Annotated in this window: 96 protein-coding genes and 2 pseudogenes (2 of these 98 only partly in view); 47 read left to right on the top strand and 51 right to left on the bottom strand. The window is 71.1% G+C overall.

Annotated elements, in window-relative coordinates; genetic code table 11:
* The 3 genes in view from ACZ7L4_RS25555 to ACZ7L4_RS25545 are tightly spaced (at most 60 nt apart) and all read left to right on the top strand, a layout consistent with a single transcriptional unit that may run on beyond the window.
* Positions 1-884 carry the 3' portion of an ABC transporter ATP-binding protein gene (locus tag ACZ7L4_RS25555; RefSeq protein ID WP_472105953.1) on the top strand. 136 nt of this gene lie to the left of the window's left edge, so 884 of the gene's 1020 nt are visible here — the last part of the coding sequence; the start codon falls outside the window, past its left edge; the stop codon is at positions 882-884.
* Positions 881-1888: an ABC transporter ATP-binding protein gene (locus tag ACZ7L4_RS25550; protein ID WP_472105951.1), complete on the top strand. Its 1008-nt coding sequence runs from the start codon at positions 881-883 to the stop codon at positions 1886-1888. The genes ACZ7L4_RS25555 and ACZ7L4_RS25550 overlap by 4 nt, the downstream gene beginning before the upstream one ends.
* Before the next feature lie 60 nt (positions 1889-1948).
* Entirely contained in the window at positions 1949-3163 is a 1215-nt protein-coding gene (locus tag ACZ7L4_RS25545) for an amidohydrolase (protein ID WP_472105949.1), read from the top strand.
* 64 nt (positions 3164-3227) lie between these two features.
* On the opposite strand, the gene ACZ7L4_RS25540 is transcribed toward ACZ7L4_RS25545, so the two are convergent.
* Positions 3228-3701 (bottom strand): nuclear transport factor 2 family protein, encoded by a 474-nt coding sequence (locus tag ACZ7L4_RS25540; protein ID WP_472105947.1) that lies wholly within the window; start codon positions 3699-3701, stop codon positions 3228-3230.
* A gap of 134 nt (positions 3702-3835) precedes the next feature.
* Here ACZ7L4_RS25540 and ACZ7L4_RS25535 point away from each other — a divergent pair, with 134 nt between their 5' ends.
* Positions 3836-4012 carry a hypothetical protein gene (locus ACZ7L4_RS25535; RefSeq protein WP_385757268.1) on the top strand — a complete coding sequence of 59 codons (177 nt, stop codon included), beginning with the start codon at positions 3836-3838 and terminating at the stop codon, positions 4010-4012.
* A 17-nt stretch (positions 4013-4029) separates the two neighbouring features.
* On the opposite strand, the gene ACZ7L4_RS25530 is transcribed toward ACZ7L4_RS25535, so the two are convergent.
* Genes ACZ7L4_RS25530 through ACZ7L4_RS25515 form a run of 4 tightly spaced genes read right to left on the bottom strand, consistent with a single transcriptional unit; the run spans position 4030 to position 6285 of the window.
* Positions 4030-4350: a DUF6191 domain-containing protein gene (locus tag ACZ7L4_RS25530; protein WP_472105945.1), complete on the bottom strand. Its 321-nt coding sequence runs from the start codon at positions 4348-4350 to the stop codon at positions 4030-4032.
* Positions 4351-4375: 25 nt separating this feature from the next.
* Positions 4376-5173 (bottom strand): thioesterase family protein, encoded by a 798-nt coding sequence (locus tag ACZ7L4_RS25525; RefSeq protein WP_472105943.1) that lies wholly within the window; start codon positions 5171-5173, stop codon positions 4376-4378.
* Positions 5174-5213: 40 nt separating this feature from the next.
* Positions 5214-5543 (bottom strand): branched-chain amino acid transporter permease, encoded by a 330-nt coding sequence (locus ACZ7L4_RS25520; RefSeq protein ID WP_472105941.1) that lies wholly within the window; start codon positions 5541-5543, stop codon positions 5214-5216.
* Positions 5536-6285, bottom strand: a complete 750-nt coding sequence (locus tag ACZ7L4_RS25515) for an AzlC family ABC transporter permease (RefSeq protein ID WP_472105939.1) — start codon at positions 6283-6285, stop codon at positions 5536-5538. Before ACZ7L4_RS25515 ends, ACZ7L4_RS25520 begins: the two co-directional genes overlap by 8 nt.
* Positions 6286-6347: 62 nt before the next feature.
* Between ACZ7L4_RS25515 and ACZ7L4_RS25510 the strand changes: the two genes are divergently transcribed.
* The gene (locus tag ACZ7L4_RS25510; protein WP_450809658.1) at positions 6348-6806 is read left to right on the top strand and encodes an Lrp/AsnC family transcriptional regulator; all 459 of its coding nucleotides are present in this window, start codon (positions 6348-6350) and stop codon (positions 6804-6806) included.
* Positions 6807-6860: 54 nt separating this feature from the next.
* Positions 6861-7118 carry a GNAT family N-acetyltransferase gene (locus ACZ7L4_RS25505; RefSeq protein WP_472105936.1) on the top strand — a complete coding sequence of 86 codons (258 nt, stop codon included), beginning with the start codon at positions 6861-6863 and terminating at the stop codon, positions 7116-7118.
* A 35-nt stretch (positions 7119-7153) separates the two neighbouring features.
* Here ACZ7L4_RS25505 and ACZ7L4_RS25500 read toward each other — a convergent pair whose 3' ends face one another.
* Positions 7154-7903, bottom strand: coding sequence for a class I SAM-dependent methyltransferase (locus tag ACZ7L4_RS25500; RefSeq protein ID WP_472105934.1), 750 nt, complete (start codon positions 7901-7903; stop codon positions 7154-7156).
* A 178-nt stretch (positions 7904-8081) separates the two neighbouring features.
* On the opposite strand from ACZ7L4_RS25500, the gene ACZ7L4_RS25495 reads away from it, so the two are divergent.
* From ACZ7L4_RS25495 to ACZ7L4_RS25475, 5 genes are all read left to right on the top strand, one after another.
* Complete coding sequence (locus ACZ7L4_RS25495; protein ID WP_472105932.1) at positions 8082-8906, top strand: ArsR/SmtB family transcription factor; 825 nt, start codon at positions 8082-8084, stop codon at positions 8904-8906.
* A 117-nt stretch (positions 8907-9023) separates the two neighbouring features.
* Positions 9024-11636: a PEP/pyruvate-binding domain-containing protein gene (locus tag ACZ7L4_RS25490; protein ID WP_472105929.1), complete on the top strand. Its 2613-nt coding sequence runs from the start codon at positions 9024-9026 to the stop codon at positions 11634-11636.
* Between the two features lie 61 nt (positions 11637-11697).
* Positions 11698-12063: a hypothetical protein gene (locus ACZ7L4_RS25485; protein WP_472105928.1), complete on the top strand. Its 366-nt coding sequence runs from the start codon at positions 11698-11700 to the stop codon at positions 12061-12063.
* A gap of 212 nt (positions 12064-12275) precedes the next feature.
* Positions 12276-13511 (top strand): MalY/PatB family protein, encoded by a 1236-nt coding sequence (locus ACZ7L4_RS25480; RefSeq protein ID WP_472105927.1) that lies wholly within the window; start codon positions 12276-12278, stop codon positions 13509-13511.
* Between the two features lie 134 nt (positions 13512-13645).
* The gene (locus tag ACZ7L4_RS25475) at positions 13646-13951 is read left to right on the top strand and encodes a WhiB family transcriptional regulator (protein WP_399237099.1); all 306 of its coding nucleotides are present in this window, start codon (positions 13646-13648) and stop codon (positions 13949-13951) included.
* Between the two features lie 21 nt (positions 13952-13972).
* Here ACZ7L4_RS25475 and ACZ7L4_RS25470 read toward each other — a convergent pair whose 3' ends face one another.
* The 4 genes from ACZ7L4_RS25470 to ACZ7L4_RS25455 all read right to left on the bottom strand — a co-directional run bounded on the left by ACZ7L4_RS25470 (position 13973) and on the right by ACZ7L4_RS25455 (position 17582).
* Complete coding sequence (locus tag ACZ7L4_RS25470) at positions 13973-14413, bottom strand: VOC family protein (protein WP_472105926.1); 441 nt, start codon at positions 14411-14413, stop codon at positions 13973-13975.
* 70 nt (positions 14414-14483) lie between these two features.
* Positions 14484-14906 (bottom strand): helix-turn-helix transcriptional regulator, encoded by a 423-nt coding sequence (locus ACZ7L4_RS25465; RefSeq protein ID WP_472105925.1) that lies wholly within the window; start codon positions 14904-14906, stop codon positions 14484-14486.
* 83 nt (positions 14907-14989) lie between these two features.
* Positions 14990-16990 (bottom strand): TerD family protein, encoded by a 2001-nt coding sequence (locus ACZ7L4_RS25460; RefSeq protein WP_472105924.1) that lies wholly within the window; start codon positions 16988-16990, stop codon positions 14990-14992.
* Between the two features lie 169 nt (positions 16991-17159).
* Entirely contained in the window at positions 17160-17582 is a 423-nt protein-coding gene (locus ACZ7L4_RS25455; protein WP_472105922.1) for a glutaredoxin domain-containing protein, read from the bottom strand.
* Positions 17583-17725: 143 nt separating this feature from the next.
* On the opposite strand from ACZ7L4_RS25455, the pseudogene ACZ7L4_RS25450 reads away from it, so the two are divergent.
* The 3 genes and pseudogenes from ACZ7L4_RS25450 to ACZ7L4_RS25440 all read left to right on the top strand — a co-directional run.
* Positions 17726-18844: pseudogene (locus tag ACZ7L4_RS25450) on the top strand (MFS transporter); the annotation flags it as partial.
* Between the two features lie 505 nt (positions 18845-19349).
* A complete protein-coding gene (locus ACZ7L4_RS25445; RefSeq protein ID WP_472105921.1) occupies positions 19350-23204 on the top strand; it encodes a glycoside hydrolase family 2 TIM barrel-domain containing protein in 3855 nt (1284 codons plus the stop codon).
* Between the two features lie 108 nt (positions 23205-23312).
* Entirely contained in the window at positions 23313-24947 is a 1635-nt protein-coding gene (locus ACZ7L4_RS25440; RefSeq protein WP_472105920.1) for an amidohydrolase, read from the top strand.
* On the opposite strand, the gene ACZ7L4_RS25435 is transcribed toward ACZ7L4_RS25440, so the two are convergent.
* The 8 genes and pseudogenes from ACZ7L4_RS25435 to ACZ7L4_RS25400 all read right to left on the bottom strand — a co-directional run bounded on the left by ACZ7L4_RS25435 (position 24940) and on the right by ACZ7L4_RS25400 (position 35526).
* Positions 24940-25809, bottom strand: coding sequence for a bifunctional methylenetetrahydrofolate dehydrogenase/methenyltetrahydrofolate cyclohydrolase (locus ACZ7L4_RS25435; RefSeq protein WP_472105918.1), 870 nt, complete (start codon positions 25807-25809; stop codon positions 24940-24942). The genes ACZ7L4_RS25440 and ACZ7L4_RS25435 overlap by 8 nt on opposite strands.
* 80 nt (positions 25810-25889) lie before the next feature.
* Positions 25890-26768, bottom strand: a complete 879-nt coding sequence (purU, locus tag ACZ7L4_RS25430; protein ID WP_472105916.1) for a formyltetrahydrofolate deformylase — start codon at positions 26766-26768, stop codon at positions 25890-25892.
* Between the two features lie 13 nt (positions 26769-26781).
* Positions 26782-28161 carry an L-serine ammonia-lyase gene (locus ACZ7L4_RS25425; protein WP_472105914.1) on the bottom strand — a complete coding sequence of 460 codons (1380 nt, stop codon included), beginning with the start codon at positions 28159-28161 and terminating at the stop codon, positions 26782-26784.
* Positions 28161-28760, bottom strand: a complete 600-nt coding sequence (locus tag ACZ7L4_RS25420) for a sarcosine oxidase subunit gamma (RefSeq protein ID WP_472105912.1) — start codon at positions 28758-28760, stop codon at positions 28161-28163. The genes ACZ7L4_RS25425 and ACZ7L4_RS25420 overlap by 1 nt, the downstream gene beginning before the upstream one ends.
* A pseudogene (locus ACZ7L4_RS25415) lies at positions 28750-31916 on the bottom strand (sarcosine oxidase subunit delta family protein). The gene ACZ7L4_RS25420 and the pseudogene ACZ7L4_RS25415 overlap by 11 nt, the downstream one beginning before the upstream one ends.
* A 20-nt stretch (positions 31917-31936) precedes the next feature.
* Positions 31937-33166 carry a sarcosine oxidase subunit beta family protein gene (locus tag ACZ7L4_RS25410; RefSeq protein ID WP_422434112.1) on the bottom strand — a complete coding sequence of 410 codons (1230 nt, stop codon included), beginning with the start codon at positions 33164-33166 and terminating at the stop codon, positions 31937-31939.
* Entirely contained in the window at positions 33163-34464 is a 1302-nt protein-coding gene (glyA, locus tag ACZ7L4_RS25405; protein ID WP_472105909.1) for a serine hydroxymethyltransferase, read from the bottom strand. The genes ACZ7L4_RS25410 and glyA overlap by 4 nt, the downstream gene beginning before the upstream one ends.
* A 156-nt stretch (positions 34465-34620) precedes the next feature.
* Entirely contained in the window at positions 34621-35526 is a 906-nt protein-coding gene (locus tag ACZ7L4_RS25400) for a LysR family transcriptional regulator (protein ID WP_472105907.1), read from the bottom strand.
* A gap of 167 nt (positions 35527-35693) precedes the next feature.
* Here ACZ7L4_RS25400 and ACZ7L4_RS25395 point away from each other — a divergent pair, with 167 nt between their 5' ends.
* A complete protein-coding gene (locus ACZ7L4_RS25395) occupies positions 35694-38000 on the top strand; it encodes an FdhF/YdeP family oxidoreductase (RefSeq protein WP_472105905.1) in 2307 nt (768 codons plus the stop codon).
* On the opposite strand, the gene ACZ7L4_RS25390 is transcribed toward ACZ7L4_RS25395, so the two are convergent.
* Positions 37988-38785: an IclR family transcriptional regulator gene (locus ACZ7L4_RS25390; RefSeq protein WP_450812415.1), complete on the bottom strand. Its 798-nt coding sequence runs from the start codon at positions 38783-38785 to the stop codon at positions 37988-37990. The genes ACZ7L4_RS25395 and ACZ7L4_RS25390 overlap by 13 nt on opposite strands.
* A gap of 303 nt (positions 38786-39088) precedes the next feature.
* On the opposite strand from ACZ7L4_RS25390, the gene ACZ7L4_RS25385 reads away from it, so the two are divergent.
* The 10 genes from ACZ7L4_RS25385 to ACZ7L4_RS25340 all read left to right on the top strand — a co-directional run bounded on the left by ACZ7L4_RS25385 (position 39089) and on the right by ACZ7L4_RS25340 (position 50791).
* Positions 39089-40486, top strand: coding sequence for an MFS transporter (locus ACZ7L4_RS25385; protein ID WP_472105903.1), 1398 nt, complete (start codon positions 39089-39091; stop codon positions 40484-40486).
* A 307-nt stretch (positions 40487-40793) separates the two neighbouring features.
* Positions 40794-41879, top strand: a complete 1086-nt coding sequence (locus ACZ7L4_RS25380) for an S-(hydroxymethyl)mycothiol dehydrogenase (RefSeq protein ID WP_385757304.1) — start codon at positions 40794-40796, stop codon at positions 41877-41879.
* A gap of 94 nt (positions 41880-41973) precedes the next feature.
* Positions 41974-43116, top strand: a complete 1143-nt coding sequence (locus ACZ7L4_RS25375) for an aromatic ring-hydroxylating oxygenase subunit alpha (RefSeq protein WP_472105901.1) — start codon at positions 41974-41976, stop codon at positions 43114-43116.
* 28 nt (positions 43117-43144) lie between these two features.
* The gene (locus ACZ7L4_RS25370; protein WP_385757308.1) at positions 43145-43465 is read left to right on the top strand and encodes a bifunctional 3-phenylpropionate/cinnamic acid dioxygenase ferredoxin subunit; all 321 of its coding nucleotides are present in this window, start codon (positions 43145-43147) and stop codon (positions 43463-43465) included.
* Entirely contained in the window at positions 43462-44655 is a 1194-nt protein-coding gene (locus ACZ7L4_RS25365) for an NAD(P)/FAD-dependent oxidoreductase (RefSeq protein ID WP_472105899.1), read from the top strand. Before ACZ7L4_RS25370 ends, ACZ7L4_RS25365 begins: the two co-directional genes overlap by 4 nt.
* A gap of 111 nt (positions 44656-44766) precedes the next feature.
* Positions 44767-45441, top strand: coding sequence for a GntR family transcriptional regulator (locus tag ACZ7L4_RS25360; RefSeq protein ID WP_472105897.1), 675 nt, complete (start codon positions 44767-44769; stop codon positions 45439-45441).
* Positions 45442-45667: 226 nt separating this feature from the next.
* Positions 45668-46753 (top strand): S-(hydroxymethyl)mycothiol dehydrogenase, encoded by a 1086-nt coding sequence (locus tag ACZ7L4_RS25355; RefSeq protein ID WP_472105895.1) that lies wholly within the window; start codon positions 45668-45670, stop codon positions 46751-46753.
* Between the two features lie 69 nt (positions 46754-46822).
* Positions 46823-49282 (top strand): GcvT family protein, encoded by a 2460-nt coding sequence (locus tag ACZ7L4_RS25350; protein WP_472105893.1) that lies wholly within the window; start codon positions 46823-46825, stop codon positions 49280-49282.
* A gap of 172 nt (positions 49283-49454) precedes the next feature.
* Positions 49455-50039, top strand: a complete 585-nt coding sequence (locus ACZ7L4_RS25345) for a sigma-70 family RNA polymerase sigma factor (RefSeq protein WP_472105891.1) — start codon at positions 49455-49457, stop codon at positions 50037-50039.
* A complete protein-coding gene (locus ACZ7L4_RS25340; RefSeq protein WP_472105889.1) occupies positions 50036-50791 on the top strand; it encodes an anti-sigma factor in 756 nt (251 codons plus the stop codon). Before ACZ7L4_RS25345 ends, ACZ7L4_RS25340 begins: the two co-directional genes overlap by 4 nt.
* A gap of 24 nt (positions 50792-50815) precedes the next feature.
* Here the strand turns inward: ACZ7L4_RS25340 and ACZ7L4_RS25335 are convergent, their stop codons facing one another.
* The 6 genes from ACZ7L4_RS25335 to ACZ7L4_RS25310 all read right to left on the bottom strand — a co-directional run bounded on the left by ACZ7L4_RS25335 (position 50816) and on the right by ACZ7L4_RS25310 (position 56987).
* Complete coding sequence (locus ACZ7L4_RS25335) at positions 50816-51616, bottom strand: DUF1295 domain-containing protein (RefSeq protein WP_472105887.1); 801 nt, start codon at positions 51614-51616, stop codon at positions 50816-50818.
* Complete coding sequence (locus tag ACZ7L4_RS25330; protein WP_472105885.1) at positions 51613-52902, bottom strand: class I SAM-dependent methyltransferase; 1290 nt, start codon at positions 52900-52902, stop codon at positions 51613-51615. Before ACZ7L4_RS25330 ends, ACZ7L4_RS25335 begins: the two co-directional genes overlap by 4 nt.
* Positions 52899-54182, bottom strand: a complete 1284-nt coding sequence (locus ACZ7L4_RS25325) for a class I SAM-dependent methyltransferase (RefSeq protein WP_472105883.1) — start codon at positions 54180-54182, stop codon at positions 52899-52901. Before ACZ7L4_RS25325 ends, ACZ7L4_RS25330 begins: the two co-directional genes overlap by 4 nt.
* Positions 54179-54925, bottom strand: coding sequence for a DUF1365 domain-containing protein (locus ACZ7L4_RS25320; RefSeq protein WP_472105881.1), 747 nt, complete (start codon positions 54923-54925; stop codon positions 54179-54181). The genes ACZ7L4_RS25325 and ACZ7L4_RS25320 overlap by 4 nt, the downstream gene beginning before the upstream one ends.
* Entirely contained in the window at positions 54919-56229 is a 1311-nt protein-coding gene (locus tag ACZ7L4_RS25315) for an NAD(P)/FAD-dependent oxidoreductase (RefSeq protein ID WP_472105879.1), read from the bottom strand. The genes ACZ7L4_RS25320 and ACZ7L4_RS25315 overlap by 7 nt, the downstream gene beginning before the upstream one ends.
* 104 nt (positions 56230-56333) lie before the next feature.
* Positions 56334-56987, bottom strand: a complete 654-nt coding sequence (locus tag ACZ7L4_RS25310; protein WP_472105877.1) for a fasciclin domain-containing protein — start codon at positions 56985-56987, stop codon at positions 56334-56336.
* A 163-nt stretch (positions 56988-57150) separates the two neighbouring features.
* On the opposite strand from ACZ7L4_RS25310, the gene ACZ7L4_RS25305 reads away from it, so the two are divergent.
* A complete protein-coding gene (locus tag ACZ7L4_RS25305) occupies positions 57151-58746 on the top strand; it encodes a molybdopterin-dependent oxidoreductase (RefSeq protein WP_472105875.1) in 1596 nt (531 codons plus the stop codon).
* Here the strand turns inward: ACZ7L4_RS25305 and ACZ7L4_RS25300 are convergent.
* Positions 58733-59605: a cupin domain-containing protein gene (locus ACZ7L4_RS25300; protein ID WP_472105873.1), complete on the bottom strand. Its 873-nt coding sequence runs from the start codon at positions 59603-59605 to the stop codon at positions 58733-58735. The two genes, ACZ7L4_RS25305 and ACZ7L4_RS25300, sit on opposite strands and share 14 nt — an antisense overlap.
* A gap of 117 nt (positions 59606-59722) precedes the next feature.
* Between ACZ7L4_RS25300 and ACZ7L4_RS25295 the strand changes: the two genes are divergently transcribed.
* Complete coding sequence (locus ACZ7L4_RS25295; protein ID WP_472105871.1) at positions 59723-60568, top strand: phytanoyl-CoA dioxygenase family protein; 846 nt, start codon at positions 59723-59725, stop codon at positions 60566-60568.
* 14 nt (positions 60569-60582) lie between these two features.
* Here ACZ7L4_RS25295 and ACZ7L4_RS25290 read toward each other — a convergent pair whose 3' ends face one another.
* Together ACZ7L4_RS25290 and ACZ7L4_RS25285 are read right to left on the bottom strand one after the other, a co-directional pair.
* Positions 60583-62292, bottom strand: coding sequence for a glycoside hydrolase family 13 protein (locus ACZ7L4_RS25290; protein WP_472105869.1), 1710 nt, complete (start codon positions 62290-62292; stop codon positions 60583-60585).
* A 103-nt stretch (positions 62293-62395) separates the two neighbouring features.
* The gene (locus ACZ7L4_RS25285; RefSeq protein WP_472105867.1) at positions 62396-64498 is read right to left on the bottom strand and encodes a glycogen debranching N-terminal domain-containing protein; all 2103 of its coding nucleotides are present in this window, start codon (positions 64496-64498) and stop codon (positions 62396-62398) included.
* 147 nt (positions 64499-64645) lie between these two features.
* On the opposite strand from ACZ7L4_RS25285, the gene ACZ7L4_RS25280 reads away from it, so the two are divergent.
* The 4 genes from ACZ7L4_RS25280 to ACZ7L4_RS25265 all read left to right on the top strand — a co-directional run bounded on the left by ACZ7L4_RS25280 (position 64646) and on the right by ACZ7L4_RS25265 (position 69033).
* Positions 64646-65662 (top strand): LacI family DNA-binding transcriptional regulator, encoded by a 1017-nt coding sequence (locus ACZ7L4_RS25280; protein ID WP_472105865.1) that lies wholly within the window; start codon positions 64646-64648, stop codon positions 65660-65662.
* A gap of 74 nt (positions 65663-65736) precedes the next feature.
* Complete coding sequence (locus tag ACZ7L4_RS25275; protein ID WP_472105863.1) at positions 65737-67008, top strand: sugar ABC transporter substrate-binding protein; 1272 nt, start codon at positions 65737-65739, stop codon at positions 67006-67008.
* Positions 67009-67021: 13 nt separating this feature from the next.
* The gene (locus ACZ7L4_RS25270) at positions 67022-68071 is read left to right on the top strand and encodes a carbohydrate ABC transporter permease (protein WP_472105862.1); all 1050 of its coding nucleotides are present in this window, start codon (positions 67022-67024) and stop codon (positions 68069-68071) included.
* Positions 68068-69033: a carbohydrate ABC transporter permease gene (locus tag ACZ7L4_RS25265; RefSeq protein WP_472105860.1), complete on the top strand. Its 966-nt coding sequence runs from the start codon at positions 68068-68070 to the stop codon at positions 69031-69033. The genes ACZ7L4_RS25270 and ACZ7L4_RS25265 overlap by 4 nt, the downstream gene beginning before the upstream one ends.
* A 21-nt stretch (positions 69034-69054) precedes the next feature.
* Here ACZ7L4_RS25265 and ACZ7L4_RS25260 read toward each other — a convergent pair whose 3' ends face one another.
* The gene (locus tag ACZ7L4_RS25260) at positions 69055-70209 is read right to left on the bottom strand and encodes a serine hydrolase domain-containing protein (protein ID WP_472105858.1); all 1155 of its coding nucleotides are present in this window, start codon (positions 70207-70209) and stop codon (positions 69055-69057) included.
* Positions 70210-70370: 161 nt separating this feature from the next.
* Here ACZ7L4_RS25260 and ACZ7L4_RS25255 point away from each other — a divergent pair, with 161 nt between their 5' ends.
* Positions 70371-71087, top strand: a complete 717-nt coding sequence (locus ACZ7L4_RS25255) for a hypothetical protein (RefSeq protein WP_472105856.1) — start codon at positions 70371-70373, stop codon at positions 71085-71087.
* A 106-nt stretch (positions 71088-71193) separates the two neighbouring features.
* On the opposite strand, the gene ACZ7L4_RS25250 is transcribed toward ACZ7L4_RS25255, so the two are convergent.
* The 3 genes from ACZ7L4_RS25250 to ACZ7L4_RS25240 form a co-directional block, all read right to left on the bottom strand.
* Positions 71194-71658: a hypothetical protein gene (locus ACZ7L4_RS25250; RefSeq protein WP_472105854.1), complete on the bottom strand. Its 465-nt coding sequence runs from the start codon at positions 71656-71658 to the stop codon at positions 71194-71196.
* 81 nt (positions 71659-71739) lie between these two features.
* Positions 71740-72645: a hypothetical protein gene (locus tag ACZ7L4_RS25245; protein ID WP_472105852.1), complete on the bottom strand. Its 906-nt coding sequence runs from the start codon at positions 72643-72645 to the stop codon at positions 71740-71742.
* A 144-nt stretch (positions 72646-72789) separates the two neighbouring features.
* The gene (locus tag ACZ7L4_RS25240) at positions 72790-73758 is read right to left on the bottom strand and encodes an ArsR/SmtB family transcription factor (protein WP_472105850.1); all 969 of its coding nucleotides are present in this window, start codon (positions 73756-73758) and stop codon (positions 72790-72792) included.
* A 228-nt stretch (positions 73759-73986) separates the two neighbouring features.
* Between ACZ7L4_RS25240 and ACZ7L4_RS25235 the strand changes: the two genes are divergently transcribed.
* Complete coding sequence (locus ACZ7L4_RS25235; protein WP_472105848.1) at positions 73987-74544, top strand: TetR/AcrR family transcriptional regulator; 558 nt, start codon at positions 73987-73989, stop codon at positions 74542-74544.
* Positions 74545-74611: 67 nt separating this feature from the next.
* Here ACZ7L4_RS25235 and ACZ7L4_RS25230 read toward each other — a convergent pair whose 3' ends face one another.
* The 4 genes from ACZ7L4_RS25230 to ACZ7L4_RS25215 all read right to left on the bottom strand — a co-directional run bounded on the left by ACZ7L4_RS25230 (position 74612) and on the right by ACZ7L4_RS25215 (position 78481).
* On the bottom strand, positions 74612-75475 hold the full coding sequence (locus ACZ7L4_RS25230; protein WP_472105846.1) for a dioxygenase family protein: 864 nt from the start codon (positions 75473-75475) through the stop codon (positions 74612-74614).
* A gap of 3 nt (positions 75476-75478) precedes the next feature.
* The gene (locus tag ACZ7L4_RS25225) at positions 75479-76312 is read right to left on the bottom strand and encodes a citryl-CoA lyase (protein WP_472105845.1); all 834 of its coding nucleotides are present in this window, start codon (positions 76310-76312) and stop codon (positions 75479-75481) included.
* The gene (locus tag ACZ7L4_RS25220) at positions 76305-77501 is read right to left on the bottom strand and encodes a CaiB/BaiF CoA transferase family protein (protein ID WP_472105843.1); all 1197 of its coding nucleotides are present in this window, start codon (positions 77499-77501) and stop codon (positions 76305-76307) included. Before ACZ7L4_RS25220 ends, ACZ7L4_RS25225 begins: the two co-directional genes overlap by 8 nt.
* Positions 77502-77662: 161 nt before the next feature.
* On the bottom strand, positions 77663-78481 hold the full coding sequence (locus ACZ7L4_RS25215) for an IclR family transcriptional regulator domain-containing protein (RefSeq protein WP_472105841.1): 819 nt from the start codon (positions 78479-78481) through the stop codon (positions 77663-77665).
* 176 nt (positions 78482-78657) lie between these two features.
* On the opposite strand from ACZ7L4_RS25215, the gene ACZ7L4_RS25210 reads away from it, so the two are divergent.
* The 3 genes from ACZ7L4_RS25210 to ACZ7L4_RS25200 all read left to right on the top strand — a co-directional run bounded on the left by ACZ7L4_RS25210 (position 78658) and on the right by ACZ7L4_RS25200 (position 82426).
* Positions 78658-80154, top strand: a complete 1497-nt coding sequence (locus ACZ7L4_RS25210) for an amidohydrolase family protein (RefSeq protein ID WP_472105839.1) — start codon at positions 78658-78660, stop codon at positions 80152-80154.
* A 258-nt stretch (positions 80155-80412) separates the two neighbouring features.
* Positions 80413-81693 carry an MFS transporter gene (locus ACZ7L4_RS25205; protein WP_472105838.1) on the top strand — a complete coding sequence of 427 codons (1281 nt, stop codon included), beginning with the start codon at positions 80413-80415 and terminating at the stop codon, positions 81691-81693.
* An 82-nt stretch (positions 81694-81775) separates the two neighbouring features.
* Positions 81776-82426: a class I SAM-dependent methyltransferase gene (locus tag ACZ7L4_RS25200; RefSeq protein WP_472105836.1), complete on the top strand. Its 651-nt coding sequence runs from the start codon at positions 81776-81778 to the stop codon at positions 82424-82426.
* Here the strand turns inward: ACZ7L4_RS25200 and ACZ7L4_RS25195 are convergent.
* Positions 82401-83156 carry a MerR family transcriptional regulator gene (locus tag ACZ7L4_RS25195; RefSeq protein WP_472105834.1) on the bottom strand — a complete coding sequence of 252 codons (756 nt, stop codon included), beginning with the start codon at positions 83154-83156 and terminating at the stop codon, positions 82401-82403. The genes ACZ7L4_RS25200 and ACZ7L4_RS25195 overlap by 26 nt on opposite strands.
* A gap of 66 nt (positions 83157-83222) precedes the next feature.
* Between ACZ7L4_RS25195 and ACZ7L4_RS25190 the strand changes: the two genes are divergently transcribed.
* A complete protein-coding gene (locus ACZ7L4_RS25190) occupies positions 83223-83663 on the top strand; it encodes a DUF6194 family protein (protein WP_472107337.1) in 441 nt (146 codons plus the stop codon).
* On the opposite strand, the gene ACZ7L4_RS25185 is transcribed toward ACZ7L4_RS25190, so the two are convergent.
* On the bottom strand, positions 83664-84029 hold the full coding sequence (locus ACZ7L4_RS25185; RefSeq protein ID WP_472105832.1) for an iron chaperone: 366 nt from the start codon (positions 84027-84029) through the stop codon (positions 83664-83666).
* Between the two features lie 44 nt (positions 84030-84073).
* Positions 84074-85000, bottom strand: a complete 927-nt coding sequence (locus ACZ7L4_RS25180; protein ID WP_472105830.1) for an EamA family transporter — start codon at positions 84998-85000, stop codon at positions 84074-84076.
* An 84-nt stretch (positions 85001-85084) separates the two neighbouring features.
* Here ACZ7L4_RS25180 and ACZ7L4_RS25175 point away from each other — a divergent pair, with 84 nt between their 5' ends.
* On the top strand, positions 85085-85993 hold the full coding sequence (locus tag ACZ7L4_RS25175; protein WP_472105828.1) for a LysR family transcriptional regulator: 909 nt from the start codon (positions 85085-85087) through the stop codon (positions 85991-85993).
* On the opposite strand, the gene ACZ7L4_RS25170 is transcribed toward ACZ7L4_RS25175, so the two are convergent.
* From ACZ7L4_RS25170 to ACZ7L4_RS25150, 5 genes are all read right to left on the bottom strand, one after another.
* On the bottom strand, positions 85987-86592 hold the full coding sequence (locus ACZ7L4_RS25170; protein ID WP_472105826.1) for a dihydrofolate reductase family protein: 606 nt from the start codon (positions 86590-86592) through the stop codon (positions 85987-85989). The two genes, ACZ7L4_RS25175 and ACZ7L4_RS25170, sit on opposite strands and share 7 nt — an antisense overlap.
* Positions 86593-86694: 102 nt before the next feature.
* On the bottom strand, positions 86695-87837 hold the full coding sequence (locus ACZ7L4_RS25165) for an acyl-CoA dehydrogenase family protein (protein ID WP_472105824.1): 1143 nt from the start codon (positions 87835-87837) through the stop codon (positions 86695-86697).
* A gap of 43 nt (positions 87838-87880) precedes the next feature.
* Positions 87881-88507: a TetR/AcrR family transcriptional regulator gene (locus ACZ7L4_RS25160; RefSeq protein WP_472105822.1), complete on the bottom strand. Its 627-nt coding sequence runs from the start codon at positions 88505-88507 to the stop codon at positions 87881-87883.
* 7 nt (positions 88508-88514) lie between these two features.
* Entirely contained in the window at positions 88515-90365 is a 1851-nt protein-coding gene (locus tag ACZ7L4_RS25155; RefSeq protein ID WP_472105820.1) for an AMP-dependent synthetase/ligase, read from the bottom strand.
* A gap of 139 nt (positions 90366-90504) precedes the next feature.
* A complete protein-coding gene (locus ACZ7L4_RS25150; RefSeq protein WP_472105818.1) occupies positions 90505-91149 on the bottom strand; it encodes a TetR/AcrR family transcriptional regulator in 645 nt (214 codons plus the stop codon).
* Between the two features lie 171 nt (positions 91150-91320).
* Between ACZ7L4_RS25150 and ACZ7L4_RS25145 the strand changes: the two genes are divergently transcribed.
* The 7 genes from ACZ7L4_RS25145 to ACZ7L4_RS25115 all read left to right on the top strand — a co-directional run bounded on the left by ACZ7L4_RS25145 (position 91321) and on the right by ACZ7L4_RS25115 (position 100554).
* Positions 91321-92556 carry an oxygenase MpaB family protein gene (locus ACZ7L4_RS25145; protein ID WP_472105817.1) on the top strand — a complete coding sequence of 412 codons (1236 nt, stop codon included), beginning with the start codon at positions 91321-91323 and terminating at the stop codon, positions 92554-92556.
* A 16-nt stretch (positions 92557-92572) separates the two neighbouring features.
* On the top strand, positions 92573-93823 hold the full coding sequence (locus tag ACZ7L4_RS25140) for an oxygenase MpaB family protein (RefSeq protein ID WP_472105815.1): 1251 nt from the start codon (positions 92573-92575) through the stop codon (positions 93821-93823).
* 8 nt (positions 93824-93831) lie between these two features.
* Positions 93832-96126, top strand: coding sequence for a molybdopterin cofactor-binding domain-containing protein (locus tag ACZ7L4_RS25135; RefSeq protein ID WP_472105813.1), 2295 nt, complete (start codon positions 93832-93834; stop codon positions 96124-96126).
* Between the two features lie 45 nt (positions 96127-96171).
* A complete protein-coding gene (locus tag ACZ7L4_RS25130; protein ID WP_472105811.1) occupies positions 96172-96648 on the top strand; it encodes a (2Fe-2S)-binding protein in 477 nt (158 codons plus the stop codon).
* A 146-nt stretch (positions 96649-96794) separates the two neighbouring features.
* The gene (locus ACZ7L4_RS25125) at positions 96795-98594 is read left to right on the top strand and encodes an FAD-dependent oxidoreductase (protein WP_472105809.1); all 1800 of its coding nucleotides are present in this window, start codon (positions 96795-96797) and stop codon (positions 98592-98594) included.
* Positions 98594-99649, top strand: a complete 1056-nt coding sequence (locus tag ACZ7L4_RS25120; RefSeq protein WP_472105807.1) for a maleylacetate reductase — start codon at positions 98594-98596, stop codon at positions 99647-99649. The genes ACZ7L4_RS25125 and ACZ7L4_RS25120 overlap by 1 nt, the downstream gene beginning before the upstream one ends.
* Entirely contained in the window at positions 99646-100554 is a 909-nt protein-coding gene (locus ACZ7L4_RS25115) for a dioxygenase family protein (RefSeq protein WP_472105805.1), read from the top strand. The genes ACZ7L4_RS25120 and ACZ7L4_RS25115 overlap by 4 nt, the downstream gene beginning before the upstream one ends.
* Here ACZ7L4_RS25115 and ACZ7L4_RS25110 read toward each other — a convergent pair.
* From ACZ7L4_RS25110 to ACZ7L4_RS25090, 5 genes are all read right to left on the bottom strand, one after another.
* Entirely contained in the window at positions 100551-101477 is a 927-nt protein-coding gene (locus ACZ7L4_RS25110) for a helix-turn-helix domain-containing protein (protein ID WP_472105803.1), read from the bottom strand. The genes ACZ7L4_RS25115 and ACZ7L4_RS25110 overlap by 4 nt on opposite strands.
* Before the next feature lie 76 nt (positions 101478-101553).
* The gene (locus tag ACZ7L4_RS25105) at positions 101554-103236 is read right to left on the bottom strand and encodes a glycoside hydrolase family 13 protein (protein WP_472105801.1); all 1683 of its coding nucleotides are present in this window, start codon (positions 103234-103236) and stop codon (positions 101554-101556) included.
* A 50-nt stretch (positions 103237-103286) separates the two neighbouring features.
* On the bottom strand, positions 103287-104138 hold the full coding sequence (locus ACZ7L4_RS25100; RefSeq protein WP_472105799.1) for a carbohydrate ABC transporter permease: 852 nt from the start codon (positions 104136-104138) through the stop codon (positions 103287-103289).
* Entirely contained in the window at positions 104135-105100 is a 966-nt protein-coding gene (locus tag ACZ7L4_RS25095; protein ID WP_472105797.1) for a carbohydrate ABC transporter permease, read from the bottom strand. Before ACZ7L4_RS25095 ends, ACZ7L4_RS25100 begins: the two co-directional genes overlap by 4 nt.
* Positions 105097-106302 (bottom strand): extracellular solute-binding protein, encoded by a 1206-nt coding sequence (locus ACZ7L4_RS25090; protein WP_472105795.1) that lies wholly within the window; start codon positions 106300-106302, stop codon positions 105097-105099. The genes ACZ7L4_RS25095 and ACZ7L4_RS25090 overlap by 4 nt, the downstream gene beginning before the upstream one ends.
* Positions 106303-106605: 303 nt before the next feature.
* Between ACZ7L4_RS25090 and ACZ7L4_RS25085 the strand changes: the two genes are divergently transcribed.
* Both ACZ7L4_RS25085 and ACZ7L4_RS25080 read left to right on the top strand, forming a co-directional pair.
* Positions 106606-107625: a LacI family DNA-binding transcriptional regulator gene (locus tag ACZ7L4_RS25085; RefSeq protein ID WP_472105793.1), complete on the top strand. Its 1020-nt coding sequence runs from the start codon at positions 106606-106608 to the stop codon at positions 107623-107625.
* Between the two features lie 193 nt (positions 107626-107818).
* Complete coding sequence (locus tag ACZ7L4_RS25080; protein WP_472105791.1) at positions 107819-109321, top strand: extracellular catalytic domain type 1 short-chain-length polyhydroxyalkanoate depolymerase; 1503 nt, start codon at positions 107819-107821, stop codon at positions 109319-109321.
* Positions 109322-109346: 25 nt separating this feature from the next.
* Here ACZ7L4_RS25080 and ACZ7L4_RS25075 read toward each other — a convergent pair whose 3' ends face one another.
* A complete protein-coding gene (locus tag ACZ7L4_RS25075; RefSeq protein WP_472105789.1) occupies positions 109347-111710 on the bottom strand; it encodes a hypothetical protein in 2364 nt (787 codons plus the stop codon).
* A 109-nt stretch (positions 111711-111819) separates the two neighbouring features.
* A protein-coding gene (locus ACZ7L4_RS25070; protein WP_472105787.1) for a glycoside hydrolase family 31 protein crosses the window boundary here: on the bottom strand, positions 111820-113639 show its 3' portion. It continues 544 nt past the right edge of the window; 1820 of the gene's 2364 nt are visible here — the last part of the coding sequence; the start codon falls outside the window, past its right edge — the gene reads right to left on this strand; it ends in the stop codon at positions 111820-111822.

Raw genomic sequence — 113639 nt, 5'->3', positions numbered from 1 at the left:
GCGAGTCCGGCTCCGGCAAGACGGTCACCAGCCAGGCCCTGATGGGTCTGCTCAAGGAGACCCGAGCCCAGGTCACCGGCGAGATCCTGCTCGACGGCACCGACCTCAACACCCTCACCGAGGACCGGATGCGGGCCTGGCGCGGCAAGAAGATCGCCATGATCTTCCAGGACCCGCTCTCCGCGATGCACCCCTTCCACGCCGTCGGCGACCAGATCGCCGAGGCGTACCGGGTCCACAACAAGGTGTCCAAGCGGGCCGCGCTCGCCGTCGCCGTCGACATGCTGGGGCGTGTCGGCATCCCCGACCCGAAGCGGCGCTCCCGCGCGTACCCGCACGAGTTCTCCGGCGGCATGCGCCAGCGCGCGATGATCGCCATGGCCCTCGTCTGCGAGCCCGAACTCCTCATCGCCGACGAGCCGACCACCGCCCTCGACGTCACCGTCCAGGCGCAGATCCTCGACCTGCTCGGCGAACTCCAGCAGGAGACCGGCACCGCCATCGTCATGGTCACCCACGACCTCGGTGTCGTCGCCGAGGTCTGCCACCATGTCGCCGTGATGTACGGCGGTCAGTGCATGGAGCGGGGGAGCGTGCGCGAACTGTTCCGCGACCCGCGCCACCCGTACACACAGGGCCTGCTCGCCTCCATGCCGACACTCGGCGACGACGGCGAACGGCTGCGCCCCATCCCCGGGTTCCCGCCCTCGCTCACCGCGCTGCCCGCCGGATGCCTGTTCGCGGACCGGTGCCCGCAGACCCACCTCGTCCCCGACGACCTGTGCCGCAGCGAACGGCCCGCGTTCCTCGCGAACACCGGAGCCGACCACCCCTCCCGGTGCCACCAGGAGAACCTCGCCACCGCCGAGGAGGCCGCGCGATGACATCAACTCCCTTGCTGGAGGCCGAAGGGCTGACCAAGCACTTCCCGGGACGCGGAGGACTGCTCGGCCGGGGCGGCGCGCCCGTCAAGGCCGTCGACGGTGTGAGCTTCTCCGTCGGGGCCGGGCAGACGCTCGGCCTGGTGGGAGAGTCGGGCTGCGGAAAGTCGACCACCGGACGCCTCCTGATGCGCCTGCTCGACCCGACGGCCGGAACCATCCGGCTCGACGGACGGGACCTCGGCTCGATGAACCGGGCCGAGGCACAGGAGTACCGCCGCCAGGTCCAGATGGTGTTCCAGAACCCGTCCTCCTCCCTCAACCCCCGCCAGTCGGTCGGCTCCGCCATCGCCGCGCCGCTGCACGCCCAGGGCATCGAACCGCCCGGCGGCGTCAAGGCGCGGGTGCGCGAGCTGATGGACCGCGTCGGCCTGCGCCCCGACCACTACAACCGGTTCCCGCACGAGTTCTCCGGCGGGCAGAAGCAGCGCGTCGGCATCGCCCGCGCCCTCGCCCTCGAACCCCGCCTCATCATCTGCGACGAACCGGTCTCGGCCCTCGACGTCTCGGTCCAGGCCCAGGTGGTCAACCTCCTCCAGGACATCCAGGCCGACACCGGTGTGTCGTACGTCTTCATCGCCCACGACCTGTCCGTCGTACGGCACTTCGCGGAGCGGGTCGCCGTGATGTACTTGGGGAAGATCATGGAGAGCGGGCCGACGCGGGAGGTCTTCGACGACCCGCGCCACCCCTACACCCGCGCCCTGCTCTCCGCCGTCCCGCAGCCGGACCCGGACGCCGACCGCAGCCGCAGGATCCGCCTCAGCGGCGACCTGCCCACCCCCGCCAGTCCGCCCTCAGGGTGTGTGTTCCGCACACGCTGCCCGCTGCGTCCGACGCTCGGCGAGGCCGAACAGGCGCGGTGCGCGGGGGAGGTGCCACCCATGGCCGGAGCCGAGGGACCCGCGTGCCACTTCGCGGACAAGGCCCTCGCGGCGGCCCGCTAGTCGAGCCACTCACACACTCACCCATCATTGACACCACCGAACAGAAAGAAGCCGCACCACATGCTCATCCGTGACGTCCGCCCCTGGGGCGGCGAGCGCAGTGACGTACAGCTCGACGGCGCCCGCATCGCCGCGATCCGCCCGCACGACCCGCAGGCCGAGCCCGTCGGGGACGGCGTCGAGGGCCGCGGCCGGCTCCTCTTCCCCTCCTTCAGCGATGTGCACGTCCACCTGGACTCCACCCGCATCGGCCTGCCGTTCCGCCCGCACACCGGAGGCCCCGGCGTGTGGACGATGATGATGAACGACCGCGAGAACTGGCGCGACGCCGAGGTCCCGCTGAACGAGCGGGTGGCCGGCACCCTGGAGCGCATGATCGCGCGCGGCACGACCCGGGTGCGTACGTACGCGCAGGTCGACGTCGACTGCAAGCTGGAGAAGTTCGAGGCGGTCGTCGCGGCCAAGGAGAAGCACGGGCACCTCGCCGACGTCCAGATCATGACGTTCCCGCAGGCCGGCATTCTGCGCGAGCCCGGCACCGAGGAGTACCTGGAGGCCTCGCTCAAGGCGGGCGCGGACGTCATGGGCGGCATCGACCCCTGCACCCTGGACCGCGACCCCAAGGGCCACCTCGACGTCGTCTTCGGGCTCGCCGAGAAGTACCAGGTCGAGGTCGACGTCCACCTCCACGAGCCGGGCGAGCTGGGGGTGTTCTCGACCGACCTGATCCTGGAGCGGGTCCGCGCGCTCGGCATGCAGGGCAAGGTGACGATGTCGCACGCCTACGAACTCGGCTCCGTGAACGAGTCCACCAGCCGCCGCCTCATCGAGGAGTTCGCCGAGCTGGACATCGCCATGGCGACCGTCGCCCCCGCCGCCAAGAACCAGCTCTCCCTCGTCCAGCTCACCGAGGCGGGCGTCCGCGTCGGCCTCGGCGAGGACGGGCAGCGCGACTACTGGAGCCCGTACGGCAACTGCGACCTCCTCGACCGCACCTGGCAGCTGGCCTTCACCAACAACTTCCGCCGCGACGACCACATCGAGATGTCCCTCGCCGTGGCGACCATGGGCGGCGCCTCCATCATGAGCCACGAGGTGCCGCGCCTCGCCGGTGTCACCGACCGCCCGGGCCTCGCCGTGGGCGACCGCGCGGACCTGGTCCTGGTCGACGGCGAGACGCCGAGCAGCGCCGTGATGGACCGCGGCCGCGACCGTACGGTCCTGCACGACGGCCGTGTCGTGGCCGAGGGCCTCGAGCTGGTCGCCGGAGCCTGACCGGTGAAGCGCGGGGGGCCCGGTCGCTGTGTGCGGCCGGGCCCCGCGCGTGGTCCGGGAGGCATCAGGGCCGCGACGGTCCCTCCTCAAGGGCCGCGGCCACGGCGGTGAGCCGGCCCATGGCGTGGGCGATGCGCAGACCGTCCATGTAGTCCCGGACATGCACGATCAGGCCGCCGCGGACCCGGAGCACCAGGAGCCCGGGGAAGCGGAACGTCCGGCCGGTCGTGGTCACGGTCCCGGTGACCACCTGCTCGACCGTGATGAGTTCGGGATCGGTGCTCTCGTGGACACGGACGTCGTCGATCTGCTGCGGCAACGCCGGACTCGCGCCCCAGGCCGCCCGATACCCCGCGCGCACCTCCTCCCGCCCCAGATAGCGCTCCGGCATGCCGGGGAAGCCGAGGAACGGGAACTCGTGCACGGCGTCGGCCGCGTACAACTCGGCCAGGTCGTCCGCGGACTTGTCGAGCATGGCGCGGTGGTAGCGGGCCAGGACCTCGCGGGGTCCGAGGGCGGCCGGGGCACTGTCTGTCATGACGGCGGAACTCCGTTCGAGAGGCCCAAGTTCCGGCGGCGGAACCCGGTCTGGAGGTCGAGTGTGTGGCACAGCACGTCCGGGCGGGCGCAATTCGCGTGCTCGTTGTCAGTGGCTGCCACTATTCTCTTCACATGATCCCCACACCCGAGCATGGTCCCGCACGGTCCGCCGAAGAACTCAACGAGCGGATCCGCGACCTGATGCTGCGCTCCGGTGGGCGGTTGAGCGCGGAGCAGCGTCGGGAGTACGAGGTGCTGGTCGCGGAGTGGGCGGCCGCCGAGCGTGGCGGGATTGTGAAGGCCGCGTAGGCGGCGGTCCGGTGCCGCTAGCCGTGGGCGCGGGGGAGGCGGACGACCGCCGTCCCGCCCTCCAGGTTCACCGTCGTCCTGTGGGGTGGCGCCCCGTCGTCCTCGTTGTCCGGCATGACCAGCGCGGACTGGCGCTCCTTGAGTTCGTGCTGCTTGCCGGGCGACAGCGCGCCGTGCAGCTGCTCGAACCCGGTCGCCGACACCTGGCCCTGCCGGGTGCCGGGGCGCCAGGGCAGCACCCCGGCCCGGTCGGCGCGCAACAGCACCTGGTCGACGAAGGCCAGCAGCGTCAGGACGATGACCAGGCCCGGCAGTGTCATGAAGAAGACGAACTCCATGACACTCCCAACTGCCGGTGTGTGTTCAGAGTTCCCGGGAGGGCTGGGGGCGGACGGTGAGCATCTGCTGCGCGTGGCCCACGGGTCCGTTGGTGTCGTGGAGGACCGTGGAGGTGACTCCCTGGCCGCTGGGGCCGAAGACGACCGTGGTGTCGAGGCCGGTCCAGCCGCCTTCGGGGAGGCGGTGGAGGTGGATCGTCAGGTCGACGTTGGGGAACATCCAGTCGGCGGGCGATTCGCGTACGGCGATGCCGTTGGCGGTGTCGACCAGGGCGACGTACGAGGCGAGCGGCCCGGCCTGCTCCCCGGCGACCAGGTCGAGTCCGGTCGAGATCCACGCGGTCGTACGGCCCGGCTGCGGGGGCGCGACCGGACGGACGTCGAGCGAGGCGATGTAGCCGCCCGGCCACACGGACGCCATCGGCCACGGGGCGAGTCCCTCGGGCGCCGGGAGCCGCTCGTCGGCGCCACCGGCCACGGCCGCCGTGTCTCCGGCGGCGAGCAGCCAGGCCCGGGCACGGACGACGGGTCGGCCGGAGATGAGCACGACGGCTTCGAGGAGTTCGATGGTGCGGCCGGGCCGCACGGTCTCGACGCGGATCTCGCACTCGTCGAGGGCGAGTCGGCCGAGGATGTCGAAGCTGAGCCGGGACACGACGAACCCACGGTCCGTGTGGTCGGCGAGGTGGCGGTCGAGCGCGTGCACGACCAGGCCGCCGAGGGGGCTGAAGTGGATCTCGTCGGGGTTCCAGGCCCCGCTCGCGTGGGCGGTGGGCTTGTAGCGGTGCTCGTCGATGCGCTCGAAATAGCCGGCCGTGCTCAACGGGTGCGTTCCTTCCGGGGGTTCATGGCGGGGGGCGGGTTCAGGCTGCGAAAACAGTACTGGCCAGCAGGACATGGACGGCGGTGCCCCCGAGGATGCTGAGCAGGGCGTTGCGGCGCCACAGATGCAGGCCGACCGTGACGGACAGGGCAGCGAGCGGCGCCACGGCCCCGGCCTGCGTGACATGGAGGTCGCGGAGGCAGTAGACGACGAGGATGACCATCACGCCCGCGGGCATCCGCCGGCTCAGGTACTGCACCGTCGCGCTGGCGCGCAGCGGCGCCAGGGCGGCGAACGGCAGGGCGCGCAGCGCCCAGGTGACGGCGGCGGTGACGAGGACCGCGGCGACGGCGTACGTGGTGTCAGGCATGGCTCGGCCTCTTGGCGGTCATCAGGTGCCGGGCAAGCAGCCCCGCGGTGAACAGGGCGAACGCGACCAGCAGCATCTCGCCGGGGGCGAGGATCCGGGCCAGCAGAGCGCTCGACAGGGCGAGCAGCGGAGTGGGCAGGTCGCCGCGCAGATCACGCAGCGCGTCGAGGGCGAGCACGGTGAACAGGGCGGTCAGGGCGAAGTCCAGGCCCGTGACGCCCTCGGGTATGAGGGAGCCGAGCAGGGCTCCGGCGGTCGCGCTCGTCACCCAGTACATGTGCAGGAAGAACTGCATCCACAACAGGCGCGGGCCGGGCCACGTGCGGGCCTGCTCGGTGGAGGCCAGTGCGTACGCCTCGTCGCACAGGGCGAAGGTGCCGTACGCCTTGCCGAGCCGGCCGGTGACGCGGTGCAGGGGGAACGACAAGGCGTAGAAGACATGACGTACATTCACCATGAACGCCGCGACCGCGATCGACGCCAGCGGGGTCACCGCGACGACGAGGCCGATCAGCAGGAACTCGAACGAGCCGCCGAAGGCCACCGCGGCCGACAGCGATGCCCACCACCAGTCCAGACCCGACTGGACGACGAGCGCGCCGAAGGCGAGGCCCAGGGGGACGAAGACGAGCCCCACGGAGAGGGACTCCCGGAACGCGGCCGGGGCCTCGGACGGTATTCGGCCTGGTGGGCGAGGTGCGGGCCGCGCGGGAGCCGCGGCCACGGTGGAACGTGTGTGCATGGAGACATTTTAGAAAAGAACGCGCCTTATATGGTTGCGCATGATGCCTCTACACTTTCGGTATGGGCAATGAAGTGACGCTCGACGCCACAGATCGCGAAATTTTGTTCCACCTGCGCGAGGACGGTCGTCTGACCAACGTCGAGCTGGCCAAGCGGGTCGGCCTGACGCCGCCTCCGTGCCTGCGCCGGGTGCGGCGCCTCGAGGAGGCCGGTGTCGTGTCCGGGTACCGGGCCGTGATCGACCCGGCGGCGCTCGGGCGCGGCCTCGAGGTCCTCATCGACGTCGAGATCTACGCCAACGACCGCAAGAGCTTCGAGCAGTTCGAGGAAATCGTCGCCTCCTACGAGGAGGTCACCGAGTTCCGCCGCATGTACGGCCGCCCCGACTACTTCATCCGCGCCGCCGTGGCCGACCACGCCGCCTGCGAGTCCTTCCTCACCGAAAAACTGAGCGGCCTGCCAGGGGTTCAGCGCTTCACCTCCCACCTGACGATGAAGACGATCAAATCCGTCGGCTGAGGACTTCGTGGGTGGGGTGGACTGGGCGACGGGTGGATGTGTGACGCGTGTTCGATGACGACCGGACGGCCCCGCGGATCGAAGTGCCGCGACGGCGAGGGCGCGGACCAGTGGCGCGAGTTCATCGAGAAGTCCGTACGCCGCTGGTCCGACGACGCCCCGGTGTACCTGTGGGTGACGGAGTACAACGAGCGTGCGGTGCGCTTCTACGAACGCCACGGCTTCCGGCGCACGGGGGAGCGGCAGTTGTGGCGGGGCAGGCTGCCCAATGTGCGCATGGTGCGGCTTCCGCAGGCATTGCCGCGGCGATGAGGGGGCGCAAGGCGTGGCATCCGGGCCCCGCACCGTCACCGGCGCAGACACATCACGTAGCTGGAGCCGTCCGGGTCCCGACGCAGGGTCTCCAGGGTCCACGGGGACGCGTCGATCACGGCGGTGAGTTCGTCCGGTGCCGCCAGCCAGTAGTCGAACCAGGGTGACGCCGTCGCCTCGTCCCTGACGCGGAGGCGGAGTTGGCCTCGCGCCCGTCCGTGCCGGAGGTTGCGGGCGTGGTAGGCCGCGTGGGCGTTCCCGCCGTCGCCGGGGTCCGAACCGGAGCCGATGAGGAGGGCGCCGGGGGAGGCCAGGGCGGCGAGGGCGGACAGGACCCCGGGTGCGCGGTCCGGGCCGCCCAGCAGGCCGAAGTTGTTGCCCATCATGGCGATGGTGTCGAACCGGCCGAGGTCGTCGGGGAGTTCGGGCACCTCACCCACGACCGCCTCGATGCCGCGCTCCCGGGCGACCTGGACGGCCCCGGGGGACGGGTCGAGACCCACGACGCGATGTCCACGGTCCACCCACGCGACCGCGTGGCGCCCGCCGCCGCACCCCACGTCCAGAATCCGCCCGGTGGCCTGGTCCCACGCCCACCGCTCCAGCGCCGACCACTGCTCCAGTGCGCTGAAGTACCGCGCCGCGTCGTTGGCCCGGATCAGCCCGTCGTCGCGCTCGACCATCTCCACGGCCGACCACGGAGCGGCGCCGGCCTGCCAGCAGCGGGCGAGCACGCTGCCGAAGGCGTCGCCAGGGCGGGGAGCTTCCGGAGGTGGTGGCTGCATGGGCCAACGATGGCATCAACGGCCGCAGGGCGCACGCGAATTGGAGCCGATGGTCGCCAAGCGGGAGTGCGCTCTCGGTCTGCTTCGGCCGATTGGCATGCAGCCGATTGGCTGCCTATCGTCGAATACGCAGCCGATCGGCTGCATGTCGAGTCGACCGAAAGAGGGCACGACCCCCGTGGACGCGATATTCAAGGCGCTCGCCGACCCCGGCCGCCGCCGGCTGCTCGACAGCCTCAACGACCGGGGCGGCCAGACGCTGGGCGAGCTGTGCGGTGAGCTGGACATGGCCCGGCAGTCGGTCAGCAAGCACCTCGCCGTCCTGGAGGCCGCGGGTCTGGTCACGACCGTGCGCCGGGGCCGCGAGAAGCTGCACTACCTCGACGCCGCGCCCCTCAACGCGGTCGCCGACCGCTGGCTGAGCCGCTACGACCGGCATCGCGCCGCCGCCCTCGACGACCTCCGTACCGCACTGGAAGAGGAAACTCCCATGAGCAGCACCACGCCCGGCGGCGCCGCCGCCACGGCCCCCTTCGTTCACACCAGCTACATCCGCACCACCCCCGAGCGGCTGTGGGAGGCGCTCACCTCGCCCGCGTTCACCCGCCGCTACTGGGGCGTCGCGTTCGAGACCGACTGGAAGCCCGGCTCGCCCATGGTGTGGGTGGAGGGCGACAACCGCACCGAGGACCCCGAGCAGGTCGTCCTGGAGGCCGATCCGCCGCGCCGGCTCGCGTACACCTGGCACACCTTCACCCCCGCGTGGGCGCAGGCCGCCGGTGTCGACGAGGAGCTGCGGCAGCGCATCGCGCGTGAGGGTCGCTCGAAGGTGGCCTTCGACCTGGAAGCCATGGGCGAGACCGTGAAGCTCACCGTCGTCCACGACGGCTTCGACCCCGACAGCATCGTCCGCGGCATGATCGGCGACGGCTGGCCGGCCCTGCTGTCCAGCCTCAAGACACTTCTGGAGACCGGGGAGCCGCTGCCGGAGCCGCAGGGCTGAGGCCGGTGGCCGGGGTCCCGGCGTTGACGACCGTGCTTTATTCATCGCATGATGAATAAAGCACGGTCCGGCGTCACCAGGCGCGCCGGGCGGTCACCGCAGGCAGGAAGGAACGCCATGCCGCTCGTCCTCGACCTCCGTTCCATCGACGCGACGATGCTCGCCGCCGTCGGCGGCAAGGCGGCCAACCTCGGCGAACTGACCAGAGCCGGACTGCCCGTGCCGCACGGCTTCTGTGTCACCACGGACGCCTACCGGAGGATTCCCGCCACGGACGGCCTCGCGGGGCTGCGGCCCGACAAGGCGCGACGGCTGATCGTCGAGTCGGAGATGCCCGGGGACCTTCGTGAGGCGATCCTCGCGGCGTACGCGGAGCTGGGCGCGGAGGCCGGTGGCGACGCGGCCGTCGCGGTGCGCTCCAGTGCCACCGCAGAGGACCTGCCGTTCGCCAGCTTCGCGGGGCAGCAGGACACGTACCTGAACGTCGTCGGCGCCGACGCCGTCCTCGACGCGGTACGCCGCTGCTGGGCCTCGCTGTGGACCGACCGCGCGGTGAGCTACCGCGAGAGCAACGGCATCGACCACAGCCGCGTCCAACTCGCCGTCGTCGTCCAGCGGATGGTGGACTCGGCGGTGTCCGGCGTGATGTTCACCGCCAACCCCGTCACGGGCAGGCGCGACCAGGCGGTCATCGACGCGAGCCCCGGCCTCGGCGAGGCCGTCGTCTCCGGGGCGGTCAACCCGGACCACTTCGTGGTCGACGGCCGCGAGATCGTGGAACGGCGGCTCGGCGACAAGCGGTTCCTCGTCTGTCCGCTGGCTGGTGGCGGCACGGAGAAGGTCGACATCGGAGAGAACCCGGCGCCGTGTCTCACCGACCGCCAGGTCCGTCAACTGGCCGAGCTGGGCGCCAGGGTGCAGGCCCACTACGGCAGTCCGCAGGACACGGAGTGGGCCATCGACGCGCAGGGCGAGGTCCACCTGACCCAGTCCCGTCCCATCACGACGCTGTTCCCACTGCCGGAGCGCGCCGCCGAACTTGGGGTCGCACGTGACGTCGACCGCGCCACCGGACGGGACATCGCACGCGACGACTTCCGCGTCTACTTCTGCTTCAGCCTCGCCCAGGGCCTGGAACGGCCGATCACCCCGGCCGGGCGCGCCGCGATCCGGGAGATCGCCCGGTCCGCCGGCGAGATCGTCATCGGCGACCCGCGCTCCCAGGGCTGCGCCGAGGCCGCCGGACGCGTCTTCATCGACCTCACCAACGTCCTGCGCAGCAGGACGGGAAGAGCCGTCTTCCCGCGCGTGCTCGACGTCATGGAGGCCCGCTCGGCGCGGATCCTGCGCGGCCTGTACGACGACCCGCGCCTCGCCATGACGCAGACGTCGCCGTGGCCCGCCGTCCGGCGCGTGGCGCGCCTCGCCCGCAGGTTCCACGCCCCGTCGACCGTGCTGCGCGCCCTCGTCGACCCGGAGGCGGCGGTACGGCGTGCACGTCGTACCGAGACGAGAGTCCTGGAGGCGGCGAAGGCAAAGAGCGTCGAGGAAGCGCTGCGCGACTGCGTGGTCCCCGTGCTGCCGACCGTCGCCCCGACCGCCCTGGTCGGCTTCGCGATGCTGGCCCTCACGAGCCGGCTCGTCCGCACCGAACCCGGCGAACTCCAGACCGTCCTGCGCAGCCTGCCGAACAACGTCACCACGGAGATGGACCTCGACCTGTGGGCGCTCGCGCGGACGATCCGCGCCGACCCGGACGCCGTGACCCTGTTCCAGGACGCGGACGTGCACGAACTGGTCGCCGGATACCGCGCCGGTGACCTGCCGCCGGTCGCCCAGGACGGGCTCCGCGCCTTCCTGCGCCAGTGGGGCCATCGGGCCGTCGCCGAGATCGACCTCGGGCTGCCGCGCTGGTCCGACGACCCCGCGCACATCATCGGCATCGTCCGCAACTACCTGCGCCTGAACGACGAACAGGCCGAGCCGGACGCCGTGTTCGCGCGCGGGGCCGCCGAGGCCGAGGCGATGATCGAGCGGCTGGCCCGGCGGGCCAAGGGGCGCGGCGGGCTCGTCCGCTTCGCCCTGCGCCGCACCCGGCTGCTCGCGGGGTTGCGCGAATACCCGAAGTACCTCGCCATCACGCTCTTCGGCGCGCTGCGCGAGCGCATCGCCGAGCGCGGCGCCGAACTGCACGCGCAGGGCCGCCTCGACGCCGCGCAGGACGTCTTCTTCCTCGACTTCGACGAGATGCGCTCGCGGGAAGGCGACCTGCGGGCGACGGTCACCGAGCGCAGGGAGGAGTACGAACGGGAGTTGCGACGCAGGCACATCCCACGCGTCCTCCTGTCCGACGGCACGGAACCCGAGGCGACCCAGGGCTTGCGGGCCGCACCCCACTCGCCCGGCGACCTGATCGGCACCGCGGCCTCCGCGGGCGAAGTCACCGGGCACGCGCGCGTGGTGACCGATCCCGTCGGCGCGCACCTGGAGCCGGGAGAGATCCTCGTCGCCCCGTCCACCGACCCCGGCTGGACGCCGCTCTTCCTCACGGCCGGCGGCCTCGTGATGGAGATGGGCGGCGCCAACTCCCACGGCGCCGTCGTGGCCCGCGAGTACGGCATCCCGGCCGTGGTCGGCGTACCGGACGCGGTGACGCGGATCGGGACCGGCGACGTCGTCACGGTGGACGGCAGTGCGGGGGTGGTGCGGGCGCGCCGGGAGGGCGCGTAGCGGCGGCGCGGCGCCTATCCTGGAGGGCACCGCACGCGCATCCGGGGGGAAGGGGCGGTAGATGAACTGGATTTGGGCGGTTCTCATCTTGTTCTGGACGGGCGCGTTCGCCTGGGCCGCGGACACCGCGCGCGGCGCGCTGCGCAACCGGCACGAGCGAAGGATGGAGCGGCTCGAGGCCGCCAAGCAGGCGCGGCTCGCGGTCGAGGCCGCGCACAAACCCCCGGAGCCGGTCTGCGGCTGCGCCCACCACCTCGCCAAGCACGACAAGACCGGCCGCTGCCACGAGCGCGTCGAGGTCCCGACGGCATGGGACGAGAACAAGAAGCCGACCCACTACGAGGCGGGTCAGTGCAACTGCCAGCAGTACGTGGGCCCGCAGCCGCTGTCCCAGGTGTACGCGGAGGAGCTGACGGACCGGATCTAGAGCGGCCGCCGCAGCCCGACCGGATCTAGGGCCTGTCTTCAAACTCCCGCCTGCGCCGCGGCGTCTGGCACGCACGCTCGCGGCGTTGCCGAAAACTCCGAGTAGCTCCGCTACTAGGAGCTTCCGGCGCCTTGCGATCGCACGCACCAGACGCCGCGGCGCCGCCCTTCGGGCGACGACGGGAGTTTGAAGACAGGCCCTAGCATCCAGCCATGGCATCCGAGACGACTTCAGGTTCAGGCCCGGCAACCGAAAGCGCTTCGCTCTTCGACACCGTCGTCGACCGCACGCGCTCGAACTCCATGAAGTGGACCTTCGCCGACTCCCTCCTCGCCCCCGACGAGGCTGCGGCGGAGCCCCTGCCGATGTGGGTCGCCGACACCGACTTCAAGGCCCCGCAGCCGGTCCTCGACGCGCTGCACGACGCCGTCGACCACGGCGTGCTCGGCTACCCCGGCGGCGCGACCGAGAGCTACCTCGACGCCGTCATCAACTGGCAGGCCAAACGCTTCGGTTGGGACGTCTCGCCCGACTGGGTGGTGCCGACGGCAGGCGTCATCACCTCCCTGAAGACCGTCGTCCAAGCCTTCTCCTCGCCGGGCGACTCCGTCCTGATCCAGCCGCCCGTCTATGTGCACTTCCACGAGGACGTACGCCTCAACGGCCGTCACCTCGCGCACGCGCCGCTGCAACGCACCGACGACGGCTACCGGTTCGACGCCCGCACCTTCGAGGACGCCATCCGCCCCGACACCAAGCTGTTCATCCTCAGCCACCCCCACAACCCCACCGGCAACGTCTGGACCGAGGACGAACTGCGCACCATGGGCGAGATCTGCGCCCGGAACGGTGTCCTGGTCGTGTCCGACGAGATCCACCAGGACCTGGTCCTCAACCCCGCCCGGACGCACGTCCCGTTCGCCTCCCTCGGCCCGGAGTTCGCCCGCACGAGCATCACCTGCACGGCCCCGAGCAAGACGTTCAACCTCCCCGGGATGCAGTGCGCGAACATCCTCGTTCCCGACCGTCGGCTGCGCGAGGACTTCGCCCGCCAGTACGAGCGCAATGTGTTCCCGCTGGTCAACGTGCTGGGCATGGTCGCTGCCGAGGCGGCGTACACACACGGCGAGCCCTGGCTGGAGCAGCTGCTCGGCTATCTGCGCGGCAACCACGAGCACTTCGCGAAGGCGGTCCACGGCGCCACCTCGAAGCTGCGCGTGCTGCCCGCGGACGCGCTCTACCTGGCGTGGATGGACTGCCGGGGCCTCGGGATGGACGCCGAGGCCCTGGACAGGTTCATGCTCACCGAGGCGCGCCTGTGGCTGGACCGGGGACAGAAGTTCGGGGCCGAGGGCCACGGCTACATGAGAGTGAACCTGGGATGTCCGCGCTCCACGGTGGACGAGGCGGTCCGCAGGCTCGGCGAAGCGGTGACAGGACTCGGCTGACGGCCCGAAACCGCCGGTAACACACCGTTCAACTCCTGGTCATGGGCTGCCTGTTGAGGATCTATGGCGTACGGTCGCGAATCGCACCTGAGAAGACCGAATTTGCCAGGAGCAAGGAGCAGACAGTGACGGACATCTTCAACTCGTGGTGGGACAAGGCGGAGTGCAGGACCACGGACCCCGAGGAACTGTTCGTGGAGGGCGCGGCCCAGTCCCACGCCAAGCGGTTCTGCGACACGTGCGTGGTCAGGACCGAATGCCTGGCGCACGCCCTGGACGAACGCATCGAATACGGCGTGTGGGGCGGCGCCACGGAACGCGAACGGCGGGCCCTGCTGCGCCGCCGCCCCACCGTGACGTCCTGGCGCAACCTGCTGGAGGCGGCCCGCGCGGAACACGCGCAGGACGGCGGGCGGACCGGCGCGGTCAGGGCCTCGTGACGGCCGGTGCGCCGGGCGCGGTCAGCCCCGCCCGGGGTCGAACTCGAGCACCTGCGTCAAGCGGATGTTGTTGCCCGAGGGGTCCCGGAACGAGGTGTCGATGCCGTACGGCTGCGAGGTCGGCGGGTCGTTGAACGCGACGCCCCGCGCGGACAGCTCGTCGTAGGCAGCCTTGCAGTCGTCGGTCTCCAGGAACAGCGTCCCTCCGGCCCCCTTGGCCACCAGCTCCGACAGCTGGACGCTGTCCTTCTCGTCGAGCATCGGCGGCCCCGGCACCGGCATCAGTACGAGCGCGGGCCCCTCGCCACCGGGCGGCCCGACACACAGCCACCTGAAGGCCCAGGCCTCCATGGTCACGTCGGCCCGGACCTCCCAGCCCAGCTTCCGCGTGTAGAAATCGAGCGCCTCGTCCTGGTCGTGCACCCAGAACTGCGCATTGGCGATCTTGATGGTGGTCGGCATGTCGTCCTCGCGCCTCGGTCGTCCTGTTCGGGCCACGGGTGTGGCCCCGACACCGACGCTAGGCACCCGCTCAGACGCTGTCTTCTCGAAACGTGCGGTTCCGCGGCCGCCCGTATGCCATCGCGACGCACCGGGGGATGTGCACATGCCGCGCCGCGGGCGGATGCGTATCCCGGTAGGCCTGTGGAGTCACCCCGTACATCCGCCGAAAACTCGTCGTGAACGACCCGATCCCGCGCCACCCCACGGCGACCCCTACATCGGCCACGGTCCAGTCGGTGGCCAGCAACAGATCGGCGGCCCGCTCCAGACGCCGGGTGAGCAGATACTGATGCGGCGACTCCCCGAACGCGGCCTTGAACCGGCGGCTGAAGTGCGCCGGCGACAACGCCGCGGCCGCCGCGAGATCCGCCACCGTGAGCGCCTCGGCGTACCGCGCATCCGCAAGATCACGGGCGCGCAGCAGATGGCGGGAGGGCGGGACGTGGTGCACGGGTCCATTGTGCGGGGGCCGGACGCCCGGCAGCCCGGTGCAGCGGCCCCACCGGGCGAAGACGCCGCACGGTTCAGGTGCTCCTACGCTTCGTCGGCGCCCGGTTTCGGTGTCGCGCGCCGCTTGCTCTGCATCCGGTCGAGGTGGGTCACCACGGACGCGTGGAATTTGTGGACCGCCTCGTCGACGCTGCGGATGAACCCGGCTTCCGTGTTCCCCCGCTGTGTTCCCATGCCCTTGAACAGCGAGAGCCGGAAGCCGGTGATCTTCACGCCGCCGCCGGGCAGCAGGTCGCCCGGTTCGGGCCGCAGGCGTTCGAGGGTTCCGCGCGGTCCTCCGCCGTCCCCCTCGACCAGGGTCTCGATGTGCAGGTCCGCCGGTGCTTCGCCGAGTTCCCTGACGATCCGCTTGGCCCAGGAGAGCGGATAGCCCTGGGCCGGGGGAGCGATGTCGATGGACGTGCGGATCTTGTGCGTGCGCAGGTCGGCGGTGACGGCGAGGACTCCGGGTGTCTGGTCGATGCGCAACTCGGCTCGGAGCCTGCCGTCGCGGCACAGTTCGTCGGCCATGCGGGTGCGACGGGCCACTGGATCGGTGCCGCGCCGCGCCCGCTGCACCGGAAGCACCTTCCGCCCCAGCTCGCCGCCCAGGCCCAACGACACCTGGCGTACCAGCCGCTCCCAGCTCTCGACGGCTTCGAGGGCCCTCCGGTCGCCCTGGCACAGGGTCTCGTCCTGGATCCCGTTGCGCACCGGCACCCAGGCGGGGCCCATGTTGTGGAAGCCGTGGCAACCCGAGTTCTCATGGCGCAGGTAGTGCAGAAGCTCCTCCAGGAGCCAGGCGTGCGCCGGGTTGCCGAGCCCCTCGTGCCGGATCAGCATCTGGGCCTGGTGGGCGACTTCGGCCCACGACAGATGCCACAGGCCCACCTTGTTCTTGCGCCGCCGGTCGATCTTCACCTCGACCAGCGGGCTGCCTTCGAGGGCCACGTCGTTGGAGAGGGTGATGACGGCTTCGTAGCCTCTGCGGGCCGCGATGTCGGCGTAGGCCTGTACCTGCTCGGCCTTGAGCGGGTTGCCGTTGGTCTTGGTCTCGACGAGCGCCGTCCAGAGCTTCCCGGCCCGTTCCACGCGGATGACTCCGTCGGGCCGACGGGGCGACTCGCCGTGGGGGAGGGACACCTCGGTGAAGGTCTCCATGCGTCCGGCGTGGGCGCCGAAACCAGCGGTGAGCCGACGTCCGAACTCCGGCACCTGCGCCATGACGGCGAGCAGTACCGACGTGGCGCGGGCCTCCCGGTCCCGGTCGCTCTTCAGCGCGGACACCGGGAAGAGGCGGGCTCCCGCCCACGACTCGTTCTCCGCGAGCGACTTCTTGGGCGTCCTGGGAAGCGTGACCTTCTTCTTCGAGGTGCGTGGGCGGGGGGCTCGCTTGACCGGGGCCGTCTCGGCAGCGGCATCGGTGGGCGTCGTGCCGCCCACTTCAACCGTGGGTGGTGAGTCCGGTTCTGCTTGCTGCGGGGGCTGCTCGTCGGTGTCGTCGTCGATGTCCACGCCGTGGTCCGACGCGAGGGCCGCGAAGCCCGCTTCGTACCCTTGCCCCACGGCGCGGAACTTCCACTCGCCCGCGCGCCGGTACAGCTCTCCGAAGATGAGCGCGCTCACCGAGCCCACGTCGTCGATCGCGAAGCGCAGCAACGGCTCCCCGGCTCCGTCGCTCAACGTCAGCTGCAGGGCCTCGAGTTCGTCGAAGCGGGCCGACTCGTATCGGCTCGCCGCGATGAGGACCGTCGAGACATCGCCCGGAAGCGCGCTCAGGTCGAAACTGATCCTGTCCTCGCTGCCTTCTCCCATCGGCGTCTTGCCGAGCAACTGCACGCTGCCGTCCGGCGCACAGGCGTTGTTGTAGAAGTAGAAGTCCGCGTCGCTGCGGACCTTGCCGTTGTCGTCCAGCAGCAGCACGGAGACATCGGCGTCGCCTTCGCCGGTCGGGCTGACCCACCCCAGGCCGACGATCACCGAATCGGCCCCTCCGTCGACCAGGCTCCCGAGCCCGACGTTCGCGCCCTTGACCATCTCGTGCATACGGCCTCCCCACCGATCACCCAGGTAGGAGGACCCCCCCTCGCGCGCCGTTGACTCGTGTGGACAAACGGTGAACCTGGCGTGGAGATAATGGCCTTAATTGGACGTCAGGAGCAAGTCGCACGCGTGGAGTCGATGGCTGTCGCCGCGAGAGATGTGCAGAGGGCGGCTACTGGGCGCGCAGCCACGCCGGGTCGGGGTTGGTGTGGGCGCGGCCCGCCGCCAGGACGGTCGGCACCGTCTCGTTCCCGTCGTTGGCCGCTCGCACCGCCGCCGCGGCGTCCGGGTCCCGCCAGATGTTCACCCAGTGGAACCGTCCCGCGTCGCGGCCCAGTCGGAGGCGCAACCGCATGCAGTAGGTGCAGCCCGGACGCCAGTAGATGACCGGGCGGCCGTCCAGTTCGCTGCGTCGCAGGGCCTCCGACGCGCTGCGGGACCTCGGGAAGATCAGTGGTGAGGTCATGGTGGCGAGCAGCAGGAAGAGAAGTAGGAGGCCGACGGCCGCGGCCGGGTTCTCCTGGCGGAACTGGCCGGTCGCCGACGCCGCGCCGATGGCCAGCAGGAGTGTCGGGAGGGTCCACACGCGCACCATGACGGCGCAGGCTATCAACGGCGCGCCTGCCGGCCGCCAGGGGTGTGGACCCGATAGTTGAACATCGCGCGATTCCTTGACATGGACGCGACCGGAGAGCACTCTCGCGGAGGTTTTCGTTCCCGTGTGCCGTGGCTCGACCGATGGCAGGGCAGGGAGGCGTCGTGGTGACGCAGGATGCAGGGTCAGGGGCGGGGCGGTCCACCGTGCGCGGGCATCGTAATCGCGCGGTCGTCGCCAGTACGGTCGGGACCGCGATCGAGTGGTACGACTTCTTTCTCTACGGGACGGCCGCGGCGCTCGTCTTCCCGCATCTGTTCTTTCCCGGCCAGTCCGAGTACACGGGGGTGCTCGCCTCCTTCGCCACCCAGTTCGTCGGGTTCGCCGCCCGGCCCCTCGGCGCCGCGATCTTCGGGCACTTCGGTGACCGCGTCGGCCGGAAGTCCACGCTCGTCATCACCCTGCTGCTGATGGGGGTGAGCACCGTCCTGATCGGGTGTCTGCCCACCTATTCGTCGATCGGGCTCGCCGCGCCGATCCTCCTCGTGGTGCTCCGTGTCTTCCAGGGGATCGGGGTGGGCGGCGAGTGGGGCGGGTCCGTGCTGCTGTCCATGGAGTGGGGGTCGAGGAAGCGCCGCGGGCTGATGGCCAGTTGGCCGCAGATGGGGGTGCCGCTCGGGCTGCTGATCTCCACCGGCATGGTCAAGTGGCTGAGCTCCGCCTCCGGTGACGGCTTCGAGAGCTGGGGCTGGCGCGTTCCGTTCCTGGCCAGCGGCGTGCTCGTCGTCATCGGTCTCTACGTGCGCCTCAAGGTTCTGGAGAGCCCCGATTTCACCGCGGTGAAGCGGGAAGAGGCCGTCGTGCGCATGCCGTTGTGGGACGTGCTGCGGCACCAGTGGCGCGAGGTGCTCGCCGCCGCGTTCGTCCGGCTCTCCGAGCAGGCGCCGTTCTACCTCTTCATCACCTTCGTCCTCACGTACGGGACCTCCCATCTCGGTCTCGACCGTGGCGATCTGCTCGATGACACGCTCGTCGCCGCTGCCATCGGACTGCTCACCATCCCCGTCTTCGGGCACCTCTCCGACCGCTACGGGCGGCGCCTGGTGTACGGCGTCGGCATCGTGTGCGTGGGTGCGTTCGCGTTTCCGTACTTCGCTCTGCTCAATACCAAGACACCAGGGCTCGTGCTGCTCGCCATCGTGCTGTCCCTTGTCTTCCATGACATGCAGTACGGGCCCCAGGCCGCGCTCATCGCCGAGGGCTTCGGCGCCAACGTCCGCTACAGCGGCGCGGGCCTCGGCTACCAGCTCGCCTCGGTCATCGCCGGCGGCCCCGCCGCTGATCGCCGCCGCCATCCTGGAGGACACCGGGTCCAGCACCGGCATCAGCCTCTACATCGTGGGCTGCTGCGTGCTGTCCATGGGGGCGCTGTTCCTCATTCCCAAGGGGGCGGCGAGCGGACCGGAGGCCGGAGACGGGCGCGCCGACGTCCCCCGACAGGGCTCCGCGAGCTCCACCAAGGCCCCGTAGACGGCAGAACCCGAACGGCACCAGGGAGGCCGCGCCGCCGCACCACCGGCGGTGCGGCCTTCTGCTGTCCTCCCCCAATATGCTCACGAACCAACAAAGTCCTACGGCGTCATTGTGTCGGTTGTGTTGTCTTCTTAGGGTGGTGCCGGCTCAACAGGCGTTCCGCACCACTCCAGTTGCACGTGTCCACCCCCGCAGAAGGGCACAGCCATGCCGCGACCCCCGCACCCCCAGCCCATGCCGCTCAGCCGTCGCCGCCTGCTCCAGGCGGGCGCCGCCGTCGCCGGGGCGCTCGCCCTGCCCCTGACCCTGCCCGCCGCCCGGGCCGGCGCGGCCGACGGCGACGAGTGGAACGGCCGCATCGACCTGTTCCGGCTCGGCACCGAGCCCCCGCACACCACCCTCATGCCGTACGCGGACGTGGCGCAGGCCCTCGCCGCCGACCGCACCCGCTCCCCGTACCGCCAAAGCCTCGACGGGGAGTGGAAGTTCGCCTACGTCGACCGGCCCTCCGAGCGCGACGAGGACTTCTACCGTACCGACCTCGACGACGGCGCCTGGGACACCATCCCCGTGCCCGCGGTCTGGCAGCTGCACGGGCACGACTTCCCGATCTACACCAACATCACCTACCCGTGGTGGGGTGCCAACGGCCTCGGCGAGGAGGCCAGGCCGCCCGCGTCGCCGACCCGCTACAACCCCGTCGGCCAGTACAGACGCACCTTCACCGTGCCGAAGGGGTGGCAGGGCAGACGCGTCTTCCTGCACTTCGAGGGCGTCAAGTCGGCCCACTACGTGTGGGTGAACGGCAAGCTCGTCGGCTACCACGAGGACTCCTTCACCCCGGCCGAGTACGACATCACCCCGCACCTCACCGAAGGCACCAACCAGCTCGCCGTCGAGGTCTACCGCTTCTCCGACGGCGACTGGCTCGAGGACCAGGACATGATCCGGCTGAGCGGCATCTTCCGCTCGGTGTACCTGTACTCGACGCCCACCGTGCACCTGCGCGACTTCAAGCTCGACACCCCGCTCGGCGACGGGTACACCACCGCCGAGCTGTCCGTCTCCGCCAGCGTGCGCGCGTACGCCGGTGACTCGGGCGCGTACACCGTCGAGACCCAGCTCTACGACGCCGCCGGCCACCCGGTGTGGTCCCGTCCGCTCACCCAGAAGGCCGCCCTCACCGACTCCGAAGTGACGGTGAAGGCCGCCAAGTCCGTGCCCTCGCCGCGCCTTTGGTCCGCCGAGCACCCGTACCTCTACACCGCCGTGCTCCGCCTGCGCGACCCGGCGGGCAAGGTCGTCGAGACGCTCTCGCACCGCGTCGGCCTGCGCGAGTTCGCGCTCAAGGACGGGCTGATGCGGATCAACGGCAAACCGGTGTCGTTCCGCGGCACCAACCGCCACGAGATGCACCCCGACCGCGGCACCGCGCTCACCCGCGCCGACATGGTCGAGGACATCGGAATCATCAAGCGGATGAACATCAACACGGTCCGCACCTCGCACTACCCCAACAACCCGATCTGGTACGAACTCGCCGACGAGTACGGCCTGTACCTCGTCGACGAGACCAACCTCGAGACCCACGGCGTCCGCGACGACTACCCCGCCGGCCACCCCGACTGGACCAAGGCCTGCGTCGCCCGCGCCCAGAACATGGTCCACCGCGACAAGAACCACGCCTCCGTCGTCATCTGGTCCCTCGGCAACGAGGCCGGCGCCGGCTCCACCTTCTCCGCCATGCACGACTGGATCCGCTCCTACGACACCACCCGCGTCATCCAGTACGAGGGCGACGACAGCCCCGGCGTCAGCGACATCCGCTCCGAGATGTACCCGTCGACGAGCCACGTCGAGTCGAAGGCCAAGGACACCGCCGACACCCGCCCGTACGTGATGATCGAGTACTGCCACGCGATGGGGAACTCGAACGGAAACTTCAAGGAGTACTGGGACCTCGTCCGCCGCTACGACGTGCTGCAGGGCGGCTGGATCTGGGACTTCGTGGACCAGTCGCTGAGCTGGCCGACACCGCCGCGGACACTGCTGACCGAGACGGGGCCCGTCGGCCTGAAGGGTGAACTCCTCAACCCCGCAGGCAAGTTCAGCCGGGACAAGGGGCTGAGCGGAGCCACCGTCTTCGACCGCGACGACCGCCTCGACCTGACCGGGTCCCTCACCCTCGAAGCCTGGGTGACCCCGCACGTCACCGGCTACCACCAGCCGATCGTGGCCAAGGGCGACACGCACTACGCGCTCAAGCAGAACGGCAGGACGCTGGAGTTCTTCATCCACTCCGGCGGTCAGTGGATCACCGCGACCTGGGCGACCCCGGCCGAGGGCTGGACGGGCAGCGAGCACCACATCGCCGGGGTCTTCGACGCGGAGGCGGGGACCCTCACGCTGTACGTCGACGGCTCGGCGAAGGCCACCAAGGCGACTACGAGCAAGCCCACCAGCAACACCGCGCCGCTCGCCCTCGGCGTGGACGTCGACAACATGACCCGCGAGTTCAGCGGCACCATCCGCCGCGCCCGCGTCTACGCCCGCGCGCTGAGCGCCACCGAACTCGCCGACGACAAACGCGGCGCGGACGGCGAAGGCGTGCGCTTCTGGTTCGACGCCAAGACGGTCGGCGTCCAGGAGAAGAAGCCGCGCGACAAGACCTTCTACGCCTACGGCGGCGACTGGGGCGACAACCCCAACGACGGCAACTTCGTCGCCGACGGCATCATCACCGCGGACCGCGGCCACACCGGCAAGGCCGCCGAGATCAAGCGGATCTACCAGGCCGTCCAGGTGTCACCGAAGGAGGGCGGGGGAGCCGGAGACATCACTCTCGCCAACGAGTTCCTCTTCACCAACCTCCGCGAGTACGACGGACGTTGGGAGCTGGCCCGCGACGGTGAGGTGATCCAGCGCGGCAGCCTCAGCCGCGCCCAGCTCGACGTCGCACCGCTCGGCCGCAAGGACATCAGCGTCCCCGTGAAGCTGCCGTCCACGCCCGCGCCCGGCGCCGAGTTCTTCCTGCACCTGTCCTTCCGGCTGAAGGACGACACGGTCTGGGCCGACGCGGGCTTCGAGGTGGCGCGGGCCCAACTCCCCGTCGACGCGGGCAGCCCGAAGGTGACACCCGTACCCCTGAAGAACGTCCCGACCCTGCGCCACGAGGACGGCGACAAGGCGGTCTCCGTCACCGGGAACGGCTTCAGCCTCACCCTCGACAAGTCGACCGGCGTCATCACCTCCTACGAGGCCGACGGCGTCCGGCTCCTCGACTCCGGGCCCGCACCCCACTTCTGGCGCGCCCCGACCGACAACGACCACGGCAACGGCCAGCACACCCGCAACCAGACCTGGCGGGACGCGGGCGCCCGCCGCAAGGTGACCGGGGTGAGCGTCCGAGGCCTCGACGGCCGCGCCGTGCGCATCGAGGTCCAGGGCACCCTGCCGACCACCACCGAGTCCACTTACGCCACGACGTACACCGTCTTCGGCGACGGCGCCGTCAAGGTCGACAACGCCCTGCACCCCGGCGCCTCCGGCCTCCCGTACCTCCCCGCGGTCGGCACGATCCTGCGGCTGCCCGCCGCACTCGAGCGGCTGCACTACTACGGCCGCGGCCCGGAGGAGAACCACTGGGACCGCAACGACGGTACGGACGTGGGGCGTTGGTCCTCGACCGTGACCGAGCAGTGGACCTCGTACATCCGCCCCCAGGAGAACGGCAACAAGACGGACGTGCGCTGGGCGGCCCTCACGGACGGCCGCGGGCGCGGCCTGCTGGTGGCGGCCGACCCCAACGCCGACCGCCCCCTGTTCGAACTCACGGCCTCCCACCTGACCCCGGAGGACCTGTCCGTCGGCGCGCGCCACGACTACCAGCTCGACCCGCGCGACGAGGTGATCCTGCGCGTCGACCACCGACAGATGGGTGTCGGCGGCGACGACAGCTGGGGCGCCCAGACCCACGCCCCGTACAAACTCCTCGCCGACCGGGACTACGCGTACACGTACTGGCTGCGGCCGATCACGGACGTGGGGGAGGCGACGAAGCTGGCGCGGCGGCCCGTGGCGGTGGAGTAGCCGGGCAGGGGCCTTTCGTCCCGTGCGCGGGCGGGGCGGCGTGACGCAGACTGGGATCAAGGTCCGCGGCGTCGCGGGCCCCGCCCGCTCGCCCGGAGGAGACACCCCATGGCCCCCCGACCGCACGCCGACCTGCTCCTGCGCGCCGCCCGCGTCCGCACCCGCGTCGAGGGCCAGGAGCCGCAGCGGGCGCTGGCCGTGCGCGGGGACCGGATCGCGGCCGTCGCCCCCGATCCGCACGGCCTGGACGAGCTGATCGGGCCCGGCACCCGCGTCCTGGACCTGCCCGGCGACGACACCACCGTGCTGCCCGCCTTCGACGACACCCACACCCACCTGATCTCGGCCGGGGACAGCGCCCACGACGTCGCGGTCGACGGCGCCCGCAGCATCGCCGAGTTCCTCGACCTCATCAGGGCGCGTGCCGCCGACACCCCGCCCGGCCAGTGGATCCGCACGGCGGGCCACTGGCAGGAGCTGAACCTCGCCGAGCGCCGCTTCCCCACCGCCGCCGAGCTGGACTCCGCCACCGACCGGCACCCGGTCCTCGTCCTGCGCGGGGTCCACAACCAGGTCCTCAACGGGTACGCGCTCAAGGTCTGCGGCATCGACGCCACCACCCCCGACCCGGACGGCGGTGCCATCGAACGCGACGCCGACGGCCACCCGAACGGACACCTCGTCGACGGCCTCGCCCTCGTCCAACCACAGCTCCCCGCCCCCGACCCGGCCCTCAAACTCGACGGACTGCGGCTCGCGTCCCACGACTACGCCGCCACCGGCATCGGCACGGTCCGTGACACCAACGCCTCCCTCGCGGATCTCGCGGCGCTGCGGCAGTTGCGCGCATCCGGTGACCTGGGGTGCCGGGTGCGGGTGCTGCTGACCACGATGGGGTTCACCACCGTCGAGCAGGTCGAGGACGTGCTCGACGGGATGGAGGAGTGGAAGTACGCCGCGGACCCGTGGCTCAAGGTGTGGGGCGTGAAGTTCTGGATGGACGGCGGGATCGAGTCCGGCGCCCTCGACGAGCCCTACTGTCCTGCGCACCGCCCCACGCCCGGTTTCACCGGTCAACTCGCTTGGAACCAGGACGTGTTGGAGGAGGCCGTGGAGCGCGTCGTACGGCGCGGCTGGCGCGTCGGCGTCCACGCCTACGGGGACCGCGGCGTGCGCACACTGCTCGACCTGTTCGAGCGCGTGCGGGCCCGCATCCCCGGACTGCCCTACGGCGCCCTCGTCATGGAGCACGGCGGCATCGCCGACGAGGAGCAGCGCCGCCGCGCGGTCGACCTCGGCGTCCCGGTGACCGTGCAGCAGGCGCTGCTGTACGACGCGGCCGCCGTGCAGAGCGAGTACTGGGGCGAGGAACGCGTCGCCCACCTCTTCCCGGCGAGGCAGTGGCTGGACGCGGGCGCCGACATCTCCGGCGGCTCCGACTACCCCGTCGGCTCGTACGGCGCCGCCCACTCCCTGTACGGGCTCACCACCCGGCAGACCGTCTCCGGCGTGCTCGGCGCCGACCACGCCATCGGGCGCGACGAGGCCGTGGCCCTGCACACCACGGCCGGCGCGCGACTCACCGGCGAGAGCGGGCTGCGCGGGCAGCTCACCCCGGGACGGCTCGCCGACCTCACGGTGTGGGACCGGGACCCGTTGACCGTGCCGGAGGGCGAGCTGCCGGGGCTGCGGCCCACGCACACCTTCCTCGGCGGCGTCGCGGTGCACGCTCCCGCTAGCTGACGTCCAGGCGCGCCGCCTCCCGTTCCGCCGCCTCCACCACGTTCGTCAGGAGCATCGCCCGTGTCATCGGGCCGACCCCGCCGATCTTGGGTGCCATCCGGCCCGCCACCCCGGCGACGTCCGGGTGGACGTCGCCGAGGATGCCCTCGATGGTGCGGGTGATGCCGACGGAGAGGACCGTGGCTCCCGGCTTGACCCAGTCGGGGCGGACCAGGTGGGCCGAGCCGGCGGCCGCGACCACCACGTCCGCCGCGCGGGCGTGGGCGGCGATGTCCTCCGTGCGCTCGTGGCACATGGTCACGGTGGCGTGCTCGCTGCTGCGGGTCAGCATCAGGCCGAGCGGGCGCCCGACCGTGATGCCGCACCCGATGACGCAGAACGTGGCACCGGTGATGCGTACCTCGCTCAGGCGCAGCAGCTCGATGATGCCGCGCGGGGTGCAGGGCAGCGGGCCCGGTGTGCCGAGGACGAGACGGCCCAGGTTGGTGGGGTGCAGGCCGTCGGCGTCCTTGGCCGGGTCGATGAGTTCCAGGACGGCGTGCGTGTCGAGGTGCTGGGGCAGCGGGAGCTGGACGATGAAGCCCGTGCACGCCGGGTCGGCGTTGAGGGTGAGGACCGCCGCCTCGACGTCGGCCTGGGTGGCGTCGGCGGGCAGCTCGATGCGCTGGGACTCGATGCCGACCTCGGCACAGTCGCGGTGCTTGCCCGCTACGTAGACGTGGCTGCCGGGGTGGTCCCCGACGAGGATGGTGCCGAGGCCCGGTGTCACGCCACGGGACCTGAATGAGGCCACGCGGGCGGCCAGTTCGGTCTTGATGTCGGCGGCGGCTCTCGCGCCGTCGAGCTTGACGAGGGTGGTCACGGGGGAACTGCCCTTCTGCCGGGCTTGGTTGAACGAGCTCGGTCGAGCGGGTTCAGTTGAACAGGCTCAGTGGAGCGGGCTCAGTTGAAGATGACCGTGCGGTTTCCGTGCAGCAGGACGCGGCTCTGGCAGTGCCAGTTGACCGCGCGGGCCAGCGCCAGGCGCTCGGCGTCGCGGCCGACGAGGACGAGTTCCTGGGCGCTCTGGCGGTGATCGACGCGGATCACCTCCTGCTCGATGATCGGCCCCTCGTCCAGGTCCGCGGTGACGTAGTGGGCGGTCGCGCCGACGAGCTTGACGCCGCGCGCGTGGGCCTGGTGGTACGGCTTGGCGCCGGCGAAGCTCGGCAGGAACGAGTGGTGGATGTTGATGGCCCGCCCCTCCAGCGCCTTGCACAGGTCGTCCGAGAGGATCTGCATGTACCGGGCGAGCACCACCAGATCGATGGCGTGCTCGTCGACCAGACGCAGCAGCCGGTCCTCGGCCGCCGCCTTGGTGTCACGGGTGACCGGCACATGTACGAACTCGACGCCCGCCTGCTCCACCTGCTCGCGCAGGTCGGCGTGGTTGGAGACGACGAGCGCGATGTCACCGTCGAGGGTGCCGCTGCGCCCCCTGTAGAGCAGGTCGGCGAGGCAGTGGTCGAACTTCGACACCATGACGAGGACCCGGGGCTTGGCCGCCGCGTCGCGCAGCCGCCAGTCCATCGCGTACGCCTCGGCGGTGGCGGCGAAGCGCTCCTCCAGCTGGGCGGTGTCGGTCCCGGCGGGCGCGGTGAAACTCGTCCGCAAAAAGACGGTGCCGTTGTCGGGGTCGTCGAACTGCTGGTGCTCGGTGATGTCGCAGCCCTCGCCGACCAGGAAGGAGGTGACGGCGTGCACGATGCCGGGCCGCTCCGGGCAACTGAGGGTGAGGATGTGCTGGTTGACTGCGGTGCGTGCGCTGCGTGTGGTGGTCACGACAGGTGTCTCCTCAGCATTCGACGACGTTGAGGGCGAGGCCTCCGCGTGCGGTCTCCTTGTACTTGTCCTTCATGTCGGCACCGGTCTCGCGCATCGTCTTGATGGCCTTGTCGAGACTGACGTGGTGCCGGCCGTCGCCGTGCACGGCCATCCGGGCGGCCGTGATCGCCTTGAGCGCGGCGACGGCATTGCGTTCGATGCACGGGATCTGCACCAGGCCGCCCACCGGATCGCAGGTCAGGCCGAGATTGTGCTCGATGCCGATCTCGGCGGCGTTCTCCACCTGCTCCGGGGTGCCGCCGAGCACCTCCGCGAGCCCGGCCGCCGCCATCGAGCAGGCCGAACCGACCTCGCCCTGGCAGCCGACCTCGGCCCCGGAGATCGACGCGTTCTCCTTGAACAGGACGCCGACCGCGCCCGCGGTGAGCAGGAAGCGCACGATGGCGTCCGGGGTGGTGTCGCGCCCGAAGCGTTCGATGTAGTGCAGGACCGCCGGGATGATGCCGGCCGCGCCGTTGGTCGGCGCGGTGACGACCCGGCCGCCCGCCGCGTTCTCCTCGTTGACGGCGAGGGCGTACAGCGTCACCCACTCCATCGCGTACAGGGAGTCCGTCTCCGCGGTGTCCTGCGCCGCGTCGAGCTTCTCCTTGAGCGCGGCCGCCCGACGGCGCACCTTCAGGCCGCCGGGCAGCGTGCCCTGGGCCGCGCACCCGGTCCGCACGCACTCCTGCATGACGGACCAGATGTGCAGCAGCCCGGCCCGCACCCCCTCCTCGCTGCGCCAGGACAGCTCGTTGGCCAGCATGATCGAGCTGATCGGCAGGCCGGTGGCCCGGGTGTGGGCGAGCAGTTCCTCGGCGGTGGTGAACGGATAGCGCACCGGGGTGCGGTCGGGCACGATCCGCGGGCCGTGTGCCTCGTCCTCGTCGAGGACGAAGCCGCCGCCGACCGAGTAGTACGTACGACGGGACAGGCTCGCCCCGTCCGCGCCCCACGCCTCGAACGTCATCGCGTTGGAGTGGAAGTCCAGGCGCTTGTTCCGGTGGAGCACGATGTCGGTGTCGAGGGCGAAGGGAACGGGCTGCTTGTCGAGGAGGCGCAGCAGGCCCGTCTCCCGCACCCGGTCCACGGCCGGGTCCGCGAGACCCGGATCCACGGTCTCGGGGGCATGGCCCTCCAGGCCGAGCAGGACGGCCTTGACGCTGCCGTGCCCGTGCCCGGTGGCGCCGAGCGAGCCGAACAGCTCGGCGCGGACCTGCCGGGTGCGGGACAGCAGCCCGTCCCGCTCCAGCGCGTGGGCGAAGGTGTGCGCCGCGCGCATCGGGCCCACGGTGTGCGAACTCGAAGGGCCGATGCCGACCTTGAACAGGTCGAAGACGCTGATGCTCATCAAGTGACCCCGGCGTGCTCGGTGAGGTACTCGGTGCACGCGTCGGCCAGCCACGCCGCGAGGTATCCGGCGAACGACGACCTGACCAGCAGCCAGACGGCCGCAGGACCCGCCTCGCGCACGACCAGCGTGACACCGGCCTGGGCGAGCAGTGTGGTGTGGCAGGCGCCGGACTCGGCCTTGTCGGGGGCGAGGTCGAGGGCACACCCCTGCGCCAGGATGTCCGCCAGCAGAGGCCCGGACAGGGCGAGCACCGTGCGCTGCGCCGAGGTGTCGGTGACGGTGGCGAACTCCTCGCCGATCGCCGACCGCAGCCCGGCCGTCAGCTCCTCTGCCTGCCCGGCGGGCGCCACCAGGAGCCATTCGTCGGGGCCCAGCCAGAGCGCCTTGACCTCCGCGTCCAGGTGGGCGCGGCAGGCGTCGGGCAGCGCGTACCCGAGGTACTTCTCGACGGCGGTGGCCGCCGCGGTGCCGGGTGTCACGCGGAGGGTGAGCTGGGTCAGGAACGGGAGTTCGCGGGCACTCAGGCCGTCCGGGAGCTGCGGGTCCCAGTCGGCGAGCGGACTGTTGCGTACGGGGGAGTGGGGGTCAGCCGTCACGGCGGGCTCCCTCCTTGTCGAAGAGGACGGGTTCGGCGACGGTCACCGGCACGGTGGCGCCGTCGAGCGGGACGTAGAGGGTCTCGCCGACACGCGCCGTGCCGGAGCGCACGAGCGCCAGGGCGAAGGTGCGCTGCAGCGCGTCGCTGCGGTAGCTGGAGGTGACATGGCCGAGCATCGGGACGGGCGGCGCGGGCACCGCCTCGGTGGCGATGATCTGCGCGCCCTCCGGGAGCAGTGTGCGCTCGTCGGTGGGCAGCAGCGCGACGAGCTGCTTGCGGTCGGTGCGCTGGTTCTCCGGACGGGCGAAGGAGCGCTTGCCGACGAAGTCCGGCTTCTTCTTGGAGATCACCCAGTTCATGCCGAGGTCCTGCGGGGTGACTGTGCCGTCGGTGTCCTGCCCGATGATCGGGTACGCCTTCTCGGCGCGCAGCACGTGCATGGTCTCGGTGCCGTACGGGGTGAGGCCGAGCGGCTGCCCGGCGGCGTACAGCGCCTCCCAGACGTGCGTCCCGTACCAGGCCGGCACGTTGACCTCGTAGGCGAGCTCGCCGGAGAAGCTGATCCGGCACACCCTTGCCTCCACACCGGCGATCACCGTGTCGCGCCAACTCATGAACGGGAACGCCTCGTTGGAGACGTCCAGGTCGTCACCGACGACCGCCGCGAGCACCTCGCGCGAGCGCGGGCCCACGAGCGGGATCGTCGCCCAGTGCTCGGTCACCGAGGTGAGGTGGACGCGCAGCTCGGGCCACTCGGTCTGGAGCCATTCCTCCATCCACTCAAGTACCTTGGCCGCGTTGCCTGTTGTGGTCGTGACGAGGAACTCGTTCTCCGATACGCGGATGACCGTGCCGTCGTCGATGGCCATGCCGTCGACTCCGCACATCACGCCGTAGCGGATCCGGCCGGGCTTCAGCGAGGCCATCATGTTCGTGTAGAGCCGGTTGAGCAGCTCGCCCGCGTCGGGGCCCTGCACGCTGATCTTGCCGAGCGTCGAGCCGTCCATCATCGCCACGCCGTTGCGCGCCGCGCGGCACTCGCGCTGCACCGCGTCGTCCATGGTCTCGCCGGGCAGCGGGTAGTACCAGGGCCGCTTCCACTGGCCGACGTCCTCGAACAGCGCGCCGTGCCGCTCGTGCCAGGCGTGCAGCGCGGTCACCCGCACCGGGTCGAACAGCTCGCCCCGGTTGCGGCCCGCGAACGCGGCGAACGCGATGGGCTGCACGGGCGGCCGGAAGCTGGTGGTGCCCAGATCGGCGATGTCCGTGCCGAGCCCCTCGGCGACGATGCCCGAGGTGAGGATCCCGGACGTACGGCCCTGGTCGTGCGCGGTGCCGATGGTCGTGTACCGCTTGACGTGCTCGACGGAGCGGAGCCCGGCGCGGGTGGCCCGGAACACGTCGCTGACGAACGCGTCGCGCTGCAGGTCGACGAACTGCGCGGTGCCGTCCGTGCCGTCCTGCGGGCTGGGCACGCGCCACAACACTGCGACGGGGGAGGGGAGTTCCGTGGCGGCCGCGGGGACGCCCACCGGCGCGGCCGTGACGCCGAGCGCGTCGAGCGCCGTGGCCGTCGCGGCGATGCCGCTGCCGAGGCACTCCCCGAGCGTGCGCAGACCGTCCGCCGCGCCCGCCGTCCGTACGGTCGAGAGGGCCTTGGTGGGCACGAACGTGGCGAGTTCCGCGTCGTAGCGCAGCTTTCCGCGCGCCTGGCTGAACAGGGCCACCGCCGGGTTCCAGCCGCCGGAGACGAGCAGCACGTCGCAGTCGACGCCGTGCCGCCGGGCGTCGGCCGCCGAGCGCTCGGCGATGTGCACGCGGGAGAGGCGCTCGACCCCGCTGGTGCCGGTGACGACATGGTCGCGGTGGAGCGGGATGCCGCGCTCGGCCAGCGCCCCGGCGAGCCGCTCGGGAACAGTCGGCCTGGCATCGACCACGGCGGCGAACTCCACGCCCGCATCCGCGAGTTCGAGCACCGCGTCGTACGCGGAGTCGTTCGTCGTGAAGACGGCGGCGCGGCGGCCGGCGAGGACCCCGTAGCGGTGGAGGTACGTACGGGCGGCGGAGGCCAGCATGATGCCGGGGCGGTCGTTGTCGTCGAAGGCGATCGGCCGCTCGGTGGTGCCGGTCGCGTGCACGACCTGCTCGGCCCGGATGCGCCACACCCGCTGGCGTGACACGTGGCTCGGGGCCGCCGCGCCGAGGTGGTCGGTGCGCTTCTCCAGGGCCAGGACGAGGTTGTCGTCGTAGTGGCCGAAGGCGGTGGTGCGGGTCAGGACGGTCACGTTCCCGGACTCCGCGAGCCGGCTCGTCACCGAGTCCACCCACTCCTGCGCGGGCCGGCCGTCGATGGTCTCGCGCGTGCCGAGCAGGCTGCCGCCCAGCTCCGGCGCGCTGTCGACGAGGACGACCCGGACCCCCGCGTCGGACGCGGCGAGCGCGGCGGCGAGACCGGCCGGCCCCGCGCCCACGATCAGCAGCTCCGCGTGCAGGTGCTTCGCGTCGTAGCGGGCGGGATCGGCCTCGGCGGCGAGCCGCCCCTGGCCTCCGAGACCGCGGGCCACCAGACCGTCGTACAGCTCGACCGTCGTGGCGGTGAGCATCGGCTCGGGGAACGGCGCCTCGATCTGGACCAGTGCGTTGGGCTCCTCGACACCGGCGGCCAGGATGCCGCGCGGGCGGCCATACTTGATGCTCGTGGCCACCCGGTGCACACCGTTCGCGAGCAGCGCGGAGGCGAGGGTGTCGCCGGGGTGCCCGGTGTAGGACTCCCCGTCGAAGACGAAGTCCAGCGTGGTGGAGCGGTCGATGCGGCCGTGTGCGTCGGGGGCGCGGAAGGGAGTTGTCATGCGGTCGCCTCCTGGCGCTCTCGCGTGCCGGTGCCGAGCGGGTTCGGGGAACCCACCGGGTACACGGTCAGGAACTCGTAACTCACGGTGTCGCGAACGGCGTTGAACCAGCGGCGGCAGCCCGCCGTGTGCGCCCACCGCTCGGCGAACGGACCCTTGGGGTTGTCGCGGAAGAACACGTACTGGGCCCACTGCTCGTCGTCGAGGGCGTGCGGGTCCGCGGGGTGCTCGACGTGTGCCTGACCGCCGTAGTGGAACTCGGTCTCCTCGCGCGGCCCGCACCAGGGGCAGGGGATGAGCTGCATGGATGTCTCCTAGGAAGGGCTCAGTGCGCGACGGCGGCGGCGCCGTGCTCGTCGACGAGGGCGCCGGTCGTGAACCGGTCGAGGGTGAACGGCGCGTTGGTGTCATGGGGTTCACCGGTCGCGATGGTGTGCGCGTACGCCCAGCCGACACCCGGAGTCGCCTTGAAACCGCCGGTGCCCCAGCCGCAGTTGAGGTACAGGTCCTCGACGGGGGTGAGACCGACGATGGGGGAGGCGTCCGGGGTGGTGTCGACGATGCCGCCCCAGGTGCGCAGCATGTGGGCGCGCGCGAACACGGGGAACAGCTCCAGGGCCGCCGCCATCTGCCGCTCGATGATGTGGAAGGCGCCGCGCTGCCCGTACCCGTTGTAGCTGTCGATGCCGGCGCCCATGACGAGTTCGCCCTTGTGCGCCTGGGACACGTACACGTGCACGGCGTTGGACATCACGACGGTGGGGTGCACGGGTTCGAGCAGCTCGGAGACGAGCGCCTGCAGCGGGTGGCTCTGGAGCGGCAGCCGCAGGCCGACCATCTGCGCGAGCACGGAGGTGTGCCCGGCCGCCGCGAGCGCGACCTTCCCGGCGGCGATGCGGCCCCGGGTGGTCTGCACCCCGGTGACCCGGCCGCCGCTGACGTCGATGCCGGTTACCTCGCAGTTCTGGATGAGGTCGATGCCGTACGCGTCGCAGCGGCGGGCGAAGCCCCACGCCACGTAGTCGTGCTTGGCGATGCCCGCGCGCGGCTGGTAGGTGGCGCCGTGCACGGGGTAGCGCACGTCCGGGCTGGTGTTGACGATCGGACACACCTTGGCGACCTCGTCGGGCTCCAGCCACTCGGCGTCGATGCCGTTGAGCTGGTTCGCGTAGACGCGGCGCTTGCTGTCGCGGACGTCCTGGAGGTTGTGCGCGAGGTTGAGGACACCGCGCTGGCTGAACAGGATCGGGTAGTCGAGGTCCTGCTCGAGCGTCTCCCAGAGCTTGAGGGAGCTCTCGTAGATGCCGGAGCTCTCGTCCCACAGGTAGTTGGAGCGGATGATGGTGGTGTTGCGGGCCATGTTCCCGCCGGCCAGCCACCCCTTCTCCAGGACGGCGATGTTCGTGATGCCGTGGTTCTTGGCGAGGTAGTACGCCGTCGCCAGGCCGTGTCCCCCGCCGCCCACGATGACGACGTCGTAGGACTTCTTCGGGTCGGCGTTGCGCCACAGGAAGTCGGGGTGGTCGGGCAGGGCGTCGCCGGGGGTGGTGGTCATCGCCGGCCTCCTTCTTCCAGAGCGGTGGCAGCCAGGGTGGGGTAGAGGGGGAAGCGCTCGGTGAGCGCGGTGACCCGCTTGCGCAGGGCGCCGGCCGTCTCGTCGTCGAACCCGGGCAGGAACGCGGTGGCGACGATGTCGGCGACCTCGGTGAACTCCTCGGCCGCGAAGCCGCGCGCGGCGAGCGCCGGGGTGCCGATGCGGACGCCGGAGGAGACCATCGGCGGCCGGGGATCATTGGGGACCGCGTTGCGGTTCACGGTGATGCCGATGCGGTGCAGCCGGTCCTCGGCCTGCTGCCCGTCCAGATCGGACGCGCGCAGATCGACGAGGACCAGATGGACGTCGGTGCCCCTGGTGAGGACGTCGATCCCGGCCGCCCGGGCGTCGTCGCGCAGCAGCCGCTCGGCCAGGATGCGGGAGCCCTCCAGGGTGCGGCGCTGCCGGTCGGCGAACTCGGGCTCGGCCGCCAGCTTGAACGCCACCGCCTTCGCCGCGATCACATGCTCCAGCGGGCCGCCCTGCTGACCGGGGAAGACCGCCGAGTTGATCTTCTTGGCGAGCTCGGCCGTCGACAGGATGACACCGCCGCGCGGACCGCCCAGCGTCTTGTGCGTGGTCGTCGTGACGATGTGGGCGTGCGGCACGGGTGAGGGGTGCAGCCCTGCGGCGACCAGGCCCGCGAAGTGCGCCATGTCGACCATCAGATACGCGCCGACCTCGTCGGCGATCCGCCGGAACTCCGCGAAGTCCAGGTGCCGGGGATACGCCGACCAGCCCGCGATGATCAGCTTCGGCCGGTGCTCGCGGGCGAGGCGGGCGACCTCCGCCATGTCGACACGGTGGTCGTCCGCGTCCACGTGGTACGCGACCACGTTGTAGAGGCGGCCCGAGAAGTTGATGCGCATGCCGTGCGTGAGGTGTCCGCCGTGCGCGAGGTCGAGGCCGAGGATGGTGTCGCCCGGCTTGAGGAGCGCGGCCATCGCGGCGGCGTTGGCCTGTGCCCCGGAGTGCGGCTGCACGTTGGCGGCCTCGGCGCCGAACAGCTCCTTGATCCGGTCGATGGCCAACTGCTCGATGACGTCGGCGTGTTCACAGCCGCCGTAGTAGCGGCGGCCCGGGTACCCCTCGGCGTACTTGTTGGTCAGGACCGAGCCCTGCGCCTGCATGACGGCGAGCGGGGCGAAGTTCTCGCTGGCGATCATCTCCAGGGTGTCGCGCTGCCGGGACAGCTCCGCGTCGAGGGCGGCGGCCACGTCCGGGTCGGCGGCGGCCAGGTCGCGTGCGTCGGGGGTCATGAGGACTCCTTGAAAACCGACTGGTGACGCTCTGATATATCAGCGGCGGGTCGTCGTCACGGTAGCCAGCGCCGAAGGGGCGCGTCAATGGGGTCAGGAGAAGGAAAACAAGCCGCCAACCACCGGTGCGAAACGGCCGGTTGCGGCGCCGGGAGCTCAGCCCGGAAGGACGTCCAGGACGGTGTGCATCCGCGAGGCGCGGGCCAGGTCCGCGAGCGCCTGCTCCATCACCGACAGCGGATCGCGCGGCGGCAGCAGCAGGCCGATCCGGGCGCTGCGCCGGGGGCCCATCAGCGGCACGGCCTCCATCCCGGTCGGGATCCCGAAGACGTGCAGCCAGGTGTGCGGGATGATGCTCGACCACTGGCCGGTACGCACATGTGCGATCAGCGAGGCGATCGAGTCCGTCTCCACACGCGGCGCGACCGACAGGGACAGCTCCGCGAACACGTCGTCCAGGACCCTGCGGCCCAGCATCCGCGGATGCAGCAGACACAGCGGCAGCGCGGCGGCCTCGGCCCAGCTGATCTCCTGCGCCGACCGGCCCGGGTCCTCCTGGGTGAGCACCACATAGCGCTCCCGGTACAGCGGCACGAACGGCAGATCCAGGCTCCGGCTGTGGTACGAGACCGCGCCGTGCAGCTCGAAGGCGCGCAGCCGCCGCACGATGTCGTCGCCCTGGAGATCGGCCTGCACGTTCACCGTGGTGTGCGGGTTCGCCGCGCAGAACGGCTGCGTGAGCAGGGCGACCGCGCCGACCGCCGTGGGCACCGCGCCGAGCCGCAGCTCCCCGCTCAGCCCCTCGCGCAGCGCCGCGAGCCCCGACTCCATGGCGTCCCGGTCCGCGAGTATCCGCCGCGCCCACAGGACGACCTGCTCGCCCTCCGCCGTAAGACCCTCGAAGCGCCGGCCGCGCCGCACCAGCGGCACGCCCAGCTCCGTCTCCAGCTTGCGGATGCCCTCGGACAGCGTCGGCTGCGACACGTAGCACTGCTCGGCGGCCTTCGCGAAGTGACCGGCGTTGGTGAGCGCGACCAGGTATTCGAGCTGGCGCAGCAGCACGGTCCCACCCCTTCTCCGGCCGACTTCGGTGGACGACGCCCGCCCATGATCGTAGCTGCCTATCAACGATCGGACTTTCCGCTTTGACCGTGGGCCGAGGGCGGACGAATGCTGGGCGCCGGGGGCGTGCCGGCTCCCGTCGAGTCGGAAACACAGAGGTGATGGGCGTGCGCGCCGTCGAAGAGCCCGAAGAGGATCTTTCCCTGAGCAAGCCCAAGACCTGGGCCACCGGGGCACCCGCCGTGGCCCACGCCCTGCAGTACGCCCTCAGCCAGACCTCGCCCAAGCGCACCGCCCTCACCCTGCTCAACATCAACCAGGACGGCGGCATCGACTGCCCGGGCTGCGCCTGGCCCGAGGGCGCCCCGGACAAGCGGCACCGCAACGAGTACTGCGAGAACGGCGCCAAGCACATCGCCGACGAGGCCACCACGCGCCGCGTCACCCGCGCGTTCTTCGCCGAGCACCCGGTCAGCGAGCTGGCGCAGGCCTCCGACTACTGGCTCAACCAGCAGGGCCGGCTGACCGAACCCATGGTCAAGCGCCCCGACAGCGACCACTACGAGCCGATCGGCTGGGACGAGGCCCTCGGGCTGCTCGCGGACGAGCTGAACGGGCTCGACGACCCCGACGAGGCGCTCTTCTACACCTCCGGTCGGCTCGCCAACGAGCCCGCGTTCCTGCTCCAGCTCTTCGCGCGGGCCTTCGGCACCAACAACCTGCCCGACTGCTCCAACCTGTGCCACGAGTCCAGCGGCTCCGCCCTCAACGAGACGCTGGGCATCGGCAAGGGCAGCGTCAGCCTCGACGACCTGCACAACAGCGACCTGGTGTTCGTCGTCGGCCAGAACCCCGGCACCAACCACCCCCGGATGCTCACCGCCCTGGAGGAGACCAAGCGGCGCGGCGGAAAGATCGTCGCCGTCAATCCGCTGCCCGAGGCGGGGCTGCTGCGCTTCAAGCACCCGCAGAAGGCGCGGGGCGTCATCGGCCGCGGCACCGAGATCGCCGACCAGTTCCTGCAGATCCGGCCGGGCGGCGACCTCGCCCTGTTCCAGGCGCTGAACCTGCTGCTCCTGGAGGCCGAGGACAGGGCGCCCGGCACCGTCCTCGACCGCGAGTTCATCGACACCCACACCTCCGGCTACGAGGTCTTCACGGACAACATCCGCGGACTCGACTGGGCGGAGGTCCTGGAGGCCACGGGACTCACCCGCGAGGAGATCGAGGAGGTCCACCAGCGGGTGCTCGGCGCCAAGAACGTCATCGTGTGCTGGGCCATGGGCCTCACCCAGCACAAGCACGGCGTCCCCACCATCCGCGAAGTCGTCAACTTCCTCATGCTGCGCGGAAACATCGGCAGGCCCGGCGCCGGCGTCTGCCCGGTGCGCGGCCACAGCAATGTGCAGGGCGACCGCACCATGGGCGTGTGGGAGCGGATGCCGCAGTCGTTCCTCGACGCCCTGGAGAAGGAATTCGGCTTCGCCCCGCCCACCCGGCACGGCGTCGACGCCGTCGACGCGATCCGGGCCATGCGCGACGGCCGGGCCCATGTGTTCGTCGGCGTCGCGGGCAATTTCGTCCGCGCCACACCGGACAGCGATGTCACCGAACGCGCCCTGCGCAATTGCCGGTTGACCGTCCAGATCTCCACGAAACTGAATCGCTCGCACGCCGTCTGCGGACGCACCGCGCTGATTCTGCCCACGCTGGGCCGCAGCGACCGCGACCTCCAGGCGGGCGGTGAGCAGTTCATGACCGTCGAGGACTCGATGAGCGATGTGCACGCCACTCGCGGCCGGCTCGCGCCCGCCTCACCCGCGCTGCTGAGCGAGGTCTCCATCATCAGCCGCCTCGCCCGCAGGACCCTGGGGGAGCGGCACGACATCGCCTGGCAGGAATTCGAGAACGACTACGACACCATTCGCGAGCACATCGCGAACGTCGTGCCGGGATTCGACGACTTCAACCGGCGCGTGCGCGAACCGGGCGGCTTCAACCTGCCCAATCCCGTCAACAAGCACGTCTTCCAGACGGCGAGCGGCACCGCCGTCTTCACCGCGAACGCCTTCACCGGGCTCACCGCGCCGCCCGGCCACCTGATCCTGCAGACGCTGCGCTCGCACGACCAGTGGAACACCATTCCGTACGCGATGGACGACCGCTACCGCGGCATCAAGGGCGCGCGGCGCGTCGTCCTGGCCAACGCCGAGGACCTCGCCGAACTCGGCATCGCGGAGGGCGCCCTGGTCGACCTGATCAGCGTGTGGACCGACGGCAGCGAACGCAGGGCCCCCGCGTTCCGCGTCGTCGGCTATCCCACTCCCCGGGGCTCCGCGGCCGCCTACTACCCGGAGACGAACGTCCTCGTGCCGCTGGACAGCGTCGCCGAGAACAGCAACACCCCCACGTCCAAGGCCGTCATCGTCCGGATGGAGCCGGCGAAGGAGGAAGCCCTCGCTCAGTCCAGGTAGCCCATCTTGCGGCTGATGTCCTGCGCGCTCCGCAGCAGCGTGGGGGAGAGCTCGTGCATCCGCTCCTCGGTGAACCGGTAGGCGGGACCCGAGGCGCTGATCGCGGCGATGACCTCCCCCTGGGCATTCCTGATGGGTGCGGCCATTCCGTGCAGCCCGAGCTCCAATTCCTCGAGCGTCACCGCATATCCGCGCTCAAGGGTCTGCGCGAGATCCTTCTCCAGCTTTCCCTTGGCGGTCAGGGTGTGCGGTGTCATCTTTTTCATGTGGGAGGCCGCGAGCATTTCCGTGCGCTCCTGCTCGGGCACATGAGCGAGGAGTATTTTTCCGCTGGATGTGGCATGCATCGGGGTGAGCTGGCCGACCCAATTGTGCGTGCTGACCGCCATGGGGCCGCGCACCTGCAGGACGTTCACCGCGTAATGTTCCTGCAGTATCGCGATGTTGACGGCCTCACCGAATTCCTCCGCGAGCTGCTCGCAGAACGGCCGGGCCTGCTGCGTCACATCGAAATTGTCGGTGACCGAGCTGGCCAGGCGTACGATGCCGAAGCCGATCCGGTACTTTCCCCGGTCGCCCGACTGCTCGACCAGGTCGCGCGCCTCAAGCGCGCCCAGCAGACGGAAGGCCGTCGACTTGTGCACGTCGATTTCCGCGGCGATCTCACTGACGCCCGCTTCCCCGCGCCGCGCGAGAATCTCCAGAACGCTCACGGCACGGTCGACGGACTGCACTCCGGCGCCCGACGAGCCCGTTGTCTCACTGTCTGCGTCATGCTTTCTCATGGCGCGACTATAGGCGCTGCCCGCGGACGGGCGGCAGGGCGATGCGGAAGCGGATCTTCGACTCCCTCTTCGCGCTCGTCTCCGATAACTGGTGTCTCCTGAATTAGGGCATACAGAGCCCGCATTGCCGGTCCTGCTACCCGGGCGGACGGGAGTCATGCGCCCTTGCGCGATGTCTTGACGCGGACACATGAGGGCATGTTCTGTTGCGCGTTGAGCGATGCGTTCTGCAGAGCGCAACCGAGTGTCTCCTGCGCGTGACGATGCCGCGCGGCCCTCAGTCCCCCACCCCCGGGAGGTCCGATGTCCATCCGTGCTGTCGACGAGGCGCCACTGAACCGGTTCCACCGAAAACTCACCTGGGCCTGCGCGGGCGGCCCGTTCCTGGACGGCTATCTGCTCAGCATCATCGGCGTCGCGCTGGTGGGTATGAAGAGCGAACTCGACCTGAGCACCGGCGAGATGAGCCTCATCGGCACCTCCGCCCTCGTCGGCATCTTCGTCGGCGGGCTGTTCTTCGGCGCCGTCACCGACAAACTCGGCCGGGAGGTGATGTACACGATCGACCTCGGGGTCCTGGTGGCCGGCTCCGTGATCTCCCTGTTCGCCACCGAGGCCTGGCAGTTCGTCATCCTGAGGTTCATCATCGGCGTCGCCGTCGGCGCGGACTACCCGATCGCCACCTCGCTGCTGGCGGAGTGGGCACCCAGCAAGCACCGCGGGCGTCTCCTCGGGATCCTCATCCTCGCCTGGTACGTCGGCGCCGCCGCGGCCTACGTCGTCGGGTACGCGCTCGCCGAGCTCGGCGGCGCCGAGGCCTGGCGCTGGATGCTCGGCTCCAGCGCCGTGGTGAGCGTCGCGGTGCTGCTGTTGCGGGTGGGAACCCCCGAGTCGCCGCTCTGGCTGGTGAACAAGGGGCGTACGGAACAGGCCCAGGAGACCGTCGAGAAGGTGCTCGGCACCCGGGTCGCCCTGGAGGAACTCATGGCCGCCTCGGCGGCCGAACAACGCGTGGACAGCCGCTTCCGCACCCTGTTCCGCGGTGTCTATCTGCGCCGGACCCTCTTCTGCGGGATCTTCTACCTCTGCCAGATCACGCCAATGTTCGCCCTCTACACCTTCGGGCCCACGATCCTGGGCGCGTTCGGGCTCGCCGAGGGCAACACCGGCAACCTCGGTTCCGCGCTGATCAGCATCGTGTTCGTACTCGGCTGTCTGCCCGCCCTGCGGCTCGTGGACCGGGTGGGACGCCGGCCCATCATGATCTGGTCCTTCGTCCTGATGGCGATCCCGCTGGCGGTGCTCGGCGGCGGCTCCGCGCTGCCCGTCGCGGTCGTCATCCTGTGCTTCTGCGCCTACGCGCTGGCCTCGGGCGGCCCCACGGTCCTGGAGTGGACCTATCCCAACGAGCTGTTCCCCACCTCGATCCGCGCCACCGCGGGCGGCGTCGCCACGTCGATCAGCCGGATCGGGGCCGCCGTGGGCACGTATCTGCTGCCCATTTCCCTGAGTTCGCTGGGCACGGGCCCCACCATGCTGATCGGCGCCGGCATCACCCTGGTCGGCTGGCTGGTTTCGTTCGTCTGGGCGGAGGAGACGCTCGGCCGAGGGCTCGCCGAGACGAGCGCCGACCCGTCCGCCGGGGCGAGGGGCGACGGAGCCCGCGGACCGCTGCGCGAAGGGGATTTCGAACGCTCCTGAACCCCCGCTGAACCCCCGCTCCAACTCCCGTGCGCTGCACCGTAGTTGGCGCCGCTCCCGCGGCGTCTTCGAACAGTGCGGGGCACGGGATTTTTGTGTGACGGGACAGTTCTCAGATTCCTCTTGACATGCGCCGTCGACGGAGACGACAGTTTGGGCGTTGCGTAGAACGCGTCAAGGTTCTTCATGCGCAACAGAGTTCGGTGCTTCAACAGATCTTCAAAAGCTCCCCTTCGGCTCTTCTGCCTCCCTCAACAGACCCGCCGGGTTCCCGTGCCCGGCCGTCCCCGCAGCAAGGAGCTCAACCGTGACTCACGAGGTTCGCGCAGTGGTCGCCCGCAAGCAGGGCGCCCCCGTCTCCGTGGAGACGATCCTGGTCCCGGAGCCCGGACCGGGGGAGGCGCTGGTGCAGGTGCGGGCCTGCGGCGTCTGCCACACCGATCTGCACTACCGGGAGGGCGGGATCGGCGACGAGTTCCCGTTCCTGCTCGGCCACGAGGCCGCCGGCGTCGTCGAGTCCGTCGGCGACGGGGTCACCGACGTGGCACCCGGCGACTTCGTCATCCTCAACTGGCGTGCGGTGTGCGGCAGTTGCCGGGCCTGTCGGCGCGGCCGTCCCTGGTACTGCTTCGCCACGCTCAACGCCACGCAGCCCATGACCCTCCTCGACGGCACGCCGCTCTCGCCGGCCCTCGGTATCGGCGCGTTCGCCGAGAAGACCCTCGTCGCCGCCGGTCAGTGCACCAAGGTCGACCGGGCCGCCCCGGCCGCCGCCGCGGGCCTCCTCGGCTGCGGTGTCATGGCGGGCTTCGGCGCGGCGGTCAACACCGGCGGCGTCGGCCGCGGCGACTCGGTGGCCGTCATCGGCTGCGGAGGCGTCGGCATCGCGGCGATCGCCGGGGCCAAGGTGGCCGGCGCCGCCCGCATCATCGCCGTGGACATCGACGAGCGGAAGCTGGCGAAGGCCGAGCGGTTCGGCGCCACCGACACCGTCGACTCCTCCAGGACCGACCCCGTCGAGGCCGTGCGCTCCCTCACCGGCGGCTTCGGCGCCGACGTCGTCGTCGAGGCGGTCGGCCGCCCCGAGACCTACCAGCAGGCCTTCTACGCCCGCGACCTGGCGGGCACCGTCGTCCTCGTCGGGGTGCCCACCCCCGAGATGAAGCTGGAACTGCCGCTCGCCGACGTCTTCGGCCGCGGCGGCGCCCTCAAGTCCTCCTGGTACGGGGACTGCCTGCCCTCCCGCGACTTCCCCGCCCTCATCGACCTCTACCTCCAGGGCCGCTTCGACCTCGGCGCGTTCGTCAGCGAGGAGATCGGCCTCGACGAGGTGGAGTCCGCCTTCGACGCCATGCGCCGCGGAGACGTCCTGCGCTCAGTGGTGACGCTGTGAGCGCGGGGGCGGTCTGAGCCCCCTCACCACACACAATTCGCATCGCTTCGGCACCTGCCGCATGTCCGCACGACATCTACCGAGGTGACATCCCATGAGCACCACCAGCCTGCCCCCGAGCCTGATCTCCACGCTGCCCGGCGACTACTACACCGACCCGCAGATCTTCGCGCGGGAGCAGGAGCACATCTTCGAGTCCATGTGGTTCTGCGTGAGCCGCGCGGCCGACCTCACCAAGCCGGGCAGCTTCCGCACCTACCAGGTGGGCAGGGAGAGCGTCCTCGTCTCGCGCTCCCGCGACGGCTCGATCCGCGCCTTCCTCAACATCTGCAGGCACCGCGGCGCCAAGCTGTGCACCGAGGAGTCCGGCGAGGTCAAGCGCAACTTCCAGTGCCCGTACCACGCCTGGACCTACGGCCTCGACGGCAAGCTCGTCGCCGCGCCGAACCTGACGTCGATGCCCGACATCGACCGCACCGAGTACGGCCTGGTCAACGTCCACGTGCGGGAATGGCTCGGCTACGTGTGGGTGTCGCTGGCCGAGCAGCCGCCCTCCTTCGAGGACGAGGTGATCGGCGCGGTCAGCGAGCGCCTCGGCGGCGCCGACGCCATCGAGAACTACGCGATCGAGGACCTCGACCTCGGCCGGCGCATCACGTACGACGTCCAGGCCAACTGGAAGCTCATCATCGAGAACTTCATGGAGTGCTATCACTGCGCCACCATCCACCCCGAACTCACCGAGGTGCTCCCGGAGTTCAAGGACGGCCTCGCCGCCCAGTACTTCGTCGGGCACGGCGCCGAGTTCGCCGAGGAGGCGCAGGGCTTCACCGTCGACGGCTCGGAGGGACTCGATCGCATCCCCTCGGTCGCCGAGGACCAGGACCGGCGCTACTACGCGATCACCGTGCGGCCCCAGGTGTTCATCAACCTGGTCCCGGACCACGTGATCATCCACCGGATGTACCCGATCGCCCACGACCGCACGATCGTCGAGTGCGACTGGCTGTACCTGCCGCACGTCGTCGAAAGCGGCAGGGACGGCAAGGACATGGAGCGCTCCGTCGAACTGTTCCACCGCGTCAACCAGCAGGACTTCGACGCCTGCGAGCGCACCCAGCCGACGATGAGCTCGCGCGCCTACGTCAAGGGCGGCGTTCTCGTCCCCAGCGAACATCACATCGGAGAGTTCCACGCCTGGCTCCAGGCCAGGCTCGGCACACAGCACGCCAATTGACCGTCCATTTGTTTCCTGGAGGTTCCCCATGATCCCGGTGTGCCGCATCGAAGATCTGCCCCCTGGTGAGTCCATCCGCGTGACCGAGGGCGTGCCGGCCCCGGTCGCCGTCTTCAACGCGGACGGCACGGTGTACGCCATCGACGACACCTGCACCCACCAGGACGCCTCGCTGGCCGACGGCTTCCTCGAGGGCTGCTTCGTCGAATGCCCGCTGCACGAGGCGTCGTTCGACCTGCGCAACGGCCGCCCGACCTGCCCGCCCGCCAAGACGCCCGTCCGCACCCACCACGTCACCGTCAAGGACGGCCAGGTCCTGCTTCACGTCACCGTTGGGGAGCCCGCATGAAGCACATCACTGTCGTCGGAGCCTCGCTCGCCGGCCTCGGCGCCGTCCGGTCGCTGCGCGCCGAGGGGTACGAGGGAGAGATCACCGTCGTGGGGGAGGAGCTGCACCGGCCCTACGACCGTCCGCCCCTGTCCAAGGCCTACCTCAAGGGCGACATCACGGCCGACGCCCTCGAACTCGGGGACGCCGAGGAGTACGAAGCGCTCGACATCCACTGGGAACTGGGTGACCGGGCCGTGCACCTGGACTGCTTCAACACCTCGGTCATCCTCGGCAACGGGCGCAGGATCGAGACGGACGGCGTCGTCGTCGCCACCGGCTCGACCGCCCGCCGGCTGCCCGGCACGGACGGCCTCGCGGGGGTGCACACCCTGCGCACCCTGGACGACGCCCGCGGCCTGCGCACCGAACTGGTCAGCGGAGTGCCCCGGATGGTCGTCATCGGCGCCGGATTCATCGGCGCCGAGGTCGCGGCCACCGCTCACCACCTGGGCCTCGACGTCACCGTGGTCGAGGCGCTCGACACCCCGCTGGAACGCCAGCTGGGCGCCGAGATGGGCCGCCTCTGCGCCTCTCTGCACACCGACCACGGGGTCCGCCTGCTGTGCGGGACCGGAGTGGCGGAGCTGGAGAGCGGCGGCGGCCGGGTCACCGGCGTGCGGCTCACGGACGGGCGGCTGCTGCCCGCGGACATCGTGCTCGTCGGGGTGGGGGCCCGGCCGGTCGACGACTGGCTCGCCGACTCCGGTGTGTGGGTGGACAACGGCGTGGTCTGCGACGCGGGCGGCGCCTCCAGCGTCCCCAACGTCGTCGCGGTCGGCGACGTGGCTCGCCGCCCGCACCCCTTCACCGGCCGGCACGCCCGCATCGAGCACTGGTCGAACGCCGCCGAGTCGGCCGCCACCGCGGCCCGCACCCTGCTCACCGGCGAGACGGCCGTGCCCCGGGCCACCCCGCCGTCCTTCTGGTCCGACCAGTACGACGTCCGGATCCAGCTCGCCGGCGTCGTGAACCCCGGAGCCGAGCTCGAACTCGTCGAGGGCAGTTACGAGGACCGGTCCTTCGCGGCCCTCTACAAGGAGGGCGGGGTGCCCACCGCGGTCCTCGCCATGAACCGCTCCAAGATCTTCAACCGGCTCCGCCGCACCCTGGTTCCCGCCACCGAAAGGATCGCGCCCGCCGCCGTCTGACGGGCCCGCCACCATGTCTTCGCCTCTCCCGCCGTGCCGCACCCCTGATATATCAATGCATGGATGCGGTACGGTGAGGTCCCATCGGGGACACGTCGAGGGAGGGGCGAGATGGCATCTGTGCCTGCCGCCGGGGGCCAGTCGCACGGCGCGACACTGGCCGACCAGGCGTATCAGGAGATCACGGACCGGCTCGTCACCCTGCAGATCCGCCCCGGCGAACCCGTCCACGACGGGCGGCTCGCCGCCGACCTCGGCCTCGGCCGCACCCCGGTCCGCGAGGCCCTCAAGCGCCTGGAGACGGAGCGACTCGTCGTCGCTTTCCCCCGGCGCGGCACCTTCGCCACCGAAGTGCAGATCGCGGACCTGGGCCACATCTCCGAGGTCCGTCAGGAGCTCGAACCCCTCGCCGCCGCGCGCGCCGGCAAGCGGGCCACCGCGGCGGACCGCGAGCGGCTGCGCGAGCTGCTCACCCGTGTCGAGGAGGAGTCGCAGACCGCGCCGGAACCCGGCGATGTCGGCCTGCTCCGCCTCGACATGGCGGTGCACCGCGCCGTCTACGCGCTCACGTACAACCCGTACCTCGAAGCCACGCTGGTCAACTACGACAACCTCGCCACCCGCATCTGGTGTCTGTTCATCGACCGCCTCGCCGGACTCGAGCAACACGTCCACGAGCACGGGCAGTTGCTGCGCGCCGTCATCGAGGGGGACGAGGCCAAGGCCTCGGCCGTGGCCGCCGAGCACGTGGAGAACTTCGAGCGCGCGATCCGCTCGATCATCTGAGACTGTCGCGTCCGAGGCTGTCGGCCGCCCCTCGACCATGGGGAACGCGGGGCCCATTGACGCCCGCCACGCACCGGTTCTAGTGTGCCGATCGCTGGTATATCAATCACGTTCAACTGTCGTGTCAATTCAACGTGAACACGCGGCCGCCGCCCCGAGGGGGACGGTCCGCACTTCTCCCGAACTCCACAAGCCCCAACGGCGGGCCGCTGCTCGGAGGATCCCCATGCCCCATCAGGTCAAGGCCGTCGTCGCCCGCGCGGCAGGCGCACCGGCGACCCTGGAGACCGTGACCGTGCCCGATCCGGGCCCCGGTGAGGCCCTCGTCGACATCCAGGCCTGCGGCGTCTGCCACACGGACCTGCACTACCTCCAAGGCGGCATCGGCACGGAATTTCCTTTCCTTCTCGGACACGAGGCCGCGGGCGTCGTCTCGGCCGTCGGCCCCGACGTGACCGACGTCGCCGAAGGAGACTTCGTCATCCTCAACTGGCGTGCGGTGTGCGGCAGTTGCCGGTCCTGTCGGCGCGGACGCCCCTGGTACTGCTTCGACAGCCTGGGCGCCACCCGGCCCACCACCCTGGACGACGGCACACCCCTGGTCGCCGCCCTCGGTATCGGCGCCTTCGCCGAGAAGGCTCTGGTCGCTGCAGGACAGTGCACCAAGGTCAACGCCGCGGCGCCGGCCGCGGCCGCCGGACTGCTCGGCTGCGGCGTCATGGCCGGCTTCGGCGCCGCCGTACACACCGGAGGTGTCACCCGCGGCGACTCCGTCGCGGTCATCGGCTGCGGAGGCGTCGGCATGGCGGCCCTGGCCGGGGCCGAACTGGCCGGCGCCACCCGGGTGATCGCGGTCGACGTCGACGCCCGCAAGCTCGACCTCGCCGGACGGTTCGGCGCGACCCACACCGTCGACCCCACCGCGACCGACCCGGTACAGGCCATTCGCGAACTCACCGGCGGCCACGGCGCCGACGTCGTCATCGACGCGGTCGGCAGCCCGGAGACCTACCGGCAGGCCTTCTACGCCCGCGACCTCGCCGGAACCCTCGTGCTCGTCGGCGTGCCGACCGCCGACCGCACCGTGCAACTGCCCCTCCTCGACGTCTTCGGGCGCGGCGGGGCACTCAAGTCCTCCTGGTACGGCGACTGCCTGCCCTCCCGGGACTTCCCGGAGCTCGTCGACCTCCATCTGCAGGGCCGGTTCGACCTGGACCGGTTCGTGAGCGAGACGATCGACCTCACCGATGTGCAGGGCGCCTTCGACCGGATGAGCCGCGGCGAGGTGCTGCGCTCGGTCGTCCGCCTCTGACGACACCACCCACAACCCCTCCCACGTCACGCCACCCTCGTGCACCCATGAACTCCCGGAGGACCCACCATGACCTCGCAGTCTTCGCAGCCCAAGGTGGTCATCATCGGAGCCGGCATCGTCGGCTGTTCCCTCAGCGACGAGCTCACCGCCCTCGGCTGGACGGACGTCACCGTCCTCGAACAGGGCCCCCTCTTCGCGACCGGCGGATCCAGCTCGCACGCCCCCGGCCTCGTCTTCCAGACCAGCCCCTCCAAGACCATGACCGAGTTCGCGCGCTACACCGTCGAGAAGACCAGCGCCCTCGACCTCGACGGCGACTGGTGCTACCGGCAGGTCGGCGGCCTGGAGATAGCCACCACACCGGAGCGCCTGGCGGAACTGGAGCGCCGGCACGGCTGGCTCACCTCCTGGGGCGTCGAGAGCCACCTCCTCGACCCCGCCGAGTCCGCCAAGCTGCACCCGCTGATCGACCCCGACGCCATCCTCGGCGGCTACCACATCCCCAGCGACGGCCTCGCCAAGGCCCTGCGCATCGGCGAGGCACAGGCCCGCCGCGCCATCGCCCGCGGTGCCACGTTCCTCGGCCACCACACCGTCACCGACGTCGAGACATCAGGCGGAGCGGTCAGCGCCGTCGTCACCGACCGCGGCACCTTCCCCGCGGACATCGTGGTGTCCTGCGCCGGATTCTGGGGCCCGCGCATCGGCCGCATGGTCGGCCAGCACGTGCCGCTGGTCCCGATGGGCCACCAGTACGCCACCACCACTCCGCTCACGGAACTCAAGGGCCGCAACAGCGCCTCGGACGAAGCGAACCTGCCGATCCTGCGCCACCAGGACGCGGGCCTCTACTGCCGCGAGCTCGTCGACCGCATCGGCATCGGCTCGTACGCCCACCGCCCCATGCCGATGTCCGCCGACGACGTCGCCCACCCCTCCGACAGCCCGGACCAGCCCTCGAAGCTCGACTTCACGAAGGCCGACTTCGAAGGCGCCTGGGCCGACACCCGCAGGCTGCTGCCCGCGCTGAACGACGCCGAGATCGCCGACGGCTTCAACGGCCTGTTCTCCTTCACGATCGACGGCATGCCGCTGATCGGCGAGTCCCCGGAGGTGTCCGGCTTCTGGCTGGCCGAAGCGGTGTGGGTGACCCACTCCGCGGGCGTCGCCCGGGCCATCGCGAAGTGGATGGTCGAGGGCCGGCCCGGCATCGACCTCCACGGCTGCGACATCAACCGCTTCGAGGACGTGCAGCTCGCCCCCGACTACGTGCACGAGCGCAGCTGCCAGAGCTTCTCCGAGGTCTACGACATCATCCACCCGCTCCAGCCGCCGAACCGGCCGAGGCCGCTGCGCGTGAGCCCCTTCCACACCCGCCAGCAGGAACTCGGTGCCGTGTTCCTGGAGGGCGGCGGCTGGGAGCGCCCGCACTGGTACGAGGCGAACGCCGGGCTGCCCGAGGTGTCCCGCATCAGCGAGCGGGGCGAGTGGGCCTCCGAGTTCTGGTCGCCCATCGCGGGAGCCGAGGCCCTGGTCACCCGCGAGCGCGTGGCGATGTACGACATGACCCCGCTCAAGCGCCTGGAGGTCACGGGCCCGGGTGCCCTGGCGTTCCTTCAAGGACTCTCAACGAACCAGCTGGACAAGGCAGTCGGCGCGGTCACCTACACCCTGATGCTCGACGAGGCGGGCGGCGTGCTGAGCGACCTCACCGTCGCCCGGCTCGCCGAGGACCGCTTCCAGGTCGGCGCCAACAGCAACCTCGACCTCGCCTGGCTCCGCCGCCACCTGCCCGCCGACGGCACCGTGCAGGTCCGGGACATCACGGCCGGCACCTGCTGCATCGGTGTGTGGGGCCCGCGCGCCCGCGACCTCGTGCAGCCCCTCACCGACGCCGACTTCTCGCACGAGAACTTCGGCTACTTCAAGGCGAAGCAGGCCTTCATCGGCGACGTCCCGGTCACCGCGATGCGCCTGTCCTACGTCGGCGAACTCGGCTGGGAGATCTACACCACCGCCGACCTGGGCCAGCGCCTGTGGGACACCCTCTGGCGCGCCGGACAGGACCACGGTGTCATCGCAGCGGGCCGCAGCGCCTTCAACTCCCTGCGCCTGGAGAAGGGTTACCGGGCCTGGGGCCACGACATGACCAGCGAGCACAACCCCTACGAGGCCGGCGTCGGCTTCGCCGTCCGCAAGAAGAAGGGCGACTACCTGGGCCTCGACGCGATCCGCGACATCACCAAGGACACCGTGGACCGCCGCCTCACGGCCCTCCTCATCGACGACGACCACTCGGTGGTGATGGGCCACGAACCGGTCTTCGTGAACGGCCACCCCAGCGGCTACGTCACCAGCGCCGCCTACGGCTACACCCTCGGCCGCCCCATCGCCTACGCCTGGCTCCCCGCCGAACACGCGGAACCCGGCACGCAGGTGGAGATCGGCTACTTCGGCGACCGGGTGCCCGCGACGACGGCGGCGGAGCCGCTGTTCGACCCGGAGATGACACGGATCCGGCGGTGACACGGGGGTGACACCGGCGTGGCCGTTGCCGGGCCGCCGCCGATTTCCCCCGCCGATGTGCATCCATCGCATCGGCAGAGGGGGAACAGGAGGCGGCGGTCCCGGCCGGACCAATCCGCGGCCGCGCCGGGTCCGGATTACATCCGGACAATTCCCGAGCACGGAGGGCCCCGTGAAAGAAGCCGTACACATCGGCAGAAACCCGTCCGCCGAACCGGATCTGCAGGAGCTGGTGGGACGCGTGGCCCTCGGCGACGAGAACGCGTTCGCCTCGGTGTACGACATGGTGATGGGCCCTGTCCTCGGCACCGTACGCGCGGTGCTGCGGGACCTGGCGCAGTCGGAGGAGGTCGCGCAGGAGATCATGGTGGAGGTCTGGCGCACCGCTCCCCGCTACCGCGCCGACCGCGGAACGGCGATCAACTGGATCCTCACCCTGGCCCACCGGCGCGCCATCGACCGGGTCCGCTCCGTAGAGGCCGCAGCGGCGCGGGACCAGAAGGCCGCGCTGCTCGACCACATGCCCGACTTCGACCAGGTAACCGAGCAGGTCGAGGCACGCCTCGAGCGCGAGCAGGTACGCCGCTGCCTGCGCACCCTGACCGAGATCCAGCGCCAGGCCGTCACCCTCGCCTACTACCGTGGCCTGACCTACCGGGAGGTCGCCGAATCCCTGACCCTGCCCCTGGGCACGGTCAAGACCCGGCTGCGCGACGGTCTCATCCGGCTCCGCGACTGCCTGGGGGTGACCGCGTGACCACCGCAGACCTGCACACGCTGACCGGCGCGTACGCGCTGCACGCACTGTCCGACGAGGAGCGCGCCGACTTCGAGCGGCACCTCGCGCAGTGCGAGGCCTGCGCCCAGGAGAGCGCCGAACTCACCGCGACCGCGGCCCGTCTCGGCCTGGCCGCCACCATCACACCCCGCCCCGATCTGCGCGGGCAGGTACTGCGCCGGATCACCACGGTCCGCCAGGACTCGCCCCGCGAGCCGGCCCTGTCCCGGACAGGACGCACGGCGGGCGCCAGGCGGCGGCTGCTGTCCCGCTGGGCGCTCGCCGCCTGCTTCGCGGCCGCCGCCGCGCTCGGCGGCACCGCCGTCTGGCAGCACCAGCGCGCCGAGGACGCGCAGGAACAGGCCCGGCAGGCGGAAGAGGGCAACGACCGGATCGCCACCGTGCTCGCGGCGCCGGACGCCAAGACCGGCTCGGCGAAGCTGGGAGACGGAGCCAGCGGCACCGTCATCGTCTCCAAGAGCCAGGACCGGGCCGTGTTCGTCGCCTCCGGGATGGCACACCCACCGCAGGGCAAGGTCTACCAACTCTGGTACGACGACGGCGGAACCATGCGCTCGGCAGGGCTCATGGACGCCGCCCGCAGCGACCAGGCCGTGCTGCTGAGCGGCGCCGTGGACGGGGCGTCGGGCATGGGCATCACCGTCGAACCCGCCGGAGGCTCGGACCGGCCGACCACCGACCCGGTGGCGCTGATGCCGCTGCCCGCCTGAGCTGTCGGCCCCTGCCGCCCCGCCTCAACGTCGGGGCGGCAGGGGAAAGAAGCCGCTGGTGCGGGCCGCGTACTCGGCATAGCCCGGACGCTCGGCCATGTGCCGTTCCAGCAGCCGCTTTCCGCTGCCCTTGGTCAGCAGCAAGCTCATCACCAGCGGGGACACGACACAGACGGCCGCCGCTCCGAACGAGTCGCACACGATCAGGAACAATCCCCACCAGACGCAGAAGTCCCCGAAGTAGTTCGGGTGACGGGTGTACCGCCACAGCCCCCGGTCCATGATCCGGCCCTTGGCCGCGGGATCCGCCTTGAACCGGGCCAGCTGTGCGTCCCCCACCGCCTCGAAGACCATGCCCACCGCCCACAACAGCGTCCCGGCCCAGGCAAAGCCGCTCATCGCCCCCGTCACGTACTGCGCGGCCTGCACGGGCAGTGACACGAGCCAGACGAGTGCGCCCTGGAGGAGGTAGACCATGCGCAGGGCGTACAGATTCCGGTTTCTGGGAGCCTTGGACAGCATCCGCTCGTAACGGGGGTCCTCCCCATGCCCGCGCCCGCGCCGGGCGATGTGCACGGCCAGCCGCAGACCCCACACCACCGTCAGTACGGTCACCAGGACCCGCCGCCCCGGATCCCCGGCGCCCGCCGACACCAGGAAGCCCACCGCGGCGACCGCGGCGAACCCCAGCCCCCACGCCACGTCGACGATCCGGTGCACACCCTTGCGCACGGCCACGACGAAGGTGACCAGCATGACGCCGAGCGCCGCCGCGGCCGCCCACGCGAGACCCGCCCCGAACGCGCCCCAATCGAAGCCGTTCACAGCCGGTCCAGACCGGGATACCAGTCCCGCGGCGTCGCCGGCGCACCACTGCGCCCCGCGGTCGTCGGGCGGACCGAGAGGATCTGGTCGACGCCCATGCGCCGCTCCTCGAAGGCCAGGGCGCCGCCCACCAGGTACAGACGCCATACGCGGGCCGTCTCCTCACCGACGAGCGCCACGAACTCGGACCAGCGCTCCTCCAGCGTGCGATGCCACGCGGCGACCGTGCGCACGTAGTGCTCGCGCAGCGACTCCACCGACCGCACCTCAAGACCGGCCGTCTCCAGCAGGTCGACGGTCGCGCCCAGCGGACGCATGTGCATGTCGGGCGCGATGTACGCCTCGATGAACGCACCGCCACCCGGAGCCGTCGCCCCGCGCGACATCTGCTGGACCAGGACCCGCCCCGCGGGCCGCACCAGACGGTGCAGCGCGGCGGCGAACGCCGGGTACTCGGCGTCCCCGACGTGCTCGCCCATCTCGACCGTGGCGAGCGCGTCGTAGTCGCCGCCGGTGATGTCCCGGTAGTCCTGGCACACCACGTGCACCCGGTTCGTGAGTGCCCGCTCGCGCACCTGCTCGTCCACGTACGCCGCCTGCTCGCGCGACAGCGTCACCGCGGTCACCCGTGCCCGGTACCGCTCGGCCGCGTACAGCGTCAGGGAGCCCCAGCCGCAGCCGATGTCGAGCAGCCGGGCTCCGGGCACCAGCCCGAGCTTGCGACAGATCAGCTCCAGCTTCGCGCGCTGCGCGTCCGCAGCGGTGAACTGCGGTCCTTCGCCCGCCCAGTAGCCGCACGAGTACGCCATCGTCTCGTCGAGGAGCAGCCGGTAGAAGGCGTTCGACAGATCGTAGTGGTGGCTGATCGCGGCCCGGTCACGGGACTTGGTGTGCAGGGCGCCGCGCAGCCGTGCCTGCGACGTGGGCGGGGCCGGGGGAGGGCCCAGTGCTCCGAGCCGGGCGGCCGCGCCTGCCGCACGCGCGCGGCCGGAGAGGGGGAGCCGGGGCGCGTGCAGACTCCGGTCGCGGGCCGCTGACCACATGGCGCGCAGCCCGGCCGCAAGATCCCCTTCCACGTCGATCTCACCGGTCACGTAGGCCTGAGCGAGCCCCAACTCGCCGGGCTGCCACAGGAGTCGGCGCAGGGCGCGGCGCGAGCGGACCACGACCAGGGGAGTGTCGGCCGGGCCCGTCTCGGCGCCGTCCCAGGTGCGCAGGCGGACCGGCAGCGGCCCGCCGAGAGCGGTCTCGGCCAATGCGGCGAGGCGGTGGGCGGCGCCGGTCATCGGGCGATCTCCTCCTTGGTGAGCAGGTACTGCTGTACGTCGAGGTATCCGGAGCGGAACCCGGCCTCGGAGTAGGCGAGATAGAACGTCCACATGCGCTGGAACGTCTCGTCGAATTCGAGCGCGGCGACCGCGTCGGCCCGCTCGGCGAACCGTTCCCGCCAGAGCCGCAGCGTCTCCGCGTAGTGCGCGCCGTAGCCGTCGCGGCGGACGATCGAGAGGCGGGTGTGGTCGCGTACCGTCTCGGCGATCGCCTCGGTGGACGGCAGCAGCCCGCCGGGGAAGATGTACTTCTGGATCCAGGTGTACGTGGACCGGCTCGCCAGCATCCGGTCGTGCGGCATGGTGATGGCCTGGAGCGCGACCCGGCCACCCGGCGCCAGGCGGGCGTCGAGGGTGCGGAAGTAGGTGGGCCAGAACTCGGCGCCCACCGCCTCCATCATCTCGACGCTGACGACGGCGTCGTAACTGCCGCGTGCCTCGCGGTAGTCGCACAGCTCGACGGTGACACGGTCCGTGAGCCCGGCCGCCGCGACGCGTTCCAGCGCGAGTTCGCGCTGTTCGCCGGAGAGGGTGAGCGACGTGACCCGGGCCCCGCGCGCGGCGGCGCGGATCGCGAGCTCGCCCCAGCCGGTGCCGATCTCCAGCACCCGGCTGCCGTCCCGCACCTCGGCGAGGTCGAGCAGCCGGTCGATCTTGCGGCGCTGGGCGTCGGCGAGCAGGCCCCGGTTGGCCGGCAGCCCGCGGAACACGGCCGAGGAGTAGCTGAGTGTCTCGTCGAGGAAGAGCGCGAACAGGTCGTTGGACAGGTCGTAGTGGTGGCTGATGTTGCTCCGCGATCCGGCCGGGGTGTTGCGCCGTGCCGAAGGCTGACGCGGTGCCCACAGCCCGCGCAGCCGCTGGAGGGGCGCGGGCACAAGGTCGGGGGCGTGCGCGGCGAGGACGGTGAGGGCCGCCACGAGATCGGGCGCGTCCCACTCACCGGCCATGTACGACTCACCGAACCCGATCAGTCCCTGCTTGCCGATGCGGCGGTGGAACGCGTCCGGGCGGTGGATGTGCAGGACGGGACCGCCCTTGCCGAGCTCGGAGCCGTCGGGGAACCGCACGCGCAGCGGCAGTTGACGCAGGGCGCGGCGGACGACGGCCGCGGCGACGGCGGTCCGGGACGGGGAGGCGGCCGGTGGCACGGCGACGTCGGGCCACCTGACCGGCTCCACGGGGAAGTGCGCGGGCCCGGCCTGGGGAGCCGTGCGGGAGTGGGTGTCGCCGGTTCTCATGAGGTGTTCTCCGAAGTGCCGTGTTCGTGCTGGTCAGGACGGGGTTGGACGGGCAGACCCCGCAGGTACAGCCGGATGCCGTGCAGGCGGATGGCCGCGGACACGGTGAGCGTGGACCATGGGCTGCGCACCGCGAGTCCCAGCAGGGTCCGTGCACGTACTTCCTTCCGGACCCCGCGAACGGTTGCGGTGAAGGACCTGCCGCCGTCGCGCTCCAGCTGCACGGTGAGGTCGACCCGCTCCCCGGGGGCGGGCAGCCGCATGCGGTAGCGGCCGTCGACGGGGAAGAACGGCGAGACGTAGAACTCCTTGTCCACCGACGCCCGACCCGAGGCGTCGGGCCACAGCAGATAGCAGTGGCGTCCGCCGTACGTGTTGTGGACCTCGGCGACGACACAGCGCAGGGCCCCGCCGGGGGTGTGGCACCAGTACAGGGTCAGCGGGTTGAACACGTACCCGAAGACGCGCGCGTGGGTCAGCATCACGACCGGGCCACCGTCGAGATCCACTCCCTGCTCGGCGAGGAAGGCATCGAGCCCGGCGCGGATGGACGACCGGCGCGCGCCGTCGAAGTGGTCACGGGCATCGAAGCGCGCCAACGGCCTTAGCAGGGGTGGTAGTTCGGGTGGATGGTCCGGATCGATGAGCCACATGTACGTGCGGTGGCGCAGCGCGTACCGACGCGGCGTGGTGCGCACGTGGGCGATCGCGACGCTGTACAGGGCCGGGGCCGCGCTCACCATGACACTCCAAGTGCCGCGGCGGCCGCGACGCCGGAGGCACAGCCGTCCTCGTGGAAGCCCCAGCCGTGGTAGGCGCCGGCGAACGCGGCGACGGAGGTGCTCAGTTCGGGAAGCCGCCGCTGGGCGGCCACCGACTCCGGCGTGTACACCGGGTGTTCGTACACCATCCGGGCCCGGACCAGAGCCGGGTCGACGCGGTCCTCGCCGCCCAGCGTGACCACGTACGTCTCGGATGCGTCAAGCCGCTGGAGCCGGTTCATGTCGTAGCTGACCCGCACCCGGTCGGCGCCCGCCGTGCACGACGGCAGCAGATGGTTCCAGGAGGCCCGGGCACCCCGGGCGCGCGGCAGCAGCGCCGTGTCGGTGTGCAGCAGTGTGGTGTTCCGGGAGTACCGGAACGCGCCGAGCACCTCCTTCTCCCGCGGCGTGGCATCCGCGAGGAGCCGCAGTGCCTGGTCCGGGTGGGTGGCGACGACCACCGAGTCGTAAGCGCGTGTGATGCCGTCGGCGGTGGTGAGTTCGACGCCGTCCGCGTGCCGTTGCATGGCACGGACCGGCGCCGACGTACGCACCTCGTCCAGGCCCCACGCCACCCGGTCGACGTAGCTGTGTGAACCTGCGGTCACCGTGCGCCAGGTCGGCGATCCGCCCACCGAGAGCATCCCGTGGTGCTTCAGGAACCGGAACAGATACGCGGCCGGGTAGCGCATCGCCGTGGCGGCGTCGCACGACCACACGGCCGACACGAGGGGCGTCATGAAGTGCGTACGGAAGTACGGCGAGAAGCCCTCGCGATCGAGGAACCCACCCAGCGTGAGCTCCGATTCCGCCTCCCGTTCCAGCAGCCGCCCGGCCGCCCGGTGGAAGGCGGGCACCTGCCCGAGCAGCCGCAGATAGCGGGCGCGCAGCACGTTGCCGGGCTGCGCGAACAGTCCGGCAAGGCCCCGCGCACCGGCGTACTCCAGGCCGCACCCCTCGCACCGCACCGACATGCTCATCTCCGACTCCTGCGTGGCGACGCCGAGCTCGGCGAACAGCCGCAGCAGGTTCGGATAGGTGGCGCCGTTGTGCACGATGAACCCGGAGTCGACCCGATGGCTCGCCCCGTCCGGCGAGGTCAGGTCGTGGGTGTGCGCGTGCCCGCCGAGCCGGTCGTCGGCCTCGTACAGGGCGACGTGGTGTGTCCGGGCGAGTACGTGCGCGGCGGTGAGTCCGGCGACGCCGCTGCCGATCACGGCGGTGCGCCGCCGCCCCACCTTCCTTGGGGCGGCATCCCCCGAGCCGCCTCCTTGGACCGTCGACATCGACTCTCCTCTCACCCGCCCGCGAATGCTGTCTCACGGGTAATCCGGAGCCGATCACGCGGTGGATTGGTGGAGCGGCGGTGTGAGGGCGCCTGCTCCCGGGCTCAGCTCTTGGGCATCAGCACGCTGTCGATGATGTAGACGGTGGCGTTGGCGGTCCTGACGTTGCCGCAGACCACGTTCGCCGAGCCGTTGACCTTGTAGGACTCCCCGGAGCCCGCGGTGGTCAGCTTCGACTTCTCCAGCGTCTCGAACGAGCCCTTCTCCAGGTCCTTCGGCGTGAGCTTCTTGCCGACCACGTGGTAGGTAAGGATCTGGGTGAGCTGCGCCTTGTCGTTGAGGACCTTGTCCAGGTCCGCCTTCGGGATCTTGGCGAAGGCGTCGTTGGTGGGCGCGAAGACGGTCACGTTCTCGGCGTTGTTGAGGGTGTCGACCAGTCCTGCCTTCTTCACCGCGGTCACCAGGGTGGACAGGTCCGGGTTGTTCGAGGCGGCGGTGGCGACCGGGTCCTTCGCCATGCCGTCGAAGGACCCCGCACCGTCCTTGGGCACCGACGAACAGCCGGGGCCGAACGGCTTGCTCATGGTCGAGGTGTCGTCCGAGGGGCTGGTCCTGTCGGTCCCCTTGGACGCTGAAGAGGAGGTGCTGTCGGAGCCGCTGTCCTTGGAACCGCTGTCGGAGCAGGCGGTCAGAGCCAGCGGCAGCATGGCTGCGGCAGCAGCGACGGCGACGGCGGCACGACGGGTTCGAGTGCGCATGGCAATCCCTCACGATCGGATCAGTGGGAGCCTCTTCGCTCCCGACACACGTAATCCGGTGTGGACGGGAATGCGGATTGGTCGATTCCCCGAACGGGTGAAGACCGGCGGTCCAGGGTGACACCGACCAATCCGAGCCCCGCGCGAGAACGTATTCCGGGGCATGGACGGCAACGTGACACACCACCGGCCGCGCGTCACAAAGCGCCTGGCTCTCGGAGCGCTGAGCGGGCTGCTCGCCGGATACACGGCCATCGCAGTCGCGGAACTGGTCTCCGCGGCCGTGCGGTCCGAGTCGGGACCGGTCGTCGCGGTCGGCGGGGCGGCCATCGACCGCACCCCGCCCGCCGTGAAGGACTGGGCGATTCGGCAGTTCGGCACGAACGACAAGCTGGTGCTGCAACTCGGCATCCTCGCCGTGCTCGCGGCCCTGGCCCTGACCCTGGGCATGGTGGCCACCCGATGGCGACTCGTCGGCTCGCTCGGCGTGCTGGTCTTCGGTGGCATCGGCGCGCTGGCCGCGATCAGCAGGCCCGACTCGACGAGCGTGACCGACGCCCTGCCGTCCCTGGCGGGCGCGGCCGTCGGCGCCGCCCTGCTGTACTGGCTGACCGGACGCCTCGCCCCTCCCGCCCGGGACGCGGCGACGGGCGACCCCGGTGAACCAGGGTGGGGCCGGCGCGGATTCATCATCGCCGCTACCGCCGCGGCGGCCGCCTCGACCGGCGCCGGCGTGCTCGGCCGTGCACTGAACGGCTCCCAGGGGCAGAACGCCGTCGCCTCACGCAAGGACGTGGTGCTGCCCGCGCCCTCGTCGCAGGCCGCCCCCACACCACGCGGCGCCGCCCTGCGCATCAACGGCATCAGCCCGTACGTGACACCCAACACGGACTTCTACCGCGTCGACACCGCCCTGGTCGTCCCCAAGGTCGACGCCACCACCTGGAAGCTGCGCATCCACGGCAAGGGCGTCGCCCGCGAACTCACCCTCTCCTTCGCCGACCTGCTGAAGCTGCCGCTCATCGAACGCACCATCACCCTGACCTGCGTGTCCAACGAGGTCGGCGGCCCCTACGCCGGCAACGCCCGCTGGATCGGGGTCCGTCTGGCCGACCTCCTGAAGCGGTGCGGGGTCGAACCTCCGTCGAACGGCGGTCCCGCGGACCAGTTGGTGGCACGTTCCGTGGACGGCATGACCATCGGCAGCCCGGTCGAGGACGTGATGGACGGACGGGACGCGATGCTCGCCGTCGGCATGAACGGCCGGCCGCTGCCCTTCGAGCACGGCTTCCCCGTCCGCATGCTCGTCCCCGGCCTGTACGGCTATGTGTCCGCCTGCAAATGGATCCGGGACATCGAGCTGACGACGTTCGACGCCTACGACCCGTACTGGGTCAAGCGGAAGTGGGCCCGGCGCGCCCCCATCAAGACCCAGTCCCGCATCGACACACCCAAACCCTTCGCCCGCCCCAAGGCGGGCACCGTCATGGTCGCCGGCGTCGCCTGGGCGCAGCACCGCGGCATCGACAAGGTCGAGGTCCGCGTCGACGACGGCCCGTGGCAGGAGGCCCGCCTCGCCGCCGAGGACACCCGCGACACCTGGCGGCAGTGGTCCCACGAATGGAAGGCCACCAAGGGCAGCCACACCCTCACCGTCCGGGCCACCGACCGCACCGGCGCCACCCAGACCGCGAAGCGCACACCGACCATCCCCGACGGGGCGTCAGGGTGGCACTCGGTGGTGGTCACCGTCGGCTGAGCGACAGGCTCGGCGGCCGGTGATGGGCGTCCCGGTACTCCCGTGGCCGGATCCGGCGGGACTCCAGGAAGCGGCGGTTGAAGTTGGAGAGGTTCTGGTAGCCGCTGCGGGTGGCGATCTCGGTGATCGGGAGGTCGGTGTCGGTGAGGAGGTGGCAGGCCGTCTCGATGCGGAGCTGGTTGACGTAGTCGGTGAAGGTGCGGCCCATCGTGCGGTGGAAGAAGCGGCTGAACGAGGTCGGCGCCATGTGGACGAGCGCCGCCACTTCGGGGAGCGCGACCGGGCCGGTGTGGGCGTGCTCCAGGTGGCGGCAGACCTTGTCGATGCGGCGGCTGATGTCCCCGGCGGGAGCGGCAGTGTAGCCGGGGCCCGTGAGGGAGCGGGGCTCCTCCTCCGTCAACTCGTCGAGGATGGAGAGGAGTTGGATCGTCGCGGGAGCGGGGGCCTCGGCGGGGAGCGCCGTCAGGTTGCGCTGCACGGTCGCGGGCGCAGGGGTGAACAGGAGGCCGCTCCCGGCCCGGGCCAGCAGGGCCGCGACGGCGCGGAACTGGGGCAGCGCCAGGAAGTCCCGGCCCAGGAAGTCGCCCCGGAACTGCGCCACCGCCGCCTCGGCCATGCCGCCCTCGTACGGCGCCGCGCTGAAGGCGTGCGGCAGGTCGGGGCCGATCAGCACCAGGTCGCCCGGGCGGTAGGGCTCGACGGTGGTACCGATGTAGCGCGTTCCCGTGCCCTCGGTGATCAAGGTCAGTTCGTACTCGGTGTGGTGGTGCCAGGTGAACCCGAACGACTCCTCCCGGCGGATGAAGCACTTCCAGGTGGTGTCGGCGGGGGTGCCGGGGGATTCGAAGCGGGGTTTCACGCACGACAGCGTACGGCGGGGGCGGCCGCCAAGCGGTCTCGGAGGAGGGGCAACTGAGTATCGGAAATGGGCACATGAGGCGTGGAGGCGGACGCGCGCGCCTGCCACCGTGGATCCATGACACACACCGCGCTCACCACCGCCCCCGCCGCCGAGCTGGACCGCCCCTACGAGGGCCTCCCGCCCACCGCCACCGCCGACTTCAACCGCGACGGGTTCGTGCACCTGTCGGGCGTGCTCTCCCCGGAGACCATCGCGGCGTACGAGCCGACCGTCACCTCCGAGGTGATCCGGCTCAACACCCAGGACACGCCCCTCGCCGAGCGTGACACCTACGGCAAGGCGTTCCTTCAGGTGTGCAATCTGTGGCAGCAGAACGAGAAGGTGAGAGAGCTGGTGTTCTCGCGGCGTCTCGCGAGGATCGCCGCCGAACTGCTCGGGGTGCACGCCGTTCGCCTCTACCACGACCAGGCGCTGTACAAGGAGCCGTTGGGCGGCATCACACCGTGGCACGCCGATCAGTACTACTGGCCACTGTCCTCGGACCGCTGCGTCACGGTTTGGATTCCCTTGCAGGAGACGCCGCTCGACATGGGGCCTCTCGCCTTCGCCCGCGGCAGCCACCAGTTCTCGTACGGACGCGATCTGCCGATCTCCGACGAGTCCGAGGCCCGCCTCAAGGAGACCGTCGCCGCACAGCACTTCGAGGATGTCGTCGAACCCTTCGCGCTCGGCGACGCCAGCTTCCACCGCGGCTGGACCTTCCACCACGCGGGTCCCAACCGGGGCACCGAGCCGCGCCGTGTGATGACCGTGATCTACATGGACGCCGACATCCGCGTCGCCGAGCCCACCAACGACAACCAGGTCGCCGACCGCGGCTGGCTGCCCGGGACCGACATCGGCCAGGTCCCGGACACCCCGTTCAACCCGGTGCTCTACGACAGCGGGTGGACCGCGTAGTCAGCCACCGCCGGTCACCCGGAAGCCGCCCACCACGCCGCCGTGTTCGGCGGGAGGAGACCCTCGGGGCACGGTCCGCTCGACAGGAGCGGGGTGCCGGGGGCAGGCGCGGGGGCCGGTGTGTCGCCGAAGTTCACGGCACACACCAGGCCGTCGCCGCGCGCGAAGGCGAGCACCTGCGGGCCCGAGGGCAGCCAGCGCAACGGGCCCTCGCCCAGCTGCGGCAGCGTACGGCGCAGGTGCAGGGCGTCCCGGTACAGGTGCCAGAAGGAGTCCGTGTCCCGCTGGGCGCGCTCGGCGGTGTGGGCGGCGAACCACTCCGGCTGCGGCAGCCAGGTGTCGGCCGGCTCCCCACTGAAGCCGAAGGGTGCCGTCTCGCCGGCCCACGGCAGCGGGATGCGGCAACCGTCCCGGATGCGGTAGCGGCTGCCCGTGCGGTGGAACACCGGATCCGTGATCAAGTCGTCGGGCAGGTCCGTGACCTCGGGCAGGCCCAGCTCCTCGCCCTGGTAGAGGTACGAGGCCCCGGGCAGGGCCAGCATCAGCAGCGCGCCCGCGCGGGCCCGGTCGGCGCCCAGGCGGCGCAGTTCCGGTGTGAGGTGCGGGGCCGGTTCTTCGGGGGTGGCCGGCGCCGCGTAGCGCGTCACCGTTCGCACGATGTCGTGGTTGTTGAGGACCCAGGTCACCGTGGAGCCGGAGACCGCGATGTCGTCGAGCGCGCCCGTGATGACCTCGCGGAAGGTGCCGGCGTCCCACGGAGCGTTCAACAGGTGGAAGAAGAACGCCTGGTGGAACTCGTCCGGCCCTACGTAGGCCGCCTGCTCTGCGGGGGTCGGCACGGAGACCTCGCCGACCAGCAGGCGCTCGCGGCCGTCGCGGGCCGTGTACTGCTCGCCGATCTCCCGCCAGCGGCGCCAGACATCGTGCACCTCGGGCTGGTTCCAGGCGAGCGGATTGCGCGCGTCGTGCGTGCGCTCGTCGACCGCCGGGTCCTCCGCGTCGGGCAGGTCGGGGTGCTTGAACAGGCCGACCGCGACATCGACGCGGAAGCCGTCGACGCCCCGGTCGAGCCAGAAGCGCAGCACGTCCTCGAAGTGCTCGGCGACGTCCGGGTGGCGCCAGTTGAGGTCGGGCTGGTCGGGCGTGAACAGGTGGAGGTACCACTGGCCCGGTGTGCCGTCGGGTTCGGTGACACGGGTCCAGGCCGGGCCGCCGAACATGGCGTGCCAGTTGTTGGGCGGCAGCTCGCCGCGCTCGCCACGACCCTCGGCGAAGTGGAACAGCTTCCGGGCACCACCCCCGGGGCCCTCGCGCAGCGCCCGCTGGAACCACGGATGGTCACTGGAGCAGTGGTTCGGCACGACGTCGACGAGGCAGCGCAGGCCGAGCCGGTGCGCGTCGGCGATCAGCCGGTCGAAGGCGGCGAGATCGCCGTAGGCCGGATCGACGTCACGGTGGTCGGCGACGTCATAGCCGTGGTCGCGCTGCGGCGACGGGTAGAACGGCGTGAGCCACAGACCGTCCACGCCGAGGCGCTTGAGGTAGGGGAGTCCGGCGCGGACCCCTTCGAGGTCGCCGACGCCGTCGCCCGTGCTGTCACGGAAGCTGCGCACGTACACCTGGTAGATGACGGCGTCGCGCCACCAGGGCGGGCGGGGTGCGGTCTCGGTCGGAAGGGTCGTCGCCGGTACGGGCGCGGACGGGTGTGCGGGGGCGGTGGTCATCCGGGTGGGCTCTCCGGTGCTTGCTGGTGAAGGTGGTGCCGGGACAAGGGGGCGCGGGCCGACACCCCTGGTGGGTGCCGGCCCGGCGGTGTGACGGGTGGCGTCAGGCCGTGCGGACCGTGATCCCGGAGGGCGCCGTGACCGTCGGTGTGCCGTCCGCGGCCACCTCGATCTCCATCGGGGCGCCGACGACCCGCAGGCCGGACAGGCGCAACGGCCGGAAGTCCGGGTGCACTTCGGCGGCGACGGTGACGGTGCCGTCGGGCACGTTCGCGGTCAGGCCGAGCAGCGCGCCCGTGACGTGGATGGCCGAGGCGGCGGCCCAGGCCTGCGGGCGGCAGGACGCCGGGTACGGCACCGGGTGGCGGCTCTCGTCCGCGCCGTATCCGGCGAACAGCTCCGGCAGGCGGGAGTCGAAGCCGTCCGCCGCGCGGATGAGACCGGTGGCGAGCTGACCCGCGGCCTCGCCGAGGCCCGCGCGGGCCAGGCCCTGCACGGCGATGGCCGTGTCGTGCGGCCACACCGAACCCAGGTGGTAGCCCGTGGGGTTGTAGCGCGGGAAGTCGGACGTGATGGTGCGCAGGCCGAATCCGGAGTCGAAGTCCGACCCCGTGAGGCGCTTCGCGACCAGCTCGCTCTCCGCGCGGTCGAGCAGGCCGGTGCCGAGCAGATGGCCGATGTTGGAGGTCGCCGAGTCGACGGGGCGCTTCGTCCCGTCCAGGGCGATCGCCGGATACGCGCCGTGGGCGTCCTCGACCCAAAAGGCGCTGCGGAAGCGGTTCTTGAGGCGCTCGGCCCACTCCTCCCACTCGTCGGCCCCGCCCCGGCCGAACGCCCGCAGGAGCGCGGCGCCGCCGCGAGCGGCCTCGTACGCGTACGCCTGCACCTCGCACAGCGCCACCGGTGCCTCGGCGAAGCCGCCGTCGCGGAAGCGCACGGAGTCGCCGGAGTCCTTCCAGCCCTGGTTGGCGAGGCCCTTGCCGGTGGTGTCGACGTACTCCAGGAAACCGTCGCCGTCCGCGTCGCCGAAGTCACGCATCCAGGCGAGCGCGGCCTCGGCGTGCGGCAGCAGCGCCTCGACGTCCTCGGCGGGCAGACCCCAGCGCCAGGCGTCGTGCAGCAGGGTGAGCCACAGCGGGGTGGCGTCGATCGTGCCGTAGTAGACCGGCGGCAGGTCGATGTCCCCGCCGTCCAGGCGCAGGCCGCCGCGCCGCACCTCGTGCAGGATCTTGCCGGGCTGCTCCTGGGTGCGCGGGTCGTCGATCCGACCCTGGCGGCGCGCCAGCACCCGCAGCGTCGAGGCGGCGAGGTCGGTGCCGAGGGGCAGCAGCATGCGGGCCGCCCACAGCGAGTCGCGGCCGAAGAGCGTGGCGAACCACGGGGCGCCCGCCGCGAGGAAGAGGTCGGCCGGGTGCTCCGGATCGGCGAGCAGCAGACCGTCGAGGTCCGCGTCGGCCTGGGTGATCCAGCGGTCCAACGAGCGGTCGGCGCTGCGCAGTTCGGGCCTGGCCCAGGCGGCGGGCGCGGCGGCCTCCGGGGCGGGGAAGGGGACACCCTGGGCGTCCTTCGCGGTACAGACGAGTTCGGTCTCCCACCGCTCGCCGGGCGCGAGGACGAGGTCGTAGTGCAGCGTCCCCGGCGTCGTACCGGGGACGGCGGGGCGGGTGCTCGCGAGGCACACCGTGTACGTGTCGTCGGACCAGGCCAGGGCGCCGGACGCACCCGTGGTGACCTCGGCGTCGGCCACGTGTGTCCCCGACTTGACCTGTTCCGTGGTGGCCAGATCGGTGCCGGCGGTCACCGTGAGCCGGAACTCGACGGGTATCCGGCCGGAGTTGACCACCTCGACGCGGTCGGTGAAGCAGCCCGCCTCGGTGTGCCGGTGGCGGGTGAGGACCACGGCCGGGTCGGGCGTGGTCTCGGCGGCGCCCCGCAGGATCGTGCGGAAGGTGGCACGGTCCGCGCCCTCGAGGCCGCCGACCACCCAGGCAAGGGGAATGCCCTCCGCGGCGATGTCGAGACGGGACAGGGCTCGACGCTCCCCGTGGAAGAAGCCGTCCGCGCCGCCGGCGAAGCGGCCGTCGGGGCGGGAGACGACGAAGCTCGGTGCGCGCATCGTGACGATCGCGTCGTGCAGGAAGGGCTGCAGGCCGGCCTCGGCGGCCGTGTTCATGTCCTCGGTCGCCTCAGGGGTCTTGACAGTCATGGAGCGCAGGTACCAATCTCTCAGCCATTGGAGCGTTCCAAAGAACGTAGTCACAGTCCACTGCTGCTCACAAGGTTTTGGAGCGTTCCAATTTTTCAGTGATCGGTGCTGTGGAACAGCGTTGAGGGAATCGGGTGGAGAGACATGGTGTCGACCGGACGTGTCACGCTGACGATGGTGGCGAAGCGGGCCGGAGTCTCACCCCAGACCGTCTCCAACGCGCTGAACTCCCCGGACCTGCTGCGCCCCGACACCCTTGAGCGCGTGCAGCAGGCCATCGAGGCCACGGGCTACCGCCCGCACCGCGCCGCCCAGACGCTGCGCACCCGCTCCAGCAAACTGATCGGCTACGGCTTCGAACCCGTCCCGGCCGGCGGCACCGCCCCCGTGATGGACCGCTTCCTGCACGCCCTCGCCGAGAGTGCCGACGCGGCGGGCCACCGCGTTCTCCTGTTCGCGGCCCCCGCCGCCAGTTCGGCCCTGGAGGCGTACCAGGAACTCGTCGACGACTACAGCGTGGACGGCTTCGTGCTCACCGGAACCGGACGGGGCGACCAGCGGCAGGCGTGGCTCGAACGGCACGACATCCCGTTCGTCGCCTTCGGCCGCAAATGGTCGGGACGGCAGATCGGGGACTGGGTCGACGTCGACGGCGGCGCGGGCACCGACGCCGCCGTCGAGCACCTCGTCGAACTCGGTCACCGGCGCATCGCGTTCCTCGGCTGGCCGCGCGGCTCCGGCGTCGGCGACGACCGCGCCGCGGGCTGGCGCGAGGCCATGCGCCGGCACGGACTGTCCTCGCGCGGCCTGCGGGCGGAATCCGCCGACGATGCGGCGGCCGCACGCGTCGCGGCCGCCGCACTGCTCGACACCGGAGCCACCGCCGTCGTCGCCGCGAGCGACACCCTCGCCATCGGCGCCTACCGGGCCCTCGCGGAACGGGACCTGACGCCGGGCCGTGATGTGGCCGTGGTCGGCTTCGACGACTCGCCCGCCGCCGAACTGCTCACGCCGAGCCTGACCAGCGTGGCCCAGCCACTGGAGGACGTCGGCCGCGAGTGCGTACGCCTGCTGCTCGGCCGCCTCGCCGAACCGCAGCGCGCACCCGAACACGTCCTGCTCGCCCCGCAGTTGAAGCAGCGCGCCAGCACCGTCACCCGCTGACACCTCACGCCCCCGCACCCGCACGACGCTTCGCACCGAGCCGCAGCGCCGCACCCACCCGTGAAGGAAACCGCATGGCACCCCCGCGACCGCACACGCATGCCCGCGCCCGCACCCGTACGACCGCCCGTACGACGACAGCCGTGCTGAGCGGCCTCGCGGTCCTCGCCACCGCGGGGTGCGGCTCGGGCTTCGGCAGCTCCGGCGGGCAGCAGCAGACCCGGGCGGGCAAGCAGCACCTGACCGTGCTCATCGCCCCCTCCAGCACCGCGGAGACCACCGCCGTCAGGCAGGCCGTGGCGGGCTACGAGAAGACGTCCGGCAACCAGGTCACGGTGCAGACCGCCGCGGACATCAACCAGCAGCTCGGCCAGGCGTTCTCGGGCGGCAACCCGCCGGACGTCTTCTACGTCAACTCCGACCAGTTCGCCAACTACGCCCAGGGCGGGTCCCTCTACCCGTACGGCGACAAGATCTGGAACCTCGACGCGTACCCCAAGTCGCTCCTCGCGTCGTTCTCGAACGACGGCAAGCAGACCTGTGTCCCCAAGGACGGCAGCTCGCTGGCGCTCGCGGTCAATCCGAAGCTGTGGAAGGCCGCGGGCCTGACCGACAAGGACCGCCCCAGGACCTGGGACGACCTGGAACGCGTCGCGAAGAAGCTCACCAAGGGGAAGGTCACCGGGCTCGTCACCTCCGAGGAGTACCAGCGCCTCGGCGCCTTCATGAAGCAGGCCGGGGGCTGGGTCACCAACGCGTCGCAGACGCGGATGACGGCCGACTCGAAGGCGAACGAGAAGGGCCTCGACTTCGTCAAGAAGGGCCTGAACGCCGGCTGGTGGAAGTTTTCCAAGCAGGTCGACGCCCTCAACGCCGGTGAGGCCTTCGGGCAGGGCAAGGCCGCCATGACCATCGAGGGCAGCTGGCTCGACGGACAGCTCGCCCACGACTACCCGGACACCGACTACCGGCTGTTCGACCTGCCCGAGGGCCCTGGCGGCAAGGGCAATCTCGCGTTCACCACCTGCTGGGGCGTCGCCCAGAAGTCCCGGCACCGGGACGCCGCCGTCGACCTCGTCCAGTACCTGTCGACGTCCGAGCAGCAGCAGGCTATGGCCGAGAAGTTCGGCGCGATCCCGGTCCGCGAGTCCTCCGCCGAGGCCTACTTCGCGCGCCACCCCGACTTCGAGCCGTGGTCGCCGATGGCCGAGGGCGTTCAGGGCCCGACCACCGTCAAGGGCATGGACAAGCCGCTCGCCCAGTTCAACAGCGAACTCCTGAACCTCAGGTCGGCGTCGCCGAAGTCCGTCCTCGGGAACTGCAGCGCAACGGCGAACCGGTCATGAAGGAGGCCCAGCGGTGACACGCCCCACCTCCCTGGCCCGCCGCCGCGAGGGCGCCTGGGGGTGGCTGTTCGTCAGCCCCATGGTCCTCGTGCTCGGCCTGTTCCTCGCCCTGCCGATCCTCATGGCGCTGTGGGTGTCACTGCTGCACTGGGACGGCCAGTCGAACCCGTTCACCGGCGGCAAGGCCACCTTCGTCGGCCTCGACAACTACCGGGACCTCCTCACACGGGACGGCCTGGACCGCACCCTGCTCGCGACCTCGCTGCGCAACAACGCGTACTACGTGCTGCTCGCCGTGCCCCTGTCCACCGGGCTCGCGCTCGCCCTCGCCCTCGTCGTCAACCAGCGGATGCTGAAGGGGCGCGGCATGCTGCGCACCGCCTTCTACTTCCCCTCGGTGACCTCCACCATCGCCGTCTCCACGGTCTTCCTGTTCCTCTTCCAGGGCAGCGGAGCCATCAACAACCTGCTGTCCTGGGTGGGCATCAAGGGCCCGAACTGGCTCACCGATTCGCGCGGTCTGGTGTGGACGGCGCTCGGCGGCCTCGGCCTCGTCGACCCGGCCCACCCACCCGGCGCGAGCCACGTTCTCATGGGCCTGCCGCTCAGCGAATGGCTCGCGGGCCCGTCCATCGCCATGTGCACCATGATCCTCATGGCGACCTGGACCTCGTCCGGCACCTTCATGCTGATCTTCCTGGCGGCGCTCCAGAACGTGCCGCGCGAGCTGGAGGAGGCCGCGGCGCTCGACGGCGTCACCCGGCGCCGCATGCTCTGGCACGTCACGCTCCCCGCGATCCGCCCGGTGCTCTTCCTCGTCCTGACCCTCGCTCTGATCGGCAGCTGGCAGGTCTTCGACATGGTGTACGTGATGGGCCAGGGCGCCCCCGCGAACACCACGCTCACCCCCGCCTACCTCTCCTACCAGGCCGCCTTCGACAACGCCGACTACGGCCAGGGCGCGGCCATCGCCTTCATCCTGTTCGCGCTGATCCTGGTGCTCGTCGGCGCGCAGCGGTGGCTGCTGCGCGAGCGGCAGGGCAAGGAAGGACGCCCGGCATGACGCTCACCGAGAACGCCGCCGCCACCGACGACACCGCCCGGATGCCCCGCCCCGCCCCGGATCCGGCGAAGGCTCCCCGTCCGAAGCAGGTCCCCGAACGCCCGGTCCTGGGGCGCTTCCCCCGGTCCTTCCGCATCCTCGGCTACGCCTTCGCCCTGGCCGTCGGCCTGCTCTACGTACTGCCCTTCGCGCTCCAGATAGCCAACAGCCTCAAAACCGACGCGGACGCCTCCGCCAACCCGCTCGCGCTGTGGCCGACGACCCCGTCCACGGCCGCGTACCAGCGGCTCTTCGGCATCGCCGACGCGGGCGAGAGCGTGCCGTTCCTGCGCTGGCTGACCAACTCCTTCGTGGTCACCACGCTGGTCACGGCGGGCCGCGTCCTGTTCGACTCGATGGCCGGGTACGCCCTCGCGAGGCTCCGCTTCCGCGGCCGCGCGGTGCTGAACGTCTTCGTCCTCGCGGTGATGGCGGTCCCCGGAATCGTGCTCCTGATCCCCAAGTTCCTGGTCCTGAACACCTTCTACATGTTCGACAGCTACTCGGGCATGGTCGTCCCGCTGCTCGTGGACGCGGCCGGGATCTTCATCATGAAGCAGTTCTTCGAGCAACTGCCGCGCGAGGTGGAGGAGGCGGCCCGGATCGACGGGGCCGGCACCTTCCGCACATTCTGGTCGGTGGTCCTGCCCATGGCCCGCCCCGCCCTGATCACGCTCACGATCCTCTCCTTCCAGGGCTCGTGGAACGAGTTCACCCACTTCCTGGTCGCCACGCAGTCCGAGCAGTACGAGACCCTGACCACCGGCCTCGCCCGCTTCGTGGCCGGCGGCCTCGGAGGCGGCAACCAGTACCCGCTGAAGCTGGCCGCGGCGGCCCTGGCGACGATCCCCGTGGCGATCCTGTTCTTCGCGTTCCAGCGGCACTTCGTGCGCGGGGCGAACGCGGGGTCCGTCAAGGAGTGAGCCGGGCGGGGCGGCGCCGGGTCACCCCACCAGGTCCCCGATCGTGCGCGCCACTTCGACCGCCCGCGGATCCGCGCCGCCCGGCCACGGCCCCCGCGCCACCGTGTAGGCGAAGGCCACGCCCGTGTCCGGGTCGACGCAGCCCAGTGCGCCGCACGCGCCGTCGTGGCCGAAGCTGCGCGGGCCGCCCCACGCCAGTTGTTTGCTCGGCTTCTGGAAGACGATGGCGTGGGCGCGGTCCTGCTGGTCGAGCACCTCGTCGTAGCCGCGCACCTGTTGCTGGCCGACCGTGGCGACGGTGTCGGGGCTCAGCAGCGGCGCGGTGCCTTCGACACCCGTCACCGCGGCCGCCAGCAGCGTGGCGATGCCGAGGGCGTCGGCCGTCGCCGAGCCCGCCGGGTGTCCGAAGCGCCAGGACCGCTCGTCGTTGGCGAGGTGGATGGGTGGCCCTGGCCGGGGCCCGAAGGTCAGCCGCTGCATCGCGTGCGGCGGGCCGTCCGGCTTCGGGGGCTCGCCGAGCGGCGGGATCATCGGGAGGACGTCCACGCGCCGCTCCTCCAGGCCCTGCCCCTCGGGCAGGCCGAGGTAGAACTCGGCGCCGAGAGGCCGGCGGATCTCCTCCTCGTAGAAGTCGTGGAGCGTGCGGCCGGTGATCCGGAAGATCAGCTCGGCGGCGAGGTTCCCGATCGTCAGGCCGTGGTAGCCGAAGGCCGACCCGGGATGCCAGAGCGGCCGTGTCGCGGCGAGACGTTCGGCGCCCTTGTGGTGGTCCAGCAACTCGTCCCAGGCCAGGCGTGGTTGCGCCTCCGGAAGTCCCGCCTGGTGCGACAGCAGCTGCCGTACGGTGACCCGCTCCTTTCCTGCCTGCCCGAACTCGGGCCAGTACGAGGCCACCGTCGCGTCGAGGTCCAGGAGTCCGCGCTCGACGAGGAGGCCGACCGAGACACCGATGATGTTCTTCGACGTCGAGAACGGCACGATCAGCGAGTCACGCCCCAGGTGCGGCCCGCCGTGGGCGTCGAGGGCGATGCGCCCGTCGACGTACGCGGCGACCTGGAACGACAGGTCGGGATCGGCCGACAGAAGACGGTCGAGCCGGTCGACGACCCCCTCGAGACGGGCGTCGGCACGCCCCGACAGCGGACCGTGCAACTCCGAAAGACCCGATGCCCTCATCGCTCTCCCTCGATCGATCGACGCGTGCGCCCAACCGATCACCGGCACTTGCACGTGTCAAGAGGGTGTGCGGCGCCCCGGCCGAGCCCGGCATGAGGCCCATGGACCCGCCTGTGATCCCATGTCGGGGCCGAGTCGGCGGAGCGAGGGCGGGTGGCGGGGTGGCAGGCACGAGTGGCAGAGGCTCACGGATCCTCATGTGGGTGCTGGGCGGGGTGGTGATGCTCGCCGTGGGGGCGGTGATGGTCCCCGAGTTCCGGGCGGCGCAGGAACGGGAGCGGGACTTCCGGGCGGCACCGGTGTGTGCCGCTGTCCCGGTGCGGGCGTCGGACTGCCGGTGGCAGCAGAAGTTCACCGTGCGCGGCGTGGACCTGCACCGTTCGTCGAGGTCCGAGTCGCCGGAGGCAGAGCTGCTGCTGCCGTCGGGCAAGCCGTGGCACGTGACGTTCCGGGACGCCAACCCCGTGGCCTCGGGGCTCGAACCGAAGGACAAGGTCGTCGGGCTGATCTGGCGCGGCGACGTCGTCGAACTGCGCGACGCGGACGGGGAGCATCAGGAGACCACCGACGGCGCCCTCGACTGGCCGACGGACCGCCTCGCGGGGGCGCTCGCAGGCCTGTCCTTCGGAACGGCCGCGCTGGTCGGCGGGGTGTGGTCGGCGTTCGCGCGCGGGAACCGGCGGCACGACGCGGCAGGCAGGATGGTGTGCCTGCACGGCATCCCGCTCGGCGCCACCGCCATCCTGACGCTCTGGCTCCAGACGACCAACGACTGGCCGGCCCGGTCGCTCCCCATCATCTGGGGAATCGTCGCGGCGCTCACCCTGGCCAACATGGTGGGCTTCGTCGTGGCGGCGCTGCGCGGGTCCGTGAAGTAGCCGACGCCACCTGAACGCGGGACGAGCCGCCGCGTACCCCTGCCCGTGAGAGGAGTGCGCGACGGCCCTCGCCGTGCCCCGGCGGTGTCCCGCGCGGGGCCGTGGATCAGGTCAGGTGGACGCTGCAGTCGGTGGTGTTGCGGATCCACTTGTGGGAGCTGATCGAGTTGTTGGCCGACTTCCCGTTGCTGAACTTGTTGTCCGACAGGTCAGCGGCGTAGTACTCGCCCTGCTTGAGGCAGGCGGAGCCACCCTTGTAGTCGGGGAGGCGGTAGAACCTCACCTTGCTGACCGGGCCGACGCCCTTGTTCAGCACGGAGGTGGCCTTGTTGTCGGACCTCTTCGACCAGTTGCGGTCGTTGTCCTTGTCCTTGCCGAGGTAGCCGTAGCAGTTCTTCTTGTTGTACGAGTACACGTAACCGGCCTTCGCCGCGTTGTACCGCTTGTCGCAGTTGTGGGACCCCGCCCGCGAGCCGGAGTCGGCGCCGGCGGTCTGGGCCACGGCCGCAGGGGCGAAGATCCCCAGTCCCAGGACGCCCACGGTGGCGATGGTCGTGATGGTGGTGCGCATGTGCGTGTTCCCCTCGTTGAGGTGGTCCGTTCGATGTCTGGTGGATGTCTGATCGGTGTCTGACGGTGGTGCCGTACGGGCTCAGTCGTGATCGCGGACGATCGAGCGGGCCCGGTCGAGCGCCTCGTCACTCAGGCGCAGATAGGTGTCGACCTCCTCTCGGTACGCCGTGCCGATGACCTCGTCGCGGTAGGAGCGCTCCAACGACCGGACACGGTCGGCGAGTTCGGTGGAGCGGGCGCACCTGGCCTCGGCGACGGCGAGCCGCACCTGGGTGCGGTGTGCGCGGTCCGGACTCGATGACGCGTCCAGGCCGGGCAGTTGGTCGCGGATCTGTTGCGGAGTGCGGTACGAGAACCCCTTCTCGCGCATGCACCGCGACCACCAGCCGACCGCGGTGGTGTACCGCGGGTCACGGGTGACCTTGTCGGCGTACAGCGGGGTCAGCCCCTGTGCGGTCCTGCTCGCGCGGAACCACTCGCCGAGATCCCCGTACAGCTCCTCGCGGGCCGACGCGAGGCAGCCCTCGAGGCCGGTGCCGGTCCGGCCGCCCGTGGGCAGCCGGACACTGGTCGTCGGGCCGTCCTCCGGACCGAAGAGCGTGCGCTCCCAGCGGGCCCGTTCGGCGGCCGAAAGACCCTTCAAATAAGCGGTGTTGCGGTCCGCCCGGCGCTGCTGCTCCGCCATCCGGTCGAGCCGGTCGCCGTAGCCGTTCCTGCGCGCCCAGCCGACGTCGTCGAGGACGAGCCCGACCGACTTCATCTCGTCGAGGCGCGGCGCCCGGCCCGGCCAATAGGGCTGCTCGTGCCGGGCCATGCAGCGCTCGGTGAGCAGCTGCTCGGCCCGGTCCAAGGTGCCGCGCTCGACATCCGTGGGCCACGCGGCCCGCCGGGCGTCACCCGTGGTGCCGGCCTGCGCGCCCCCGCAGCCGGTGACGGCGGCGAGCACGAGGGCCGCCGCCCCCAGTACCGCGTATGTGCGACTCATGATGCCTCCGTACGAGTCCCCCGTGGAGCCCTGCCTTCCGCGAACGTCGCGGTGATCTGAAGGTAGGAGGCGGGCCGGAGGCGCTCCCAGGTCTTTCGGGCGAGCCCGAAAGAGCTGAGGAGGGCGGGGTGTACGGGCGCGGAATCAGCCGGCCGTGGCTCCGCTCAGCAGGTGGCTGCCGAGCTGGGTGAGGCTGTGATGCATCCGGTGGCGTTCCCGAGTGCTCGCGACGAGTCCCGCACGCCGCAGCACCGCCGCGTGCTCGCTCGCCGAGGACAGCGAAACACCCGCGAGCCGCGCCAACTCCGTCGTCGTACACGGCTCTTGGAGTGCTTGCAGCACCGCCGCACGCGTGTGCCCGAGCAGTGGGGCGAGCCTCGGGCCTGGGCCGTCCTCCACCTCAGGGCACAGTGGCAGCGCCGGATACACCAGGACCGGCCACAGCGCCTCGTCGAGGAGCGCGACCGGTGTGCGCCGGCAGAAGTACGAGGGCACGAGGAGCAGCCCGCGCCCCTGGAGGTGGATGTCCCGCTCCACGGGGTAGTCCGCGACCAGGACGGGAGCCTCCCAGCGCAGTACGGGCGCGAAGGTGCGCAGCATTCCCTCCGTGCCGAGCCTGCCCTGCGCACCGGTCCGATGCCGCCGGTCGCCCTCGACGCGCGCCGCGATCCGCGGCCAGGCCGGAGCGAGCACGGAGGCGTGATAGATGCGCAGCGCCCGCCCCAGCCGGTGCACCACGTCGAGGTCCCCGGCGGCCAGCGGCCGGGCCCACGCGGGCAAGGTGGCGTTCTGCGCCGCCAGCAGCGTCATCTCCGCGCGCAGCTGACGCCGGGGAGTGGTCAGGACGGCGTCGATTCCGCACTCGAGCCCGGCGAGGCCCGCGGCGGGCGTCAGGAAGTCCGGGAAGTAGCCGCGCGGCGGCATCAGCGGCGACAGCATCCGCAACGCGCTGATGTCGCGCGGACACTGCCGCCTCCGCCACGCGTTGAGCACCGGCTCGCGCCGCATCTCCCGGAGCTGATGCAGGCTCAGCACGATCTCCCAGAGCGGATCAGGTTCCTCGGCGATCCTGGTGCGGGCCAGATCCCCGGCACTGAAGTGAATACGCAGCACGGCTTCCCCCGAATCCGCCACGGCGTTGGGTGGTCCGGACACACGCTCCGGGGTGGTCAGGTGAACCGGAACGTGCGCCGTCCTGAAGTGTCCTATGCTGGGACCATAGTGGCGAGAACGGCGGTTCTCAAGGCGGCGCGCGAGGCGCGCCGGGCGCTCAAGGGGCGTGCGGGAGCAGTGAGTTGATGGCTGGTCGGCGGCGAGTCGTTTGGAGGGGGCGTCCCGTTGATGGCGGACGACCTGCGGGTTCACGTGGTCGAGGTGGCGGACGAGCTGTTCTACACCCATGGTGTGCACACGGTGACGATGCACCGGATCCGCGACGAGGCGGGCGTACCGCTGAAGCGGCTCTACCAGATGTTCCCCTCCAAGGATCTGCTCCTCGCGGCCTGTCTCGACCGGCGTGACCAGATCGCACGCTCGGCGATCGGGCAGCGCGTCGGCTCGATCGAGGATCCCGTCGCGAAGATCCTCGGCCCCTTCGACTTCCTGAACGACTGGTTCCGTCAACCGGGCTTCCACGGCTGCGTGTTCGCGGGGGCCTTCGGCGAGGTCGGTGCCGCCGCTCCGATCGTCGTGAAGGCCGTCCAGACCCACAAGCTGGCCCTGCGCACGCTCCTCACCGAGCTGGCCGAGGGCGCCGGCGTCCGCAACTCGGCTGCGGTGGGCGCCCAGTTGGCCGTGCTGTTCGACGGGGCGATGGCCCTCGCGACGTTCTCCGGCGACGCGGACGCCGCGCTGCACGCGCGCAAGGCGGCGGAGGCGGTGCTGGCCGCGGCACTGTGACGGCTGATGACGACCTTCTCGTCATCAGCCGTCACAGTCCCGCGGCCGCGCGCGTGCTCAGTGGGCGCTACTCCGGTTCCAGGACGAAGGTGTACTCGGCCTGGAGGTACGGCTCCGTGAGCTTGCTGCCGTCCGGCGGCGGGGCGGAGGCCGGGTCGCGTTCCGTGAAGGGGACGATCAGCGGGCCCTTCGTGCCGAACACCACGTCGCTGTCCAGGTACTCGCCGCCCGCGCGGAACAGGTGGGTGATCAGCCTGCGGTGCCCGGGGTGGTCGATCAGGAAGTGCACGTGCGCCGGGCGGAAGTGGCTGATCCGGGTTTTGTGGATGAGCTCGCCCACCGGGCCGTCCATCGGGATGGCGTAGCCGCGGGGCGCGACGGTGCGGATGCAGTACGTGCCGTCCTCACGGGTGGTGTACTTCGCGCGCAGCCGGGCCTCGTCGATCCCGGGGACCTGGGACTCGTACGCGCCGTCGGTGTCGGCCTGCCATACGTCGAGGACGACGTGGGGGAGCGGTGTGCCGGTGGTGTCGGTGACCGTGCCGGTGAGGAAGAGCGGGGTGCCGGGGAGGCCGTCCGACATGTCGTGGGCGTAGGGCACCTCGGGGGAGCCGTCGATGTGGAACGGGCCGAGGACGGTGGCGGGCGTGGCACGCTCGGAGAAGCGGTGGCCGAGTTCCACGGTGAGCATGCTCAGGCCCAGGACGTCGGAGGCGAGGACGAGTTCCTGGCGTTTGTCGTCGCTCAGTTGGCCTGCCGCTGTGAGCCAGGTGATCGCGGCCGCCCATTCGTCCTCCGTCAGATTGACCTCGCGGGCGTACGCGTGGAGGTGGCGGACGAGGGAGGTCATCAGCTCGGCGAGGCGCGGGGATTCGGCGGTGGACCAGCGCTCGGCGGCCAGTGCGGTGAGGTCGTGCTCGTCGGTGGACACGGGCTACTCCTGCGGGGAGGCGGGGGTCGGTGGGATCGGAGTGCTGTGCTGTTCCACTGAGGCGAAGATGTCCCGGGCGACGGGTGAGCGGATCTCCTCCGCCAGTTGCCCGATCAGGCCCGCGGTGCGGGCGAGCAGGGCGAAGCCGCGCAGGAGGGGGAGCGGGAGGCCCAGGTCGGCCAGGGCGGCGCCGCACACTCCGGCGCCGTTGAGGGGGAGTGTGCGGCCGAGGACGGCCGGGTGGGTGCGGCCGATGGCCTCGAAGAGGGTGAGGTGTGGTCCGAATGCGTCTTCCTCGCGCGCGATGTCCATCAGGCGCCGGGTGCGTGGGTCGCCCTCCTTGTGGAGGTGGTGGCCGAGGCCCGGGATCAACTCGTGAGCGTCACGGGCGTGTTGGAGCGTGCGGAGCGCGATCGCGTCCCAGGCGGAGCCGTCGTCGGGGGATGGCGGGGTGTCGCCGAGGGAGGTCACCACCGCGTTGAGGAAGTGGCCGGTGTCCTCCGTGACGCCCAGGAAGCGGGAGCCGCCGCCCAGGAGGCCGGCGGCGAGCGCGCCCTGGACCGAGTCCGGGGCGGACAGGTACGTGAGGCGGGAGACGATCGCGGTGGGGGTGAAGCCGTGGTCGGCGAGCGCGGCCAGGACGGCTTCGAAGACGCGGGTCTCGCCGGGGCTCGGACGGCGCTGCGTGGCCAGCCAGAACGCCAGCTCGCCGAAGCCGACGGAGCCCATGATGTCCTCGGCCAGGTCCTGGCCGAGGAGTGTGATCCGCTTCGGGTCCGATGCGCCCAGGGCCGTGGGGTAGGAGGGGGGTGAGGGCTGTTGTCGATCGTCAGTCACGTGGGGGCTCCGTGGTCGTGGGTCGTGCCAGCCATGTGCGCAACTCCGCGCCGTGCTCGTCCAGTTCGGGCGGCGGTAGACGGTACGAGGCCGGGGTCGCGGAGAAGCGGATCGGGTGGCGGGTCGTGGGCAGGGCGCGGTCGCCCTCGCCGACGGTGACGACGGGGTCCAGGCCGAACTCCTCGGCCATCGCGAAGCCGCCGTCGATGGTGTTGATCGGGCCGCTGGGCACTCCGGCCTTCACGAGGAGCGTGAACCACTCGTGTGCGCCGCGTGCGGCCAGACGCTCGACCAGGATCGGGCGGAGTGCGTCGCGGTGGGCCGTGCGGTCGGCGTTGCGGGCGAAGCGCGGGTCGTCGGCCGTGCCGGGGATGCCCAACACCTCGCAGAGCGCCCGGAATTGGCTGTCGTTGGCGGCGGCGACGATCAGGTCGTGGTCGGCGGTCGGCAGTGGCTCGTACGGGAAGACGCTGGGGTGGGCGTTGCCCATGCGGTACGGGACCGTGCCCCCGGCGACGTACGCGGAACTGTGGTTGACGAGGCCGGTGAGCGCCGAGGAGAGGAGGTTCACCTCGACGTGCTGGCCCTCGCCGGTGGCGTCGCGGTGGCGCAGCGCGGCGAGGATGCCGATGGCGGCGTGGTTGCCCGCCATCACGTCGAAGACGGAGATGCCGGCCCGGAACGGCGGGCCCTCAGGGTCTCCGGTCAGGCTCATCAGGCCTGACATGGCCTGCACCATCAGGTCGTAGCCGGGGACGTCGCGGCCCGCGCCGGTGCCGAAGCCGGTGATCGACGTGTAGACGACGCCGGGGTTCGTGCGGCTGACCGACGCGAAGTCGAGGGCGTAGCGGTCCAGGGCGCCGGGGCGGAAGTTCTCTATCAACACGTCGGCCCGGTCGGCGAGTTCGGCCGCGAGGGCGGCGTCGGACGCGTCCTTCAGGTCCAGGGTCAGGGAGCGCTTGCCGCGGTTGATGCCCAGGTAGTACGTCGACACGCCGTCGTGGACCGGGGGCATCCACGTGCGGGTGTCGTCGCCGCGCGGGCCCTCGACCTTGATGACGTCGGCGCCGAGGTCCGCGAGCAGCATCGTCGCGTACGGGCCCGCGAGGATCCGGGAGAAGTCTGCGACGAGGACGCCCGACAGGGGGCCTGTGGCGGGTGGTTGGTCGGATGGGGTGCTTGGCGGCATGGGGGCCGGCCTCTCCGCGTCCGTACGCCGGACGCTTGTCCGTGCGGGCGATTGTGGGCTTGGTCGAAGGGGGCGTCAAGGCGCTGGTGCCCATCAAGCCCCTGCGGCGATTGAGCGGCGGGGTTCGGGGCGGAGCCCCGAGGCGGTGGAACGGCCGACCGTCAGTGCCGCGCGACCGGCGGAGCCACCGTCACATGCGGCACCGAATCCACCCGGGCGAAGTCGAGGCTGATCTCGCCCGCCGCGTGCAGGAGGCGCGGCAGATGTTCGCGCACCAGGAAGTCGACCGACGTCTCCGCCGCGTGCGCGTTGACGTTGACGCTCGCGATCACCCGGCCCGTCCCGTCCCGCAGGGGCGCCGCCACCGAGCGGATGCCGCGGGCGAGCTGCTCGTCGGTGAGGGCCCAGCCGCGGGCCCGTACGTCGCACAACTCCCGCTGCCACTCGGCACGTTCGGGGCGCCACAGCGGAATGAGGCCCGAGCGGCTCGGTTCGGCGAGGGCCCGTGCCGCCTCGTCCGGGGGCAGTGCGGCGAGCAGCACCTTGCCGAGGGAGGTCTGCAGCGCGGGGAAGCGGGTGCCGATCTGCACCGACAGCGTGACGATCTTCGGGCGGGCCACGCGGGCGACGTAGACGATGTCCGAACCGTCGAGCTGGGCGATCGAGCAGGACTCGTCCGTCTGCTCGACGAGGCGTTCGAGGTGGGGGCGCGCCACGTCCCACAGGCCCATCGACCGGACGTAGGAGACCCCGAGGTCGAGCACTCGGGGCGTGAGCGAGAAGCCGGCCGCGCACTGGCGGACGTAGCCGAGTTCGGTCAGTGTCAGCAGGATGCGGCGCGCGGTCGGTCGGGCGAGGCCCGTGGCGCCCGCCACCTCGGCGAGTGTCATCGCCGGACGGCCCGGCCGGAACGCGGTGATCACGTCCAGGCCGCGGGCCAGTGCCTCGATGAAGTCAGGGCCGGTTCCTTCGCGGGGCATGGGGGCTACCTCCGGGCCGTGCGGCTCTCCAACTCCCCATTGTTCGTCGGGGGATTGACAGTAGGGTGCGCCTTCATCAGCATCGGTGGCAATGGCCGACCGGCATCCGGACGCTCGTCCGAAGTCGCCGGGAGCGACATCGAGTGGCTCCCGGGATGCCGGAGAGGAGACCGATGATGGATCGCTCAGCTCCCTCGGATCCGCCGAACCCGCCCGTCCCGTCGAGCCCGCCCGAAGCCTTCCCGCCCGGACGGCCCGTCGTCCTGCGCGGCGGCACCGTCCTGCCCATGGACCGCACCCGCCGGATCCTCCCGGACACCGACGTGCTCGTGATCGGTGACCGTGTCGCCGCCGTGGGCCCACAACTCTCCGTACCCGACGGCACGTTGGAGATCGACGCCGCCGACGGCATCGTCATGCCCGGCATGATCGACACCCATCGGCACATGTGGCAGACGGCCATGCGGGGTTACGGCGCCGACTGGACGCTCACCCAGTACTTCGTCTGGTACTACCTCGAACACGGCACCGCCTTCCGCCCCCAGGACATCCACGCGGGCAACCTGCTCGCCGCCGTCGAAGCGCTCGACGCGGGCGTCACGACCGTCGTCGACTGGTCGCACGGGCTGCAGAGCATCGGACACGCCGAGGCCGCCGTGGACGCGCTGCGCTCGGCCCCCGGCCGCTACGTCCTCGCGTACGGCAACATCCAGCAGGCGCCCGCCGCATGGGCCACGGACCCCGACTTCCGCGCCTTCGCGCGCCGGCACATCGACGCGGCCGACGACCTGCTCGGGTTCCAGCTCGCCTTCGACGTGACCGGCGACCCGGCCTTCCCCGAGAAGCCGGCCTTCGAGGCGGCCCGCGAACTCGGCGTCCCCGTCAGCACACACGCGGGGGTGTGGGGCGCCACCAACGACGACGGCATCCGCCTCATGCACGAGCACGGCTTCATGACGCCCGAGACGGTGTACGTGCACGCGGCGACGCTGTCACCCGACTCGTACCACCGCATCGCCGCGACCGGCGGCTCGGTGTCCGTCTCCACGGAGAGCGAGCAGAGCGCGGGCCAGGGGTACCCGACCACCTGGGCGTTGCGCGCGCACGGCATCCCGGTGTCCCTGTCGATGGACACGAGTGTGTGGTGGAGCGGCGACCTGTTCTCCGCGATGCGTACGACACTGGGCGCCGACCGGGCCCGCGAACACCTGGAGGCGCACGCGCTGGGGGAGACCGTCACGCACTGCGCGCTGCGGGCGGAGCAGGTCGTCGAGTGGGCGACCGCCGGCGGCGCGCGGGCGCTCGGCCGGGACCGCGACCTCGGCAGGGTGGAGGAAGGCAAGAAGGCCGACCTCGTCCTCATCAAGAACGACCACTCACCCGTCTCCTTCCCGCTCCTCAACCCCTACGGGCACGTCGCCTTCCAGGCCCAGCGCGGCGACGTGCACACCGTCCTCGTTGACGGGCGGGTGGTGAAGCACGCGCACCGCCTCGTCGACATCGACCTCGCCGCCGTACGACGTGAGGCCGAGGCCACCGTCGAGCATCTGCGGTCGACGCTGGGGGAGGAGGCGTGGCGGGCCGGGATGAACCCCGACGTCCCGGAGACGAAGATCCTCGACAACCCGTACACGTACACGGACTTCCGGTCCGCGACGACCCACGGCCGGTGACGTGCTCCGCAGGCGGTGGCCAAGAGGCGGTGGCGAGGGCGATGCGTGCCGTGTGAAATAATTTCACCCTGCCGGTGCGAGCACGGTCCTCCTGGAGGCCGTCGACGCCACCATCTCTTCTTCCGTTCTCCGGATGCCGCGGCCATTTCCCCCCGGTCGCGCCGTGTCCGGACGTCGGCATGAGCGGGTGGGGCAGGACGCCCGCCCCGGCGCCTGCCCCAGTCCACCTTGCCCGACGGAACGACGGAACCAAGCCACATGACACAACTGGATGAGACGTCCGCGCCCCCGAGCGCCGCGGGCCCGGTGGACAGCGCGGACGGCGGCGACGGCGGTGACAAGCCCAGCCGCTACGCGAAGAAGGCGGTGTTCGCCTCCTCCCTCGGCTACGCGATGGACGGCTTCGACCTGCTGATCCTGAGCTTCGCCCTCTCGGCCATCTCCGCCGACCTGGGCCTGGACAAGGCGCAGGGCGGTTCGCTCGCCACCATCACGCTCATCGGCGCCGTCGTCGGCGGACTCGGTTTCGGGATGCTCGCCGACCGGATCGGCCGGGTGAAGGTCCTCACGTACTCGGTGATCTTCTTCGCCGTCTTCACCGGTCTCTCGGCGCTCGCGACCTCGTACGGCGAGCTGTCCGCGTTCCGCTTCCTGGCGGGCGTCGGCATCGGTGGCGAGTTCGGGATCGGCATGACGCTCGCCGCGGAGGCCTGGCCGAGCAAGAAGCGGGCGCGCGCCACATCGCTGGTGGCGCTCGGCTTCCAGGCGGGCGTGCTGGCCGCCGCGCTCGTCTCGGCGCCGGTGCTCGCCGCCTGGGGCTGGCAGGGTCTCTTCCTGATCGGCGCGGTGCCCGCGGTGGTCGCCATCGCGCTCCGCTCCCGGCTGCACGAGCCCGAGCACTTCACGCGCACCCGCAGCGAGGGCGTACGCCTGTCGACGCTCGCCTCGCTGAAGCTGCTGGTGAAGGACGGCCCCACGGCCCGTGCCAGCTTCGGCGTCCTGGTCCTGACCTCGGTCCAGAACTTCGGCTACTACGGCATCATGACGTGGCTGCCGACCTACTTGAGCGAGCGGTTCGGCTACAGCCTCACCAAGTCCTCCGGCTGGACCGCCGTCACCGTCGTCGGCATGGCGCTCGGCATCCTCCTCTTCGGCGAACTCGCCGACCGCCTCGGCCGCCGCAGGACGTTCTGGCTGTTCCAGGTCGGCGCGGCCGTCTCCGTCCTCGCGTACAGCCAGCTCGTCTCGCCCTGGGCGCTGCTCGTCGGCGGCGCCGTGATGGGCCTCTTCGCCAACGGGATGACCGGCGGCTACGGCGCGCTGATGGCCGAGCTGTACCCGACGCAGGTGCGGGCCACGGCGCAGAACACCCTGTTCAACATCGGCCGCGCGGTGGGCGGCTTCGCGCCCGTCGTGGTGGCGCTGTGCGCGGACCGGTGGGGCTTCGCGGTCGCCATCGGCCTGCTGTCCGCGATCTACGTCGCCGACATCCTCGCCATGTTCGTCATCCCGGAGCGCAAGGGCGAGCGCCTCGCCTGAGTACCCCGTGCGGGGGTGCTCGCCTTCGGCGCGGTCGGGCCGCATGCTGGGACCGGACGCCCGCGCCGAAGGGGAGGCCGCCGTGACCGACCGCGATCAGGACCTGCGCACCCAGAAGATCTGGGCCCGCGACGCGCCCCACTACGACGGCTGGATGCGCCGCTTCGACCGCCACATGCTGCGCGGCGGCCGCGCCCGGCTGTGCGCGCGGGCCGAGGGCCGGGTCCTCGAGGTCGCGGTCGGCACCGGCCTGAACCTGCCGCACTATCCCAAGGGCACCGACCTGACCGGGGTCGACCTCTCCCCGGACATGCTGGCCCGCGCCCGGGTCCGGGCGGCCGACCTCGGGGTCGACGCCACGCTCAGCGAGGCGTCCGCGACCCGGCTCCCGTTCCCCGACGGCTCCTTCGACACGGTCGTCTGCGCGCTGGCCCTGTGCTGCATCCCGGACGACCGCGGGGCCGTCGCCGAGATGCACCGCGTCCTCGCGCCGGGCGGCACGCTCCTCCTGCTCGACCACGTCATCAGCCACAAATTCGCCGTCCGCACGCTCCAGCGGGCCCTTGAACCCGTGATGCTGAAACTCGCCGACGACCATCAACTGCGCCGCCCGCTGCACCTCGTACGAGAGGCGGGATTCCGCGTCGTCGAGCGCGAGCGCTACAGCCTCGGCGTCATCGAACGCCTCGTCGCGGTCAAGCCCTTGCCTACGCCTCAGCCTTCGTCGCAGTGAGGGAGTCGAGGACGGCGGCGAGATCCGCGCCCGCGCGCAGGAGCGCCACGGAGCGTGCGGCGATCCGGTCGAGCCGCTCGTCGAGCACGCGCCGGACCCGCTCCGGCCCGCCGCCCTCGCTCAATGAGTGCAGCGAGTCGACGATCTCCCGCACCGCTGGGATCCCGTACCCGCTGCCGCGCAGCGCCGCGACGATCCTGGCCGCGCCGATCGCGGCGGGTCCGTAGCGCCGCGCCCGCTGCGACGTCACGCGCTCGGGCGCGACGAGACCCTCCCGTTCCCAGAACCGCAGCGTCGAGGTGCGCACGCCGAGCGCGGCGGCGAGCTCGGTGATGGTCATGATGTCCTCGGACTCGACCACCCCATGGCCCGGGCCGTCGTGTGCCGCCTCGGACCCGATCGCCCACAGCGCCTCCTGCGCGCGCAGCACCTCGTCGCGCTCGCGCGCGAGGCCGACATGCACGGCGCCGACCGAGGCCGCCGCCTCCTCGACCGTCCGCGTCCACAGCCCCGCCATCAGCTGCCTGGCGGCGACGGGCCCCATGGCTCCGGCGAGTCCCCGGTAGGCGCGAAGCGCCCGCACATGGACGGGTGCGTAGGCCCGGTAGCCATTGCCCGACCGGACGGCCGCCGGGACGACCCCGAGCCGCTCCAGATCGCGCACCTGCTGCACGGAGTACCCCGACTCCCTGGCCACATCGACGGTCCTCAGCGTCCTCTCGTCGACCATCGATCCCCTCTCAACCCCACACAAGCACTTCAAGCCGATGCTTGAACCATGACCAGCGACACGAGTATGGAACAGATCATCAAGACGGTGCGCGGCTTCGACGGTGCCCTCGTCCTCGCTCCGGAGCCCGGTGGCGACTTCCCCGAGATCGCGTGGGGCGACGCGTTCTTCTACTGCGCGCCGGACGGCGAGGTCCCGCGGGCCACACAGCCGTACGGGACGATCGTCACCAAGAACTACCCCGGAGACACGCTGTCGGACCTGGACGCCCCCGACCGCCTGCGCGTGAACATTCAGGTGGACCGGGCCGCATTCCAACAGCTCACTGGAGACTCGCCGCGCGACTACGCGGCCGTCGACACCCTGCTGCCGCACCCCGTGTACGGCGCCCAGAACTGGATCTGCGTCGTCAATCCGGGCGAGCGGACGCACGGGACAGTCCTGCGGCTGCTCGGCTCCGCGCACGACGCCGCACGGGCCCGCTTCGAGCGCCGCCGGCAGGCGTGATCAGCAGACCGTGCCCGGCCGGGCGGCCGTCGCCCGCAGCAGCTCCCGCACGAGGTCGAAGTCGACGGCGGCCGCCTTCCGGAACCGCAGACACCCCTTGCCCATGTCCTGCCCCGCGAGCCGCTCGGCGTGGGCCTCACGCACGTCGCTGCGCATCAGATAGAAGGAGATGTACTGCTTCTGGCTCGCGAAGGCGATCTCGGCGACACCGTCCCGCTCGTAGGCGGGCATGCCGTACGCCATGACCTCCTCGAAACCGGTCAACTCGGCGCGGCACAGCCGCCGGAGCTCGGTGAGCGCGGCCCTGCGCTCCTCGGGCAGTTCGGCGAGGTAGTCGTCCACGTTCGCGGCGGAGCTTTGCACCATGGCGTGATCGTACGTCGTCGGTTTCACCTCCGTGGTGTGCGTCCTCACGCCTCGACCGACGCCGGGGCGGGAGCCGTGGAACCCGTGTCGGCCGGGGACGGTGCCGCCGGGCGTCCGCCCGTGCGGGTCGCGCCGATGCCCGCGGCGACCACGAAGGCGATGCCGACCGCCGGGGCCAGGCCGGGATTCTGGCCGAGCACGACGAGGCCGACCAGCATCGCGATGGCGGGTTCGAGGCTCATCAGGGTGCCGAAGGCCGACGTGGTCAGGCGGCGCAGGGCGAGGAATTCGAGGGCGAAGGGCAGGACGGGGCTCAGGGCGGCCAGGGCGAGCATGATCCACAGGCTCGTCCAGGTGACGTTCGCGGAGACGGCGGGCGCGGCGACGAGCATGCCGAGCACGCCGGCCACCGGCATGGACACCGCGAGCCCCTTCAGGCCGGTGACCCGGTCGCCGACGCGCTGGGTGAGCAGGATGTAGGCGGCCCAGCAGCCGGCCGCTGCCAGCGCGTACACCGCACCGAGCGCGTCGAGTCCGTCGTGCCAGGGCTCCGTCAGCAGGACGACGCCGACCGCGGCTGCCAAGGTCCACATCTTGCGGCCGTGGCCGGGCCCGAACAGGGACACCGCCAGCGGGCCGAGGAACTCCAGCGCGCTCGCCGTGCCCAGCGGCAGGCGGTCGAGGGCCAGCATGAAGAACACCATCATTCCCGCGGTCGCGGCGCCGAGCACCGTGCAGGCCAGCAGGTCCGGCCGGGTGAAGTCACGGCGGCGGGGCCGGATGAGCACGAGCAGGAGCAGGCCCGCCCAGCCGAGGCGGAGACCCGCCGTGCCCAGCGCGCTGAGCTGGCCGAAGAGGGGGACGGTCAGGGCCGAGCCGAGCTGGACGGTGGACATGGAGGCGACGGCCATCGCGAATCCTGCTTGCGCGCCGCTGGGGCGGGAGCGGCGTGGGGCCTTGGGCGAACTCATGGGCGACAGTCAATGCCCCATGCATCGTTCGTGTCCACGTGCCAATGATGGACGTTTCGTTCGATGATCCTGGACAATGGGGGAATGGAGACACGGCGGCTGCGGCTCTTGGTGGAACTGTCCAGGCTCGGCTCGATGCGCGCGGTCGCGGACACGGTGGGCACCACGACCTCGACGGTCTCGCAGCAACTCGCCGTCCTGGCAAAGGAGATGGGGGCCGAGCTGATCGAGCCGGAGGGACGGCGGGTGCGGCTCACCCCGGCCGGGCGGCGCCTGGCCGAGCACGCCGCGGGGATCCTCGCGGCCGTCGAGGCCGCGCGCCTCGACCTCGCTCCGGGGGCCGAGCCGAACGGGACACTGCGGGTGGCCGGGTTCGCCACCGCCATCCGCGTCCACCTGCTGCCGCTGGTCACCGAGCTGGCGGCGAGCCATCCCCGGCTGCACATCCTCGTCCGCGAGCACGAACCCGCAGAGGCCCTGGAACTGCTCGCCGCGGACGGGACCGATCTCGCGCTCACCTACGACTACAACCTGGCCCCCGCAGAGCCGGACCCCGCCCTGCACACCACCGCTCTGTGGACCGCGCCCTGGGGTCTCGGTGTCCCCGCCGACGCCGAAGTGCCCGACGGGGCGGACACCCTCGGCGTCTTCGACGCGTTCCGCACGCAGGACTGGATCGTCAACTCCCGCGGCACCTCCGACGCGACCGTCATCCACACCCTGGCCGCCATGGCCGGGTTCACACCCCGCGTCACCCACCAGGCCGACAGCCTCGACCTGGTCCAAGGCATGATCACCGCCGGGCTCGGCGTCGGGCTGCTGCCCCTCGGCACCCCCACCTTCCCCGGGGTCCGGCTGCTGCCGCTCACCGGACCCGAGGTGGTGCTGCGGGCCCGCGTCGTCGCACGGCACGGTCGCCTGGGCTGGCCGCCCATCGCCCTGGTCACCGAGCTGCTCACCCGGCGGACCGTGTCCCGACCCGCCGTTCAGTAGCTGTCGTAGCTGGGCTCGCCGTTCGGCCGGTACACACCCACCACGGTGCCGCCCTTCGTCGTCGAGACGCTGACCGGTTCGAGCGCCGTGGGAATCGCTCCGTCGGCGAACAGCCGCTTGCCGGTGCCGATGATCACCGGGTGGACGGTCAGCCGGTATTCGTCGACGAGGCCGTTGCGCATCAGGGTCTGGGCCAGGTCGCCGCTGCCGACCACATTGATCTCGCCGCCTCCGGACGCCCGCAGCTCGCGCACGGCATCGACGACGTCGCCCTCCAGCAGCGTGGAGTTCTGCCACTCAACCGACGTCAGGGTCCGGGACGCCACGTACTTGCGCATGCTGTTCATCCGCCCGGTGAACGGGTTGCCGGGATCGGCGGTCGGCCAGTACGACGCGAAGAGCTGGTACGTCTTGCGGCCGAGCAGCATCGCCTCCGCGTGCTCGTACCAGCCGGCGATGGCGGCGCCTACCTCCTCGTCGTCGGTCGGCTTCTGCCAGCCGCCGTGCTCGAACCCGTCCTCCATGTCCTCGTCCGAGGCACCCGGCGCCTGCATCACGCCGTCCAGCGTCAGGAACGTACAGACAATGATCTTGCTCATGGCGTGCTCCCTTCGTCGACGGGTAGACCGGCGGGCCGCCGGAAACTCATCGACGGGCGCCTCGGCGCCGGCCCGGAAGGGAGCACGCCACGCAGCTCCCGTTTACAGCCCGTACGTCTTGCCGATGATGTCCCGCTGGATCTCGCTCGTCCCGCCGTACACCGTCGACACCACCGTCGCGCGCAGCATGGCCTCCATGCCGTACTCGGTGGCGTAGCCGTAGCCACCCAGCATCTGCATGCCCTCCAGGGTGATGTGCTTCGCCAGCTCCGTGCACTTGAGCTTCGCCATCGAAGCCTCGCGGGGGAACACCTTGCCCGGCTCCGCGTCGATCGTCGCGGCGGTGTCGTCCAGGAGAAGCTGCGCGCACTCCAGTTCCGTCGCCATGTCCGCGATGCGGTGCTTGAGCGCCTGGAAGGAGCCGATGGGGCGGCCGAACTGCTCGCGCTGGCGGACGTACGCCAGGGTGTCGTCGAAGGCCCGGCGGGCCACGCCCAGCATCATCGCGGCGAGGATCATCCGCTCCAGGTTCAGGCCCGCCATCAGCTGCGTCCAGGCCTTGCCCGGTGTGCCGACCACCGCCGAGTCCGGGACGAAACAGTCCGTGAAGTAGAGGTCGTTGACCTCCTTGCCGCCCATCGTGTCGATGCCGCGGATGGTCAGGCCCTCGGCATCGGTCGGCACCATGAACTGGGTCAGGCCCTCGTGCTTCGCCGAACCCGGTTCCGTACGGGCGATGAGCAGGATGTGGTCGGCGAAGTGGGCATTGGAGCACCATGTCTTCTGCCCGTTGACCAGGTAGCCGCCCGCGGTGCGCTCCGCGCGGCAGGTCAGCGCGCCCACATCGGAACCGGCCCCAGGCTCGGACATCGACACCGACTCGACCCGGCCGTTCACCACACCCTCGAGGACGGTGCGCTTCTGCTCCTCGGTGCCGAACTTCTCGTACGCCGCCGCGGTGATGATCGTCGTGCCGAAACCGCTGATGGGGGCCCGGCCGTAGGACGTCTCCTGGAGGAAGAGGGAGAGGTCCACCATGCCGAGGCCCGCGCCGCCGTACTCCTCGGGGACGGCGATGCCGAGCCAGCCGAGCTTCGCCATCTTCTCGTACAGCTGCTGATTGTGGTGTTCCACGCCGTTGGACGTCAGCTTGTCGCGCTGTTCCTTCGTGCCGCACTCGCGACCGCAGAAGTCCGCGATGGCCTTGACCAGATCGCGGCGCTCGTCGGACAGGACTCGGGGCATGGGTGTCTCCTGAGTAAGGGGAAAGGTGTGTACGTGACGTGGGTCAGTCGCTGCGAACCGCGGGGAAGACCGTGTGCAGCAGATGGACGACGGAGCGGGTGAGCATCACGTGCAGGTCGTCGCGGGTGAGCGTGCCGCGCGCCAGCCACTCGTGGGACGCCGACTTGAGCATGGCGCTGTGGGCGCGGATCATCGCTCGGAGTTTCTCCCGGCCCGCGTCCTCGGAGACGTCCGTCATCATGGCGGCCTCGAGGATCCGGTCGGTGGCGATCTCGTCGGCCTCCAGCATGATCCGGTCGACCTCCGGGTCGCCGAGGGACTCCATGCCGATGGCCGCGAGCCACATCTCCCGGTTGCGCTCGACGACTTCGAGCCAGCGGTCGACGCAGACGGCCAGACGCTCCTCGGCCGTGGTCGGCGGCAGCCGCTGGGAGACGGAGGCCGGGATGACCATCATCTGCCGCACCACTTCCAGGTACAGCTGACGCTTGTCGCCGAAGTAGTGGTTGACGAGGGCCCGGGCCACGCCGGCCTCGGCCGCGATGTCCGAGATCGACACCGAGGCGTAGCCGGCGGAACCGAACCTTCGGCGGGCCACGGCGAGGATCTCGGCGCGGCGCGCGTCCGGTTCCATCCGGCGCCGCCGGGTGGCCTGGGCCTTGCCTTCCATGGGTGCTCTACTCCTTGTCGGCGGACGCGTGCGACTCGTCCGGTTCGTACAGCGCCTCGATCGTCGCCGCGTGCAGGTCGTCGATGGCGCGGCGGCGCAGGCTCAGCTTGGGTGTCAGCTCGCCGGTCTCCGTCGTCCAGGGACCTGCGAGGACGCGGTACCGCTTGACCTGCTCCACCCGCGAGAGGACCGCGTTGGTCTCCTCGACCGCCGTGTCGAGCGCCGCCAACACCTCGGGATGCACGGCGAGTTCGTCGAGATCGGTCGTGGTGATCCCGGCCGCGCGTGCCCAGTGCGGGGCCGCCTCCTCGTCGAGGACAAGGAGCGCCGTGACATAGCGGCGCCGGTCGCCGATCGCGACGGCCTGGCCGATCAGCGGGTGGGCGCGCAGCAGGGACTCGATCCTCGTCGGGGCGATGTTCTTGCCGCCGGCGGTGATGATGAGTTCCTTCTTGCGGTCCGTGACGGTGACGATGCCCCGGGAGTCGACGGTGCCGACGTCCCCGGTCGGCAGCCAGCCCTCCGCGTCCGTGCCGGATGCGATCTCGCCGTCCGCCTGGAGGTACCCGGAGAAGACGACCGGACCGCGCACGAAGAGCTCCCCGTCCTTGGCCTCCTTCACCTCGATTCCGGGCCCCGGACGGCCGACCGAGCCGAGGGCGAACACATCGGGCGTACTGACCGTGGCCGCGCCCGTCGTCTCGCTCAGGCCCCACACCTCGTACACCGGCAGGCCCACGCTCGCCAGGAACTCCAGGACGGCCGTAGGGATCGGGGCCGCGCCGCTGAACGCCCGCAGGCAGTCGTCGAAGCCGATCGCGGCGCGCAGCGGGCGCAGCGCGACCTCGTCCAACTTCTGCAGTTGCTCGGCCAGTTCGGGCGGCACGCCCTTGTCGGCGGAGCGCAGCCGGAAGACCTCAAGGGCTGTCTTCTGGGCCTGCGCCAGGGCCGTCGCCTGCTCCTCGGGGAGCGCCGCGAGCTGGGCGCGCAGGCCGGTGGTGAGCTTCTCCCACACCCGCGGGACACCGAAGAAGCCGTGCGGGCGGACCTTCTGCAGCGCGGGCAGCAGCTGGTCGGGGGAGGGGCAGATGGTGACATGGCCGCCGCTGCAGATCGGCATGTAGATCCCGAGGACCCGCTCCGCGATGTGCGCCATCGGCAGATACGCGACCGAGCGCGGATGCTCGGGCAGCGGCACCAACTGCTCCTGCATCACGGACTCGTGGATGACATTGCGGTGCGAGAGCACCACGCCCTTCGGGTCGCCCGTGGTGCCCGAGGTGTAGACGAGGGCCAGCGGCTGGTCCGTGGTGGCGGCGTCGGTGAGCGTCTCGAAGGCGGCGTCGTCGGGCGGCAGCGCGTTGCGCACGGCCGCGTAGCTGACGAAGCGCGGGTCGTCGGCGGGCGCGGCCGACCAGTCGAGGACGACGACGGCGCGCAGGTTGGGCAGGTCGTCGAGGACGGGCGCCCAGCGCCGCACCTGCTCCTCGCCCTCCAGGACAAGCACGGTGGCGGCGCTGTGCCGGGCGATGACACCGATCTGCTCGGTGCTCAGCGTGTCGTACGTGCTGCAGGGCAGCGCGCCGATGTGGGCGGCGGCCAGGTCGGTGACCCAGTGCTCGGCCCGCTTCGACATGGCGATGAGGAGGCGCTCGCCCCGGTCCAGGCCGAGTTGGGCGAGGCCACGGGTGAGCGCGGCGGTCTCGGCGCGCAGTTGGGTCCAGGTCAGGGTGCCCGCGTCCGGTCCGATGCCGGTGGTGAGGGCGGGCAGGTCCCCGAACTCCTGGGCGTTGCGGCGCAATAGTTTGGTGATCGTCAGCCCGTCGATGGACTGGCGCAGGGGCTCTGTTGGCGTCACGGCGGCTCCCGGAAACGTACGACGTGGAACGTGCGGGGTGGGGCGGACTGTGGGTGAGCGGTGCCCACCGTGGACCGTTATTGGCGCCGTGTCAATAAGTCGCGTCGTCGTAACCGGGGACCAAGTTCGGGGAAGGCGTCTACGCCGGCGGCCCCAGCATCGGCACCAGGAACTGCCGGGCGACCTCGCGCATCCGCTCGTCGTCGTCCAGGTCGATGACGTGGCTCGGCACGACCAGGAACGATGTGCAGACCCGCACCATCATCTCGGCCACCACATCCACGTCCACCTCCGCGGCGACCTGCCCGGCCCGCTGCTCCTCGCGCAGTCGCGCGGCGACGAACTGCTGCACCACGTGCTGCGTTCGGCCCCCGTCGGTGGTCATCGACGGCACCACGGAGTCCGGCTCGACCGCCATCAGGCCGCCGATGAGCCGGTTGTGGCGGATGGCGCGCAGTGAACTGACGAAGCCCACGACGACCCGGTCGGCGACCGTGTCCGCGCCCCGGACCTCGCTCGCGAACTGCTCGAAGTAGCGCCGGAACTCACGCCGTACGACGTGCTCGACCAGCGCCTCCTTCGTGTCGAACCGGCGATAGACGGTGATCCGGGAGACCCCCGCGAGCCGCGCCACGTCGGCCATCGTCGAGCGCTTGATGCCCATGCGGCAGAACTGCTCGTAGGCGGCGTCGAGCAGACGTACCGTCACCTCGTCCGTGTCGCCGGCGCTGTCGGCCTCGACGGCGGATTCGCTGAAGGCCAGCTCGAGCACGTTCGGTTCCACAGGTGCCTCCCTGATTGCGTCCAGCCTCTGGCGTTCATGCCTCGTCTGTGCTCCCCTGTGGTACTGATACAGAGATGCTCAACGTGTTTCATCGTACCAAGGCAACTGTCGTTCAGGCAGGGCCTGTTGCCGGTCGAACGAGTCACGGAACTCAAGGAGGAGTTCGGAGCAATGGATGGCTTGAGCAGGCGGAACATGTTGCTCGCGGGCGGTGCCCTCGGCGCCCTGGGAGCGCTGGGCGCGGCGTCACCGGCGAGCGCCCGGTCCCTGTGGACGTGGTCACCGGGCGACTCGGTCGCCGGGGCCGGCGCGGGCGTCGACCCCGAGTGGGTCTGGGACGACGAGGTGGACCGGCTCGTCGCCTCGGTCATCGACCGCGGCGACGTGTCGAAGGTGAACGAGCAACTGCGCACGTGGACCCGCAACGACCAGGCGGCGCCGTCCGGACTCCCGCAGGACGTCAGGGAGTTCATCGACAAGGCACGCCAACTTCCCTCCTGGGCCGACCGGGAGAAGCTGGAGGTCGCGGCCGAGTTCAACAAGACGCGCGGCTTCTACCTCAATGTGCTCAACGGGGTCGGCGGCGGCATGCTCAGCACCGCCATTCCCCGGGAAGCGCGCGCCGTGTACTACTCCAAGGGCGGCGCCGACATGGAGGACCGCGTCGCCAAGACGAGCATCCTCGGCTTCTCCGTCGGAGACCTCAACGCGTACCGTCCCGACGGCGACTGCGTCGTGCAGGCCGTCAAGACACGGATGGTGCACGCGGCGGTGCGCCATCTGCTGCCCAAGTCCCCGGCCTGGTCGCAGGTCAGCGGTGGGCAGAAGATTCCGATCAGCCAGGCCGACATCCTCGTCACCTGGCACAGCCTCGCCACGTACGCGATGCGCAAGCTGCTGGAGTGGAAGGTGCCCATCAGCTCCGCCGAGTCCGAGGCCTATCTGCACCTGTGGCAGGTCACCGTGCACATGCTCGGCGTCCAGGACCAGTACATCCCCAAGACGTGGGACGCCGCCAACGCCCAGTCCAAGCAGGTCCTCGACCCGATCCTCACCTCCACCAAGGAAGGCGTCGAGCTCACAGACATCCTGCTCGGGCAGCTCGCGGAGCAGACCAGCCCCGGCGGCCTCGACCGGCCGCTGTGCAACGCGCTGGCCCGCTACCTGGTCGGTGACCGCGTCGCCGACATGGACCGCATCCCCGAGGAGCCGTTCTGGGAGAAGACGATCGCGACGGTCTGGCCGAAGCTCGTCGCCTTCCGCGAAGGACTGCTCCCGCTGCCCCTGGTGCCGCCGCTCGCCTGGACGGTCGACGAGGCGGCACGCCAGTACATCCTCGCCTTCCTCACGAAGGGCAAGGGCACCGCCATCGAGATCCCCGACACCAACCGGCCCGCGGGCCGTTGAGGAGACGAGACCAGCGATGAACGGACACGAAGGACACGAAGGACAGCACGGGTTCAGCAGGCGCAGCATGCTGCTCGGCGGGGGCGCCTTAGGTGCCTTCGGCGCCATCGGCCTCGCGTCACCCGCGAGCGCCCGGTCCCTGTGGACCTGGTCGCCGAAGACCTCCGTCGCCGGCGCGGGCGCGGGCGTCGACCCCGAGTGGGTGTGGGACGAGCAGGCCGACCCGGTGATCGCAGGAGTCATCGAGCGCGGCGAGGTCGCCAAGGTCAACGACCTGCTCGCGCAGTGGAAGCGCAACGACCAGCCGCTGCCCGACGGACTCTCGGCGGATCTGCGGGAGTTCATGGAGGACGCCCGCAAACTGCCCTCCTGGGCGGACACCGCCAAGCTCGACCGCGGTTCCAAGTTCAGCAAGACCAAGGGCATTTACGTGGGCGCCCTGTACGGCCTCGGCAGCGGCCTCATGAGCACCGCCATCCCCCGCGAGTCACGTGCCGTGTACTACTCCAAGGGTGGCGCGGACATGAAGGACCGCATCGCCAAGACGGCCCGACTCGGCTATGACATCGGGGACTTGAACGCCTACAAGCCCGAGGGCTCGATGGTCGTGACCGCCGTCAAGACGCGGATGGTGCACGCGGCCGTACGGCATCTGCTGCCGCAGTCCCCGGCGTGGACACAGGTCAGCGGCGGGCAGAAGATCCCGATCAGCCAGGCCGACATCCTCGTCACCTGGCACAGCCTCGCCACCTTCGTCATGCGCAAGCTGAAGGACTGGGGCGTGCGGGTCAACTCCGCCGACGCGGACGCGTATCTGCACGTGTGGCAGGTCAGCGCGGCCATGCTCGGAGTCCAGGCCGAGTACATCCCCAAGACGTGGGACGCCGCCAACGCCCAGTCGAAGCAGGTCCTCGACCCGATCCTCGCGCACACCAAGGAGGGCGAGGAGCTGACCGACGTCCTCCTCGGCATCGTGGCGGAACTGGACTTGGGTCTTACCCGACCCCTGATCAGCGCGTTCTCCCGGTATACGCTGGGCGACCGGGTCGGCGACATGATCGGCCTGTCCAAGGAGCCGATCCTGGAACCGCTCGTCGCCGGTGCCTGGCCACTGCTCGTGGCCTTCCGCGAAGGGCTCATCCCCATACCGGGGGTGCCGGCGGTCATGTGGACATTGGAAGAGGCGATCCGTCGGTTCGTGCTCCTGTTCCTGGCCGAGGGGCAGCCGATCGCCATCAATCTTCCGGACATGAACCGGCCGGAGTGAGAGGAAGTATGCGCAGACGACAGTTGCTCGGCTACGTACTGGCGGCACCCACGCTGGTGGCCGCGGCCGAACTCGCACCGGCAAGTGAGGCCGCGGCCAAGGGCGCGACGGCAAAGGGTGTTTCGGGGGCAGGCGGTCTGCCGTCCCTCGACATCACGGAGGTCGTCGACCTCAACGACGCCCTGACCCTGGCGGCCGCGCCGACCTCCGCGCTCATCACCGTCCAGGTCAACAAGGACGGCACCGTGTCCTTCGCGCTGCCCCGCGCCGAGGTCGGTCAGGGCATCACCACCTCGACGGCGATGCTCATCGCGGAGGAGCTGGACGTCCCCCTCGACCGGGTGCACGTCACGCTCGCCGACGCCCGCCCCGAACTCCTCTTCAACCAGCTCACCGGCGCCTCCAACACGACGATCGCCACCTACACCCCGGTGCGGGTGGCGGCCGCCATCGCGCGCGGCAGGCTCCTCGACGCCGCGGCGCTCGTACTGGACGCGGTGGTCGACGAGTTGAGGATCAAGGCGGGCGTCGTCCTCGGCCCCGCGGGCAAGAGCATCGGCATCGGGGAGCTGACCGAGAAGGCCGCCGCGGCCACGACGCAGAAGGCCACGGCGCGGCTCAAGTCCGCCGACGAGTTCTCCGTCATCGGCACCCCGCAGGGCCGCGTCGACGCTCGCGCGGCGGTCACCGGCGCCAAGAAGTTCGCCATGGACCTCGCCGTCCCGGACGCGCTGCCCACGATGGTGTGCCGCGCGCCCACCATCAACGGCAAGGTCGGCTCGGTGGCCAACCTCGACACGGTGCGCGCCATGCCCGGTGTCACCGACGCCGAGGTCGTCTCCACCGGCGTCGCCGTGCGGGCCCGCACCTTCGGCCAGTGCATCGACGCCGTGCGCGCCCTCGAGGTGTCATGGCGGGGCGGCACGGCCGAGGGCAAGTCCGATGCCACGGTCCTCGCCGAGCTGAAGAAGGCCGAACCCTCCATGGGGCTGCCGTCGTTGAACCGCACCGTGGAGGAGAGCTTCACCTTCCACTTCCGCGGCAACAGCGCCCTCGAGCCCAACTGCGCCATCGCCGACGTCCGTTCCGGCAAGGCGGAGATCTGGGGCGGCCTCAAGTCACCCATCGTCGCCAAGCAGACCATCGCAGCCCGCCTCGGCCTCCCGGTCGGCGCGGTGACCGTCCATGTCACCGAGAGCGGCGGCTCGTTCGGCCGCAAGCTGTTCTTCGACGCGGCTCTCGAAGCCGCAGAGATCTCCCAGAAGATGGGCAAGCCCGTCCGGCTCATGTGGCACCGCGCCGACGACGCACGTCAGGGCCGCGCCCACCCGATGGCCACCTCGCGCGTGCGTGCCACGTACGTGGGCGACAAGGTGCTGAGCTTCAAGCAGCGGCACACCAGCGTCGCCACCGACCTCAGCATGGGCTTCGGCGAGGCACTCACCTCCGTGGCCGCGAAGCTGCCGGTCGCCGACCTCGCGTTCTCCGAGACGTTCTTCCAGCTGTCGCAGTCGATGCCGTACGAGTTCGGGGTCTACAGCCGGCTCCTCAACGAGACGGACAAGGGCTTCAACACCGGCAGCATGCGCAACGTCTACTCGCCGGACGTGACCTGCGCCCGCGAACTCATCGTGGACCGGCTGGCCACCAAGATGGGCAAGGATCCGCTCGCGTTCCGCCGGGACTTCCTGCACGACGAGCGGGCCCGCGCGGTCCTCGACAAGGTCGCCGAGGTCGGCCGCTGGGGCCGGGAGCTGCCGGACGGGGTGGCGCAGGGCATCGCCGTGCACACCGAGTACCACGCCGCCAACGCGGTCCTCGTGGAGATCGACTGCCGCCCGGAGACGGTGAAGCGGCCGATCCGCGACGGCGTCACGGGGCCCCGGGTCACCAAGGCGGTGTGCGCGGTCGACGTGGGCCTCGCGGTCAACCCCCGCGGACTTCAGGCCCAGATGATGGGCTGCCTCATGGACGGCATCGCGCAGACCCTCACCTCCAGCCTGCACCTCGAGGACGGCCACTTCCTGGAGGCGAGCTGGGACAACTACGCCTACACCCGGCAGTGGAACACGCCGCCCGAACTCGACATCATCGTCATGCCGAACACGAGCGAAAGGCCCGGCGGCGCGGGCGAGTTGGGCGTCGCGGCGTCGATGGCCGCGGTGGCGTGCGCGTACGCGCGGGCGACCGGCACGATGCCGACGACGTTCCCCATCAACCACGACACGCCCTTCTTCATCCCGAAGCCGACCGTCCCGCCGGTGCCGCAGTCGCCGACGGACGGCCTGACCCACGCCATCTGACCGGCACCCGACCCACCGATACGAATCAGGGAGACTGGAAACCCCGTGCCCAAGCACACTTTTCGCGTCAACGGCGAGCAGGTGACGGTCGACGTAGAGGACGACGTGCGCCTGCTGTGGGTGCTGCGCGACATCCTGGGCGTCACAGGACCGAAGTACGGCTGCGGCATCAACGTCTGCAAGGCCTGCACCAGCCACCTCAACGGCAAGGCCGTCAACCCCTGCTCGATCCCCGTCAAGGCGCTGGACTCCGACGACGAGGTGACGACCATCGAGGGCCTCGCCGACACCGTGGACACGGACCTGCACCCGATGCAGCAGGCCTGGCTCGACCAGGACGTCGCCCAGTGCGGCTACTGTCAGCCCGGCCAGATCATGGCCGCGGTGGCGGTGGTCCGCCGGGCCAAGGAGGAGGGCCGCGCCATCACCGACGCGGACCTCGACGGCATCCGGAACGTGTGCCGGTGCGGCACCTACTTCCGGATCCGGGAGGCCATCCGCGAGGGCGCCAAGGGAATGTGAGCCCCGGCCCCGGTGCGGGGCGACTTTCGTGAATCCGCCAGGTGTTGGCGGACCCGCCCACTTCGGAGCGCACGGTTCCGAAGTGGGCGTGGACCGCCGAGACTTGTGGCTCCGACACCGACGCCGGATTCACGAAAGGCCCCACGATGCCCGCATTCAGCGATGGGACACCGGAGACCGAGCCGCCCGCAGGACCGACGGTGACGACGGACGTCGTGGTCGTCGGCTCGGGTCCGGCCGGGGCCGCCGCCGCGCTCCTGCTGTCGACGCTCGGCGTCGACACGATCATGATCACGAAGTACCGGTGGACCGCCAACACACCTCGCGCGCACATCACCAACCAGCGCACGATGGAGGTCTTCCGCGACCTGGGCATCGAGGACCAGGTGCTCGCCGACGCCACCGAGCACGCCCTCGTCGGTGACACCGTCTTCTGCACGAGCATCGCCGGCGAGGAGATCGGCCGGATCCGCACCTGGGGCACCCGCCCCGATCGCGAGGGCGACTACCGCCTCGCCTCGCCCTGCCTCACCGTCGACATCCCGCAGACCTACCTCGAGCCGATCCTGGTCCGCAACGCCGCCGAGCGCGGCGCACACACCCGGTTCTCCACCGAGTACCTGTCCCACACCCAGGACGCCGACGGCGTCACCGTCCGGGTCCTCGACCGGCTCACCGGCCACGAGTACAGCATCCGCGCGCAGTACCTGATCGGCGCCGACGGCGCCCGCTCCAAGGTCGCCGAGGACATCGGCCTGCCCTTCGAGGGCGCGATGGACATCGCCGGTTCGATGAACATCACCTTCAAGGCCGACATCGCCCGCCACGTCGAGCACCGCCCGTCCGTCCTGTACTGGGTCGTCCAGCCCGGCTCGAACGTCGGCGGCATCGGCGCCGGGCTCGTCCGCATGGTCCGCCCCTGGAACGAGTGGCTCATCGTGTGGGGCTACGACATCGCCGGGGAACCCCCGGTCGTCGACGAGGCCGCCGCCGTGCAGATCGTCCGCAACCTCCTCGGCATCCCCGACCTGGACGTCGAAATCACCGGCACCAGCCTGTGGGGCAACAACGAGATGTACGCGAGCCGGCTGCACGAGGGCCGGGTGTTCTGCGCGGGCGACGCCGTCCACCGGCACCCGCCGAGCAACGGCCTCGGCTCGAACACCTCGGTCCAGGACTCCTACAACCTCGCCTGGAAGCTCGCGGCCGTGCTCAAGGGCCATGCGGGCCCCTCGCTCCTCGACACCTACACGGCCGAGCGGGCACCCGTCGCGGAGCGGATCGTCAAGCGGGCCAACAAGTCGAGCCGCGAGTTCGTCGACATCTTCGAGGCGCTGGGCCTGCTCGGCGCCACGACCGAGGGCGAGATGGCGGCCGCCATCGAGGAGCGCAAGGACAACACCCCGGCAGGCGCCGCCAAGCGGGCCGCCCTGGTGCGCGCCATGGAGCTGAAGAACTACGAGTTCAACGCGCACGGAGTCGAACTCGGCCAGCACTACGCCTCCGCCGCGATCGTCCCCGACGGCAGCGAACGCCCCGCTCCCGCCCGCGACGCGGACCTCTACTACGAGATGTCGACCGTCCCCGGCGCCCACCTGCCGCACGCCTGGGTCGGCGACAGCACACACCGCCACGCGCTCATGGACCTGGCGCCCTACGACCGCTGGACACTCCTCACCGGCATCGCGGGCGAGGCCTGGGAGACGGCCGCGGAGAAGGTCGCAGGAGAGCTCGGCGTCCCGCTCGCCACGGTCGTCATCGGACCCGGCCGCGAGGTGACCGACCTGTACTACGACTGGGCCGGCTTGCGCGAGATCGACGAGAGCGGTGTGCTCCTTGTACGCCCCGACAAGCACATCGCGTGGCGGTCGACGACACTGCCCGACGACCCAGCTCGGGAACTGCGCCGGGCCATGGCATCCGTCCTGGGAAGGAACGAGCCCTGATGCACTTCGTCCACGAAACGCTCCCGCAGACGGTGCGGTTCGCCTCCGGCGCGGCAGCGGAGAACCTCGCCGCCGCGCTCGACCGCCTCGGCAGCGAGCGGGTGATGGTCGTCGCCGCTCCCTCGGCGAAGGAACTCGCCGAGCGCATCACGGACGGCCTCCCCGTCGCCGTGCGCCACGACGACGTCGTCATGCACGTCCCTGTCGAGACCGCGCGGCGAGCGAGAGAGGTCGCCGCGGCCCACGGGGCCGACGCCGTCGTCAGCATCGGCGGCGGCTCCGCCACCGGTCTCGCCAAGGCGGTCGCGCTGACGTCAGGCCTCCCGGTCGTCGCCGTCCCCACCACGTACGCCGGCTCCGAGGCGACCCCGGTGTGGGGCCTCACCGAGGGGTCCGTCAAGACCACGGGCACCGACCCGAAGGTCCTCCCGCACACGATCGTCTACGACGCCGAGCTGACGCTGGGCCTCCCCGTCGGCCTGAGCGTCGCCTCCGGCCTGAACGCGCTGGCGCACTGCGTGGACTCCCTGTGGGCCCCGCGCACCGACCCCCTCAACCAGGCCCTGGCCGCCGAAGGCGCACGGGCCCTGTGCGCCGGACTGCCCCGGGTGGTGGCGGACCCGGAGGGACTCCCAGGCCGGGAGCAGGCCCTGTACGGGGCCTACCTGTCCGCCGTCGCCTTCGCGTCCGCCGGGTCCGGGCTGCACCACAAGATCTGCCACGTCCTGGGCGGCCGATTCAACCTGCCGCACGCCCAGACCCACGCCGTCGTCCTCCCGCACGTCCTCGCCTTCAACGCCCCCGACGCGCCGGACGCCGAGCGCCGGCTCGCCACAGCCTTCGACGCCCCTACGGCGAACGAGGGACTGGCCCGGCTGCGCGCACAACTGGACGCGCCCCGCTCCTTGCGGGACCTCGGCATGCCGCACGACGGCATCACGGCAGCGGCCGAGGCCGTCCTCGCCGCCGCCCCGGCCGACAACCCCCGGCCCGTCACACCGGAAGGCATCACGGCCCTGATCGAGGCCGCCTGGGAAGGAGCCGACCCCCGATGACCCACACCCCCGACACATCCGCAGGTGTCCCGGCCGAGCAGCGGGAGCGCGAGGCCGATGTCCTGCGTCAGGTGCTGCGGTCCTTCGACGACTGCACCGACCCCCGGCTGCGTCAGGTCCTGCAGTCCCTGACCCGGCATCTGCACGCGTTCCTCCAGGACGTACGGCTCACCGAGGAGGAGTGGAGCGCGGGCATCGACTTCCTCACCCGGGCCGGACACATCACCGACGAACGCCGCCAGGAGTTCATCCTGCTGTCCGACGTCCTCGGTGTGTCCATGCAGACGGTCGCCGTCAACAACGAGGCATACGGCGACGCCACCGAAGCCACCGTCTTCGGACCGTTCTTCACCGAGCACAGCCCCGGGATCGAGCAGGGCGGCGACCTCGCCTTCGGCGCCGCCGGAGAACCCTGCTGGGTCGAGGGCACCGTCACCGACACCGCCGGAAAGCCCGTGGCCGGGGCGCGGATCGAGGTCTGGGAGGCCGACGAGGACGGCTTCTACGACACGCAGTACGGCGACGACCGCGTCGCGGCCCGCGCCCACCTGTTCTCGGACGCCGAGGGGCGGTACCGGTTCTGGGGCCTCACCCCGACCCCCTACCCCATTCCCCACGACGGTCCGGTCGGAGGCCTGCTCGCGGCCTCGGGCCGCTCCCCGATGCGGGCGCCGCACCTGCACTTCATGGTCACCGCGCTCGGACTGCGGACGCTCGTGACGCACATCTTCGTCCGCGGCGACGAACTGCTCGACAGCGACGCGGTGTTCGGCGTGAAGGAGTCCCTCGTCAAGGACTTCACGCCACAACCGGCCGACACACCGACACCCGACGGACGCGATCTGGAGGGCCGGTCCTGGTCCCGCGTCCGCTTCGACATCACGCTGGCACCCGACGCCGGCTAGGCGGTCCGTGCCGCACGCAGCACGTCCGAGGCCCGCACCCCGTAGCGTTCCTTGAACCGGTGGGAGAAGTGGGCGGCCGAGCCGAAGCCGCAGCGGACCGCGGCTTCGGCGACCGTCGTGGCTCCGCCCCCGGAGAGCAGGGTGTGCGCCGACTCCAGCCTGCGGCCCAGCAGATACTGGGGCACGCTGGAGCCGCCCGAGGAGAACACGCGCGACAGATGCCGCTCGCTGATGCCCACACCACGGGCGATGCGCGAGGCCGACAGGCCGGGCTCGTCCAGGTGCTGGTCGATGTACACCTTGGCGATCGCCAGATGGGCCGAGGCGAGCGCGGGCGGCCTGCCGGTCACCAGGCTGCCGAGCAGCCCCAGCAGCGTCTGCTCGTCGACGGTGCCGGCGCCCCCGGGACGCAGCGCCCGCCCCGCGAGCCGGGCGAACGTCCGCGCCTCGACGGAGCCTTCGCCGACGTCGAGGACGAGGGGCCGCTTCAGCGTCGCCGGTCCGCCGATGTCCCGCCACACCGGACGCGGCACCTTGATCGCCAGCTCCTCGAGCCCCTTCGAGAAGCCGCGCACGAAGGGCCGGTCGGCATCGCAGACGATCAGCTGGCCCGAGCGCAGCAGGTGGACCCCATCGTCGTGGTAGAAGAACGCGTCGTCCGCCAGGTTCAGATAGCAGGCCATCGCCTCGGACGGCGTGCGCCGGATCACTGCCTGGGGACGCTCCACGATGTGCGGGCTGCCGAGCACCCGCGCGACATGGACCTGCGGCAGCTGCAGATTGATCTCCGTGGCGTCCAGCCGCCGCTCGCCGAGGGAGCGACACTGCAGGCCGATCAGTGCCTCGGCGTTGTGCCGCTCCCACAGGGCGATGTGCTGCTCTTCGGGGAGGTTCAGGGTGCTGAAGCTGACGGGGTGCGTCATGGTCCCGAGCCTCCCGGTTCCCGAGTGCGTCCGCCGGCGTCTGGTTAAACGCTCAACAGCTCAGGTTAGTGCTTCTTCAGGCGGCCGGGGCCGTGCGCAGCCACACCGCTGTATCCGCGGGCAGCAAGCCCTCCTCCGTCAGGGGCCCGCTCGCCAACAGCAGCTCGCCGGGCGGGAGATGGGCGGGCGGCCCGTCGACGTTGATCACGCACTCCCAGCCGTCGAGGCGCGTGAAGTGCAGCAGCTGTTGCGTCTCTCCCATCCGGGGCTCGCCGAGCACCTCGCTGCCGGGGGCGCCCGGTCGCAGCAGCTCGCGGCGCAGACGCAGCGCCGTGCGGTAGAACGCCAGGTGCGAGTCGGGGTCCCGGTCCTGGGTCGCCACCGACAGCGCGGCGAAGCCTTCCGGCTGCGGCAGCCAGCCCGCCGCGGCCCCGAACCCGTACGACGGGCCGTCGGCCTCCCAGGGGAGCGGCACCCGGCAGCCGTCCCTGCCCTTGCGGCGGCCGCCGGACTGCCCGTACACCGGGTCCTGGAGGTCCTCCACGCGCAGGTCGGCGACCTCCGGCAGGCCCAGCTCCTCGCCCTGGTAGATGTACGCGGACCCGGGCAGCGCGAGCATCAGCATCGTGGCCGCGCGGGCCCGGCGCAGGCCCAGTTCGCGGTCGGGCTCGGGGAGCCGGCCGTCGGAGCGCAGCCACGCCTCCAGGTCGGTGCCGGGCGGCAGGCCGAGACGGGAGGCGTGCCGGACCACATCGTGGTTGGACAGCACCCAGGTCGCCGTCGCACCCACCGAACCGGCCGCGTGCAGCGACTCCTCGATCACCTTCGCGAGGTCCGGAGTGCGCCAAGGCGCTGACAGGAACTCGAAGTTGAACGCCTGGTGCAGCTCGTCGGGCCGGGTGTAGAGCACCCTGCGGGAGTTGGTCACCCAGGCCTCCGCCACGGCGACGCGTGGTGGTGTGTAGGCGTCGAGGACCGTGCGCCAGTCGCGGTAGATCTCGTGCACCTCGTCGCGGTCCCAGTACGGGTGGGTGCCCGGCGGCATGTCGTCGTGGATGCCCTTGTACTGGGGGCGGCCGATGTCGGACAGCGGCCCGGCGAGATCCTTGGCGCAGCCGTGGGCCACGTCGATGCGGAAGCCGTCGACGCCCCGGTCGGACCAGAACCGCAGGGTCTCCCGGAAGTCGGCCCGCACGTCCTCGTGCTCCCAGTTCAGGTCGGGCTGTTCGGGCGCGAACAGGTGCAGGTACCACTGCCCGTCGGGCACCTGCTTCCATGCGTTGCCCGAGAAGCTGGCCTCCCAGTCGGTGGGCGGGAGCGAGCCGTCGGGCCCGCTGCCGTCGCGGAACACGTAGCGCTCGCGGGCCGGGGAGCCCGGCGGCGACGCCAGCGCCTCCTGGAACCAGACGTGCTGGTCGGAGGTGTGGTTGGGGACGATGTCGACGAACACCTTCAGGCCCAGGCGGTGTGCCTCGGCGACCATGGTGTCGAAGTCGTCGAGGCTGCCGAGCCGCGGGTCGACGTCCCGGTAGTCGGCGACGTCGTAGCCGCCGTCCTTCAGCTCCGAGGGGTAGAACGGGCTGAGCCAGATCGCGTCGACGCCCAGGTCGGCGAGGTGGTCGAGCCGGCGGGTGATGCCGACCAGGTCGCCGATGCCGTCACCGTTGGAGTCGGCGAAGCTGCGCGGATAGATCTGGTAGACGACGGCCTGGCGCCACCAGTCGGCGTCCTGCGGCGAGTTGTCGATGTGCTCGGTCATGCGGACTCCGTACGTAGTCGAGTGGGGGGAATGCTGCGCATGCGACGCGGTCATCCCTTGACCGCGCCGTCGGTCAGGCCGGACAGCACGCTGCGGCGGAAGATCAGCACCAGGAGCGCGATGGGAACCGTCGCGGCCATGGCGCCGGCGAAGATCGTGCCGAACGGGATCTCGTAGACGCCGGAGAACAGGGCGATGCCCACCGGCACGGTCCGGAAGTCGTCGGCGGAGTTGAAGGTCAGGGCCATCAGGAACTCGGTCCAGGTGGCGGTGAACGTGAACACCCCGGCGGTGAACAGGGCGGGCCTGGCCTGCGGCAGGATCACCGACAGGAGCGTACGGACCGGGGACGCGCCGTCGACCGTCGCCGACTCCTCCAGCTCGTGCGGGATGTCGAGCAGCGAGTTGCGCAGGATCCACACCGCGAACGGCAGATGGAACGCCACGTACGGGATGATCAGGCCCCAGTAGCTGTTGAGCAGGTCCAGCTGCCGCTCGACCAGGTACAGCGGGGTGACCACGGCGATCGTCGGGAACACCGAGATCATCAGCAGGGCCACCATGATGGGCCCCTTGCCGCGCAGCGGCAGCCTGCCCAGCGCGTACCCGGCGAACAGGCCGAGAGCGAGGACGATGACGGTGGCGCTGACACACACCACCGCGCTGTTGAGGAGATAGCGGTCGAAGCCCGCCGAGCCCAGCGCCCGCGCGTAATTCGTCCATGTCGGGTCCTTGGGCAGCACGGTGGGCGGCGAGGCGCCCAGCTCGCCCTCCGGCTTGAAGGACGTCACCGCCATCCAAAGAAGCGGCAGCGACACCGCGAGGACCAGGACGAACGCCCCGATGTTCACGACGTTCAGCCAGCGGCGCACACCGGTGACCTGTCGACCACGGCGGCTCATCGGCCCACCCCTCCCTCGTCCACCTGCATCTTGAAGGCCCGCAGGAACAGCAGACAGCCGATGGCGACCAGCGCTCCCGTCGCCGTGGCGATCGCCGCCCCGAGGCCGACGTTGAGGTCCTGGAACAGCGCCTTGTACCCGAGGATCGCCAGCGACTGGGTGGCCGTCCCAGGACCGCCCTGGGTGAGGACGAAGGGCAGGTCGAAGATGCCGAAGGCCTGCAGGACGCGGAAGAGCACCGCCACCGCGATGACCGGTCGCAGCGCGGGCAGCACCACCAGACGGAAGGTCGTCCAGGCGCCCGCGCCGTCCATCTCGGCCGCCTCGTACCGCTCCTGAGGGATCTTCACCAACCCGGCCAGGATGATGACCGCGACGAACGGGGTCGTCTTCCAGATGTCCGCCACCGCGAGCCCCGCGATCGCCGGCACCGGCTTGCCCAGGATCACCGGCGGCGCCTCCATGACCAGGCCGAACAGCCAGGTCACCGCCCCGTACCCGGCGTCGTACAGATACGCCCACAGCTGCGCCGACACCACGGTGATCAGCGACCACGGGATGAGGAGCAGCGCCAGGATCCAGCCGCGCCCCGCCTCCAGCCGTTCAAGGAGCACCGCCACCGCGATGCCGAGCACCATCTCCACGGCGACCGTGCCCAGCGTGTAGCCCACCGTGAACACGAGCGCGTCCAGCCACGCGGAACTGGAGAACATGGTGGCGTAGTTGGCGACCGTCCACTCCTGGACCTCCATGCCGCCGAACGTGAAGCGGATCTTGGCGAAGCTGGTCACCACGGAGTACAGCACCGGGAAGAGCGTCACCAGACCCACCACGACCAGCGTCGGCGCGGTGAACAGCCATCCCGTGCGCGCCTTGCGGCGTCGCAGCCCGTCGCCCCGGATCGCTGTCTCGGATCCCGGTGCGGTCGTCTCCCGCGGCCGGGTGCGGACCGGGGCCGTCACAGCGACTCCCCGGCGAGCGCGGCGGTCAACTGGTCCTGCGCGTCGGCGACCGCGCGGGCCACGGGCACACCGGTCAGGACCCGGTTCGCGTGCGTATAGATCGCCTTGCTGACCTGCGGGTACGACGGATTGCGGGTCGGGCGCGCGACGAGTGTCATCTCGGGTGCCAGGGCGTAGACCGGGTTCTTCGAGCCGCGGATCCAGCGGCTGTTGAGGGCCTCGCGGGTCGTGGGCAGCTGCGCGCCGTGCTCGGCGAGGACCATCTGACCCTCCTGGGCGATGAACTTGGCGAAGGCCGCGGCCGCGCCCAGCTTGCGGGAGTGCGGGTTGAGGTAGTTGCACCAGCCGCCCAGACAGCCGAGGCCGCCCTCGCGGCCCTCGAAACCGGGACGAAGTACGGCGCCGACCTTCCCGGCCACGGAGGAGTCCGGGGCGGTGGCGACTCCCCACGCGTACGGCCAGTTCCGCAGGAACAGCGAGTGCCCTCCGGTGAAGTCGTCGAGGGTGTTCTGCTCGATGAACGTGGAGACGGCGGACGGGGAGACACGGCTGGTCACCAGGTCCCGCAGCAGGCCGAAGGCCCGCTCGGCCGCCGCCCCCGCGAAGGTGGCACGGCTGCCGTCCGGGGAGAGCGCCTGGCCCCCGGCATCCGCGAGGATCTCAGTGACGTTGCAGGTCAACCCCTCGTAGACGCTGCCCTGCCAGACGAAGCCGTGCTTGATGTCACCGGCGCGCTGGACCCGCTGCGCGCTGCGCATCAGCTCCTCCCAGGTGCGCGGCACCCGCAGCCCGTGCTTGTGCAGCAGATCGCGCCGGTAGTAGAGGTACGGCTGGTCCTGATAGAGCGGGAAGGCGTACCGGTGGCCTTCGTAGCCGAGCGAGGTGAGCAGCGCCTTGGGATAACGCTGCCACTCCTCCTCGGTCAGCAGTGACTCGACCGGCAGCGCGAAGGACGCGGCGCCGAACTGGGCGGCCCAGGTGATGTCACCCTGGTAGACGTCGGGGCTCGTGCTGCCGGCCGCCAACTGCGTGGACAGCGCCGAGCGTTGGGTGTCGGTGCTGGCGGGCGCCTTGATGATGTTCACCGATATCTGCGGGTACCGCTTGCGGAAAGCGCTGATCAGACGGGGTGCCAGATCACCGCCGTCCTTCGCGGCCACCGAGCTGTACCACCAGTCGATGGTCGTCTTCCCGCGTGGCACCTGCTGCGCCTCGGACGGGTCCGGGGGAGTGGCCGAGGCCCGGGAACAGGCCGAGACGAACGGGGCAGCGGCGGCGGTACCGGCAGCGACACCCAAGGAGGACAAGGTTCTTCTGCGGCTCAATGTCATGGAGAGGTGCTCCTGCCGAAGTGGCGGCTGACCCATGGCTGGCGACTTCCTGAGAACGCTTGCACGCTAGGCAGTCACTTCCCGAGAGGTCAATGGGTCTGCACAGCACGGAGTGGAAGACAACGCTTTCATGACCCTTGCCGTCGTGCGTCGCCGCTGTGCTACGTTCCCGGCATGCCGATACCCGACCAGCGCTACCCGACGATGGCCGACGTGGCCGAGCGGGCCGGGGTGTCGGTCTCGACCGTCTCGCGCACGCTGCGCGGGATGGCCACGGTCTCGCCCGAGGCACGGGAGCGCGTCGAACAGGCAGCCAGGGAGCTGGAGTTCGTGGTGTCCCGGCAGGCGTCCTCGCTCGTCACGGGGCGCACGGGAAACGTCGCCGTACTGGCCCCCACCCTGTCGTCCTGGTTCGTGGGATGTGTGCTGCAAGGGCTGAGCACACAACTGAGCGGCGCGGGCCTCGACCTGCTGATCTATCCCGTCGCCGAGATGTCGGAGCGGCAGGCCTTCTTCGAGCGGCTCCCGGCCCGGCGCAACGCCGACGCGCTGATGGTGCTCAGCTTCGACCTCACCGAGGAGGAGACCGCGCGACTTGACCGCCTCGGCATGCCGGTCGTGTACGTCAGCCGCAAGGTCGAGGGCCGGCCGAGCGTGTACGTGGACGACGTCGGGGGCGGCCGCGCCGCCACCCGGCATCTGCTCACCCTCGGCCACCGCCGCATCGCGTACCTCTGCGGCAACCGCAGCGACGGCTTCACGTACAGCTCGCGGCAGCGCAGGACCGGTTGTCTCGAGGCGCTGGCGGAGGCCGGGACCGAACCCGCCCTCGTACGCGAGGTGTCGCACAGTCGGCGCGCGACGCTGGAGGCCATCGGGGAGCTGACCACGCTGTCCGACCCGCCCACCGCGGTCTTCGCCGAGACCGACGAACTCGCCCTCGAACTCCTCACCGCCCTGCGCGAGGCCCGGATCGACGTCCCCGAACAGCTCTCCGTGGTGGGCTTCGACGACCACCCGGTGGCGGAGTGGGCCGGCCTGACCACCGTCGCCCAGGACCCGGTGAGCCTCGGCGCCGTGGCCGGCGGTCTGGTCACGGAGCTGATCGCGAACCCGGACGCCGATCCCGCTCCGCACCGGGAGCTGCCGCTGCGGCTCATTCCAAGGGCGTCGACGGTGCGGCCGGGGTCCTGAACGCGGCGCGCGCCCGGTAACGGGAACCGGACCGGTCGGCCATGGGCCGCCCTCACACGAGTCGCCGACCACACCTGGACGACCGCTACATGTCGCAGGCGGCACGAACTCCTCGATGATGCACGGCACATCGACGCCCGGGTCGCCTCCTCGCCACGCTCGGGCGCGTCCGTCTCGACTGGAGTCAGCCGACATGACAGAGCCGCACCCCCCACTCAGCTCCCCAAGAGGCCGCCGCATCGGCGGACGCCTGCGCCGCTGGGCCTCAGCAGCCGTGGGCGCCCTCGCGCTCACGGCCGGTCTGCTGGGCACCGCGCCCCAGGCATCCGCCGCGGGCCTCACCCAGGTCACCGGGTTCGGGTCCAACCCCGGGAACCTGTCCATGTACGCGTACAAGCCCGACACCCTGCCCGCGGACGCGCCCCTCGTGGTCGCCCTGCACGGCTGCACGCAGAGCGCGAGCGACTACTACAGCCACTCGGGCTGGCCGAAGTTCGCCGACAGCTACGGCTTCGCGGTGGTCTTCCCGCAGACCGGCAGCGCGAACAACGCCAACTCCTGCTTCAACTGGTTCCAGTCGGGCGACAGCGCCCGCGGCCAGGGCGAGGCGCTGTCCATCAAGCAGATGGTCGACAAGGCCGTGGAACAGTACGGCAGTGACACCGAGCGCGTGTACGTCACCGGTCTGTCCGCCGGGGCCGGCATGACCGCGAACCTGCTAGCCGCCTACCCCGATGTCTTCGCCGGCGGCTCCATCGACTCGGGCCTGCCCGCCTCCTGCGCGACGAGTGTGTCCGCCGCGTACACCTGCATGTACAGCCCGCCGGACAAGACGCCGGCCCAGTGGGGCGACCTTGTGCGCTCCGCCGCGCCCGCCGGCACCACGTCCTGGCCCCGCGTGGCCATCTGGCAGGGCACCGCGGACACCACCGTCGTCCCGGCGAACGCCAACGAACTGCGCGACCAGTGGACGAACGTGTGGGGCATCGGCCAGACACCGTCCCGCACCGAGAACCTCAGCGGGGGCACCACACTGAGCGTCTACGACGACACCGCGGGCAAGCCGGCCGTCGAGGTGTACTCCATCTCCGGCATGAACCACGGCCTCGCCGTCGACCCGGGCAGCGGCGCCGAACAGTGCGGCACCACCGGCACGTACTACCTCGACACCATCTGCTCCAGCTACCACACCGCCCGCTTCTGGGGCCTCGACGAGGGCGCGGACGGTGGCGGCGGCGAGACCCCGGGCGCCCTGCCCGCGCCCACCGGCCTGAAGGTGTCCGGCACCACCGGCACCACCGCCTCCCTGACGTGGAACGCGGTCGACGGAGCGGCCTCGTACAACGTCTACCGGGGCGGATCGAAGGTGGCCACCACCACGTCGGCCGCGTACACCGACACCGGGCTCGCCACCGGGACGGCGTACGGCTACGCGGTGGCGGCCGTCGACGCCGAGGGTGCCGCAGGCGCGAAGTCCGCGCCGGTGACGGCGACCACCGGCGGGTTCACACCCACGTGTCACACGGCGAGCAACTACCAGCACACCACCGCAGGGCGCGCCCACCAGAGCGGCGGGTACACCTACGCCAACGGCTCCAACCAGGCGATGGGCCTGTGGAACACCCTCACCACGCACACGCTCAAGCAGACCGCCGCCGGGTACTACGTCCTCGCCGACTCCGGCTGCCAGACCTGACGGTCCGGGCCACCCGCGCCCGGCCTCACGCGCGCGGCTCGTCCAGGGCCGCCAACTTCTCCAACAGCGCGTCCCGTTCGCGATCGATCCGCGGGTCCGTGCGATGGGTCGCGTGCCCCTCCAGCTGCCGGAAGACCGGCTGGGCGGGGCCGCGGCCCGTCTGCTGGTCCGCGACCGCCTCGGGGGTGCGGGGCGGCGGAGCGTACGGGTCGGTGGCGTCGGGCCACACCACGTCGTGGACGCCCGGGACGTCGATGTCGGCGGCCATCGGGTCGGTGTCCCGGCGGACGTTGGTCCACGCCGCCAGCGAGGCGGCCAGCGGGGCGAGCCGCTCATGGACCGCGTACGCCGGGTAGTGACCGGTGAAGAACAGAGTGAGCGGGCAGCCCGTGGTGAGCAGGGCCACGCGCCGCCGGTGCTCCGTCGGGCACTGCCACAGGGCGAACACCGCGAGCACCGAACCGAGCGAATTGGCCTGCAGGAGCAGCCGGTCGCGCGGGTCGCGCGAGAGCAACTGGTCGATCCGGTGCACCAGTTCGGGCACCGCGCGCACCGTCCAAGCGGCGGGCGCGAAGGGGTGCGCGGCGCGCGGCCAGGACGCGCCGAACGCCCAGGCGAGCCCGGCGTTCTCGCGGGCGTCGCGGCGGATCGCGATGGACCGCGCGGTGAAGAGCAGTACGGCGATCATCGCGACGAGGAACACTCCGGCCAGCGACACCAGGAACTGCACGACCGAGGTGACCCTCGCCCGGAACTCCACGGCGACCGCGTTCTCCATCTCCTGGACGAGGTACAGGGCGGCCAGGACGAGCACCAGGGCGACGGCGGCCACCCCGAACAGGAGGTCGGCCCCCTTCGCGCCGTGGTCCGTGAGGCCGACCGCGAAGTCGATGCGCCGCCGTCGGTCCAGCTCCTCGCGCAGGTTCGCCCGACGCTGCTCGGAGACCGGGTCACTCGTCCTGCGTACCTCCTGCCGGTGGCGCCGCCGAAGCACCCACTGACGCCTGAACCACCCCATACCGTCCGGAAGTTCGGGCCACGGATCGAGCAGCGGCATCGGACGCAGATACCAGCGCAGGGTCGCGACGACCGGTGCCGCGAGTGCGACGAGCCCCAGCCCCAGCAGCAGGACCGTGGTGCTGGCCGCCACCACCTTCAGCGCCGCTTGCGGCAGCAGCAGCTCCTCGCCCTTCGGCGCGCTCCCGCTGTGCAGCCAGCCGCGCGCCCACAGCGCGAGCGCCGAGGCACAGATCCAGCCCAGCAGACACCCCATCAGCGCGGTCACGGGCCCGGACACCCCGTACAGGGCGTGCGTGCCGCGCCGGTCGGAGCCGAGCCGCGGCAGCGCCGCCACCACGGTCAGCGCCACACCGCCGAACTGTGCCCCGAGCAGCGCCCCCGAGGCCGGGCTGAGCCCCGGCAGCCGCCCCGTCGTCGCCCACCGGGGCCCCGGCATCAGGCAGTACAACACCGCGCCGAGCAGCACCAGCAGACAGGCCGTCACCATGGCCGCCTGCATCCCGCGCAGGCGCCACGGACCGGTGCCCACCAAGGTCCACACGCCGAGCACCCCGATGACGACGAACAGGACGACGGCCACGGCCTGATTGCCGCCCTGGGAGGCCGGTGGCATCGCGGTCAGCACGGCCAAGGTCAGGACGCCCGCACACAGGTGACGGCTCATCAGCCCGTGCGCCCGGGTGTTGCGCTGCCAGTACGAGAACTCCTCCAGCGGGGCCGCCTGCCCGTTCGCCGCCGGCAGGAAGAGCCGCCGCCACCAGGACGGCCGCGCCGTCCGTCGGGGCGGGATCCGCTCGGGGTCCTGCCACACGTTCCCGTACTCGCGCCGCTCGTCACCGGCGGCCCACGCGGCCAGGAACAGTCCGACCAGCGGCACCGTCATCGCCGCGAGCAGCCCGGTGGGCACCGACATGTCGCGCACGGCGGCCACGACCTCGTTCCCGGACGAGCACAGCTCCTTCGACGAGCGGCACTGCCACACCAGCTGATCCATGGTGACCTGCGCAAGACCGCCGACCAGCAGCACCGTCATGGAGAGCCCGAGCAGCCGGACCCCGAACCCGTACATCAGACTCAGCCCGCGCCGGGTCGGCCGGTGGGGGCGCATCCAGCCCGCCACATTGACGAGCAGGAACGGCAGCAGGAACAGCCACAGCGAGCGCATCGCCCCGCCGGAGGTGAGCGCCGCCCAGTCGTAGACCTCGCGCTGCACGCCCTCCCGCTGCCCGCAGCCCCCGACCCGCGCCCGGTACACCCCGGCCTGCCGATCACCGCTCACCCGCCCCACCCGGTCGGGCACGAGCACCTCGGCCCGGTCCAACGCCCCGACGCCCGGCACGATGAGCTCGTACGTCTTGCCTTCCCCCATGGGTACAGAGGGTGACAGGGGCGGTGGGGCGGGGCCATACGCCGTTCGTACGGGTGGGCGGCGTGTGGCGGGCTGTCGGGGGCGTGTCGTGGTGGGGCGGGCGCCGGCGTCAGCTCTCCCGGGCCGTCAGCTGCTCCATCACCGCCCCCAGCAGTCCCGCCGGAACCCGCAGCGCGTGCAGCGCCGAGATCTTAGACGTCAGCGGGTCGGACGAGGTCACGATGCGCCACATCTCCAGCTTCGTGGGGTTGTCGAACTGGGCCGCGGCGAGGATGCCCCGGATGGAGTCGGTCGTACGGTCCGCGTGGAGCGGCGAGCCGAGCTTCACCTCGACCGTCGTGGCGGACGAGGTGGCGGCGGCCTCGACCGTGACGCTGAAGCGGCCCGTGCCTCCGGTGACCTCGACCGGTTCCCCGTCGACGAGGACCGGGCCGGTGGGCAGGCCCGCGAGGAAGGTGACCGTCCAGGTGCGGGCGGCGGGGACGATGCCGTCGGGGCCGTCCGCCGGGCCGATGCGCAGGGTGCCGGTGCCGGCGTTCCACTCCAGACGTGTGGTGACCGTGCGCAGGTCCGTGCCGTCGCCCTGGCCGTCGTCCTCGAACAGGGTGAACGTGCCGCTGTCCGAGGGCGCGACGAGCAGTTCCAGGTGGCCGGGGTTGCGGGTGGCGTCCAGGTCCTCGGGACCGGCCAGCGGGAGGATGCCGCCGCCGCGCAGCAGGGCAGGCACCCCGTCGAGACCGCGGTGCAACTCGATGTGGCGGTCGCCGTCGTACACCGTGCCGGTGAAGATGTCGGTCCAGGTGCCGGGCGGCAGCCAGGCCGGTGTGGCGGAGAGCAGGGTCACCTCGTCCCGGCGGGTGGTGAGGGGAGCCACGATCAGCTCGCTGCCGAAGGTGAACTGGTTGGGCACGTCGTACGCCTCTGGGCGCTCGGGCTCGACGTGGTACATCGGGCGCACCAAAGGGGTGCCCGCCGCCGCGAGGTGGTTCATGGTGTGCAGGTACGGCACGAGCCGGTGCCTGAACCGGAGCGCCTCGCCCATCGCCTGCCGGGGCTCGGACGGGAACTGCCACGGCTCCTTGCGGATGAACGGGTTGTTCGCCGAGTGCAGGCGCAGGATGGGGGAGAAGACCCCCAACTGGAGCCAGCGCGTCGCCAGTTCGTCGTCACGGACGCCGCGCGTGTGGCCGCCGATGTCGTGGCTCCACCAGCCGTAACCGATATTGGCCGACGACGCGGTGAACTCGGGCTGGAAGGCGAGGGACTCCCAGGACACCACCGTGTCACCGGAGAACCCGACACCGTAGCGCTGGCTGCCGGGCCCGGCGTAGCGGGAGAACGCCATCGGGCGGCGTCCCTCGCGCCCGGAGTCGAGGAAGTGGAAGTGGTTCAGCAGCCACAGCGGGTCCACGTCCGGGATGCGGGACGTGCTGCCCTGCTGCCAGTCGATCCACCAGAAGTCGACACCCTGCTCCTCCAGCGGGTGGTGCAGGTGCCGGAAGTAGGCGTCGAGGAACGCCCGGTCGGTGAGGTCGAACGGGATCGTCGCGTCGGAAGCGGGGTCCACGCCCACCGCCCGGGCCACCTCCGGGTACGCGTCCTCGAAAGGGCGGACCCCGTCGGCGGGGTGCAGGTTCAGGGTCGTGCGCAGGCCCCGGCGGTGCAGTTCGCCGAGGAAGGCCTCCGGGTCCGGGATGAGCTTCCGCTCCCACGAGTAGCCGGTCCAGCCGGTCCCGTACCGGGGCGGCACCGAGTCGACGCGGTGCCAGTCCATGTCGATGACGGCCACGGAGAACGGCAGCCGCTCGGCGTCGAAGCGGTCGAACAACTGGAGGTAGGCGTCTGCGGTGTACGCGTGGTAGCGGCTCCACCAGTTGCCCAGCGCCCACCGCGGCAGCACGGGCGGGCGCCCCGACAGCGCGTACAGGG

The sequence above is a fragment of the Streptomyces sp. NPDC107575 genome (assembly GCF_055657265.1).
Note: the sequence above shows the minus strand (reverse complement) of the source record. Positions and strands in the feature narration are given on the sequence as shown.

What these genes read in the sequence shown, in the direction of transcription:
- ACZ7L4_RS25180 (WP_472105830.1), bottom strand. Translation starts at nt 85,000, where the DNA reads ATGAGTTCGCCCAAGGCCCCACGCCGCTCCCGCCCCAGCGGCGCGCAA.
- ACZ7L4_RS25075 (WP_472105789.1), bottom strand. Translation starts at nt 111,710, where the DNA reads ATGGGGGAAGGCAAGACGTACGAGCTCATCGTGCCGGGCGTCGGGGCG.
- ACZ7L4_RS25305 (WP_472105875.1), top strand. Translation starts at nt 57,151, where the DNA reads ATGGACGGCAACGTGACACACCACCGGCCGCGCGTCACAAAGCGCCTG.
- ACZ7L4_RS25440 (WP_472105920.1), top strand. Translation starts at nt 23,313, where the DNA reads ATGGCCCCCCGACCGCACGCCGACCTGCTCCTGCGCGCCGCCCGCGTC.
- ACZ7L4_RS25550 (WP_472105951.1), top strand. Translation starts at nt 881, where the DNA reads ATGACATCAACTCCCTTGCTGGAGGCCGAAGGGCTGACCAAGCACTTC.
- ACZ7L4_RS25315 (WP_472105879.1), bottom strand. Translation starts at nt 56,229, where the DNA reads ATGTCGACGGTCCAAGGAGGCGGCTCGGGGGATGCCGCCCCAAGGAAG.
- ACZ7L4_RS25510 (WP_450809658.1), top strand. Translation starts at nt 6,348, where the DNA reads ATGGGCAATGAAGTGACGCTCGACGCCACAGATCGCGAAATTTTGTTC.
- ACZ7L4_RS25460 (WP_472105924.1), bottom strand. Translation starts at nt 16,990, where the DNA reads ATGCACGAGATGGTCAAGGGCGCGAACGTCGGGCTCGGGAGCCTGGTC.
- ACZ7L4_RS25365 (WP_472105899.1), top strand. Translation starts at nt 43,462, where the DNA reads ATGAAGCACATCACTGTCGTCGGAGCCTCGCTCGCCGGCCTCGGCGCC.
- ACZ7L4_RS25165 (WP_472105824.1), bottom strand. Translation starts at nt 87,837, where the DNA reads ATGCCCCGAGTCCTGTCCGACGAGCGCCGCGATCTGGTCAAGGCCATC.
- ACZ7L4_RS25170 (WP_472105826.1), bottom strand. Translation starts at nt 86,592, where the DNA reads ATGAGCAAGATCATTGTCTGTACGTTCCTGACGCTGGACGGCGTGATG.
- ACZ7L4_RS25115 (WP_472105805.1), top strand. Translation starts at nt 99,646, where the DNA reads ATGACCCACACCCCCGACACATCCGCAGGTGTCCCGGCCGAGCAGCGG.
- ACZ7L4_RS25320 (WP_472105881.1), bottom strand. Translation starts at nt 54,925, where the DNA reads ATGGTGAGCGCGGCCCCGGCCCTGTACAGCGTCGCGATCGCCCACGTG.
- ACZ7L4_RS25375 (WP_472105901.1), top strand. Translation starts at nt 41,974, where the DNA reads ATGAGCACCACCAGCCTGCCCCCGAGCCTGATCTCCACGCTGCCCGGC.
- ACZ7L4_RS25540 (WP_472105947.1), bottom strand. Translation starts at nt 3,701, where the DNA reads ATGACAGACAGTGCCCCGGCCGCCCTCGGACCCCGCGAGGTCCTGGCC.
- ACZ7L4_RS25085 (WP_472105793.1), top strand. Translation starts at nt 106,606, where the DNA reads ATGCCGATACCCGACCAGCGCTACCCGACGATGGCCGACGTGGCCGAG.
- ACZ7L4_RS25310 (WP_472105877.1), bottom strand. Translation starts at nt 56,987, where the DNA reads ATGCGCACTCGAACCCGTCGTGCCGCCGTCGCCGTCGCTGCTGCCGCA.
- ACZ7L4_RS25250 (WP_472105854.1), bottom strand. Translation starts at nt 71,658, where the DNA reads ATGCGCACCACCATCACGACCATCGCCACCGTGGGCGTCCTGGGACTG.
- ACZ7L4_RS25470 (WP_472105926.1), bottom strand. Translation starts at nt 14,413, where the DNA reads ATGCCGACCACCATCAAGATCGCCAATGCGCAGTTCTGGGTGCACGAC.
- ACZ7L4_RS25370 (WP_385757308.1), top strand. Translation starts at nt 43,145, where the DNA reads ATGATCCCGGTGTGCCGCATCGAAGATCTGCCCCCTGGTGAGTCCATC.
- ACZ7L4_RS25195 (WP_472105834.1), bottom strand. Translation starts at nt 83,156, where the DNA reads ATGGTCGACGAGAGGACGCTGAGGACCGTCGATGTGGCCAGGGAGTCG.
- ACZ7L4_RS25215 (WP_472105841.1), bottom strand. Translation starts at nt 78,481, where the DNA reads ATGCCCCGCGAAGGAACCGGCCCTGACTTCATCGAGGCACTGGCCCGC.
- ACZ7L4_RS25120 (WP_472105807.1), top strand. Translation starts at nt 98,594, where the DNA reads ATGCACTTCGTCCACGAAACGCTCCCGCAGACGGTGCGGTTCGCCTCC.
- ACZ7L4_RS25325 (WP_472105883.1), bottom strand. Translation starts at nt 54,182, where the DNA reads ATGAGAACCGGCGACACCCACTCCCGCACGGCTCCCCAGGCCGGGCCC.
- ACZ7L4_RS25350 (WP_472105893.1), top strand. Translation starts at nt 46,823, where the DNA reads ATGACCTCGCAGTCTTCGCAGCCCAAGGTGGTCATCATCGGAGCCGGC.
- ACZ7L4_RS25505 (WP_472105936.1), top strand. Translation starts at nt 6,861, where the DNA reads ATGACGACCGGACGGCCCCGCGGATCGAAGTGCCGCGACGGCGAGGGC.
- ACZ7L4_RS25105 (WP_472105801.1), bottom strand. Translation starts at nt 103,236, where the DNA reads ATGACCGAGCACATCGACAACTCGCCGCAGGACGCCGACTGGTGGCGC.
- ACZ7L4_RS25145 (WP_472105817.1), top strand. Translation starts at nt 91,321, where the DNA reads ATGGATGGCTTGAGCAGGCGGAACATGTTGCTCGCGGGCGGTGCCCTC.
- ACZ7L4_RS25545 (WP_472105949.1), top strand. Translation starts at nt 1,949, where the DNA reads ATGCTCATCCGTGACGTCCGCCCCTGGGGCGGCGAGCGCAGTGACGTA.
- ACZ7L4_RS25100 (WP_472105799.1), bottom strand. Translation starts at nt 104,138, where the DNA reads ATGAGCCGCCGTGGTCGACAGGTCACCGGTGTGCGCCGCTGGCTGAAC.
- ACZ7L4_RS25485 (WP_472105928.1), top strand. Translation starts at nt 11,698, where the DNA reads ATGAACTGGATTTGGGCGGTTCTCATCTTGTTCTGGACGGGCGCGTTC.
- ACZ7L4_RS25260 (WP_472105858.1), bottom strand. Translation starts at nt 70,209, where the DNA reads ATGAGGGCATCGGGTCTTTCGGAGTTGCACGGTCCGCTGTCGGGGCGT.
- ACZ7L4_RS25245 (WP_472105852.1), bottom strand. Translation starts at nt 72,645, where the DNA reads ATGAGTCGCACATACGCGGTACTGGGGGCGGCGGCCCTCGTGCTCGCC.
- ACZ7L4_RS25455 (WP_472105922.1), bottom strand. Translation starts at nt 17,582, where the DNA reads ATGGTGCGCGTGTGGACCCTCCCGACACTCCTGCTGGCCATCGGCGCG.
- ACZ7L4_RS25295 (WP_472105871.1), top strand. Translation starts at nt 59,723, where the DNA reads ATGACACACACCGCGCTCACCACCGCCCCCGCCGCCGAGCTGGACCGC.
- ACZ7L4_RS25360 (WP_472105897.1), top strand. Translation starts at nt 44,767, where the DNA reads ATGGCATCTGTGCCTGCCGCCGGGGGCCAGTCGCACGGCGCGACACTG.
- ACZ7L4_RS25185 (WP_472105832.1), bottom strand. Translation starts at nt 84,029, where the DNA reads ATGGTGCAAAGCTCCGCCGCGAACGTGGACGACTACCTCGCCGAACTG.
- ACZ7L4_RS25330 (WP_472105885.1), bottom strand. Translation starts at nt 52,902, where the DNA reads ATGACCGGCGCCGCCCACCGCCTCGCCGCATTGGCCGAGACCGCTCTC.
- ACZ7L4_RS25175 (WP_472105828.1), top strand. Translation starts at nt 85,085, where the DNA reads ATGGAGACACGGCGGCTGCGGCTCTTGGTGGAACTGTCCAGGCTCGGC.
- ACZ7L4_RS25355 (WP_472105895.1), top strand. Translation starts at nt 45,668, where the DNA reads ATGCCCCATCAGGTCAAGGCCGTCGTCGCCCGCGCGGCAGGCGCACCG.
- ACZ7L4_RS25135 (WP_472105813.1), top strand. Translation starts at nt 93,832, where the DNA reads ATGCGCAGACGACAGTTGCTCGGCTACGTACTGGCGGCACCCACGCTG.
- ACZ7L4_RS25140 (WP_472105815.1), top strand. Translation starts at nt 92,573, where the DNA reads ATGAACGGACACGAAGGACACGAAGGACAGCACGGGTTCAGCAGGCGC.
- ACZ7L4_RS25205 (WP_472105838.1), top strand. Translation starts at nt 80,413, where the DNA reads ATGACACAACTGGATGAGACGTCCGCGCCCCCGAGCGCCGCGGGCCCG.
- ACZ7L4_RS25410 (WP_422434112.1), bottom strand. Translation starts at nt 33,166, where the DNA reads ATGACCACCACCCCCGGCGACGCCCTGCCCGACCACCCCGACTTCCTG.
- ACZ7L4_RS25425 (WP_472105914.1), bottom strand. Translation starts at nt 28,161, where the DNA reads ATGAGCATCAGCGTCTTCGACCTGTTCAAGGTCGGCATCGGCCCTTCG.
- ACZ7L4_RS25265 (WP_472105860.1), top strand. Translation starts at nt 68,068, where the DNA reads ATGACGCTCACCGAGAACGCCGCCGCCACCGACGACACCGCCCGGATG.
- ACZ7L4_RS25390 (WP_450812415.1), bottom strand. Translation starts at nt 38,785, where the DNA reads ATGAGAAAGCATGACGCAGACAGTGAGACAACGGGCTCGTCGGGCGCC.
- ACZ7L4_RS25515 (WP_472105939.1), bottom strand. Translation starts at nt 6,285, where the DNA reads ATGCACACACGTTCCACCGTGGCCGCGGCTCCCGCGCGGCCCGCACCT.
- ACZ7L4_RS25080 (WP_472105791.1), top strand. Translation starts at nt 107,819, where the DNA reads ATGACAGAGCCGCACCCCCCACTCAGCTCCCCAAGAGGCCGCCGCATC.
- ACZ7L4_RS25290 (WP_472105869.1), bottom strand. Translation starts at nt 62,292, where the DNA reads ATGACCACCGCCCCCGCACACCCGTCCGCGCCCGTACCGGCGACGACC.
- ACZ7L4_RS25520 (WP_472105941.1), bottom strand. Translation starts at nt 5,543, where the DNA reads ATGCCTGACACCACGTACGCCGTCGCCGCGGTCCTCGTCACCGCCGCC.
- glyA (WP_472105909.1), bottom strand. Translation starts at nt 34,464, where the DNA reads ATGACCCCCGACGCACGCGACCTGGCCGCCGCCGACCCGGACGTGGCC.
- ACZ7L4_RS25490 (WP_472105929.1), top strand. Translation starts at nt 9,024, where the DNA reads ATGCCGCTCGTCCTCGACCTCCGTTCCATCGACGCGACGATGCTCGCC.
- ACZ7L4_RS25530 (WP_472105945.1), bottom strand. Translation starts at nt 4,350, where the DNA reads ATGGAGTTCGTCTTCTTCATGACACTGCCGGGCCTGGTCATCGTCCTG.
- ACZ7L4_RS25190 (WP_472107337.1), top strand. Translation starts at nt 83,223, where the DNA reads ATGGAACAGATCATCAAGACGGTGCGCGGCTTCGACGGTGCCCTCGTC.
- ACZ7L4_RS25285 (WP_472105867.1), bottom strand. Translation starts at nt 64,498, where the DNA reads ATGACTGTCAAGACCCCTGAGGCGACCGAGGACATGAACACGGCCGCC.
- ACZ7L4_RS25500 (WP_472105934.1), bottom strand. Translation starts at nt 7,903, where the DNA reads ATGCAGCCACCACCTCCGGAAGCTCCCCGCCCTGGCGACGCCTTCGGC.
- ACZ7L4_RS25110 (WP_472105803.1), bottom strand. Translation starts at nt 101,477, where the DNA reads ATGACGCACCCCGTCAGCTTCAGCACCCTGAACCTCCCCGAAGAGCAG.
- ACZ7L4_RS25275 (WP_472105863.1), top strand. Translation starts at nt 65,737, where the DNA reads ATGGCACCCCCGCGACCGCACACGCATGCCCGCGCCCGCACCCGTACG.
- ACZ7L4_RS25535 (WP_385757268.1), top strand. Translation starts at nt 3,836, where the DNA reads ATGATCCCCACACCCGAGCATGGTCCCGCACGGTCCGCCGAAGAACTC.
- ACZ7L4_RS25445 (WP_472105921.1), top strand. Translation starts at nt 19,350, where the DNA reads ATGCCGCTCAGCCGTCGCCGCCTGCTCCAGGCGGGCGCCGCCGTCGCC.
- ACZ7L4_RS25480 (WP_472105927.1), top strand. Translation starts at nt 12,276, where the DNA reads ATGGCATCCGAGACGACTTCAGGTTCAGGCCCGGCAACCGAAAGCGCT.
- ACZ7L4_RS25385 (WP_472105903.1), top strand. Translation starts at nt 39,089, where the DNA reads ATGTCCATCCGTGCTGTCGACGAGGCGCCACTGAACCGGTTCCACCGA.
- ACZ7L4_RS25125 (WP_472105809.1), top strand. Translation starts at nt 96,795, where the DNA reads ATGCCCGCATTCAGCGATGGGACACCGGAGACCGAGCCGCCCGCAGGA.
- ACZ7L4_RS25160 (WP_472105822.1), bottom strand. Translation starts at nt 88,507, where the DNA reads ATGGAAGGCAAGGCCCAGGCCACCCGGCGGCGCCGGATGGAACCGGAC.
- ACZ7L4_RS25220 (WP_472105843.1), bottom strand. Translation starts at nt 77,501, where the DNA reads ATGCCGCCAAGCACCCCATCCGACCAACCACCCGCCACAGGCCCCCTG.
- ACZ7L4_RS25210 (WP_472105839.1), top strand. Translation starts at nt 78,658, where the DNA reads ATGGATCGCTCAGCTCCCTCGGATCCGCCGAACCCGCCCGTCCCGTCG.
- ACZ7L4_RS25235 (WP_472105848.1), top strand. Translation starts at nt 73,987, where the DNA reads ATGGCGGACGACCTGCGGGTTCACGTGGTCGAGGTGGCGGACGAGCTG.